This window comes from Streptomyces sp. NPDC051664 (assembly GCF_044453545.1).
Classification (GTDB): Bacteria; Actinomycetota; Actinomycetes; order Streptomycetales; family Streptomycetaceae; genus Streptomyces.
The window spans coordinates 114,590-225,601 of the sequence record NZ_JBITCU010000011.1 but is presented as its reverse complement, the minus strand read 5'-3'; the positions used below and the strand labels follow the sequence as shown (position 1 = coordinate 225,601).

The following is a 111,012-nucleotide window of genomic DNA, read 5'->3' as shown; positions in this document are numbered from 1 at the left end:
TCTGATGCCGTGGGCCGAGCAGGGTGTTCTGCTGCTCAACGCCGTGCTGACGGTCCGGGCCGGCGAGGCGAACTCGCACAAGGGCAAGGGCTGGGAGAAGGTCACGGACGCGGTGATCCGCGCGGTGGCCTCGCGGCCCGATCCGGCGGTCTTCGTCCTCTGGGGCAACTACGCGCAGAAGAAGCTCCCGCTGATCGACGAGGAGCGCCATGTGGTGGTCAAGGGCGCGCACCCGTCGCCGCTGTCCGCGAAGAAGTTCTTCGGCTCCCGTCCGTTCACGCAGATCAACGACGCCGTTGCGGCACAGGGGCACCAGCCCGTCGACTGGCGCATCCCCGACCTGGGCTGACCGCAGGCACCTGTCCGACAGGCTCGGGTGCTTTGCCCGAGCCTGAGCAGGTTTGCCCGCATCAGCGGCTAGCGTCGAGCCGACCGGATTCGAACGGACTCCATCGGGCGTGACGCAGCGACCGGACGCTATGCAGCGACCGGATGCGACGCGGCGGCGGGTGCGGTCGGATCCGACCGGGATCGGCTGGGCAGGTGCGAGGGAGACCGCGGTGACGGAGCAGCAGCAGGAGGCGTCGAGGGACGCCGTCATGACCAGGATCGGCCAGGCGATCATGCTGCTGCACGGTGGCGACCGGGAAGAGGCCCGGAACCGATTCGGCGCACTCTGGTCGGAGATCGGCGAGGACGGCGACGCCCTTCACCGCTGCACCCTCGCGCACTACATGGCGGACACCCAGGACGATCCCGGTGATGAACTGGCCTGGGACCTGAGGGCATTGACTGCCGCAGAGGGGCTGACTGACGAGCGGGCCGCGGAGCACCGGGACGCGCTCGCGGTCCGGGCCTTCTATCCCGCGCTCCATCTCAGCCTCGCGGCGGACTATGTGAAGCTCCAGCGCCCGGAAGCTGCCTGGATCCATCTGAACCGGGCCCGGAAGGCCTCCGACGTGCTCGCGGACGACGGGATGGACGACGGGTACGGGGGTGGGGTCCGGGCGGCGATCGGGCGGCTGGAGCGGCGGCTGTGGGATCAGTGGCCGTAGGTGTCTTCGCAGATCCGGGACTGGGGGCTGCCCGTCGGCCAGCCGCCGTATCCCCGCCCGAGTGCGCAGACGTCCGTCCCGGTGGCGGGGGAGGACGGCAGGGCAGGGGCCGGTGCGGACACCGCGCGCGGGGCGCGGGCCGGCCATGGCCCGGTCACGCCTGGATGCTGCCTTTGCTGCGGAGCGCGCGGCGCGCTGCGGCGGGTCTCCGAGGGGGCCCCGGTGGCCGGCCCGGATGCTGCCTCGGAGGGCTTCGGGTCAGGCAGAGCCTCCAGGGTGTCCCGGACCGGTGGCCGGACGATCTGGGGGGCCAGGTCCTGGACGGGCCTGCTGGTCTGGGGCCGGGGCGCAAGGCCCGGCTGGGGCTCCACGGACACGCAGCCGGACACGGCAGTGACTGCCACCCCGACCAGGAGCTGCACGGCGATTCTGGTTCGTTGCACCTGGGCAACTCTGCTGTGCGGGCAGCGCATCGCGGGAGCGGGGAAGTCATGATTGGCCCGCACGAGTGACCCCCGGTCGGCGCAACGCCCGGCCGCTGTCGCTCCCCGGGGACGCGGGCGAGGGTCAGGCGCGGATCGGGCCGAACCGGCTCCCCCGTCGGCTCCGGGGCGGGTCCTGGGCCGGATCAGTCGCCGGTCGAGCCGTCGATCTTCTCCCGGACCAGATCGGCGTGGCCGTTGTGCCGCGCGTACTCCTCGATCATGTGGGTGTAGATCCACCGCAGATTGAACTGCTCGCCCTTGCGGCTCAGGCCGACCGACAGGTCGTCGAGGCCGACGTTCGCGGTGATCTCCCGGGCCTGCGCGATCTCCGCCTGCCAGATCGCCGCGTCCTTCTCCCAGGTGTCCGCCTCGGTGAGATGGAACTCGCCGTCCCGGTCCTCGTCCGTCCCGTAGATCGGCTTCACGTCCTCACCGGCCAGGACCTCGCGGAACCAGCCGCGCTCCACCTCCGCCATGTGCCGTACGAGCCCGAGCAGGCTGAGCTCCGACGGCGGCACGGAGGCCTCGCGCAGCTGGGCGTCGGTGAGGCCCGCACACTTCAGCGCAAGGGTGTCGCGGTGATAGTCGAGCCAGCCCTCAAGCATCGGGCGTTCGGCGGCGTTGATGGCGGGTTCGGAGCGTTCGCGCGTCGTCATGCCGGTCATTCTTTACCAGTGATCATGTACGGGCCAGACGTTATTGTCCGCGGGGCCCCAGCATTCCGCGCAACAGCTCGGTGAAGCCGGTGCGCAGCTCTGCCGCGGTCGGTACGGACCGGTGGTACGACCCCGCGGCGCAGGAGAACATCAGCCCTTCGCACCAGGCCACCAGGGACAGAGCGTGCCGTTCCGGTTCGGCCGAACCGGCCGCCGTCATCAGCGCCACCAGGGGTTCGCGGAACTGGCGGCCCGTCGCGTCGAAGAACTCCCGCAACTCCGGCCGCCGGGTGGCTTCCAGGGCGAGTTCGTACCGGCAGATCAGCAGCTCGGGGTGGCGGGTCAGATACCGGTGCAGGGCCAGTGCGAGACCGGCGACCAGCGCGTCCGGGCCATCGGAGGCTTCCCCCTGCACTCCGTCGGCCGGTTCGCCGCCCGGCATCGGGAGTTCGCCCGGGGCGAGCACCTGCGCCTCGCGCTCCGCCAGCCGCCGCACCGTCGCTTCCAGCAGGGCCTGCCGGGTGCGGGCGTAGTTGGACGTCGAGCCCTGGGGGAGTCCGGCGCGCTCGTCGACGGCGCGATGGGTGAGACCCCGCATTCCGCGCTCGGCGAGCAACGCCAGGGCGGCATCGGTGATCAGGTCGGCCCGGGAGGTGCCGGGGGCGCGTGTGGTGCTTGTGGCCATGGGACCAACCTATCGCCGCGACTACACCTGTAGTACGGTGAGTCCGTCACTACAGCTGTAGTTCCGAGGAGGAATCATGGCCAGGCCACATGCGGTCGTCATCGGCAGCGGGATCGGCGGTCTGACCGCCGCCGTGGCCCTGCACCGGCGTGGCTGGCAGGTCACTGTCATGGAGCGGGCCGCCTCCCTGGAGCCCGTCGGCGCCGGTATCGGCCTCGCGCCCAACGCCCAGCGCGCCCTGGACGTGATCGGCCTCGGTGACCGGATCAGGTCCCTGGCCGCCTGGCAGGGCGACGGCGGTATGCGCAGACCGGACGGCCGCTGGCTGGCCCGGACCGACAGCGTCGCTGCGACCGAGCGGTTCGGCGGTCCGATCGTCCTGGTGCACCGCGCCACCCTGATCGATGCCCTCGCCGCCGAACTGCCCGCATCCGCCATCCGTACCGGGGCGGCGGCGGAACTCGTGGACCAGGGCACCGCGGGCGGGGCCCGGGCCGTCGTCGCAACACCGGCCGGGAACATCGAGGCCGACCTCGTCGTCGGCGCCGACGGCATCAACTCGGCCGTACGCTCCCTGCTCTTCCCCGCGCACCCCGGACCGTCGTACGCCGGCTTCACCACTTGGCGCGTCGTCGTCCCCGGGCCCGGGAAGCCCTTCGCCCCGCACGAGACCTGGGGCCGAGGCGCCCTCTGGGGCGCCCAGCCGCTCAAGGACGGCCGGATCTACGCGTACGCGGCCGCGGTCGCACCCGCCGGAGAGCGGGCCGCCGACGAGAAGACCGAGTTGCTGCACCGGTTCGGCGGCTGGCACGACCCGATCCCCGGAATCATCGCCGCCGTCGAACCCGACCGGATTCTCCGCAACGACGTGCACCATCTGATCGACCCTCTGCGGGCGTTCCACCGGGGCCGCACCGTCCTGGTCGGCGACTGCGCCCACGCCATGGCGCCGACGCTCGGACAGGGCGGCAACCAGGCCATCGAGGACGGCATCGTGCTCGCCCACCACGCGGCGCCCGACGGCGACCTGGCGGCGGCCCTCGCCGCGTACAGCGCGGACCGGGTCCCGCGGACGGGCGGCATCGTCCGCAAGGCCGCCCACGTGACCCGGCTGATGCGCCTGACCAGCCCTCCTGCCGTCGCGCTGCGCGACACCCTGATGTCTGCCGTCTCCCGCTTCGGGCCCGGCCTCGTCCTGCGCACCTTCGACGGCATCGCCGACTGGCGGCCGCCGCAGCACACGTATGCTGCCGGGACGAAGGACACGCCCATGTCGCAGCGGTAGCCACGGGCGGGTCATTGCGAGAGGGAGACCCCTGTGAAGGTCGGCTGCATCGGGCTCGGCGACATCGCGCAGAAGGCGTATCTGCCGGTACTCACCACCCTGCCCGGGGTCGAACTGCATCTGCAGACCCGTACCCCCGCCACCCTGGCCGCCGTCGCCGAGACCCACCGGATCCCGCCGGAGCAGCGTCACACCGACCTCGACTCGCTGATCGCCGCGGGCCTGGACGCCGCGTTCGTCCACGCCCCGACCTCCGTGCACCCGGAGATCGCCGGCCGGCTTCTCGATGCGGGTGTTCCCACGTACATCGACAAGCCGCTCGCCTACGAACTCGCCGATTCCGAGCGGCTGGTACACCTCGCAGAGGAGCGCGGTGTCAGCCTGGCCGTCGGCTTCAACCGGCGGCTGGCGCCCGGCTACGCGCAATGCATCGAGCAGCCCCGCGAACTGATCCTGATGCAGAAGAACCGGGTGGGTCTGCCCGAGGAGCCGCGGGCGATGGTGCTCGACGACTTCATCCATGTCGTCGACACCCTGCGCTTCCTGGTGCCGGGCCCGGTCGAGCACACCGTCGTACGGGCCAGGATCCGCGACGGGCTGATGCACCATGTCGTGCTGCAGCTGTCCGGCGACGGTTTCACCGCCATCGGTGCGATGAACCGGCTCAGCGGCTCGACGGAGGAGCGGCTCGAGGTCTCCGGGCAGGACTCCAAGCGCGAGGTGGTGAACCTCGCAGAGGTGATCGACCACAAGGGGCAGCCGAGCGTCCGGCGACGGGGCGACTGGGTGCCGGTCGCCCGCCAGCGCGGCATCGAGCAGGGCGTGCTGACCTTCCTGGACGCCGTGCGGGCCGGAAAGCTGCTGAGCGCCCGGGACGCTCTTGAGACCCACGAGCTGTGCGAGCGCATCCTGCGTGACCTGGACTGCGCCTAGGGGGCCCGGCGGAACAGGGTCGGACACCCCTCGGCGCACTGCGCCACAGCGGACCGTCCGCAGCGGAATTTGCAGGTCAGGACGGGTTTCGTTCCGCTCCGGATGCGTCCCGCTCGGCCCCGGGGCAGGCTGAGGGCAATGGACCGCCGGCCCGTGGAGGTGACCTCGTGAAGCCTCACGACGAGCCACACGGATGGGGTGCGCTGCAACCACCGCCCGGCTACTACGCGGCGGACGGGCGGCCCCCCGATGCGACACAGCGCAGCCTGATCCTCGACTGGGCGGTCAATCAGCGGATCGCCACCGGCTGGCGGGTGGAGTCCCGGGCCGACACACAGGTCGTGATGGTCAGGGGGCAGCCGCTCAACCACGTGCTGCACGCCCTCCTGATGGTGTTCAGCTGCTTCCTGTGGGGGGCCGTGTGGTTGGTGCTCGCTGTGAGGAACAAGGTCGAGCGGGTCGCGCTCACCGTCGACGCGCAGGGGCACATCGTCTCCGTGAACGGTCCGTCATAGTGTGAGTGCCCGGTCAGGGACCGGGCACCCCGGCCTTCGGACCCACGGCACCGGTCGGCTCCACCGGGTCACGCCGGCGCACTGACCGGCCGCCCTCGTAGGCGCAGAATGCGGCCAGCACGGCCAGCGCGCCGTACACCGGCCAGTCGCCCAGCCGCACATAGAGGGTGCTGCCACTGGCAAGCGGTACGTCGAAGACGGCAGCCCCGCTCGTATGCGTGCCCAGCGGCGTGCCGACGCGCCGGCCCTGCGGGTCGTACGCCGTGCTGATGCCGGTGAGCGTGGCATGCACCATCGGGCGGCCGTTCTCGGCGGCCCGCAGCGCGCCGAGCGAGGCGTGCTGCTCCGGCGCCCAGGTGTGCTGGAACGAAGAGGTCGACGACTGGGCGATCAGCAGCTGTGCCCCGTCTCGGGTCAGCCGCCTGCTCATGTCGGGGAACGCCGACTCGAAGCAGACCAGCGGCCCGATCCGCAGAGTGTGCTCCGGGGCGCGGACCTCGGCGGGGGACCCGGTGGACCCGCCCGTGCGAGGCGGCACGGGAACGGACATCACCACCTGCCGGGTGCCGCGCAGCCGGTCCTCGCCCGCCGCTTTGCCCACCGAGGTCACCCAGCCGAGCACCGAACGGGCCGGGATGTACTCACCGAACGGCACCAGACGCATCTTGTCGTAGCGGTCCCCGGTCGGGCCGTCCGGTCCCACCAGCACCGCGCTCTTGAATATCCCCGTCCGACCCGATGTGCCGGTGTGCCGGGCATCCTCGTTCACCAGCACATCCGCGCCGACCTCGCGCGAGAGTTTCGCGAGCCGCGCGGCCAGGTCCGGCCGCCGGGACAGATCCTGGCCGACACTGCTCTCGCCCCACACCACCAGATCGACGTCGCGGCCCGCCAACGTGCGGGTCAGCTGCTCGCTGCGCGCGAAGCGGAGCGCAACGCTGTTCGGGCCCGCGACGACCCCCGGTTGCACGACGGCGATCCGGGCCACGCCCGACTGCTCCGGCTGCGGCGCCCACGTCCATATCGCGCCCACGGCCAGCGCGCCCACCACGATGGCGACCGCCGCGGCCGTCCGTGCGCCGGGCGTCAGGAACAGCAGGGTGACCGCTGTGTTCACCGCCACCACCATAAGACTCACCAGCCACACGGCGCCGACCGATGCCACCCGGAGCGCAGCGGGCACCTGCCACTGGCTCGCACCGAGGAGTCCCCAGGGACCGCCGAGACCCTCCCAGGAGCGGGCCAGCTCGATGATCAGCCAGCCGGAAGGCACCACGAGCACGGCGGCCGTGGCCGTCGCGACGGACGGGGCGCCGCCGAGCATCCTGGACACCAGCAGGCCCCAGGGCGCCCACAGCAGACCGAGCAGCGCCGCGAGAACGACGATGAACACATGCAGGCTCGGCATCAGCCATTGGTGCACGGCGAGCAGGTAGCCCGTCCCGCCGAGCCAGCCGTCGAGCGCCGCCCGGCGCGCGGTACCGGCCGAGCGGATCAGCAGCAGCCAGGGCACCAGCGCGACGTAGGCGAACCACCACAGCGACGGGGCCGGGAAGGCGAGCGCGGGCAGTGCCCCGGCGAGCAGGGCTCCACCGCCGCGCCACCAGGGTGACCGGAGCATCCGCTCCCGCTGCTCACGCCGGCCGACCGGAATCCGCATACCGCACCTCCTCGACCTGACCGGTGAGCAGTGGTGCCCTTCTCCTTACCCAGTGTGGGGGGAGCGGAACGGGTGCGGCCAGGCCGGGTGCGGGCCTGAGCGGCTCAGCTCGGTGCGAGGGAGCCGGAGAGGCTGCGCCACTTCTCGTGGACGGTCACGGTACGGATCCGCCAGCCGACGTCCGTACGCAACAGCCCGAAGGTGTACCGGCCGCCGGAGGCGAAGTTCGGCGCGGTGGCGTCAGGGGCTGCGACGCCGCCGCCGTCCCGCGAACTCTCCAGCCGCATGGGGTTCAGGTAGTCGGCCCGCACATCGGCGCGGTCACCGGGGTAGCCGCCCAGGTCCTGGAGGTCGAGCCGGCGGTTGACGATCAGGTGCTGGCGTACGGGGAAGAGCCGCATCGTCTCCGCGAGCCATTCCGCGACCTCGGCGGCGGGCCCCTCGACACCGCCTGCGGTGCGGTAGTCGGCGCGGCCGTCCGGGGTGAACAGGTCCCGGTAGTCCTGCCAGGAGCCGTCGTCCACCGCCACCGCATAGCCGGTGATCACTGCGTCGATGGACAGCTGGTCCATCACGGTCGCGAGAGCCACGCGCTGCGTCATCCGGCCAGTGTGTGCCCGCCGACCGCAGACGCCAAGGGCTGTGCACGCGCGGCGCCATGTCCGACCATGATTCGCCGCCCGGAACCCCGGACCGGGAGCTCGGACGACAAGAACGCCACGGCCGGAACCCGCACCGCCCGTGCCCGTCTCAGCAGGGGACCACGGCCACCGGCCCGAGTGCATGAGTGAGCGTTGTCTGCGCCACCGGGGACAGCCCGAATCCGAGCTCCTCGCCGCCCTTGCGCCGCCCGATCACCGTGAGGGCGGCGGTCGCCGACGCCGTGACCAGGGTGTGGGACGCGGATCCGTGGACCGGCTCCTGCACAACTTCGACCTGGGGATACTTCTCCGTCCGCCCGGCGGTGAGCTCCGCGAGGGTCCGCTCGGCCGCGCCTGCCGCCGCATCCCGGTCGAAGACGGGGCCGCCGGAGAGCATCGACGAGAACATCGTCCAGCCGTGCACGATCCGCAGGCGCGCTCCGGGCCGGGTCATGGCGGCCTCGAACGCGAAGTCCAGCACCGCCTCACTGCTTTCGTCGGCGGCCACCCCCGCGACAATGTCCGAGAATGTCTCCGCCGCCTCCGCCTCCTCTTCGTCCGCCCGGCCGGTGTGAACGACGACGACGGGACACCTCGCCATCGAGGCGGTCGTCAGACTGTTCGAGCCGATCAGCAGTGACCGGAAACCGCCCAGCCCGCGCGAGCCCAGTACGAGCAACGACGCGTGCTCGCTCAGTGCGATCAGCGCCGCCGCCGGGAAGTCCATCGGAGCGAGGGTCGACGTGTGCAGGGTCGGAGCGACCTGCGCCACCCGGCCCACGGACTCCGCGAGCAGTTCCTCGGCCTCGCGCCGCTGCGCCTCCTGGCTGGTACGCCGATTGAGCGGCCTGACATGCACGATCGTCAGCGGAAGCCCTCGCCGGACGGCGTCGCGCGCGGCCCACTCGAGCGCCTCGTAGCTGCGCCACGAACCGTCGACGGCGGCGATCACGGGAAGCTCGGCGGTGGTCATGGAGTCCTCCAGGGTCCAGCGGTACACGTCCCAGGCTGGTACGTGTACGGGGCATTTGGCATGGACTTCCGGCCGTGTCCGCCCTGTATTACCCCGGTCGTGTTCCGTACGCTACGGCCGGTCGGCGTCCGGCGCAGGAGCAGCCGAAGCGTGAACGGCGAAGCGGTGCGAAGCGCTGAAGCGCGTCGCGGAAGGGCACGAGCAGACAGGTTTCCGGTCTCTCCGGACTGTCGGCTTCGGGACTTCTGCGACGCGCTTCAGTTGAGGGTGATCCGGCAACGGCCGCCCTCATGGTGGAGCGGCGGGCGTATCAGCTGCCGGCGATGTACGCCGTGAGCGTGCCGAGATTCTCGATGAAGTCGGACGTGGTGATGCCCAGTGGACTGGCTTGCGACGTATAGGGGGATTCCAGTGGCGGCTTGAGCGGGTCGTAGGGCGAGGTGTCGTAGATGTCGCCCACATTGCGGCTCATATAGGCCTTGCCGTCGTACGGCGTCGCGGGTGCCGGACCCCGGTAGGGGTTGGTGATCGAACCGATCGGCGTCAGCCAGTGATCGCGGCCGCCGAGTCCCTCGACGACGGCATCGGCCTGCGCCCGGGTCACGGTCGGCAGCGACAGATCGGCGTCCCGGAACAGGTCGTCGAGACTGAGGTCGCTCACCGAGAAGTAGTCCGGCAGTTCACGCCTGCCGCGGGCGGAGAGGGGCGAGCGGGCCTTGAGGTCGGCCACCTCGGACCGGCTCATCCCCATGAGCTCCTCGTACGTCGCGCGCAGCGCGGCGGTGTCGACCTTGCGGCCGCCGCCGTAGTGGCTCGGGGTGTCCCGGTGGTCGTAGTCGTTGTAATAGGCGCCGTTGCGGATGTTGGAGCCGAAGCGGTGTACGAAGCGGGCGCGGTTGGTGCCCAGTTCGACGAAGGTCGGGTGTGTGTTGGAGGCCAGCAGCGGGTTCTCAGCCTTCTGCTGGTCCGTCAGCCGGCAGCTCTCCAACCAGGCTATGGCTTCCGGGACGCGGCGCAGGAACTCATGGTCACCGGTGAGCCGGAAGTAGGCGAAGAGCTGCGACACGTTGGTCTGAGTGGTGTGGGTGACCAGTGCCCGCGGCTCGTAGGACCGGGCGCCGGCGGGGGCGCCGGCCGGTCGGCCGCCTGTTGCGTGGGCGAGGTGCTGGAGCCCCCAGCCGGCCTGCGGTCCCGGCTGCTGCATGCGGTGGAGACAGCCCATGGCCCGCCTGACATTGGGGATCAGGTCCCGGCGTCCGAGGGCGGTGATGCACATCAGCAGGAACTTGATGTTCTCGCCGAGCACGTTGTCGTTGAAGGTCACATGTCCGGTGTAGTCGCCGTCCTCCATACCGTGCCGGATGTCGGACGGCAGCCACGACGGCAGCTCGTCCGGCCAGGGCGTCTGCTTGGCGGAGCCGGAGAAGGCCGGGAAACGCTGTGGCCAGCCGCCGTCGGCGATACCGCCGCGGTACTGCGCCGCGACGATGAAACGGATCGCCCGGTCCAGGGAGGCCTCGAACCTGGGGTGGGGCCGCTCCAGTTGGAGCCGGAGGATCAGCTGAGCGGCGGTCGAGGTCGCCGCGTCGTCGAACGTGGCGTTGCCGTAGAAGTGCTGGAACTCCTCCAGGCGCCACCCGTTGGCACCGATGGTCCCGTACCACTTCCGCAGCGAACCCTGGCCCGCCGTGTCGTGGATGTAGTTCCAGCCGCCGCACGCCAGTTGGGCGTCGACAAGGGCCAGCCCGGTGCGCTTGGCCGCCCGGTAGCAGGCCTCCGATCCGGTGGCGTGGTAGGCGTCGAGCAGGCTGTGGCCGACGGATGGCGTGCCGGGTGGCTGGATCCAGCACATGGTGCGCCGGGCTTCCATCTCGCCCCAAGTGGTCGAGAGGTCCGGCAGGTAGCTCCAGACGTAGCCGCCGCCGTAGGAGACGTGCTCGTCCATGAACGTGGTGACGCGGTCAACCGCCGCAGCGATCTCGCCGCGCGTCCGTGCGGAGGCGGGATCGGGTGCGGTACGGGGCGTGGTTCCGGCGGCCGAGGCGCGCCCGGCCGATCCGATCACAAGTGCCGCTGCCGGTGCGACAGCGAGGCGGGAGAAGGTGCGACGGCTCACTGACAAGTGCATCGAACGACTGCCTCCACTCTGGTGGCGAAACGCGAACGAAGGGCCGCGGGGAGGCGGTCCTGGGCATGACGCAGCGTGATCCGAGGATCTTGCTCTCCATGCGAAAGGAGTTCTAGCACCATGTGATGGCGGAGCCAAGAGGTCATACACAACAACAGCGTTCATGTACGTGGAACTCCGAAGGAGCTAATCGGTCATATGTGACCCATGGGTTCGGCTATCTGGACACCAAGAGTCGAGTTGAGCCTCCGAGTGGAGCCCGCCGGTCGTCACGCAGAGATAGGCGCAGCCCCTTGAGAGACTCGGCGGCCACGGCTTAAGGTCATCCGGCGAGGGGTGTTCGCGGTACTCCGGAGGGCGTACGGCGACTGCCTCCGGACGTACGACGACGGCCGCACACCCATCGAGGGATGCTCCGGACATGGAGAACCAGCCCACGGCATCCACCAGGACGGAACCGGTCCGCAGCAGCACGCCCGACTCACCGTCGATCGCGCCCACAGGGCGGAAGCCGAGCCCGGTGGAGCGCCTGTGTTACGCGACCGGCGCGGCGCTCGTCGTCTCCGGGCTGCTGCATCTGATCGTCTTCGCCGTCGACGGCGGCACCTGGGACGGCCCGGTCTCCTGGCGCAAGCCCGTCACTTTCGGGCTCTCCTTCGGACTGACGCTCATCGCGATCTGCTGGGTGGCCTCGTACGTACGCCTACGCGCCCGCACCCGTACCGTGCTGCTCGCGGTGTTCGCCGCCGACTGCGTGCTGGAGGTCGCCGGCATCACGCTCCAGGCCTGGCGCGGCGTACCGTCCCACTTCAACATGGAGACCCCCTTCGACGCGGCGGTCTCGATGTCGCTGGCCGCCGGCGGGACAGTGCTGGTCGTCATTCTGACCGCACTGGCGGTGGCCTCGTTCGTCCGGCGTCCCGAAGGGCCGACCGGGATGGTGCTCGCGCTGCGGGCAGGTTTCGCGATCCTTGTCGTCGGGCTGCTGGCAGGCGCTGCGATGATCGCCCGCGGCGTCTATCTGACGCGCACCGGGCACCAGTTGGCCGGCTACGCCTCCACGGCATCACTCAAACCGCTGCACGGAGTCAGCCTGCACGCGATCCTTGTGCTGCCCGTGCTGGCCAGAGTGCTGGACGGCACACCGTGGAGCGACTCCACCCGGCGCACCCTCGTCCGCGCCGCCGTGGGGTGCTACGCGGCGGCCGTCGTCGGGGCGCTGATATGGGCGGTCGTGGCGTACTGAGTCGTCGCGTACGGAGAGTCGGCCTGCGTCTTTGACCTGTGCGGTGGTCGTCCGCTGGTCCGTGGTGGTGGATTGCTGATCCGGGTCACCGAAGCGGGACGACTGCCCGTCGCGCAGGCGTGGATCGCCGCGTGAGCGAAATTCCCGTGCGGGCCGGCCGGCCGACCGGGAGACTTCCGGAATGAAAAAGATTCCCACCATGTTCGTCCGCGACTTCGCCACTCGTCCCGCGCGCGTCCTGCCGGAGGTGACGCCCGGCTGCGAGTGGGTGCTCGCCGGGGAAGGGCGCGCGACCCGTAAGTACGACGGCACGTGTGTGATGCTCGATGAAGCCGGTGATTGGTGGGCACGGCGCGAGGTGAAACCCGGCAAGGCGCTGCCGCCGAACTACGTGGTCGTCTCCACCGATGACGCAACCGGCAAGACAGTCGGCTGGGAGCCGATCGGCCAGTCGTCATTCGCGAAGTTCCACGAAGAGGCGGTCCAGAACATCGGACCCTGCGAGGGGATCACCGGGACCTTCGAACTGGTCGGCCCGAAGATCAACGGAAACCCGGAGCGCAGCGACCTCCATCGCCTTGTCGAGCACGCCCGCGCGCTGGACGTCGCCGTGCCTGAGCTGACCTTCGAGGGCATCCGGAGCGCCGCGCTGGCCCTGGCGACGGCCGACGGGTGCGAGGGCATGGTCTGGCACCACCCCGACGGGCGGATGGCGAAGATCAAGGCGCGTGACTTCACCCCGGACCGGTCATGAAGGCGGTGCTGACCCGCCCCACTCCAGGCGTCGGCAGTCAGCCCGCCTCGCTCTCCGAAGTGATGGCGAGAGCCGAGCCTCGTCGAACGCCGTGACGGTGTACAACAGCGGGGCAGGGGCGGGCCCAACTTCACGATGCGCCAACTTCTGTCCGTCGGACCGTGCTTCGACATCGACGGCCGACGGTGGCAGGTCCAATGCGTCACCTTGAGATCGAGAACTCCGGGGACTCGAGCTCCGTCATGTGCGATGTCGTCCAGGTCGTCCGCTGACGCGACAGCGCACCCTGCCCGGTGACTGGTGAGCCGCTGAGCACGTGCGCCGAAGGGGGATACGGGCCTGGCCGGCCGCCCGGCGGTGACGGCAGGGACGGTACGGACGGGCGGGGCGGCAGGCCCGGTGCTGAGGGCCGGACGTGTCCTGGTGGATACTCCCTGCAGGCCCCGCCGGATGTTCCGGACGCCCTGGTGTGCCGCCGGAGTGTGCAGAGGCACCGTCGCCGGACACCAGCCGCAGCCTTCTCGGGCTCGGCGCCCTCACAACGACCGCTATGCACAGGAGACTTGATGGCTGACGCTTCACCGCGCCGCGCGGACGACAGCGCCGAGGACATAAACGCGTTGGTTGCCCTCGACCTTGTCGAGCCGCCGCGGCCGCAGTACGCGGGCCTGTTCGTCGCGCCCCCCGACCTGCCGGCGGCCGACACCGACTGACGCGGTCCCCTCCCGCTTAGGCGTCACCGGTCACGAGGAGATGGATTCGTCCTCGCCGTCCCGTATGAACAGGAAGCGGTCACCTCCGCCGATGAGGCTGCGGACCGGTCAGACCTCGCCCATCCTTCACAGGTGCAGGTGGCAGGGCTCTGGCCGGCAGGCCAGGTCGCCGCGTCTCGCACGAGGCGACCTGGCTGAACCACCGTTCCAGGTGGCTCGCCCCGCCCTGATCGGGCTCGAAGCCGTACTAGCCCGCCGACTCACCCGCGTGCGGGCTCAGCACACCGGCCCCCACCAGGGCGAACAGCAGCACGCCCAGCAGTACGCGGTAGATGACGAACGGCATGAAGCTCTTGGTCGTGATGAACTTCATGAACCATGCGATGACGGCGTACCCCACGCCGAAGGCGATGAACGTCGCGAAGATCGTCGGCCCCCACGACACGTGTCCCTCGCCCGCATCCTTCAGCTCGAAGACGCCCGAGGCGAGCACCGCCGGGATCGCGAGCAGGAACGAGTAGCGGGCCGCCGCCTCGCGGGTGTAGCCCATCAGCAGACCACCGCTGATCGTTGCGCCCGAGCGGGAGACACCCGGGATCAGGGCCATCGCCTGGCAGAAGCCGAAGATCAGACCGTCCTTGACGCCCAGCTCCTTGAGGGACTTCCGCTCCTTGATGGCCCGGTGCTTGCCGCCGGTCTCGTCCCGGGCTGCGAGACGGTCGGCGATGCCGAGGACGATGCCCATGACGATCAGGGTGGTGGCGATGAGCCGCAGGTCGCGGAAGGGGCCTTCGATCTGGTCCTTGAAGGTCACGCCGAGGACGCCGATCGGGATGGAGCCGACGATGACCAGCCAGCCCATCTGGGCGTCGTGGTTGCTGCGCATCGACCGGTTGGTCAGCGAGCGGAACCAGGCCGAGACGATCCGCGCGATGTCCTTGCGGAAGTAGATGAGGACGGCCGCCTCCGTGCCGATCTGGGTGATGGCGGTGAACGCCGCCCCTGGGTCGTGCCAGCCGGCGAACGCAGCGGTCAGCCGCAGGTGCGCGCTGGAGGAGATCGGCAGGAACTCGGTCAGTCCCTGAACGAGGCCCAGGACGAACGATTCGAACCAGCTCATGGGGCTTTGGCCATCCCGGAAGTCATCGTGCATCGGCCGACGGACAGCAGGGCCGTCGGCAACGTGCGGAGTGCGGTCATGTGAGGGAAGGGCCACGGCGGGCCCGATGATCGTCTGTCGTGCGCGGGAAGCGTATCGCCCTCGGGTGAACGGGGTGACGGTTGCCCCCGGCCATCGGCCGAGCCGGCGCTGTGCCCGGTCCCGTCAAGCGGGCGCACGGTCGGTCCGCCGGCACCGGCCGCCAGGTCGTTCGGCGTCGGGATGGTTGCGCCGGCGCCGCCTGCGGATCATTCCCCGCCGGAACCGTGCCTCTTGCCCTGCGCGCCGGTCATTTCGCGCCGAGACGGTGCCGCTTGCGCCAGGCCACGACGGCCGCGCCGATCCCGGTCAGCACGATGAAGCCCATCGCGGCCAGGAACGCGGGCGACGTCGGCGACGAGGCCTCGCTGCCCGCGACGACGTATGCGGCGGTGTTCGGGACGGATCCGATCCCGGTGGCCAGCAGGAACGGCGGATACCCCATCCGCGACACCGCGGCGCAGTAGTTGGCGGCTGCGAACGGCACGCCAGGGAAGAGCCGCAGGGCCAGCATCGAACGGAAGCCGTGCCGGCTCAGCTGCCCATCCGCCGCCTTCAGCCAGCGCCCGCGCAGCAGCGTGCGGAGCGCGTCCTGCCCCAGCACCCTGCCCAGGCCGAACGAGATGCCCGCGCCCAGCACCGTGCCCGCCAGCGCGGCGGCCAGACCGGCCTGCGAACCGAAGAGTGCCCCCGCGGCCAGATTGAGCAGCGGCCGCGGTACGAACGCCACGGTGCACACCCCGTACGCGACGCCGAACAGCGCAACCGCAGCGCCGCCGCTGCTCAACCGGGCCGGCCAGCCGGTGGCCAGCAACCGCTGCGGTTCGAGGAGCAGCATCGTCGCCGCGGCGGCCAGCAGCAACACCACGAGCAGCGAGAACCGGGACCAGGGCGAGCGCAGCGCCCTCGAACAGCACACGGCCAGGCCGGTGGCGGACCGGGCGTCGGGGAGGGGGTCGAGCATTCGGGGAGACTAACCGACACCCTTGTGTGATCGCCGTAATGTGCCCCGTACGGGCCGCCCCGCCGGCAGTACGGGACTGCGTCGGCGGTGCCCGGGACCGGCTCCCACCGCTGTGGGTGCGCGGACATGAAGCAACTCCGAAGCCTGTCGGCGGGGGGATGAACTCCCGTACCGGGGCTGCCGGAACGCCCGGAGAGAAAACCATTCGACGGGTCCGCGGCCGTCGGCCATGATCGGACCCATGTTCCGGTACGCCTTCCTCGCAGCGCAGTCCGCAGTCGCGGGCGCGCCGAAGGCTGCCGTCGTTCCCGCTTTCGATGTTGCCGCCGCGTTCGCCGCTGCCGCAGCAGCAGTTGACGCAGCAGCGTTCGCCGCTGCCGCAGTGCCCTTCGGCGGCGCCCGAAGCTGACCCTCCCCCGACAGTCCGGCGGACCCCGCAAGGGGAGGGTCGGCAGGGCCTTGGGGTCTTCTCTCCCAGCTTCGTATCCAGAAGGAATCGAGCCATGCCCAAGACGGCATACGTGCGGACCAAGCCGCACCTCAACATCGGCACCATGGGCCACGTCGACCACGGCAAGACCACCCTGACCGCGGCCATCACCAAGGTCCTCAGCGACCGTGCCGGCAGCAGCACCTCGTACGTCTCGTTCGACCGGATCGACCGGGCGCCCGAGGAGGCGCAGCGCGGCATCACCATCAACATCGCGCACGTCGAGTACGAGACCGACACCCGCCACTACGCGCATGTCGACATGCCCGGGCATGCCGACTACGTCAAGAACATGGTCACCGGCGCCGCGCAGCTCGACGGGGCGATCCTCGTCGTGTCCGCGGTCGACGGGATCATGCCGCAGACCGCCGAGCACGTCCTGCTCGCCCGTCAGGTCGGCGTCGACCACATCGTCGTCGCTCTCAACAAGGCCGACGCGGGCGACCCCGAGCTGACCGACCTGGTCGAGCTGGAGGTCCGCGAGCTGCTCTCCGCGCACGGCTACGGCGGCGACGGCGTCCCCGTCGTCCGGGTGTCGGGTCTGAAGGCGTTGTCGGGCGACCCGCGCTGGACCGCGTCCATCGAGGCGCTGCTGGACGCCGTCGACACATACGTACCGATGCCGGTGCGCTACACCGACGCGCCGTTCCTGCTGCCCGTGGAGAACGTCCTGACCATCACCGGCCGGGGCACGGTAGTCACCGGGGCCGTCGAGCGCGGCACCGTCCGTGTCGGCGACCGGGTGTCCGTGCTCGGGGCGGACATCGAGACGGTCGTCACCGGTCTGGAGACCTTCGGGAAGCCGATGGAGTCCGCGCAGGCCGGCGACAACGTGGCGCTGCTCGTGCGCGGGGTGGAGCGTGACCGGGTCCGCCGCGGCCATGTGGTGGCGGCGCCCGGCAGCGTGACGCCCAGCCGTCGCTTCACCGCGCAGGTGTACATCCTGTCGGCGCGGGAAGGCGGTCGGACCACACCGGTGGCCACCGGCTACCGGCCGCAGTTCTACATCCGCACTGCGGACGTGGTCGGCGACATCGACCTCGGCGCAGCGGCAGTGGCTCGCCCCGGCGACACGGTCACCATGACCGTCGAGCTGGGCCGTGACACACCGCTGGAGTCCGGCCTCGGCTTCGCGATCCGGGAGGGCGGCCGCACGGTCGGCGCGGGCACCGTGACCGCCCTGCTCTGATCCGTACCCGGCCACGCAACGGACCTGTCCCCCGCGCCCCAGGGAGGCGGGTCCGTTGCCATGCGCAAGACTGACGGCATGGCAGACATTGCACTGGTGCTCGGAGCCGGCGGCGTCACCGGAAGCGCCTGGGAGACCGGGATCCTGTACGGACTCGCCGAGGCGGGTGTGGACCTGTCCACCGCCGACCTCATCATCGGCAGCTCAGCCGGGGCCGTCGTCGGCGCCCAGCTCGCCTCCGGACTGCTCGGCCTCCAGGAACTGTACGCCCGCCAGCTCGCCGATCCGCAGGGCGAGACCGGCGGCAGGCTCGGCACGGCCACCCTCATGCGCTACGCCCGGGCCGTGCTGACCGCGGGCACCCCCGAGGCGTACGGGCAGAAGCTGGCCCGAATGGCGCGGGAGGCCCGGACCGGAACCACCGCGGCCGATCGGCGGGCTCTGATCGCGAGCCGGCTCCTGACGCCCGAGTGGCCCGAGCGGCAGCTGCGCATCACCGCCGTCCACGCGGCCACGGGGGAACTCCACACGTTCGACAGGGACAGCGGTGTCCCGCTCGCGGACGCCGTCACCGCCAGCTGCGCCGTTCCCGCGGTCTGGCCGGTTGCCACCGTCGACGGCCAGGACTGGATCGACGGCGGGATCTACTCCCCGGCCAACGCCCATCTCGCGGCCGGATGCGAGCGCGTCGTCGTCATCGCACCGACGGCCAGTGGCAACAAGGTGATCGCCTCGCCCCGGTCCCAGGCCACCGACCTCGAAGCGAGGGGCACCCGGGTCGCCGTCATCACCCCGGACGCGGCCGCCAGGAAGGCATTCGGCCGCAACCCTCTCGACCCGAGCCGCCGGGCGGCCGCCGCGCGAGCCGGGCTCGCCCAGTCCGCGACGCACACCGAGAAGGTCGCCGCGGTTCTGAACGGCTGAACCCACACCCCACAATGGAAGGGTGAACGAGCCGATACCTGTGATCCGGGACGTGGATCAGGGCACCGCCAGACTGCTTCCCGATGTGGACCGGGACCGGGCCTGGCTGCTCACCGTCGACGGCGCACCCCAGTCGTACGTCGACCTCGACGACCCGGCCCATGTGGAGTTCGAGTACGCGCGACGGCTCGCCCATGTCCTGGACTGCGTCGGGGAGCCGGACGCGCCCGTCGACGTACTCCATCTCGGCGGCGGTGCGCTCACCCTGCCCCGCTATGTCGCCGCGACCCGGCCGGGCTCCCGGCAGATCGTCGCCGAGGCCGACCGCGGCCTCCTCGACCTGGTCACCGAGCAGCTGCCGGTCCCCGACGGCAGCGGGGTCACCGTGCGCGCCACGGACGCCCGCAGTCTGCTGGAGGAGACACCGGCCGGATCCGTGGACGTGCTGATCGCGGATGTCTTCGGCGGCTCACGTGTGCCCGCGCACCTCACCTCCGTCGAGTACGCGAGGGCGGCCGGGCGGACGCTGCGGGACGACGGCGTCTATGCCGCCAATCTCGCCGACAGCTCGCCCTTCGGCTTCCTCCGGTCGCAGCTCGCCAACTTCGCGGCCGTCTTCGACGAGCTCGCTGTGATCGCCGAACCGGCGGTGCTGCGCGGCCGGCGCTTCGGGAATGTCGTCCTGGTCGCTTCCCGCAGCCCCTTCGACATCGCGACCCTGGCCCGTCGCTGCGCGGCCGACGCCTTTCCGGCCCGGGTCGAGCACGGCGCCGCGCTGGACCGGCTCATCGGCGCGGCCAGGCCGGTCGGGGACGCCGACGCAGTGCCGTCACCCGAGCCGCCCGACGGCGCCTTCAGCATCGGCTGACGATGCCTTCCCGGCCGTGGCGGACCGCTCCGCCACCGAAGGCGCCGTGGCGGCCGACAGACGGGTGAGGTTGCGTACGTCGGGTACGAACAGCACGGCTCCCGTGACCAGCACGATCAGCACCGCGCAGCCCCAGAGCGCCTGACCTCGTCCGACCAGGTCCGCCACCGGACCGGCGACCGCGGTGGCCAGCGGCAGCATCGCCACCGATCCGAACCAGTCGTACGCCGAGACACGCGACAGCTTCTCCTCCGGGATCTCCTGGTGCATGGCCGTCATCCAGGAGACCCCGAACACCTCGATGGCGACGCCGCTGACGAACATCACCGCGCTGAGTCCGGCCACCGGCAGCGGTACCGCAAGCGCCGCCGACGGCAGGGCAAGCGGGAAGACACAGAGCGTCCCGGCGAGCAGCAGCCGCCGGGGCTTCCAGCGCATCATCAGCAGCGCCCCGCACAGCGTGCCGACCCCGAATGCGGCGAGTGCGAGACCCCAGGGGCGGGCGCCGCCGAGTTCGTCCCTGGCGACCAGCGGCCCGTACACCGACTCGGCCGCCCCGACCACCGCCACCACCACCGAGAACTGCGCCACGATGGACCACAGCCAGGGGCGGCCGATGAACTCCTGCCAGCCTTCGCGCAGGTCCGAGAGCAGCCCGCCGCCCGGTGCGCGCGACGGGATGTGAGCGACATCGAGGAAGGCGCGCAGCGCCCCTGCCACCGCGAACGCCGCCGCGTCGACGGCCAGGACCCAGCCCGGGTTCATCGCCGCGATCATGGCGCCACCGAGCGCCGCACCACCGATGGCGGCGCCGTGCATCGACATCCGGAAGAGAGCGAAGGCGCGGCCGGCCTGCTCGCCGCTGACGCTGGACATCAGCATGCCCTCGGCCGCCGGGTTGAAGAACGCCTGCCCGGTGCCGCACGCCGCGGTGAGCACCATCATCTGCCACAGCTTCGGATCGCCGGCCAGCGCCAGCCAGGCGAAGGCGGCCTGCGAGACGCAGTTGAGGGCGTTCGCCGCGACCATCACGCGGTGGCGCGGCAGCCGGTCGGCGATGGCGCCGCCGATGAGCAGGAACACGACCAGGGGCGCGGTACGGGCAGCGGCGACCAGGCCGACGTCGCCGCCGTCACCCCCCGACTCCAGAACGGCGAACGCCGCCGCGATCAACGCGCCATGGGTTCCCAGGCCCGTGATGATCGCGGCGGCGGTCAGCAGGCTGTAGTTGCGTCCGGCCCAGGCAGGGCGGCGTATGCGGGACGGGGGAGCGGAAGCAGGAGTCACCAAGGGACTATCCCTGTCCGGAGCCCGACCTGCCAAATGCACTGCCCGGGCGGTACGCGGAGCGGAGCGGATCAGGAGCCGGTCAGACGTGCATCAGGACTTGGTGACGTCCGTGAGCCGCAAGGTGCTGAGGATCTTCTGGATCGTGGTGTCCGGAAGTTCGCCCTCCACGTCCGCTCCGGCGTAGAGGATCCACGAGGAGTACTCACCGTTCTTGTTCTTGAAGGAGAACGCGATCGACTTGCCGTCGCTGTCGCACTTCTTCTTCTTGGTGACGCCGGGCGCGGTGGCCGTGACGACACTGCCGGTGACACCGGACGTGGTGGTGTACGGCTTGGGCTTGCCGATCTTGATAGTGCCCTTCGGCATGTGCTGCGCATAGGCGGCCCACACCCAGTTCGCGGCCTCGTTCGTTGCCGCCTCGTCGGTGCTCTTCGCACCCTGGGCGCCCTTGGTGCCGACACCGGCCAGGCTCATGTCCTCCTTGGTGCCGTCCTTGTCGGCGTCGTCGACGCACCACTTGCTCTTGTAGTACGCCGGCGCGGAGAAGCCGACCGCGGGCGACCCGTCGCCCTTCTTGTCGTCCTCGAAGAAGGAGAATATTCCGGGTGCGGCGACCTCCCAGTCACCGGGCACGTCGAACTGGGTGCCCCACTTGGGGTTGGTGACGACCTTCCAGCCGGCGATGAGGGGCTTGGCGTCCCCGTCGGTGCCACGCGGGTTCGCCTCGGGCGAGGACGCGCCGTCGGACGGCTTCGGGGAGGACGACGACTTCCCGTCATCGGCGACGTCCCTGCCGCCCTTGTCGTCGTTCTTGTTCATCACCACGACACCGGTGACCACGGCGGCCACGACCACGGCGGTGGCCGCGACGATCGCGACGACGGTCGTCGACTTCTTCTTGTTGTCGCCCGGCTGCGGCGCACCGGGCGGACCGGGAACCGCGTACTGCGGCACGGTCGGCTGCTGGTACGGGTTCGGCTGCGGATATCCCGGCTGCCCCTGCGGGGGGTACCCCGGCTGCCCCTGCTGCGGGTAGCCCGGCTGCTGTCCGGGCTGGCCCTGCTGTTGATATTCCGGCTGCTGATAGGGATTCGGCTGCTGGTACCCCGGCTGCTGGTACGGGTTCTGACTCTGGTCCTGCGGGTTCTGCTCGCCCCCGGGCGGCTGCTGTCCTGGCCACATGGCGAGTAACGATAGAGGGGCGGCCGCCGGTCGGCTACGGCCACCCCCGTGAGGGAACGGTCAAGGCGGCCGCCACGTGGGCGTCTTGAGGGGGGCGGGGATGGTCAAACGGTTCTACTCGTGAGTAACATTCGGCGCATGAGCGCTGAACAGATGACAGTCGGAGACATGCTCGTCGCCACCGTTCCGATGGCCAGGACCCTCAATCTGGAGTTCCTCGAGACGACCGCGGAGCGTGCGGTCGTCCGTATGCCCGACCAGGCGGACTATCACAACCACGTCGGCGGACCGCATGCCGGAGCGATGTTCACGCTCGCCGAGTCGGCGAGCGGCGCGATCGTCATCGCCGCCTTCGGCGACCAGATGTCCCGCGCCGTACCGCTCGCCGTGAAGGCGGAGATCGGCTACAAGAAGCTGGCGATGGGTGTCGTCACCGCGACCGCGACCCTGGGTCGGCCGGTGGCGGACGTCGTCGCCGAACTCGACGAGGGCAAGCGTCCCGAATTCCCGGTCACCATCGAGATCCAGCGCGCGGACGGCGCGGTGACCGGGGAGATGACCGTCGTCTGGACACTCCGCCCGAACGCCTGAGGACCGCACCGCCCGACCTGGGCCGTCCCACCCCTGAGAAGGGCGCGGGGCGGCCCTTCACGCTGTCCGGGCGGCTGTCGCGGCAGGTAGGCTGCCTGTGCGCCGAGGAGTTGTCCGGCGGGCGACAGCACATCAGCACGGGAGGAACCGGCGTTGCACATCCAGGAGTGGCTGGAGACAGTCCCGGCGGTCAGCGTGTACGTCCTGGTGGGAGTCGTCATCGGTCTGGAGAGTCTGGGCATTCCGCTGCCCGGTGAGATCGTCCTCGTCAGCGCGGCGCTGCTGGCCGCCGGCCACAGCGGCATCAACCCGGTGATCCTCGGCGCCTGCGCCTCCGCCGGAGCGATCATCGGGGACTCGATCGGGTACGCCATCGGGCGCAGGGGCGGCCGGCCGCTGCTCGTCCGGCTCGGCGGCAAGTTCCCCAAACACTTCGGTGCGGACCAGATCGCCATGGCGGAGCGGTCGTTCCAGAAGTGGGGCATGTGGGCCGTGTTCTTCGGCCGCTTCGTCGCACTGCTGCGCATCTTCGCCGGACCGCTGGCCGGCGTCCTGCGGATGCCGTACTGGAAGTTCCTGATCGCCAATGTGCTCGGCGGCATCGTCTGGGCGGGCGGCACCACGGCCGTCATCTACTCGGTGGGGGTCGTCGCCGAGGCCTGGCTGAAGCGTTTCTCCTGGCTCGGACTGGTGGTTGCGCTGCTGATCGGGCTGACCTCGATGCTGGTTCTCAAGAGCCGCGCCAAGAAGGCGGCGGCGCAGTCCGGGGAGCGCATCGCAGCCGAGGCGGAAACGGTGCCGGTGGCGGACTGAGTCGCCGGCCCGCTGCTCGGGCCGACGGCTCTTACGGCGCTCAGCCCTGGTGCGCCTGGCGGTGCGCCTTGGCCAGCTCGACGTAGCCCACCGCGTTGAACTTGATGCCTTCGAGCTCCTCCTCGGTCAGCTCGCGCTTGACCTTGGCCGGCACGCCCGCGACGAGTGAACCGGGCGGCACCCGCATCCCCTGCGGGACCAGTGCCTGAGCGGCGATCAGCGACCCGGCGCCGATGTGCGCCCCGTTGAGAACCGTGGCCCCCATGCCGACCAGGACGTCGTCCTCGACGGTGCAGCCGTGCAGTACGGCGTTGTGACCGACCGAGACGCGCTCGCCGACCGTGACGGGGAACCCGGGGTCGGCATGGACGCTGCAGTTGTCCTGGATGTTGCTGTCGGCACCGATGGTGATGGGAGCGCAGTCGGCCCGCAGCACCGCCTGGTACCAGGCGCTGGCGCCCGCGGCCATGGTGACCTCGCCGATCACGACGGACGTCGGTGCGGTGAAGGCCGCCACGTCGATGTCCGGTTCGTGGCCACCCATGCCCGTGATCAACGCCTGCTCTGCCATCGCCCGTTCCTCCGTGCTCCGGTTCGTTCGGCCGCGTGGTCCGGCCGCCGTTGTTCGATCGCCCTTGTTCGATCGAGCCAGGGGAACGGTATGCGACGGCCGTAGCCCTGCCGCGGAGTGGGGTGAACATCACAGGACGCCGCGGTGATCGTTCCGGCCGTGCCGACTACCGTGAGCGAGTGCCGAAGAACAGCAACACGTTCTCATCCATCACCGCCTGGCGGCGCCGTGTCCTGTCCCGCGCCGTCCACCGCGGATGGCGTGCGATCCAGGAAGCGGGCGCGATCACCGTCCAGCACCCGGGTGGGCTCCGCTTCGGCCGCATCGGCGAGGGGACCCGGCTGGCCTTCCCCCAGGGCACCGTCTTCGGTGAGCCCTGGATCGAGCTCGGCGGCCACTGCATCATCGGCGAGCAGGTCACGCTGACCGCCGGACTGATGCCGGACCTGGACCTCGGCTCCGCGCCGATCCTGACCCTGGGGGACGGTGTGGTGCTCGGCCGCGGCAGCCATGTCGTCGCCGACACCACGGTGACCATCGGCTCGAACACGTACTGCGGGCCGTACGTCTACATCACGTCCACCAACCACAGCTACGACGATCCGCACGAGCCGGTCGGCAGACAGTGGCCACGCATGGAGCCGGTCGCCATCGGACCGGGCTGCTGGATCGGCACGGGCGCGGTGATCCTTCCGGGGGCCCGGCTCGGCCGCAACGTGGTGGTCGCGGCAGGCGCGGTGGTACGCGGAGAGGTGCCTGATCACGCAGTGGTGGCCGGGGCGCCGGCACGTGTCGTACGCAGCTGGGACCCGGTGAACGGCTGGCAGCCGCCCCTGCGTACGCCCGCTCCGGTGCCGATCCCCGCCGACGTCACGCCCGAACAGCTGCTGGCCGTCGCGGAACTCGAGGAAAGTCCCTAGGGCCCCTTCCTACCCGGTGGCGAGCAGTACGGTCCCCACCAGGGCCAGGCCGGCCCCCGCGGCCTGCACCCCGCGCAGCCGTTCGCCCAGGACGCCGCGGGCGGCCAGGGCCGTGACCACCGGGTAGAGCGAGGCCAGGACGGCGGCCACGGTGACCGGGCCGTGCTGCGCGGCGATCGAGTAGGTGCCGTTGGCCGCGACATCGGCGAGGCCGACGAACGCCAGGGCGGGCAGCGTGGCCAGCAGTACGGTGGCCCCGCTCTCCTCGGGCAGCGCGCGCGCCCCGCGCCGTACCGATACGTACAGCGCCGCGCCGCCGACCGCGATGTTGGTGAGGCGCTGCACGAAGAGCGCCAGGAACAGCCCGGTGACCGTCGTGGACGCCTCCGCGATCAGCGACATCACCGCCCCGAAGCCGAACGCGGCCACCAGTGTCAGCAGCACCGCCTGCCGCTGCACCGGCGCCCCGCGCAGCTCCGGTCCACCGGCCAGCACGATGCCCGCGATCGCGACACCGACCCCGGCGAACTGCAGCAGCCCGGGGCGCTCGCCGACGGCCAGTCCGACACTCACCGGCACCGCGACGCCCAGCGAGCCGAGTGGCGAGACGACTCCCATGGGGCCGAGCGCCAGCGCCTTGTAGAAACTCAGCATGGCCACCGGGCCGACCGCGCCGGCGGCCACGGCGAACCAGAGCTGACCGCCGGCCTCGCTCCAGCCGCCGGTGGCGACCACGATGATGCCCAGTACGACCGCCGCGACGGTCTGTGAGGCGACGACCACGGTGAGCGCGGGCGTACGCCGGGTGAGCAGCCCGCCGCCGAAGTCGGCCAGCCCCCACAGCAGGCTGGTGGCCAGGGCGAACAGTGCTGTCATCGGCATACCTCGCAGTACAGTGCGGTGAACGGTTCGGTGCACCACACCGTAGTGCAGTATTTTTGACTCTGTCATCCAGAATATTGGACGGAATGTGTCTGACCTCGATCAGCTCACCCAGTCGCTCGCGCGCAACCTCAAGCGCTGGCGCGGTGAACGTGGCTTCACCCTGGATGCCCTCGCCGCGCGCGCGGGGGTCAGCCGCGGCATGATCATCCAGATCGAGCAGGCGCGCACCAATCCGAGTGTCGGCACCACGGTCAAGCTCGCCGATGCCCTCGGCATCAGCATCACCACCCTGCTCGACTACGAACAGGGATCGCATGTCCGGCTGGTGCCCGAGAGCCAGGCGGTGCGCATGTGGTCCAGCGAGGGGGGCAGTTCCACCACCCTGCTCGTCGGTACGGAGGCCAGGGGCCCGATCGAACTCTGGTCCTGGCGCCTGATGCCCGGTGACGGCACCACCTCCGACCCGCACCCCGAAGGCACCGTCGAACTGCTCCACGTCACGGCGGGCGTGCTCACCCTCGAAGTCGACGGCGAGGCTTACTCCGTACCCGCGGGCACCTCCGCCACCTTCGAGGCCCACCACCCGCACGCCTACCGCAACGAAGGCCCCGAACCGGCCGAGTTCACGATGGCGGTGTCCATCCCGCCCGTACGCTGAGACGCCCGATCGGCGGCCGTACGGTCGCTGTTAGCGTGGCGCGTATGCGCGCACCCATCGGCACCTTCGAGAATGCCGCCCCCGCCGTCGACCGCATCGACCTCCTCACCCCTCCGGTCGCCGAGGCCGTGCGTGAGGGGTGGGGCGGTGTTCCCGCCGACCGGATCCTCCATGTCGACACGGACCCGGAGATCGCGGACACGGCGGTCTTCGTCGCCCACCACGGCGCCGACCTGCTCGACCGGTCGGCCAACTGCGTCGTGGTGGCCGGCAAGCGCGGCGGCGAGGTCACCCTGGCAGCCTGCGTCGTCCTCTCCCGCACGCGCGTCGATGTCAACGGGGCGGTCCGCAAGCACCTCGGCGCCCGCAAGGCGTCGTTCGCCTCCATGGACACGGCGGTCGGCGAGACGGGCATGGAGTACGGGGGAATCACCCCGATCGGACTCCCGGCCGGCTGGCCGCTGCTGCTCGATCCCGCAGTGGTGGACGAGGAGTGGGTACTGATCGGCAGCGGCAGCCGCCGGGGCAAGCTGATCGTCCCGGGGAAGGCTCTCGCGGCCCTGCCGAACGCGGTGCTCGTCGAGGGACTCGGCGTCACGGTGTGAGGCGCCGACGCTTCTGCTCGAGGTCGTCGCGGTGCCGAGGCCCGCGCAACTCGGCGGAGGCAGCGGCAAGCACCGGGAGCCGAGGAGGCGTTCGGCCTCGCTACGGCCGCGCCGCCCGGTGGGACGGAAGCCGGCGGGTCGCAAAGTCCACCGCGTCGGTGAAGCGGAAGAGCCGTGCCGTCGCCGACCCCACCGTGCCGGTGCGTACCGCAGTGCCGTCGGCCGTGCGCTCGAACTCCGCTCCGAGCACTGCGAAGTCGCTGTCGTCCAGCGCGACGTCCTCGTACTCCCACCAGTGGCGTCTGCCTCCGGTCGTCACCACGCAGCGGTAGCTGCGGCGGGGCGGATCGGGCACGCGGTACTCGCCGAGGTGGAACGCGCTGCAGGAGTCGAACCCGGTGCCCAGCAGCAGCACTTGGGCCCGTACGTCATAGAGGCAGGCCAGCGGCGAGTCCTCGCCGAGGTGGCAGTCGGGGCGGTGGTGCGCGACGAGCTTCTCGGCGAGAGGGCCCAGCGCGGCGAACGACGTCTGGGGGTGGCCGCTGCGCGCGGCCCCCGGCGTCTGTCGTACGGCCTCCGAGAGGCGGCCCATCGACGGTGCGGCCGACGTCGCCCGGTCGAAGGGCGGCATGCTCGCCCGCACGGCCTCCCGGGCCGGGGCGCCGAGGCCGCGCACCCGCTCGCGGTAGTGCGGGGACGTATCGGAGTTCTCCGGTGTGAACGACGGGACGACCAGGGTGCCGTCCGCGCCGATCGCGTCCCGGAGTGCGCCGATCACCGCCCGCACTCCGCCTCTCACCGCCCCCGTCGCGCGCATCGACGCATGCACCATGAGGACACCGTCCCGCGCCACACCGAGTTCGGACAGCTCATCGGCCAGCCGGCTTCGGCGGTGGGGAACGGTCAGGACGGCGGACGCACCGGTGACACTCACAGCGGGACATTCTCCCAGCCGTTCGGCATGTGTGACACCCCGCACATTCGGCCGAGACGCGGCACCTCGCTCATCGGTCCAGAAGGGGGATCTCGATCGCCGGGCAGTGGTCCATCACCATGTCGAGTCCGGCCGCCCGTGTGCGTTCGTACGCAGCGTCGTCGATCACGCCGAGCTGGAACCAGACCGCCTTGGCGCCGATCGTGACCGCCTCGTCCGCGACGGCCCCCGCCAGTTCGCTGTTGACGAAGACGTCCACGACATCGACCGGGAACGGAATGTCCGCCAGCGAGGCGTACCCCTCCTCGCCGTGGACCCGCTCCGCCTTGGGATGTACGGGGACGACGCGCTTGCCGAAGCGCTGGAGGACCGCGGCGACGCGGTAGGCAGCGCGCGACTCGTTGTTGGACAGTCCCACCACGGCCCAGGTGTCGCCCGTGTTCTGAAGAATCCTGCGGACCGTCTCTGCGTCCGTGACCGTGTCTGCATACATGACTCGGTCAACGGACAGGGGTCGTGGGCCATTCCCGCCCTGCGCATAGGGTGGCCGGATGCAGGAGCAGTACCGGACAGTCGCCCGAGCGGGCGTGCACGAGACCGAGATCAACCGATCGCGCTTCATCTGCGCGCTCGCCCCCGCCGCCACCGAGCAGGAGGCGCAGGACTTCGTCGCACGCATCCGCAGGGAACATCCGACCGCCACCCACAACTGCTTCGCGTACGTGATCGGCGCCGACGCCTCCGTGCAGAAGGCCAGTGACGACGGAGAGCCCGGCGGCACCGCGGGCGTCCCGATGCTGCAGATGCTGATGCGCCGCGAGATGCGGTACGTCGCCGCCGTCGTCACCCGCTACTACGGCGGTGTGAAGCTCGGGGCCGGGGGACTGATCCGGGCTTACGGAGGGGTGGTCGGCGAGGCTCTCGACGAGCTCGGCACGATCACCCGGCAGCGGTTCCGGCTCGCCACGATCACCGTCGGCCACCAGCGGGCCGGCAGGCTGGAGAACGATCTGCGCGCCACGGGACTGGCCGTGCGGGAGGTCCGGTACGCGGAGGCGGTGATCATCGAGATCGGACTGCCGGACTCCGATGTCGAGAGCTTCCGGAGCTGGCTGGCCGATGCGACCGCGGGTGAGGCGCTGCTGGAGCTGGGCGGTGAGGCGTACGGGGACGTCTGATCGCGCCTGGCGGGGTGGCGCGGCCGGGCTGCGGGACCGCCGGCAGGCGGAACGGCTGGGCATCGGACCCCAGCTCGATCTCATTCGCTGAACATGTCGGAGGCGGTGCGCGGCGATGGGAGACTGTGGGCTGTGAGGAAGCAGATTCGTGAGGGATCAGAGGAACCGCGGCGTTAGCGTGGTCGGTGGCTTCCGTGCAGTCCCGCGCCGGTCCGGTGCGGCTCCCGGGCACGGCAGGCGCGGACGCTGGGGGCGAAGGAAGCGGAACATGCAGGTCGGAGCCAGGTCTTGAGGATTTTGCACACATCGGACTGGCACCTGGGGCGGTCGTTCCACCGGGCCTCCCTGCTCGACGCGCAAGCCGACTGTCTCGATCATCTGGTGGCGACTGTGCGCGAACGCGAGGTCGACGCCGTGGTGGTGGCGGGTGATGTGTACGACAGGGCCGTGCCGCCGCTGTCCGCCGTGGAGCTCTTCGACCGGGCCCTGCACCGGCTCGCCGCCGTCGGGGTACCCACAGTGATGATCTCCGGAAACCATGACTCGGCCCGCAGGCTCGGTGTGGGCGCCGGTCTGATGGGCCGGGCCGGCATCCATCTGCGGACCGACCCCGCGCAGTGCGCCACACCCGTGGTCCTGCGGGACGACCACGGCGACGTCGCGTTCTACGGACTTCCCTACCTCGAACCGGCCCTCGTCAAGGACGTGTTCAAAGCAGAGCGGGCCGGACACGAGGCCGTGCTGACCGCCGCCATGGGCCGCGTCCGCGCCGACCTCGCGGCACGGCCGGACTCCACCCGGTCCGTGGTGCTCGCCCACGCCTTCGTCGCGGGCGGCGCACCCAGCGAAAGCGAACGCGACATCACCGTCGGCGGAGTCGCCGCCGTCCCCGCCGGAGTCTTCGACGGCGTCGACTACACGGCGCTCGGCCACCTGCACGGCAGTCAGGCCGTCAGCGAGCGGGTCCGCTACTCCGGCTCGCCCCTCGCTTACTCCTTCTCCGAGGCGGACCACCGCAAGACCATGTGGCTGATCGACCTCGACGCCACGGGAGCGATCACCGCCGAACGGATCGACTTCCCGGTGCCCCGGCCGCTCGCCCGGCTCCGCGGCCGCCTCGACACGCTTCTCGTCGACCCCGCGCTGGCCCGGCACGAGGAGGCGTGGGTGGAGGCCACTCTCACCGACCCCGTCCGTCCGGACGAGCCGATGGCCCGTCTCATGGCGCGGTTCCCGCACACCCTCAGCCTCGTCCTCGACCCCGAGCGGGCCCCCGAGGATCCGCTCGCCTCGTACGCACAGCGCCTCAAGGGGCGCGACGACCAGCAGATCGCGGAGGACTTCGTGGCGCATGTCCGGGGCGGGAACGGGGCGGACGACCGCGAGCGTACGGTGCTGCGCGGCGCCTTCGACCACGTGCGGGTGGACGACGGCGTGCGCGAGGGGAACCGTTGAGACTCCACGGACTCACCCTCACCGGCTTCGGCCCGTTCGGCACCACCCAAGCCGTCGACTTCGACGCGCTCTCATCTGCCGGACTCTTTCTGCTGCACGGCCCCACCGGAGCCGGGAAGACATCTGTCCTCGACGCCGTCTGCTACGGGCTGTACGGCGCGGTGCCCGGCGCCCGCCAGAGCCCCGGCACCTCGCTGCGCAGCGACCACGCCCCGGCCGGCCTCCCTACCGAAGTGCGGCTGGAACTGACCGTCGGCGGACGGCACCTGGAGATCACCCGGCGCCCCGCCCAGCCCCGCCCCAAGAAGAAGGGCGACGGCTTCACCACCGAGAAGGCCCAGAGCTGGCTGCGCGAGTACGACCCCGAGAACGGCTGGCAGGCACTCAGCCGGTCGCATCAGGAGATCGGTGAGGAGATCACCCAGCTCATCGGGATGAGCCGGGACCAGTTCTGCCAGGTGGTGCTTCTGCCGCAGGGCGACTTCGCACGCTTTCTGCGCGCCGACGCCGAAGCACGCGGCAAACTGCTCGGCAGGCTCTTCGACACCCGCCGCTTCGCGGCCGTCGAGGAACGCCTCACCGAACTGCGCCGTACCGCAGAAACCCAGGTCAAGGCCGGGGACGAACACATTCTCGCGATCGCCCAGCGGATCGCCCAAGCCGCGGGACCGGCGGCCGGCGAGCTGCCCCTGCCGGACGCCCAGCCCGGCGAGCCGGGACTGTCCGACGGCGTACTGGAGTGGTCCGCCGTCGCTCGCAGCGGCGCCCGCGAAAGGCTCGACATCGCTGAGTCCGTCCTGGCCGCGGCCGAAAGCCGACAGGCGGCAGCCCGGCGCGAACTCGACGCCGCGCGCGAACTCGCCAGGCTTCAGCAGCGGTACGAGGAGACGCGGCGCCGCGCCACCGAACTCGAAGCCCGTCGCCCCGACCGCGACGGGCACCAGGCCCGGCTCGAACGTGCCCGCAGAGCAGATCGCGTCGCCCCCGCACTGGAGCTGCGTGACGAAGCGGAACGGGCCTACCGAACGGCGAGCGCTGCCTGCGAGCGCGCCCGCGCCCAGCTGCCGGACACCCTTGTCGACGCCGGTGCGGAACAGCTGGCGGCTCTGGAACGAAGGCTCCGGCAGGAGCTGGGCGGCCTGGACGCCGCGCGTCGGGCCGAGCGGCGCAGCGCGGAGATCGACACCGAGCGGGCCGAACTGGAGCGGCAGGCCCGGGCCGACGACGAACTGATCCTGGAAGCGGCAGGCTGGCTCGCGGGCTGGGAATCCGCCCGCCGCGGCCTTCAGGAACGCATCGAGGCGGCGCAGGAGTCCGCGACCCGCGCCGAACAGCTGGCGGGCCGGCTGGAACCGGCTCGCCGACAGCTGGAAGCGGCACGGCGCCGAGATGTGCTCGCGACGGAGACGGCGGCCGCCGCGGACCGGCTGGCTGCGGCCCGGGAGCGCGCGCTCGGCACCCATGAGACGTGGCTGGAGCTGCGCGAACGGCGGGTGCGGGACATCGCCGCCGAGCTCGCGGCGCAGCTGGTCGACGGCGAGGCCTGCAAGGTGTGCGGGTCGGGCGACCACCCGATTCCGGCCCGCGCCGGTGACGGTCATGTCGACAAGGCGGCCGAGGAGGCCGCTCTCGACACGTACCGGCGGGCCGAGCAGATCCGTACGGAGGCGGACCGGGAGCTCGGAGTCGTACGCGAGAAGCACGCTGCGGCGCGGGCGGCGGCCCGGCCGGCGCTGGCGCGGGGCGCGGGTGCGGCAGGCGGCGTCGAGGCCCGCGTCGCTGGAACCGACGCCGACGACCTGTCCGGTGCCGATACCGGCGCCGCCGCTGCTGATGCGGCCCACGCCGTCACGTCACCGGCCCCCGACCCCACCGTCGCCGAACTCGACGCTTTGGTAACCCGGTTGGCGACCGAGCACGCACAGGCGCACCGCGCCGCCGCCGGCACGCACGCCGCGCGCGAGGCTCTCGCAGCCGCCGAACGCGAGCAGACCGAGCGGCTCGAAGAGCGGCAGTCGGCCGAGCGCCGCGCCGCTGCCCGCATGTCCCGGCGGGAGGGGCTCCACCGCGAACAGACCGTCCTGGAGGCCGAGTTGGTGACCGCCCGTGGGGAGTCCGACAGTGTCGCCGCGCATGCCGCCCGGCTGGAGCGCCGGGTCGCCCTGCTCGCCGACGCCGCGGAGGCGGTGCGCGCCGAGGAAACGGCGGCGCAGCGCAGCAAGGAGGCCGACGGCCGGCTCGCGGACGCCGCGTTCCGGGCCGGTTTCGACACGCCGCAGGCCGCCGTGGCGACCCTGCTCCCGGCTTCCGAGCAGCGCGAACTCCAGCACCTGATCGACGCCTGGCAGGCCGAGGCCGCAGCCGTCGCCGACCGGCTCGCCGAGGTGGAGGCCCGTGCCGCCGCCGAACGCCCACCGGCCGACCCGGGCGCGGCGCAGGCGGCGTACGACGCGGCCGAACGACAGATGAGGGACGCCGCTGCCACGCTCGCCGCCACCCGGGAGCGCTGCACCGAACTCGACCGGCTGTCGCGCCGCGCGGCGGACGAAGTGCGCAGGCTGGGACCGCTGCGCGAGGAGTACGAGCGGGTCGCACGGCTCGCCGGGCTCACCGCCGGAACGTCGGCCGACAACGAACGCAGGATGCGGCTGGAGTCGTACGTGCTCGCCGCCCGGCTCGAACAGGTCGCGGCCGCCGCCACGGCCCGGCTGCAGCGCATGTCGTCGGGCCGCTACACACTGGTCCACTCCGACGCGCGCACCGGAGGCCGCCGGGCCGGCCTCGGGCTGCATGTCGTCGACGCCTGGACCGGCCGAGAGCGTGACACGGCCACGCTCTCCGGCGGCGAGACGTTCTTCGCCTCGCTCGCCCTGGCTCTCGGCCTCGCCGATGTCGTCACCGACGAGGCGGGCGGGGTCCGGCTGGACACCCTCTTCATCGACGAGGGGTTCGGCAGTCTGGACGACCAGACCCTGGACGAGGTGCTCGACGTACTGGACTCGCTGCGCGAGCGGGACCGCAGCGTCGGCATCGTCAGCCATGTCGCCGATCTGCGCCGCCGAATCCCCGCCCAGCTCGAAGTGGTCAAGGAACGGTACGGATCGGCGGTGCGGCACCGGGCCGGCGGCGCGGTCAGCGGCTGATGGCCCGCCGGGGGAGGGGCGAGGAGTAGACGACGCTGGTGGTGACGGAGCCGAGCGCGCCGATCTTTCCCGAGACCCCTTCCAGGTGACTCATCGAGCGGGCGGTGACCTTGAGTACGAAGCAGTCGTCGCCGGTGACATGGTGGGCCTCCACGATCTCGGGTGTGGTGTCGAGGAGATCGTGGAACGGCTTGTAGTTGCCGTTCGGATAGCGCAGCCGTACGAGGGCGAGAATCGGCAGTCCGAGCCGTTCCGGATCCACCACGGCGGCGTAACCACGGATGATGCCCGCCTCCTCCAGCCGGCGCACCCGCTCCGTCACCGCGCTGGGGGACATGGCGACCTCGCGCGCCAGTTCGGCGAAGGTGGCCCGCCCGTCGCGTTGCAGGGCATCGAGGATGCGCCAGTCGGTTGCGTCCGTGGAATAGTCGGTCATGCCGAGCAGACAACAGGGAATTCCCCGGCGAATCAAGCGCGGTGCGGGGGATCTCTTCTTCCCGCAACGGATCACCGGTCGTAGATTTTTGGTCATGACTCCGCAGCTCACCGCCTCCGCCGGTAACCCCGCCCTCCGCGTACCGCCGGCCTCCCCGGCCGCGGCCGCCGCCTACTTCGGTGCCTCGCTCGCCTTCCACGCCGATGTCTCCGACGTCGCCGCCGCGCTCGCGGCCGACGCGGACCCCGGCTTCGTCGTCCTCGACTCCCGGTCGACCGCCTCCTGGGACCAGGGGCACATCCCCGGTGCCGTCCACCTGCCCACCGCGCTCATCGCGGACCAGGCCCGGGACCTCCTCGACCCCGCCGTGCCCGTGGTCACGTACTGCTGGGGCCCCGGTTGCAACGGCGGCGCCCGCGCCGCCCTGGCCCTCGCCGAACTGGGCTACCAGGTCAAGGAGCTGCTCGGCGGATTCGAGTACTGGGCGCGCGAGGGCTTCGAGTTCGAGACCTGGGAAGGGCGTCGGCGGCGCGCCGCCGACCCGCTCACCGCACCGGTCGACTCCGACGACTGCGGCTGCTGAACGACGCAAGCCGTGCGTCCCGACCGGGCTGATGACCATCGCCCGTACGGCCGCCCGGCGGAGACTCACCCCGGCGGCGGGAGGAAGCGGGCGCAAGCCCGTGGCTGACGGCGGCCGGGCCCATGGCACGGGCCCGGGCCCGGCCGCCGTCTCACCGAGTGCGGTCCGAGGTCAGAGCTTCGACAGCTCGTCGACCAGATCGTCCAGACCCAGCGGCCCCTGCGACAGGGCGGCCATGTGCCAGGCCTTGGCGTCGAACGCGTCGCCGTGCGCCTTGCGGGCGTTCTCCCGGCCCAGCAGCCAGGCACGCTCGCCCAGCTTGTAGCCGATGGCCTGCCCCGGCATGGACAGGTAGCGAGTCAGTTCGCTCTCCACGAACTCCGCAGGCCGGCCACTGTGATTGCCGAAGAACTCCTGGCCCAGCTCAGGCGTCCACCGCTCGCCGGGACGGAAGGGGGAGTCCGCCGGGATCTCCAGCTCCGCGTGCATGCCGATGTCCACGATCACCCGGCAGGCGCGCATCATCTGCGCGTCCAGGTAACCGAGGCGGCGCTCGGCGTCGGGCAGGAAGCCCAGCTCGTCCATGAGCCGCTCCGCGTACAGCGCCCAGCCCTCGGCATTGGCGCTGACCATGCCGATCGACGCCTGGTAGCGGGAGAGGCTGTCGGCGACATGCGTCCACTGCGCGATCTGCAGGTGGTGGCCGGGCACGCCCTCGTGGTACCAGGTGGACACCAGGTCGTACACCGGGAAGCGGGTCTCGCCCATGGTGGGCAGCCAGGTGCGGCCGGGACGCGAGAAGTCCTCGGACGGGCCCGTGTAGTAGGGAGCGGCGGCGCCGCCGGGCGGTGCGATCCGGGACTCCACCTTCCGTACCCGCTCGGCGAGTTCGAAGTGCGTACCGTCGAGTGCTTCTATGGCCTCGTCCATCAGGCCCTGCAGCCAGGCCTGGACCTCGTCGACACCCTCGATGTGCTTGCCGTGCACGTCGAGATGGGCCAGTGCCTCCCAGGGACCCGCGCCCGGCAGTACCTTCTCGGCCTCGGTCTTCATCTCGGCGAGCAGCCGGTGGTACTCGGACCAGCCGTACGCGTACGCCTCGTCGAGATCCAGATCGGTGCCGTTGAAATAGCGCGACCAGCGTGCGTACCGCTCGCGGCCCACCGTGTCGGGCGCGCCCTCGATCCCCGGGGCGTACACATCACGCATCCAGTCGCGCAGCGCCACCAAGGACGTCGTGGCCTGCCGGGCGGCGTCGTCCAGATCGGCGCGCAGCGCGTCCGGGCCAGGAGCGACGAAGCTCTGGAAGAACCCCGTTCCGTTGTCGCCGACCCACTCCGTCAGCTGGCCGACAAAGGTGGTGGTGGCCCGCGGACCGCCGTACAGCTTCCGTTCCAGGCCCAGCGCGAGCGAGGTGCGGTACCCCTCCAGGGCCGCGGGAACCGCGCGCAGCCGCTCCACGATCGCGGCCCAGTCCTCGTCGGTCTCGGTCGGCGTCACCGTCAGCACCTCGCGGACGCTGTGCGCCGGGGAATGCAGATTGGAGACGGCGCGCAAGCTCTCGTCGGCCTCATGGACGGCGAGTTCCGCCGTCAGCCGCTCGCGCAGCAGGCGGCCGCAACGGCGCTCGGCATCGCTGTCCGCGCCGGGCAGCTGCTCGGCCGCGTCGAGCTTCACCAGGGTGGTGCGGGCCAGCTCGGCAAGAGCTTCCTGCCCGGCGGGGGAGAAGTCGGGCAGGCGGCTGGAGCTTGCCTCGACGCCGAGGTAGGTGCCTGCGATCGGGTCGAGTTCGATGAATGCGTCGACGTAGTCGTCGGCGACCTGGCGGGGCAGTGCGCTGTGCGTAGTGTCTGACATGCGAACATCCTCGTACGGCCAGGGGGCCCGCGTCACTAGCGATCGGCCTCGACGACCTGTCGCACTTGTGACAGTCCCGATGACCGCACCGGGTCATGGGGACGCGTCGGCCGGACTTGATCGTTCGGTTGCGATGGCCGGTCCCGGCCATTCGGCGCGGTGGCCGGGCCCGGTCATTCGGTCTCCGCGGCCGGTCCGGGCGTTGCGGACGACGGAGGCAGCAGCGGCCCGCAGTCCCACTGCTGGAATATCAGCCGGGTCTCCACCCGGGCCACCTCGCGCCGCGAGGTGAACTCGTCCAGCACCAGCCGCTGCAGATCCGCGGTGTCCGCGACCGCCACATGGACCAGGTAGTCGTCGGGGCCGGTCAGATGGAAGAGTGCGCGGGACTCCGGCAACGCCCTGATCCGTTCGACGAACGGGCCGATGAGCTCCCTGCGGTGCGGCCGTACCTGTACCGAGAGGAGCGCCTCCAGACCGCGGCCCAGCCGGGCCGGGTCGAGACGGAGCTGATGGCCGAGAATCACCCCCGAGCGTCGCAGCCGGGTCACCCGGTCCAGGCAGGTCGACGGTGCGACCCCGACCTCCGTGGCCAGCTCACGGTAGGTGGTCCGGGCATCGTTCTGCAGCAGCCGCAGAATGTGCAGATCTACCGGGTCCAGGACGACAGAATCGGTCATTCGTCGAACGTAGCACGGCACTTCTCCATACTGATCCGGTGAGTGTTCAGAGTGGTGTCATGGACACCGAAGCCTCGATGCTGCCCTCGACGACACCCCGGTCCAGGGCGCTGGCCACCGAAGCAGTACACGCCGGACGCGACGACCTCGCTGCACTCGGCCTGCACGCCCCGCCGATCGATCTGTCCACCACCTACCCCTCGTACGACTCCAGGGGAGAGGCGGAACGGATCGACGCCTTCGCCACCACCGGCGCCAGGCCCGACGGGCCGCCCGTCTACGCCCGGCTCGACAACCCGACCACGGCCCGGTTCGAGACGGCGCTCGCTCGCCTCGAAGGGACCGCGAGCGCCGTGTCGTTCGCCAGTGGAATGGCGGCGCTCACCGCCGTCCTGCTGGCCCGCGCGAGCATGGGGCTGCGCCATGTGGTCGCCGTCCGTCCGCTCTACGGCTGCAGCGACCATCTGCTCGGCGCCGGGCTGCTGGGCACCGAAGTCACCTGGACCGATCCGGCGGGCATCGCGGGAGCCATCCGTGCGGACACAGGTCTGGTGATGGTCGAGACGCCGGCGAACCCGACGCTCGCCGAGGTCGACATCCGCGCGCTCGCGCACTCCTGCGGCTCGGTGCCGCTGCTCGTCGACAACACCTTCGCCACCCCCGTCCTGCAGCGGCCTGTCGAGCGCGGCGCCAGGATCGTCCTGCACAGCGCCACCAAATACCTGGGCGGGCACGGCGATGTGATGGGCGGGGTCGTCGCCTGCGACGAGGAGTTCGCGGCCCGGCTGCGTCAAGTCCGCTTCGCCACCGGCGGGGTGCTGCATCCCATGGCCGGGTATCTGCTGCTGCGCGGGCTCTCCACCCTGCCGGTGCGGGTTCGGGCCGCTTCCACGAGCGCCGCCGAACTGTCCCGCCGGCTGACCGCCGACCCACGCATCGCCCGGGTCCACTACCCGAAGGTGGGCGGAGCGATGGTCTCGTTCGAGGTGTACGGGGATCCGCACCGGGTGATCTCCGCGGTACGGCTCATCACGCCGGCGGTCAGCCTCGGCAGTGTCGACACCCTGATCCAGCATCCGGCCTCCATCAGCCACCGCATCGTGGATGAGGGAGACCGGCAGGCCGCGGGTGTCGGGGACCGGCTGCTCCGTATGTCGGTCGGCCTGGAGGACGTCGAGGACCTGTGGGCCGACCTGTGTCAGGCGCTCAGCGACCCGCCTGCTCGTACGGCGGCAGGGACCGTACCGGAGTGGCTTCCAACCGGGCGGTGATGACGAGCGTGCCCTCCTCGATCTGGTAGTCGAGAGGCAGCGCGAGGGCCCGCATCGCGGCGACCATGCCGGTGTTGGACGCCTGGGTGACCGCGTAGACGCTCTCGCAGCCGGCCTCGATGGCGAGCGTGACCAGACGGCCGAGCAGCTCGGAGCCGATGCCGCGGCGCTGCCAGTCGTCCTCGACGAGGAGGGCGACCTCGGTCTCGTCGCCGTCCCAGAGGAGGTGGCCGAGGGCGACGAGTCGGCCGGAGGCCGTCTGAACGGCCAGGGTGCGGCCGAACCGGGGGCTCAGCAGGTGGTCCAGATAGCGGTCGGCATCACGGACCGGGCCGTGGTACCGCAGCCGCAGTGTCTGATCGGAGCAGCGGTCGTGCATGGCGCGGGCGGCTGACAGATCGCTCTGGTCCGCGCGGCGTACGGTGATCTCGTTGCCCTCGGGCAGCGTGAGCACGTGCTCGCTGCGCGGGACGCGGGGGCCGAGCCGCGCGTCGAGCTCGACCAGGGCGCGGGCCCGGGCGAACTCGGTCGGCGTGAACGGCAGATAGGGACGTTCGATGGTGATCGCACCGCCGGACGGGTCACGCAGCCGCATCACGGTCTCTTCCAGCACCCCCTCGACCGGCGCGGTCTCGCCGGTGGCGCGGCCACTGATCGACACGGCAGGGAGCGAGTGGATGGTGCAGCGGCCGAGCAGCTGACGCAGGGCGAGGGGGAGTTCGGCCGCATCCAGGGCCGTGCGCGTGGCGAGGCCCAGAATCCGCGTCGGGGCATCCACCAGATCGTGCGCGTCGGCACGCTCGATCCAGGTGGAGCTGCCGCCCGCGGCTGAAATGGCCCGGCTCAGCTGCTGCATCTGGAGCGGGGCCGGGGCACGCAGCAGGAACTCGTCGACCGTGCCCTCTGCCAGCGGGTGCGTCTGCAGGGTGAGGATGTCGACCCGGTGCCGGGCGAGCGCGATGCACAGCGCGGCCAGGCTGCCGGGGGTGTCCCGGACAGTGGTACGCATCCGCCACAGCACCGTATCCCCGGCGGAGAGGGCAGGGCCTGTGGCGGTGGGCGCAGCCACCGGAGCGACGGCGCCGGTAGAGGTGCCGATAGGTGTGGCGGCGGCGAGGCGGTCGGTCGAACGGTCCGGGCCCGAGCTGTCGTAGTCGGCGCTCAGGCCGTCGGCGGTCGGTGGCGGCGCGTGGCTGTGCCGCCGTGCCCACCATGTGTGGAACGTGGCCGTTGCGGTCAGCGCCACGGCCGACGCGACCAGCAGATACGGCCCGTCCGGCTGGTGCCCGATCAGGTTGGCGATCGCGTCGGCCACCGCGACCGCGGTGAACAGGGCGGCCAGCTCGATCAGGTCCCGCCGCCAGTGGTGGGGGCGGCGGGCACTCTTCGCAGATGTCACATCAGTCATGGCTCCACTGTGACGGAGCGGTGTTGCCTGATCACGAACGCCTTGTGACTGATGGGTTAAGTGTGGATCTAGTCCCTTATTGCCGGTTTTTGGCTGGTTAATGTCTTGAGTGACTGCGGTTGTGGCGGTCTGTGCGCGGGCTGCGGCAGCTTGTGAACGCTTCGCAGCGGGTGCGGGCAGCGAGTGGCGTGGTGGGGCGGGGCGATCGGGGCCCGCCCCGTTACAACGAGGCGAATCCGGTTACGGGACGATGTCCACGGCCGTCGCCCCCTGCACCCTTCGACCAGGCGGCCTGCGGCCGCACGGGCGGACTGCGCACGCCGATCGGGCTTCGGCAGGTCACGGTCGACGAGAGCCGCCGGCTCCCTGCCGAGCAGCGTGGAGTCCGGGCCGGGCAAGTGCCCGGCCCGAGGACTCCAGGGCGGAAGCAGGCCAAGGCCTGTACTGATCGGGTCTGGCAAAACCGTGGAACCCACCACTGACGATCGGCCCCGGACACCCGTCCGGGGCCTCCGCCCACGTCGGTCAGCGGTGCAGGCTCACTGCCCGACGCGACCCGGCTGCAGAACCTTGCTGAACAGCACCGAACCGCCCTGAGCCCGCAGTCGCACTGTCAACTCGCCGCTGTCACCGTCGATGTCGACCTCGCCGAAGAACTGCGGCGACTCCATCGGCGACACATTCGCCCGGTCGGGCGCCCGCACGAAGACCTGGTCGGGACCGAACGTGCTGTCCAGCGCATTGGCGGGGAAACCACCGGCGGCCAGTGGCCCCGACACGAACTCCCAGAACGGTGCGAAGTCCTTGAACGCCGCGCGCTCGGGGGCGTAATGCTGCGCCGAGGTGTAGTGCACATCGGCCGTCAGCCAGAGTGTGCCGGTGATACGGCGGTGCTTGATGAACCGCAGCAGCTCCGCGATCTGCAGCTCGCGGCCGAGCGGGGCGCCGGGATCGCCCTGGGCCACCGCCTCGAAGTCCGTCGCACCGTCCGTGACGACAAGTCCCAGCGGCATGTCCGCGGCGATCACCTTCCACACCGCGCGGGACCGCGACAGCTCGCGCTTGAGCCAGTCGAGCTGCTCGGCGCCGAGGATGCCCGTGGTGTCGTCGGGCTGCCTACCGGGGGAGTTGGCGTTGCGGAACGACCGCATGTCGAGGACGAACACGTCGAGCAGCGGGCCGTGCCGCACCACCCGGTGCACCCGGCCGTCGCCGGACGATTCGTGCAGCGTGGACACCGGGAAGTACTCGCGGAACGCCCGCATCGAACGCGCGGCCAGGACGTCGACGTTCTTCTCGGTGTACCGGACGTCGTCGAGGATCTGTCCCGGATACCAGTTGTTGCGCACCTCGTGGTCGTCCCACTGGATGATCGACGGCACCTGTGCGTTGAACCTCCTCAGGTTTTCGTCCAGGAGGTTGTAGCGGAAGTTCCCGCGGTACTCGGCGAGCGTCTCGGCGACCTTCGCCTTCTCCTCGGTGGTGACGTTGCGCCAGACCCGGCCGTCGGGCAGCGTCACGCTCGGCTCGATCACCCCGTCCGCGTAGATGTTGTCACCGCTGCAGAGAAAGAAGTCCGGGTCGAGACGGCGCATCTCGTCGTACACCCGGTAGCCGCCGATGTCCGGGTTGATGCCCCAGCCCTGTCCGGCGATGTCGCCGGACCACAGGAAGCGGACCCCGTCGCGGCGTCGGGCGGGCGCGGTACGGAACGTCCCGTACACCGGCTCACCGGTCCGGCGCGGATCGTCCGGGTCCGCGAGCGTCACCCGGTAGTGCACCTGCTCGCCGGCGGGCAGACCGTACAGCGGCGTCGTGCCGGTGAAGTCGGTACCGGAGCCGACCAGCGGCCCGTGCCAGGTACGCGCCCGCCGGAACGACTCCGTCGCCGACGTCTCCACGATCATCCGCGCGGGACGATCCGAACGCACCCAGACGAGGGCGGACGATGGGGTGACATCACCCACCTGAACGCCCCAGGCCGCGCGCGGTCGGCCGGACAGGGCGAAGGCGGGGGCTGCCGTCGCTGTCAAGGGGAGCGTGAGCGCGGCCGAAGCGGCCAGTGAACCGCGCAGCACAGCGCGGCGGTCGGGCGAAGGGATGCGCGGACGGTACGACATGGAGGCGCCTCCGGGGCGGCAGGGCAGAGGTACGGGTGACCGGTCGACGAGCCCCACTTTTGTGCCCGTCGGCGGCGAGCACACCAACCTCAGATGAACAGCGGGCCGCACCACGCGTCGATGTCCCGTCCGTGCAGCTCCCGTTTGGGCGTACTGCGGCGCGCCATGCCGCTCGGTGAAGCCGGTCCGGAGGCCCCTGCCTTTTCAGCGACTGGTGTCGAGGATGACGCGTGCCACGAGCGCCGGATCGTCGTTCATGGGCACATGCCCGCAGCCGGGCAGTCGCACCAGCCGGGCACCGGGGATGGTGTGCTTGGCTCTGATCCCCTGCCGGCGCAGCAGCAGACGGTCGCGACTGCCCCAGGCGACAGTCACCGGCAGCCCCGGCACATCGTCGGTGAACGCGACACTCCGTCCGACGGCGAGCGTCTCGTGGAATCCGGCCGCCTCGCGCAGGGCGACGGTCTCCGAGACGACCGCCTCGGGTGAACGGCGGCCCGGTCGCGCGTAGATGGTGCTCGTCAGTGCGGCACGCCCGGCCGCGCTGCGCGAGAGTCCTTCGATCAAGGGCATCGGCATTGCGAGTGCGCCCTGTCGCATGGCCCGCAGCGTCGCGAACGCGTAGCGCCGCTCGCTCTGCGTCCAGAAACCTGCGGGCGACAGCGCCGTCACCGACCGTACGAGCTTCTCGCGGCCCAGCTCCAGTGCCAGCAGTCCCCCGAGCGAGTTCCCTGCGACATGTGGCCGGTCCACGCCGAGCGCCTCACAGAACGCGCCGAGCACCGGCACCACGCTCCCCAGGTCGTACGGAACACCGTCCGGGAGCGCCGGGGAGACGCCGAAGCCGGGCAGATCCACGGCTATGACATCCCGCTCGGGTGCCAGCGCGGGCAGCACCGGATCCCAGGCCTGGTGGTGGTGTCCGATGCCGTGGAGCAGCAGGAGCGGCTCTCCGGAACCGGTCCGTTCGTACGCCACGGACACGGTCCGCGGACCTCGGGGTGAGTCGACGCTGAACGAGACCGTGCTGGCCATGCTGCTGCTCCCAGGGGTGGGCCGTGCGTGAAGGGCTGGAGTGTCGAGTTCCGGACAGGCTGCGCAAGTGTCGCTGAATGAAGTGATTTAGACACCTCGTCAACAACAATTACCGTTCGGTAGCCGGTAGTTCAAGGGGGCGTGGCAATTCGGGCTGGACACGGCACGGCGCGTCGGCTGGGATGGAGTCGTGACCACCGACACCGTGACCGACGTCTTCGAAGAACACCGCCCCGTCCTCACCGGGGTCGCCTACCGCATGCTCGGCCGGATCGCCGACGCCGAGGACGTGGTGCAGGAGGCGTGGCTGCGCTGGTCGTCCGCGTCGCGCGAGGACGTACGGGAGCCGCGGGCTTTCCTCGTACGGATCGCCACCCGCCTCGCCGTCGACCGGCTGCGGCAGTTGCAGTCGCGGCGCGAGGCGTACGTCGGACCCTGGCTGCCCGAACCGCTCGTGACCGACTTCGGTCCCGCTGTTCCCGACACCGCCGAGCAGGCTGTCCTCGCCGACTCCGTATCGGTCGCCGTGCTCGTCGTCCTCGAATCGCTCTCCCCGCTGGAGCGCGCCGTCTTCGTCCTGCGCGAGGCCTTCGGCTTCCCGTACGGGGAGATCGCCACGACCCTCGACCGGACCGAGGCTGCGGTACGTCAGCTTGCCGGGCGTGCGCGGCGGCATGTGGAGGAGCGCAAGCCGCGTTACGACGTCGATCCGGCCCAGCGCCGTGACCTCACGGAACGGTTTCTCGCCGCGGCGGCGGGCGGCGACATCGAGGAGTTGCTGGCGCTGCTCGCCCCCGATGTGCGTCTGGTCGGCGACAGCGGCGGGAAGTCGAAGGCTCCGCTGCGGATCATCGAGAGCCAGGACAAGGTCGGCCGCTTCCTCCTGGCCGTCGCCCATGTTCAGCCTCCGGACATGGAGATCCGATTCCTGGAACTCAACGGCGGTCCGGCCCTGCTGGTGCTTTCGGGCGGAAAGCCCGATTCCGTCTTCCAGGTCGACATCAGGGACGGCGTCATCCAGTGTGTATATGTCGTCCGCAATCCTGACAAACTCGTCAGCCTGGCTGTCGAATAGCCTGCCCGATCCGACGCCCGCCCCCGACACCCGCCTCGACCGAAGCCCCACGGACCCGCCGGACGTGGGGCTTTGTGCTGCGCGGGCCTCACGGCACCACGAACGTCCTGTGAACGCTCTGCGGCAGGTGCCCGTTTCGCTGCGTGACGGAATAAGGATTGGTCTTGACCAAGGGGGTGTGCCGTCCTATGGTCTCAACGTTAAGACAGGAACCTTTAATAAATAACGTCGCGGAAAAAGACGCTGGGTGATTGCGGAGGACAGGGTGGGGACCACGCAGCTGGAATCGGTACAGGAGCCGAAGTACTGGCACCTCAAGACCGTGCTCAGTGAGGCACTCGACTCGGACTTTGTGGTGGGAGAGATCCTGCCCAACGAGCGTGAGCTCGCTGCCCGGTTCGGCGTCGCACGGGCCACGCTCCGGCAGGCTCTGGAGCAGCTCGAACTCGAAGGCAGGCTGCAGCGCCGCCGTGGCGTCGGGACCACCGTCGCACCGCCGCGCCTGGGCGTAGCCGTCTCGACCGCGCAGCACGACTGGACGGACGGCGGTGCCGGCGAGGCCTGGCAGGCCGTCGACTGCACGACCGCCGTCGCGCCCGCCCCGGTGGTCGCCATGCTCGACGTGGAGAGCGACGAGCCCGTGCACATCGTCCGCCGGATCCGGGTCACCCAGGGACAGTCTGTCGCGGCGGAGCTCCTGTACGTGCCGTCGTCGTCAGTGCCCGAACTGTCGGCGATCGAGAGTCCGTCGGGTCCCACCCGCGCCCGCAATGTCGTGCGTGAACTGCACCGTCTCGGTCTGGACGGCCAGGACCGTTCGGTGGAGCTCGGTTCGGCCCGTGCGGACGACGCCAAGGAACTCGACCGCCTCCCCGGCGCACCCGTCCTCGTCGTCACCACCCGCTACCTCGCCGCAGGAGGCACGGCCGCTGTCTCCGTCGCCACCTATCGGGCTGACACCTGTCGGCTCACCTTCGGCGCCTCGGGTGACCTGGAAATCAGTCACCCCGGCCAGGAGCGCAAGGCTTCCTGAGACCGGTCGGCCCCGCCGGCTCCGCACATGAACGCGCGGCCCGTCGCACTCAGCGGCGGGCCGTCACCGTGCCCTCCACCGCGAACAGCTGCTCCTCGACATGGTCGAGTGCCAGGCGCAGCGCGCCGGTGGCCACGGCCGCCTCGCCGAGCAGCGACAGCGCGACCCGTGGCGGCCGGAGACAGTAGCGGGCCAGTTCGCCGCGGAGCGGATCAAGGACGCCGTCCAGTCCCGCGGCCCAGCCGCCGACGACCACCAGCTCCGGGTCGAGCGCCAGCACCAGCGCCGCCACATCATGCACCAGGCGCTGGATGAAGCGGTCGACCGCCGCCATCGCCCGCACGTCACCGTGGCGAGCCTGCGCGAACACCGCGGCGACCGCCTGCTCGTCCAACGGGTCCAGCGGCGTGTCCGTCGTCGACAGCAGCTTCTCCGGAGTGACTTCGCGACCCAGCAGATGCAGCGCGCCGATCTCGCCCGCGGCCCCACCGAAACCGCGGTGCAGCCGACCGCCGATCAGCGAACCGGCTCCCGGACTCAGCCCCGCAAGGACGAACACGATGTCGTCGGACTCGGTGGCCGCGCCCTTCCAGTGCTCCGCCACGGCCGCTGCGTTGGCGTCGTTCTCCACCAGGACCGGACATCGGAAGGAGCGCCGCAGCCGCTCACCGAGCGCGAGACCGGTCCAGTCCGGCAGCGCCGTGCCCAGCCGTACCGTCCCGTCGGCCTCCACGATGCCCGGGCTGCCCACCCCGACCGCACGCAGACTGCTCCGGGCCACCCCGGTACGCCGCAGGAGATCGGCGACCACGGCCCTGACCCGGTCGAGCCGGTCATCCGCGCCGGCGGTCTCCGACACCTCGCGTGAACCGGCACCGATGATCCGGCCGTCCAGCCCGGACAGCAGCGCGGAGACGCGGTGCGGACCGATCTCGATGCCGAGCAGATGCCCTGCCTCTGCGCGGAACCGGAACCGGCGGGCCGGCCTGCCCTGACGCCTGGCTTCACCCTCGTCGGGTGTCGCTTCGACGACCAGCCCGGCCTCGAAAAGCCCCTCGACGACGCCTTCCACCGTGGGCCGGGACAGACCCGTGATCCGGGTCAGGTCGGTGAGCGTGGGGGAGTGGGCACCCCTGAGAGCATGGAGCACCACCGCGGAATTGATCCGTCGCAGCAGCGACGGGTCCCCACCGGTCAGCCGGCCCACGGTGATTCCTTCCAGCTCGTGCGCATGTCAGGCGGATCGTACTCGCTGCCCGGAGGCAGGGCGACCGTGGGCCGCGACGGGTTCCGGGCGGGGACGGCGTCAGCTCGGAGCCACGAAGCCGGACTCGTACGCGGCGATCACCGCTTGGGTCCGATCCCTGGCCCCCAACTTGGCCAGCACCGCGCTGACATGGGTCTTCACTGTCTCGACGCCGACCACGAGCTTGGCGGCGATCTCCGCATTCGACAGACCCCGGGCCATCAACCGGAGCACCGCAGCCTCGCGCTCCGTGAGCGATGCCCGCTTCATGACGGCCTTCGCCTTGCTCGTCCCGTACTCGGCGGCCAGCTGCCGGACCGCGGCCGGGAACAGCAGGGACTCCCCCTCGGCGACCAGGCGCACCGCATGCACGATCTCCGCGGGCCGGGCGCGCTTGAGCAGAAAGCCGTCCGCCCCGGCGCGCAGCGCCTCGTACACGTACTCGTCGTTCTCGAATGTCGTCACCACCAGGATCTTCGGCGGATCAGGCACCGTGCGCAGCACCACCCGGGTCGCCTCGATGCCGTCCATCAAGGGCATCCGCACGTCCATCGCCACCACATCGGGGCGCAACTTGTGCACCAGCGGGATCACTGCTGCGCCGTCGGCCGCCTCGCCCACCACCTCGATATCGGGCTGAGCCTCAAGGACCGCGCGCAGCCCCGCGCGTACGAGAGGTTCGTCGTCGACCAGAAGAACGGTGACCGGCATCCGGTCAGCCTAGGCGGTCCAGCGGGAGGCTTGCGTGCACCCGCCACTCACCGTCGTACGGGCCGGTCTTGGCCTTTCCGCCCAGGAGCGCGGCCCGTTCACGTATTCCCCGCAGTCCGCTCCCGCCCCCGGACGGGCCTGCCGATCCGGTGAGTGGATTCGCCACCTCCAGCTCAAGCCAGCCGTCCGCCACCGTGATGCGTACCCGTACGGGGACGGTCCCGGAGTGGCGCAACACATTGGTGAGAGCCTCCTGCAGGATCCGGTAGCCCTCGCGCGACACCGGCCCTGGCACCAGCTCCACCGGACCGGACATCTCGGCATCGACCTTCGCCCCCGAACCGCGCGCCGACTCCAGCAGCCGGTCCGCCTCGGCAAGCGTCGGCCGCTGACTCACCGGTGCGTCCGATTCGCGCAGTACCCGCAGTACCCTCTCCAGATCGTCCAGCGCATCCCGGCCGGTCTCCTCGATCGCGGCCAGTGCCCGCTCGGTGAATTCAGGGTCCTTCGCCGCCCGCGCCGCGCCCGCCTGGACGACCGCGACGGTCAAGGCATGCCCGATCGAGTCGTGCAGCTCGCGCGCGATGCGATTGCGCTCCAGCAACTGCTCGGTGCGCTCCTCCAGCGCGGTCAGCCGCTCCACCGGCGACTGGCTGAGCAGCCACCGCGCAGCGGCCGTGACCAGCTCGCCGCACTCCACCATGACGGCCAGCAGCACCAACAGCGGGACCGGCACGAACACGATGTACCACGAGCGCGGCTCCACCCAGCGGAAGAGCCAATCGCCGCTCGGGCCCGCATCGGTCACGGTGAGCACAAGGTCAACCGCCGTCGCGGGCAGCCACACCGTCGCGAACGTCGCCACGCCGGAGAGCAACAACCGCACTTCCAGCCAGGCCACGGTCCGCCAGCGGTCCGCCCAGGTCACCGCGGACGCGGCAGAGATCGATGCGTCGGGACTGCCCCGCTCGTCAGGTGTGAGCAACAACTGCGCCTGGACGCCCTCGGCGAGCCGCATGGCGGGCAGCAGTCCCACCGGCACGGCGAAGACCATCGGCGCCCACGGTGTATCGGGGGAGATGAACAGCCACACGCTGACGATCGCGGTCGGAATGAGCAGATGCAGCCAGCGGGTGTAGGTGACAGAGTCGGTCAGCGGACGGAGAAAGCGGCGCATGCTGCCATCGTGTCAGTGACCCCCGGCGCGGCGGCTCCCCCGAGCGAGGGAGACGATCCCCTCCTGCGGGGGAGGCCAGGAGCTGGGCGCGGCCGCCAGGCTGAGGACATGACCAGCATCGACGTCCATGAGCTCACCAAGGAATACGGGGCCACTCGCGCCGTGGACCGCCTCACGTTCAGCGTGCGACCCGGCCGGGTCACCGGCTTCCTCGGCCCCAACGGCGCCGGCAAATCCACCACCATGAGACTTGTCCTGGGTCTGGACCGGCCGACGGGCGGCACGGCCATGATCGGTGGCCGGGCCTACGCCACGCTCGACGATCCGCTGCGCCGGGTGGGCGCGCTGCTCGACGCCCAGGCCGCCCACGGCTCGCGGACCGCGCGGAACCATCTGCTGGCTCTCGCCACCAGCAACCGCATAGCTCCCACCAGGGTCGAAGAAGTATTGGAGGAGGCGGGGCTCGGCCGGGTCGGCGGTCATCGGATCAAGACGTTCTCGCTCGGCATGCGACAGCGTCTCGGTATCGCGGCCGCATTGCTCGGCGACCCGGAAGTCGTGATGCTGGACGAGCCGTCGAACGGGCTGGACCCGGAAGGCATCGTCTGGATCCGCGAACTGATGAAGCGGCTGGCCCGCGAGGGCCGCACGGTTCTGGTCTCCAGCCACCTGATGAACGAGACGTCGTCGTTCGCCGACCACCTCGTGGTCCTCGGCCGGGGCAGACTCCTCGTCGACCTGCCGATGCAGGAGTTCCTCGACTCCCGCAGCCGCCCACGTGTGCGCGTACGGACGACCGAGTCCAGCCGACTCCGTGACGTGCTGACGCGCAAGGGATACGCGTTGTCGCAGGGCGACGACGGGCGCTGGACCGTCGAAGGGGCCAAGGCGGTGGACATCGGTCCCATAGCCGCCTTCGAAGGCATTCCCATCCTTGAACTCGCCGATGAGCAGGCGACCTTGGAGCAGGCGTATCTCGATCTCACCGTCGACGCGACGGAATTCGCGTCCGCAGCAGCCTCACCCACCACTCGTCAGGAGGCCTGACCATGTCGACCCTCGCAGTGCTCCGATCCGAGTGGATCAAGATCAGATCGGTGCGGTCCGTGGCCGGCTCCCTGACCGCGGTCTTTCTGGCGACACTCGCCGTGACTGTGCTCGCGTTCGCCACCGTCGGCCAGGCCGAGGCGGACAACCCGGATTCCGATCCGGTCTTCGGCGCCTTCTACGCGCTGAACTTCGGCCAGATCGCAGCCATCAGCTTCGGCGCGACCGCGCTCTCCTCGGAGTACCTGAACGGTGCCCTGCGGGTATCGCTTGCCGCAGTGCCGCGCCGTGACCTCTTCTACGCAGCCAAAATGACCCTCGTCGGTGCACTCGCCCTGGTCATAGGGCTCGTCACCAGCTTCACCGCTTTCCTGGTGGGGCAGTTGTTCATGGGGAAGTACGCGATCGGTCTGGGGGAACCCGGAGCCCTGCGAGCTGCTCTCGGCGGAGGGATATATCTGGCCCTGATGGCTCTACTCGCAGCCGGCCTGACGGCTCTGTTGCGCAGCGCTGTCGCCGTCCTCAGTCTGCTCATCCCGTTCATCCTGATCGTCTCCTTCGTGGTCGGAGACATCGCGGGCGGCGTCGCGCAATATCTGCCCGACCGGGCTGGGCAGTTGGTGCTGCAACAGAGTCCGGAGGGGAGCCTCGGGCCGTGGACGGGGCTCGCGGTCACAGCGGCCTGGGCGGGCGCCGCGCTGCTGACGGGCTGGTGGGCGATGCGGCGCAGGGACGCCTGAGGGCCGGACTGCCCACTGTCGGAGCCCTGGTGGGGTGCGGCGTCGCGAGGCGGCTGAAACTCCCTCAAGGCTCAGGCCAGGGAAGTGATTGTCAGTGCCGGACGGTTTACTGGCGGTATGACGACCGCACATCGCCTCCGCCTCATCGACGGGATGCGCGCCCGGGACTTCCCCGCGGAGCGCATCCAGTCGGGCTCAGGAGCCAGCGGGCCCGGTTACCACATGGTGTCCTTGCACGCGGACGACGAGCACTGGGATGACGACGAGGCAGGGCGTCTGGAGCACCGGGCACAGTGTCTCGCGGAGCACGACGCACTGCTGACACTGCTCGCGGGGCGCTGGGGTGAGCCGCAGATGATCAGTCTGTGGAGTGCGCAGGAGCGGATGACGGCAGGCGAGGAGATACCGGAGCCCTGGACCGATCCGGTCGCCGGATGTGAATTCCTGCAACTCTGGCGCATCGAGGACCGGTGGGTTGCGATGGGACTCCATCTGGAGGAGGAGGGCCCCGGCTGCGAACTGAGCGTCCTGGTGACGGAGATCGATCCGCCCTGACCGGCGACGGTGCCCATCCCGGTCCGAGCGGTGCGAGCGATTCCAGGGGGCTGAATCGTCAGAGCGGTTCTATTCTCAGCTTGAATGAAGGGGACTGGCCGAGTCGACGGCCGCGCGGAGGCGCCCGTACTCCTCGGCCATGGTCTGAGCGGTCCAATGGGCGTTCAGACCGCTGGGGTTGGGCAGGGCCCAGACCCGAGCACCGCCGATCGTCCTGTCCTGCGGGCCGATCTGCGCGCGTCGGTCACCGAAGGCGGTCCGGTAGGCCGTGACGCCCACGACGGCGAGCCACTGAGGTCGCAGCCGCTCGACCTTGGCCGCCAGGATGACACCGCCCGCGCGGAACTCCTCGGCCGCCAGTTCGTCGGCGCGCGCTGTGGCGCGGGCCACCACATTGGTGATGCCCAGGCCGTGGTCCAGCAGCTCGTTCTGTTCCGATGGCTTCAACTGGCGGGGGGTGAAGCCCGACAGGTGGAGCACCGGCCAGAAGCGGTTGCCGGGGCGGGCGAAATGATGCCCCGTGGCGGCGGTCATCAGGCTCGGGTTGATTCCGCAGAACAACACACGCAGGCCACCCGCGACCACATCGGGAACGGTGCGGTCGCGGGCGGCCTGGAGCTCTTCGGGCGTCATGCGGTTGTGGTTTCGGCCGTCAGAGGATGGAGCCCGGCGTGTATCCGGCGGCCTCCGGGTGCTGCTTGGTGATCTCCTCGATCCGGGCGACGAGCGCGGTGACCTGGTCGGCCGCCGCTCCTGTGAAGGAGAGCTTGTCGGCCATCAGGGCGTCGAGCTGGGCGCGGTCCAGCGGGATGCGGTCGTCGGCAGCCAGCTTGTCCAGCAGCTGATTGCGCTCCGTGCCCTGCTCGCGCATGGCCAGCGCGGAGGCGACCGCGTTCTCCTTGATCGCCTCGTGCGCGACCTCGCGGCCGACGCCGGCGCGGACGGCGCCCATCAGCACCTTGGTCGTGGCGAGGAACGGCAGGTACCGGTCCAGTTCGCGGGCCACGACCGCGGGGAACGCCCCGAACTCGTCGAGCACCGTGAGGAAGGTTTCCAGCAGACCGTCGAATGCGAAGAAGGCGTCCGGGAGTGCCACCCGGCGGACCACGGAGCAGGACACATCGCCCTCGTTCCACTGGTCGCCCGCCAGCTCACCGGTCATCGAGGCGTAGCCGCGGAGGATCACCATCAGACCGTTGACACGCTCGCAGGACCGGGTGTTCATCTTGTGCGGCATCGCGGACGAGCCGACCTGACCCGGCTTGAAGCCCTCGGTGACCAGCTCGTGCCCGGCCATCAGCCGGATGGTCTTCGCGACGGACGAGGGTGCGGCGGCCAGCTGCACCAGCGCGGTCACCACGTCGTAGTCGAGCGAGCGGGGATAGACCTGGCCGACGGAGGTGAAGGCCTGCCCGAAGCCGAGGTGGCCGGCGATGCGCTGTTCCAGCTCGCCGAGCTTCGCGGCGTCGCCGCCCAGCAGGTCGAGCATGTCCTGCGCCGTGCCGACGGGGCCCTTGATGCCGCGCAGCGGGTAGCGGCCCAGCAGGTCCTCAAGCCGTCCGTACGCCACGAGCAGCTCGTCCGCGGCGGTGGCGAAGCGCTTCCCGAGGGTGGTCGCCTGGGCGGCGACATTGTGGGAACGACCGGCGATGACCAGCTCGCTGTACTCACCGGCCAGCCTGCCGAGCCGGGCCAGGACGGCCACCGTGCGGTCACGCATCAGCTCGAGCGAGAGCCGGATCTGCAACTGCTCGACGTTCTCGGTGAGGTCGCGGGACGTCATGCCCTTGTGGACCTGCTCGTGCCCGGCGAGAGCGTTGAACTCTTCGATCCGTGCCTTCACGTCGTGCCGGGTGACCTTCTCACGTTCGGCGATGGACGCCAGGTCGACCTGGTCGAGGACCCGCTCGTAGTCGGCGAGGGCGGCGTCGGGCACCTCGATCCCGAGGTCCTGCTGAGCGCGCAGCACCGCCAGCCACAGCTGGCGCTCCAGCTTCACCTTCTGCTCGGGGGACCAGAGGACGGCCAGCTCGGTGGAGGCATAGCGGCCGGCCAGGACATTGGGGATGCGAGGCTTCGCAGACACAGCAGTCACGTGTCCAGATTCTACTGGCGGTTTCTGCAGGCCAGCGCCGCGGCCCGGTTTGTGGCTTGCTACGAACGCGGTCTCTCGTGCGAGGGAAGCCGCCCGGTCCTCGGCTCCAGGTCTTTCGGTATGGCTCAGCATGCTCTGCAGCCCGTGTTCACCCGGGTTGCCGGCCGTCGGCTTCAGGAAACCGCGGTCCGCCCCCTGCGGAGGCCGTACGCAGCCGCACCGAGCAGCGCCACCGCTGCGCCCGACAGCACCGACGGCACGGGGAGGGTGACAGCGAGGACCAGGCAGCCGGCCAGACCGAGAACCGGAACCGCGCGCAATGGGCGGCCCTCGGCCGGTGTGAGGGTAAGGGCGGCCGCGTTGGCGATGGCGTAGTACAAAAGCACGCCGAAGGAGGAGAACCCGATCGCGCCGCGGACATCGCCGGTGGCTGCGACGAGGGCGGCGACCGCGCCCACGGCGACTTCGGCGCGGTGCGGGACGGCGAAACGGGGATGGACGGCGGCCAGTACGTGCGGCAGGTGGCGGTCGCGGGCCATCGCCAGCGTCGTACGGGAGACCCCGAGCAGCAGTGCGAGCAGCGAACCGAGCGCGGCCACCGCCGCACCTGCGCGGACCACCGGCACCAGCCCGGGGGCGCCGGCGGCACGGACCGCCTCCGCCAGTGGTGCTGCGGCATCGGCCAACCGGGCGGCCCCGAGGACCGACAGCACCGCCACGTCGACGGCCGCGTACACGATCAGGGTGATCCCGAGAGCCACGGGGATGGCTCGTGGGATCGTGCGAGCCGGGTCCTGGACCTCCTCGCCCAGCGTGGCGATGCGGGCATATCCGGCGAAGGCGAAGAACAGCAGCCCAGCGGCCTGCAGCACTCCGCTCACCGTGGCGTCGGAACCCGGTGCCAGTCGGGACGCCTGGACGACGCCGCCGGTGAGGCACGCGGTGACGACGGCGGCGAGGACCGCGAGGACCACGGCCACGATCACCCTGGTCAGCCATGCGGACTTCTGGACCCCCAGACAGTTCACGGCAGTGAGCGCCACCACCGCGCCGACCGCCACCGCATGGGCCTGCCCCGGCCAGGCGTAGGCGCCGACGGTCAGGGCCATGGCCGCACAGGAGGCCGTCTTTCCGACGACGAAACTCCAGCCTGCCAGGTAGCCCCAGAATTCGCCCAGGCGCTCACGCCCGTAGACGTACGTGCCGCCGGAGGACGGATAGCGGGCCGCGAGCCGCGCCGACGAGGTGGCATTGCAGTACGCCACGACCGCGGCCACCGCCAGACCGATCAGGAGCCCCGAACCTGCCGCGCGGGCGGCCGGAGCGAGTGCGGCGAAGACACCTGCTCCGATCATCGAGCCCAGGCCGATGACCACCGCATCGAAGACCCCCAGGCGGCGCCTCAATCCGTTGCCGCCCCTACCGCTGTTCACACCACCGCCCGCGGCACCGGCCATCGCATCCACCCCGCGCTTCTCCCTTGCCTCACCTGCAGCGCTGTTCCGGCACACCGTACAGAGAGAAGGTGACGAGACGGTGGCCGTCTGCCGCACCACATGACCGGAGCCCCCGGGGCCAGGCCGAGGGGCTCCGGTGTCTGTGTCCGGTGCGGGACCGGGGAGTTACGGGGCCGGAGTCAGTCCGATCCGGATCCCGGTGGAGGAACCGAGCGCCGACACCCCGTAGTAGAGACCGGTGTCCGGCTTGATTCCCGAGGTGCTGGTGTTGTCGATCTGCACGATCGTGCCGTTGGCGTCCTCGCCGTCTGCGCCGATCGCGATGTCCGCCCGGCTGTAGCCGGAGAGGTCGGTGAGGGACACGGACGAGCCGAGGCGGTCGTCGGGTTCGGTGGCGCCGGGGATGCCCGTCGTGCCCTGGCTGTATCCGACGGCCCCGGTGCCGGTGGGGCCGGTGGCGGAACCGCGGATCAGGAAGACCTGGCCGGCGCTGCTCTCGTTCACGCCGCTGCGGGTGATGTCCTCGCCCGGTGCGCCGGTGAGAATGTCGCCGTACCCGTCGAGGTCGACATCGCCGATGGAGACGGACGCCCCCATGTCGTCGCCGGTCATCGGTCTGTACGCATGCGACGTGCGCGGGCTCAAATGTCCCACCCCTCAGAGAAGTTTGCTCAAGACGCACCCGTCACACGGGTCGGCGAAGTGTGCTGTGAGTCACATGACTTGGCGGGCTCTTGAGGCTTCCAGGCATCGGCTGTGTCCTCCTGGCTGCGCTTCAGGACTGCCCCGGCGGCGACGGGCCCGGGCAGTGCATTCGGCTTTGCGAATCCCCTTGCTGTGACATTTCTGTGCCCCGTCACGCAGAAGTAGTCGAGAGGCTCGCGGGCCCGGGGAGCATGGGCACCGTGAGTGGTGCCGGGGGCGGTGCGCGTCCGACGCAGTCGGTACGAAGAGGAAAGTGTGACCAAGGGCGGGGAACAGCACCGCGGGCAAGTGGACGACACCGAGCTCGGCGCCGCGGTGGAGCGGGCCCAGCAGGGGGACGAGGAAGCCTTCGCGGTGGCGTACCGGATGGTTCATCCCGGGCTGCTCGGTTACGTACGGGCCCTGGTCGGCGAGGACGGCGAGGACGTGGCCTCCGACGCCTGGCTGGAGATCTCCCGCGATCTCGGGCGGTTCCGCGGAGACGGGGCCGGATTCCGCGGCTGGACCGCGACGATCGCCCGGCACCGGGCACTGGACCATCTGCGCAGACAGAAGCGGCGGCCGCGCACCGCATTCCTGGAGCAGGACGTCCTCGAACTGCCCAGTGGTCATGACACGGCCGCGGCCGCCCTGGAGACGCTCTCCACCGAGCAGGCGCTCGCGCTCATCGGACAGTTGCCGCGGGAGCAGGCGGAAGCCGTTCTGCTGCGCGTCGTCGTCGGCCTCGACGGCCCCGCGACGGCGCGTGTGCTGGGCAAGCGAGCCGGGGCCGTACGCACCTCCGCCCACCGTGGACTGAAGCGACTGGCCGAGCGTATGACCTCGGCGGGGTCGGGCACTGTGACGTCTGCGGCGCGGCGCACGCTGAGAGATGAGACATGAGAGATGAAACGCAGCGGGCGACCGGAATGCCGGTGACCCCCGAACTGGCCGCCCTGCTGACGGCCGCGCAGCGCGCCGGGGAAGCCGGCCCCGTTGCCGAGAAGCGGGCGCTCGATGCGTTCCGGGCGGCGCGCGACGACGGCGCACACGCACCGGTGTCGCCGCTGCGGCGCCGTCGGCGCGACGACTGGCGTCCGGTCGAGCGGTGGCGCGGAGTGCGCTCGGTCCGGGCCGTCGTCGCCGGCCTCGTCGCGGTGGTGGCGCTGGGTGGGGTCGCGATGGCCGCCGGCTCGGGGGCGATGCCGGGACCGTTCGGTGAGGGCGGCCACGACCGGCCGCACCCCGCGCACCCAGCGAACAGCGAGCCCGCAAAGCCCGGCGGCAGTCATAGCAGTACGTCGACGCCGCGCGCGGACCGTGCGCAGCAAGGGCCGACGGACACCCCGGACACCGGGCGTGCTGCAGGCCACCCCGACCAGGCACAGGACGATACGGCGCTCTGCCGTGCCTACCGCCACGTGCAGGACAGCGGGAAGGCCGCGGACGCGGCGGCCTTCGACCGGCTGGCGTCGGCGGCCGGTGGCGCGTCGGCGGTGCCGGACTACTGTGACGGCCTCCTCGCTGCTCAGCCGTCGAAGGGGAACGGGACCGGCAAGAAGGAGAAGCCGGAAGCGACCCCGCCGTCCCCGGGAGCGACCCCGCCGGCCCCGGAAGCGGCGAAGGGAACCGGGAAGAACACCCGGGGCAACTCCGACGCGCGCTGAGCCCGCACCCGTCGGTGCGGACACAGGACACCGCGGAGTGCTGTGTGCCCCGAGCCCAACGGCGGAACGGTTCACGCACTGTGACACGACGCTCCGACGGGTACGCACGCGACAGCTAACCCGGGGCGCGGCACCGGCGAGCCGCCACCGCTCCCGGACGCCGCGTCAATAGGGTCGCCCGGACTCGTACGTCCGGGATTGGTGTCGCCGTGAAGCCGTCCATCTGCCTGTGCATGATCGTCAAGAACGAGGCCCATGTCATCGAGCGCTGCCTCGCCTCCGTTCGCGACCTGATCGACACCTGGGTGATCTCCGATACCGGTTCGAGCGACGGAACACAGCAGTTGATCCGTACCGCTCTCGACGGCATCCCGGGCGAGCTCCAGGAGGAGCCCTGGGTGGACTTCGGCCACATCCGGACGCTGAACATCAGGCACGCCCACGCCAAGGCCGACTATCTGCTCCTCCTCGACGCCGATCTGGTGATCCACAGGGAGCGGCCGCTGCCCCCGCTGGCCGCCGACTCGTACCTGCTGCGGCACGTGGGCGCGACCGAGTGCCGCGTCAAGCGTCTGGTACGCGGCGACATCGCCTGGCGGTACGAAGGCGTCACCCATGAGTACCTCACCTCCGACCAGCGCGACGACCAGCAGACTCTCGACGAGCTCGTCATCGAGGATCACGCCGACGGGGGAACGCGGCACGACAAGTACGAGCGGGATGTGCGCCTGCTCGGTGCCGAACTCGAACGTGACCCCGACAACGCCCGGACCGTCTTCTACCTGGCGCAGACCATGCGGGATCTCGGCGAGAGGGACAAGGCGATCGCCCTGTACGAGCGCCGCGCGCGGATGGGCGGCTGGGGCGAGGAGGTGTACTGCTCGCTGCTGCAGGCCGGGATCCTCAAGGCCGATGCCGACAACTGGCCGGCCGCCATGGACGCGCTCTCGCGCGCCTGGGAGTCGCGGCCGCAACGGCTCGAGGCCTGCTACGAACTCTCCTCGCGGCTGCGCGGCCTCGGCCGCCACCGCGCCGCGCACGCGATCGTCTGCGCCGGTCTCGACCGGGAACCGCCGGACGACCTGCTGTTCATCCAGCCGTGGGTGTACCGATGGGGGCTGCTCTTCGAGTACTCGATCACCGCCTACCGGGTCGGCGACATCGACGGTTCGCTCAGGGCCTGCGAACGGCTCCTGTCGATGCCGGACCTCCCTGACGCCCATCGCACGCAGACGCTCACCAACCGCGAATTCGCCGAACAGCGTCAGGCCACCCGAAAGGCGTCATGGGCACCACCCCCGGACTGGCGGCGAGGCCCACACCTCAGTGACAACAGCTGCAGCACCTGTCACGCCTGACATCGGCAGTCCGAGGTGACCGATGCCGGACCCGCGGCGGATGACCGGCTCGAGAGCTACGACAGCTGCGCCCGGCAGCCCCGACCGGACATCCCCTAGCGGGACCCGTCCACCCGGCGCCACGTCGCCACCGGGCCCGGGGCCCGGTCGTCCTCGGGGGTGACCCAGAAGGCCTTCCCGAGCTCGGCGCTGAACTGGGCGCCCGTCCGTCCGTCGCCGGACGACCGGCCGGTCAGACGCCGGCCGATCCATGGAACCAGATGCCGGCGCGCGAAGCGGAGGTCGTCGACGCGCCGCGTCGTCCACCGAGGAGGTGCGGCGGCGGGAAGCGACGTCTGCCAGTCGTTCTCGGCCGGAAGCCCCAGCGTCTGCCAGACCGCCTCGGCAACTCTGCGGTGGCCCTCGTCGGTCAGATGCAGCCGGTCGACGTCCCACAGCTGGGGATCTCCCAGCGCCGGAGCCCCGTACAGATCGACGACCAGGGCACCGTGGCGGTTCGCCAACTCGTCGACCAGGGTGAACAGCTCCTCCATGCGCGGACGGAACCGCTCCATCACCGGGCCGTTGCGACCGGGGCTGCGCATCAGCACCAGCTTCTTGCAAGCCGGCGCCAGACGCTCCACGGCCTCTTCCAGCTGCCCGCGCACCATGCCCATGTCGCACTTCGGTCGCAGTGTGTCGTTGAGACCGCCGACGAGCGTGACGACATCCGCCTGCATGGCGGCCGCCGCTTCGACCTGCTCGTCGACTATCTGGCGGATCAGCTTTCCGCGTACGGCGAGATTTGCGTACCGGAACCCGGGGGAGCGGGTGGCGAGCCGGCCGGCGAGGACATCGGCCCAGCCGCGGTACGAACCGTCCGGCAGCAGGTCCGACATTCCCTCGGTGAACGAGTCGCCGACCGCGACAAGACTGGTGTAGGAGGCATTCATTTCCATGGCGATGCGATCGTATCGCGGTGGGGTCCGGCGCCTTTCACGGAGACCGGACCGAGCCCACCGGCCGGTGCGGTGCGTGCGGCCGGGCGCGTGCGCCTGACCGCCCCATGGCCCGCACCGGCCCCGTCAGCGTCCTTGCGGCCGTCCCACCAGCTCGCGCAGGACATCCTCCATCGTGACCAGTCCGGCCAGCTTGTCGTCCTCGTCGAGCACCGCCGCGAGGTGTGTGCGGCTCCTTCGCAGCGCCGTCAGCACATCGTCGAGCGGTGTCGCGGCCCGCACCCGGGCGATCGGCCGCATGGCCGTCACCGGGAACGGTACATCGCGAGGTGCGGCGTCCAGGGCGTCCTTCACATGGAGGTAGCCCTGGATCCGCTGCTCGCTGTCCATCACCGGGAAACGCGAGAAACCCGACTCGTACGAGAGCCGTTCCAGCTCCTCGGGTGTCGTCCCGACCCGGGTGTACACCACCTGGTCGACCGGCAGCACCACATCCCGTACCGGGCGACGGCCCAGCTCCAGGGCGTGCCGCAGACGCTCGGCCGCGCGGTCGTCGACGAGCCCGGCGTCCCCGGCGTCCTTCACGAGACGGGCCAGTTCGTCGTCGGAGAACGTGGCGGACACCTCGTTCTTCGTCTCCACCCGCAGAAGTTTCAGCAGGGTGTTGGCGAAGGCGTTCACCGTGAAGATCACCGGGCGCAGCGCCCTGGCAAGGGTGACCAGCGGCGGACCGAGCAGCAGCGCGGTCCGTACCGGCTCAGCCAGCGCGATGTTCTTCGGCACCATCTCGCCGAGCAGCATGTGCAGATACGTCGCCACGGTCAGCGCGATCACGAACGAGATCGGATGGACCAGTCCGTGCGGCACACCCACCACGTCGAAGACGGGCTCCAGCAGGTGCGCGATGGCCGGTTCGGCGACGATACCCAGGACCAGCGTGCACAGCGTGATGCCCAGTTGCGCCGCCGCGAGCAGCGCCGACACATGCTCCAGACCCCAGATGACGTTCCGCGCCCGCCGGTTCCCGGCCTCGGCCTGGGGCTCGATCTGGCTGCGGCGTACGGAGATCAGCGCGAACTCGGCGCCGACGAAGAACGCGTTGGCGACCAGGGTCAGCAGACCGATGAAGAGCTGGACGGCAGTCATCGTCCGTCCTCCGTACCGTCGTCGGCGCCGGGCAGCGGTGCGTGCAGCAGTACCCGCGCCGCGCGGCGCCCCGAGGCGTCCGCCACATCGAGCCGCCAGCCCGCCAGCTCGATGGAGTCGCCCACGGCCGGGATCCGGCCCACCTCGGTGGCGATCAGTCCGGCGAGCGTCTCGTACGGTCCTTCCGGCACCCGGAGTCCGATGGTCCGCAGCTGGTCGGTGCGGGCGGCGCCGTCGGCCGACCAGAGGGTGCGTCCGTAGGCGTCCTCACCGGCCGGTGCGAGGTCCGGCGTCTCGTGCGGGTCGTGCTCGTCGCGTACCTCGCCGACCACCTCCTCGACGATGTCCTCCAGCGTGACGACTCCGGCCGTGCCGCCGTACTCGTCGATGACCACGGCCATCGCGAGCTTGCCGGACAGCCGGTCGAGCAGCCGGTCCACGGTGAGGGTCTCCGGCACGAGCAGGGGCTCGCGCAGCATCTCCGACACGCGTGTGCGTGGCCTCTCCTCGGCCGGGATCGCCAGCACGTCCTTGATGTGTGCGACGCCGACGACGGTGTCGAGGCTGCCCCGGTAGACGGGGAAGCGGGACAGTCCGGTCGCCCGGGTGGCGTTCGCGACGTCCTCGGCGGTCGCCCGCACCTCCAGTGCGGTGACCTGCACCCGTGGGGTCATCACATTCTCCGCGGTCAGATCTGCGAGGTTGAGGGTGCGGACGAAGAGTTCCGCGGTGTCCGCTTCCAGCGCGCCTGCCTTCGCCGAGTGACGGGCCAGCGCCACCAGCTCCTGCGGGCTGCGGGCGGAGGCCAGCTCCTCGGTCGGTTCCAGACCGACGCGACGCACGATCCGGTTGGCCGTGCTGTTGAGGTGGCTGATGAAGGGCCGGAAGACCGCAGTGAAGGCCCGCTGCGGGGTGGCCACGGTTTTTGCCATGGCCAGCGGCGAGGAGATCGCCCAGTTCTTCGGGACGAGTTCACCGACGACCATCAGGAACACCGTGGACAGTGCCGTTCCGAGCACCAGCGCCACCGAGGACGCCACACCCGGGGACAGTCCGGTCGCCTCCACCGGACCGCGGATCAGTTTCGCGATCGACGGCTCGGAGATCATGCCGACGACCAGGTTGGTGACGGTGATGCCGAGCTGCGCGCCGGAGAGCTGGAAGGTGAGGCTGCGCACAGCCTTCATGGCGCTTGCCGCGCCCCGCTCGCCCCGCGTCACCGCCCTTTGGAGCTGACCGCGCTCGACGGTGGTCAGGGAGAATTCGGCCGCGACGAAGGCACCGCAGGCGAGCGAGAGCAGTACCGCCACGAGCAGCAGGAGCACTTCGGTCATCGGTTCACCTCCGTCCCATGATCGGGCAGGGACAGGAGGATCGCTCGATGTCGGCGATGTCGGCTTCTACTGGGAGGCTCGCCCATGGGCGGACGCTCACACCTTTCGGGAGGACGGGTCGACGGTGCACCTATAGTAAAGGGTCGGCAAAGTCGCCCGCTCCGCGGGTGTTCGCCGACCGGCTCTCGGGCCCGCAGGGGCTTGATCCACAACAGTCCCGCCTGTGCCTACAGCGGTTTCACCCAGCGGCGCCAGTGATCCTCGCGGTGGTAACCAGCGGCAGCCCATGTGTGGTGCGCCCGTTCGTTGGCTTCCAGGACCATGGCGTCGACCCGTCGTCCGCCCAGCTTGATGAATCGTTGCTCCGCTGCTTCCAGCAAAGCGGTGGCGATGCCCTGCCGACGGCAGTCCGGGTGTACGGCCAGCCGGTAGGCGGACCATCGCCAACCATCGAACCCGGCTATGACGGTGCCCGCGAGGAGACCGTCACGCTCGGCGAGAAGCAGGGCTTCGGGGTCTCTCGAGATGAGTCGGGCCACCCCGTCGTGGTCGTCGCTGATGCTGGTTCCTTCCGCGGCCTCGCTCCAGAACTGCAGCACGGCGTCGATGTCCGAGAGGTCGGCGCAACGGATGTGGAGATCACTCATTGGGTGAGCCAATCAGAACGCCGACCCGTTCGGCGAACGTTTTCCGCACTGAGGAATCGAGAACCACCGCCTGGACCGGGCCTGCGGAGTCGTGCGCGTCGTTCGATCATCGAAGGTATGGCCCCGAATCCCGAGCGCGCCCCTTTCGCGCCGCCGTCGATCGCACCGATGCTGGCCGTGCCGGGGCCGCTGCCGGTGCACGACGAGGGGTGGGCGTTCGAGGCCAAATGGGATGGTGCCCGCTGCGTCCTGACCAGCGCAGGCGACGGAACCGTGCAGCTGACCTCCCGGGCGGGCAACGACATCACCGTGACCTATCCCGAGCTGCAGGCGCTCGGCGGGATCCTGCGTGGGCGGGGTGTCGTCCTCGACGGTGAGGTCGTTGTCCTGGGCACCGAGAGACGGCCCGACTTCGGATTGCTCCAGCGCCGGATGGGTGTGGCGAACGCACGCCACGCCACTCGCCTGGCACAGCAGACACCCGTCCAGCTCGTGGTCTTCGACGTGATGTTCCTGGACGGCCGCTCGCTGCTCACCTCCTCCTACCGCGAGCGCCGCCAGGTCCTGTCAGGACTGGGGCTGGCCGGTCCGCACTGGTCGGTGCCCGGATACGTGCACGGACACGGTGCCCGGACGTGGGAGGCCGTGGTGCTCGAGGGCCTGGAAGGCGTGGTCGCCAAGAGGCTTTCCTCCCCGTACACGCCAGGGGCCCGCTCGCCCGACTGGCGCAAGACCAAGAGGGTCGAGACCCTGGACGTGGTCATCGGCGGCTGGACGCGGAGGCGGGGCGCGGCCGGGGACGTGCCGGGCGCGGTTCTGGTCGGCGTGGACACGCCGGACGGCCTGCGGTACGCGGGATCGGTGGGGTCGGGGATGTCCGAGCGTGAGCTGGGTGAACTCGCCGCGTACCTGGCGGTCCTCGCGCGCCCGACGTCACCGTTCACCGACCCGGTCCGGGTGACGGACGCGCACTGGGTCGAGCCGCGGCTGGTCGCGGAGGTCACCGCCTCGGAGTGGACCGCCGCCGGCCGCCTGCGTCATCCGGTCTGGCAACGGCTACGGCCGGACCTGACCCGGCTGGACTGAGTACCGGAGGGGACCGTGGCGATGTGGGGCAGCTGCCTCTCCCACTCCGGAGGCAGGTGGGTCTCGGCAGGCGCTTCGTACCGGTGAGCCCGCCCGCCGCGCCACTCCGTCCAGTGCGGGTCGTCGAGGAGATGCTCGGCGTCGTAGATCCCGGCCCGCCGGAGAAATTCGATCAGGTCGCGGTCGTCGTGGGTGAGGCCGACGATGTCACCGTTGATGGTGACGGCGCGGCCACCGGTCGGTGCACAGCGGCGCACGACTGCCGGGGGGCTCGTCCCCTCAGGGTGCCCCCGGCCAGCCGCTCGCGCGCGCCGTAATTCAGGCCGCCTTGTACTGATGCGCTTCGGCGCCCTGCCACTGCACCACGGCGCGGTTGTCGAGGATCCGTTTCGGGTCGGCCAATCCGGCGTCGGCGAGGAACACGATGAGGTCGTTGTCGCAGTGCGCGAGCCCGAGTCTCTCGTCGCGATTGTTGATGTGCACCGTCACCGGCCGGGCGCCGGACGGAGTGGGTGCGTGGATGGTGATCGGTGGTGTGGCCATGACTCCAGAGTGGCCCCGCGCGAGGGCGGGCGCATCCGGCCGGTGCAGATGCGGCGGCCTCCGCCGGCATGAGGATCGGAGCGTGAGGGTCGAAGTGCGGTAAGTGACCGGCGTCGCACTTCCCGCCGGGTGCCTTCCACCTGGTCGGTCCCGCCCGACCGACGAACACACGCCACCATGCGGTCAGCTGCCGGCCAGCTCCTGGACGATCGGGCCGAATGCCTCCATGTTCGGCTCCAGCACCGTCAGGTACGAGAAGCCGTACCGCTCGCGGCGCTCCCTCAGCTGATCGGCGATCGCCCGCACCGTGCCCATCGCGAGCAGCGGGAGCGCAAGGGCCTCGTCCTCGTCGAGGTGCGATGTCAGCGGCAGCACCTCGCGCACGGCCGCGCGACGGTCGTTGGTCGTCCGGACGAACTGGATGAGCAGATTCAGCTCGGCCGGGCTCTCCCGCGTGGCGGCGAACCGCCGGTAGGTGGCGACACGCTCGTCGAGCTGTTCGGCGGTGAGGGGCACGAGCTTGCCGGTCCGGTCGCTCGCCGCCCCGGTGAACGCCACGATCTCCGCGAAGCGGGCCGCCAGACGCAGGACCCGGTCCCCGTTCCCACCGATCAGCAGTGGTGGCCTGGGGTGCTGCGGGGACTTCGGGACGTGGCTGCCGTCGCGCAGCAGCCGGTCCAGCACCTCGACCGTACGTCGCAGATGGTCCACCCGTCCGCCGGGGGAGAGGAACTCGATACCCGCCCGGTCGTGCTCCTCGCGTACGTATCCGGCCCCGATCCCCAGCTCCAGGCGCCCCTCGGTCAGCGCATCGGTACCGGCCGCCTCGCGGGCCAGCAGCGTCGGGTTCCAGAAAGCGGCATTGAGCACGAAGGTGCCGACGCGGGGCCGTTCCGTGGCCTCTGCGGCGGCGACCAGTGCCGGGAACGGGGCCGGCAGACCCAGGTGGTCGGGGACCAAGATGACGTCGTATCCGAGCTGCTCCGCGCGGCGGCAACGGGTGCGCCAGTCCGTCCCGCCGGCCGGCGTCAGCATGTTCACTCCGAATCGAAACGGCCTTGCCATGACCTCTCCTCGCGCCGGGTTGATCGATGGACAGGCCACACACTCTGCCAAGGGAGAGCGTTGTCCGTATGGCGGACCGCCCCCCTTGCCTGTGCTAGCAATCCCGCGCTAGCGTGTTGATGTGCCCAAGACTCAGCTGAACGTACGAGTGGACGAGGCCACCGCCGAGGCCGCGCGACAGCGCGCGTTGCAGAGGGGGATGAGCGTGAACCGCTACATAGAGGAGCTCGTCAAACAGGACGCGGGCGAAGTCGGACATACTTTTGTCGAGGCCGCTGCCGACTTCATGAAGCAGTACGAGTCGGTCTTCGCCGAGGAGTTCGGCCCGGAGCGCAAAGGCACCCGTTGAACCTCCGGATCGACCTTTCCTGGTTGCTCATGGTCGCCGAGCACAAGACGCCCGGCGATCCACAGGTCGTCGACTGGGGTGCGCTCGTCGCCGCGGTCGCCCGTCATGAGGCGGAGATCTTCGGCAGCCCCGTATACAGCGACCCGCACATCAGGGCCGCCGCACTCCTGCAGTTGCTGCTCCACGTCCCCGCGCTGGAACACTCCAACGCGATGTTCGCCTCCGCCGTTGCCTACGGCTATCTCGTCGCCTCCGGACTGAAGGTCATCACTTCGCCCGAACAGGTCCGCGACCTGGCCCGGCTGGTCAAGGAGGGCAAGGCCGACGTCCGGGCCATCTCCGACGAGCTCCGCCAATGGAGCCTGTGACTCCTTTTGCGTGAGGTTTCGAAGAAGGTGCGAAGCGACGCACTGCGGGCGTTCGCGGACAAGCTGGAGCAGGAGGGCTGAAGGGCTCAGTCCACCACGGTCGTCCGGCGGGCCACGCCCAGCACGCACGCGGAGGTGGGGAGCCGGATCCCCCTCTTCGGCATCTTGACCCTGCGGTACTCCTCCACCACGAACCCGGCCTTCTCGATCGCGGCGAGCGTGTCCCGCGACGTGTGACACCCACCGCACACCAGTGGCCACACCGTCCGGTCCAGTGCCCGCTGGGCCGTCGCCATGGCGCGGTCGTCGGCCCGTACATGCTCGAAGAAGCGCAGCTCCCCGCCGGGGCGCAGCACCCGGAGGATCTCCCCGAGCGACCGTTCCACGTTCCGTACGGTGCACAGCACGAGTGACGCGACGGCCCCGTCGAACGCCTCGCTCTTCACCGGCAGCGCCTCCGCGGCAGCCGGCACGACATCCACCGGCATACCGGCACGCAGCGCGGACCGTAGAGCCAACTGCCGCAGGCACCCCTCGGGTTCGATCGCCACCACTTCGGACACGGCAGGCGGGTAGTGAGCGAAGTTCAGACCGTTTCCCGCGCCGATCTCGATGATGCGTCCCGACAGACCCGCGAGCAGATCCGCGCGGATCGCCGCCATACCGGATCTGGTCTCGGCGGCCACGCTCATGCGGGCATAGACCCGGGCGAAGACCGGATGGTGCACCGCGTCCTTCGGGATCTTCGTGCTCCGCAGGCGCATGACAGACCTCCTCGACAGGACCGGCTCCACCGGGTGGGCTCCGCCGGACCGCTCGGCGCGGGCGGGCGGGACCCGCCCGAAACCGACCGGAGAAGCCCGACCGGCACAGTACGGCTACTTGGATTCTTCCCCGTCCCGCGCCGCTCAGCCGCTCAGCCGACGGCCGGATTTCCGGCCGTCTCCGCTCCGCGGCTCAGTGAGCGGACCGGATCCCGCCCAGCTCCGCCGTCAGCCAACTCGTGGCCCGGGCACGGAAGTCGACGGGCGCCAGCGCCCCCGCCCCGGCGGGCACGACGCCCAGCAGCGGCGCACCCGCCACCACCGGAAGATCGCCGAGATTGCAGCGCGCGGCCAGGTCCGGCTCGGCGGGCATGCTGCCCACCACCACTCCGAGGCACCCGAGCCCCCGTGCCCGCAGGGCCTCCGAGGTGAGCGCGGTCGTGTTGAGTGTGCCGAGCCCGGCAGACGTCACGACCAGAACCGGGGCGGCCAGCAGCCGGGCCGCGTCCGCGAGAGTGGCGCCTTCCTCGTCGAACCGTACGAGCAGCCCGCCCGCACCCTCGACCAGCACCAGATCGTGCTCGGTCGCGAGTTTCTCGGCCGCTTCCGCGATCTGTTCCGGGTGCACGGGCACCATGCCCGCCCGCCGGGCGGCTGTGTCCGGCGCCAACGGCTCGGGGAACCGCGCCAGTTCGAGACCGGTGACTGCCTCGCCCGCCAGCCGGCGCACCTCGAAGACATCACCCGGTTCTCCCGGCGCGACACCCGTCTGGGCCGGCTTGAGCACGGCGACCGAACGCCCGGCGGAGACCGCCACCGCGGCCACCGCCGCCGTGACGACCGTCTTGCCGATCTCCGTACCCGTGCCGCTCACTACCAGTACCGGCATCTCAGCCCTCCCGCGCTGCGGCGCACACCGCACGGCAGATGCGCGCCAGATCGTCGTCGCCGGTCACATACGGCGGCATTGTGTAGATCAGGTCCCGGAACGGACGCAGCCAGACGCCCTCGCGGACCGCGGCTTCGGTGGCCGCAGCCATGTTCACGTCGTGATCGAGCTGTACGACGCCGATGGCGCCCAGGACGCGTACGTCCCGTACACCCGCGATCGAACGCGCACCGGCAAGACCGTCCCGCAGCCCCTTCTCCAGGCGCTTGACCTCCTGCTGCCAGTCCTGGCCGAGCAGCAGATCGATCGAGGCGAGGGCCACCGCGGCGGCCAGTGGGTTGCCCATGAACGTCGGCCCGTGCGCCAGCACCGGCACCTCGCCGCGCGAGATGCCGTCCGCCACCCGTGAGGTGCACAGCGTCGCCGCCAGCGTGAGATAGCCGCCGGTCAGCGCCTTGCCGACGCACATGACGTCGGGAGAGATCCCGGCGTGTCCGGCGGCGAACAGCTTCCCCGTACGTCCGAAACCGCTGGCGATCTCGTCGAACACCAGCAGCACGTCATGTGCGTCGCACGCCTCGCGCAGCGCTCGCAGATATGCGGGGGAGTGGAACCGCATCCCGCCCGCACCCTGCACCACCGGCTCCACGATCACCGCGGCCAGCTCATCGGCATGGCGTGCGATCAGGCCCCGCAGATGCTGTACGTACGCCTCGTCCGGCTGCGCGTCGAAACCGCCGGGCGGCTCGTCGGCGAAGACCTGCTGGGGGAGCGCGCCCGACCACAGCCCGTGCATGCCGCCCTCGGGGTCGCACACCGACATCGGCTGCCAGGTGTCCCCGTGGTAGCCGCCGCGCCAGGTCAGCAGACGCTTCTTGGCCGGGCGGCCGGTGGAATGCCAGTACTGCAAGCACATCTTCACCGCGACCTCGACCGACACCGAACCGGAGTCGGCGAGGAAGACATGGCGCAGCGGCTCCGGCGTGATCTCGACCAGCCGGGCCGCCAGCCGCACGGCGGGCTCATGGGTGAGGCCGCCGAACATCACATGGCTCATCCGGTCCAGCTGGCCGCGCGCCGCCTCGTTGAGCACCGGATGGTTGTAGCCGTGCACCGCCGACCACCACGACGACATGCCGTCGATCAGCTCGTGCTGCCCGTGGGCCGGTTCGGCGAGCCGGAGCCGTACCCCGGACGCGGACTCCACGATCAGCGGCTCCTGCCGGCCCGGCATCGGGCCGTACGGGTGCCAGACGTGGGCCCGGTCCAGGGTCCGCAGCTCCGCGGGGGAGAGGGGGTCAGGCATTGGGGGCGAGATCCGTCCCCGCGCCGCGTCGGCGGACCGCCACCAGATCCGTGCGCGCGGCCGGAGCCTCGGCGTCGACGGCCGCGGGCTCGTCGGCCACGTCACCACAGGGCGCACAGCCCGCGGAGTGCCCGCCGCAACCGCCGCCGGTCTCCGGTTCGGCCCCCGCTTCCGTACGGTGCCGGGGCAGCGTCGTCGTACCCGCGCCCTCCACCTCGAAACCGGCGTCCGCGATCATGTCCAGATCCGCCTGTCCTGCCTGGCCCTCGCTGGTCAGATAGTCGCCCAGGAAGATCGAGTTGACCAGGTGCAGGGCGAGCGGCTGCATCGAGCGCAGATGTACCTCGCGGCCGCCCGCGAGCCGGACCTCGACATCCGGGCAGACGAACCGGACCATCGCCAGAATGCGCAGGCAGCGCTGAGGGGTGAGGTTCCACTCCTTGGCGAGCGGCGTGCCCTCGAACGGGATCAGGAAGTTCACCGGAACCGAGTCCGGGTCCAGCTCGCGCAGCGAGAAGACGACATCGACCAGATCGGTGTCGCTCTCGCCCATCCCGGCGATCAGCCCGGAGCACGCGGAGAGCCCCGCTGCCTGTGCCTGCTGCACGGTCTCCACCCGGTCCGCGTAGGTGTGGGTGGTGGTGATGTCCCCGTACGTCCCCTCCGACGTGTTGAGGTTGTGGTTGTACGCGTCGGCGCCCGCCGACCGCAGCCGGCCGGCCTGCCCCTCGGAGAGCAGACCCAGGCAGGCGCACACCTCGACGCCCTCGTTCTGCTCCTTGATCGCCTCGATCGTCTGCGACACCCGGTCGACGTCCCGGTCGGTCGGACCGCGGCCGCTCGCCACCAGACACACACGCTTCGCGCCGCCCGCCACCCCGGCGGCGGCGGCCTTCGACGCCTCGTCCGGCTTCAGCCAGGTGTACTTGAGGATCTCGGCCTTCGAGCCGAGCCGCTGCGAGCAGTACGAGCAGTCCTCGGGGCAGAGCCCGGACTTGAGGTTGACCAGGTAGTTCAGCTTCACCCGCCGGCCGAACCACTGGCGGCGTACCTTTCCGGCCGCGGCCACCACTTCGAGCAGATCGTCGTCGGAGGTCGCCAGCACGGCGAGCGCTTCTTCTCGGGTCGGCAGCTCGCGCCGCAGCCCCTTGTCCACCAGCGTGTTCAGGAGGTCCATGGCGATGATCCTTGCCTACTCCACCGCCCTCAGCCAAGGAGGAACCGGACAACAGAGCCCGCAGAGGGTGTGTGTATTGCCACACCATGCCCGGCTGCGCCCCCGGTTAGGGTCTGTGAGCTGCCTACAAAAGGGACCGTCGCCATGCCCCTCGCCCCGTTCGACTGGATCGACGACGAGGCCCGCCGCCGTGCGGACGCCGGACTCGTCCGCACTCTCCGCCCCCGGCCCGCCGAACCGGAACTGCTGGACCTCGCGAGCAACGACTACCTGGGCCTCACCCGGCACCCCGAGGTGACCGCGGCCGCGGCCGAGGCCGCGCACCGGTGGGGTGCGGGCGCCACCGGCTCCCGGCTGGTCACCGGCTCCACCGCACTGCACGCCGGACTCGAACGCGAACTGGCCGCATTCTGCGGCTTCGAGGCAGCCCTGGTCCTCTCCTCCGGCTACGCGGCCAATCTCGCCGCGCTCACCGCCCTCACCGGCCGGGACTCCCTGATCGTCTCCGACGCGGGCAACCACGCCTCCATCGTCGACGGATGCCGGCTCTCCCGGGCCGAGACCGCCGTCGTACCGCATGCCGACCCCGAGGCCGTCGCGAAGGCGCTGCACACGCACGACGGCCGCGCCCTGGCCGTCACCGACTCCGTCTTCTCGGTCGACGGCGACGCCGCACCACTGCCCGAACTGGCCGACGTCTGCCGCGCGCGGGGGGCCGCGCTGCTCGTCGACGACGCGCACGGGCTGGGCGTGCTCGGTGAAGGCGGGCGCGGCGCGCTCGCCGCCGCCGGTCTCGCGGGCGGCGAAGGGATCGTCGCCACAGCCACCCTCTCCAAGTCCCTGGGCAGCCAGGGCGGCGCGGTCCTCGGACCGGCCCGGGTGATCGACCATCTGGTCAACACGGCCCGTACGTTCATCTTCGACACCGGGCTCGCACCGGCCGCTGCGGGCGCCGCCCTCGCGAGCCTGCGTCTGCTGCGCCGCGAGCCGGAACGGGCGGGCAGGGCCCGTACGGTCGCCACCGCCCTGTACGAACGACTGACCGCCGCAGGGCTGACCGCGGTGCGCCCCGACGCCGCCGTCGTCTCGGTCCGGGCGCCTTCGGCGGACGCGGCGGTGCACTGGGCGGCCGACTGCCGCACGGCCGGGATCGCGGTGGGCTGCTTCCGCCCGCCGTCGGTCCCGGACGGCATCTCGCGGCTGCGGCTCACTGCCCGCGCCGATCTGACGGAGGCGCAGATCGTGAACGCGGTGGAGACCGTCCTGCGGACGGCTCCGGCGGCCTGACCGGAGCCGCGAACCGGCCCGTCAGCCGGCCGGACCGTCGGTCAGGCCGGAGACGAACGACTTCCAGGCCGCCGCCGAGAACCGCAGCGGCGGCCTGGACACGTCCTTGGAGTCCCGCACAGCAAGCCGCTCCGGGCCGAACGGCGCTGCTTCCACGCAGTTGTTCATCCCCGTGCTGCGGCTGCTGCGCCGCCACCGTAACTCGTGTTCTGCGAGGCAATCGGACATCGGGCCCCCTCGGCCGGTCTGAGGTTCCTGGTGCCGCTAACCGTCGCGGTCGATCGCGGCGATCAGGTCCAACGAGTGCTCCGGCGACAGCGCGTGTGCCTGCATCGCGCAGAAGGCCGAGCTGTACGCCTCAAGGTCTTCTTTCCGTTCCAAGTAGAGGCTACTCGTCAAGTGGTCGAGAACGACCACATCCAGATCAGAAGTGTTCGGAAAGGAGAAGATAACGAAAGGTCCGGTGAGGCCCATGTACCCACCTACCGAGAACGGCAACAACTGCAACTCGACGTGCGGAAGTTGGGCGACCCGGATCAGATGGCGCAACTGATTGCGCATCACCCAGCGCCCGCCGACCTCGCGCCGCAGCACCGCCTCGTCGAGCACCGCGGTCAGCCGTAGCGGCGGATCGGTCCGCAGCACCCCCTGCCGGGCGAGCCGCACCTCCACCAGCGAGTCCAGCTGGCCGGCGGGCAGTCCGTCCAGCGACGCACGGGTCACCGCACGCGCGTAGTCGGCGGTCTGCAGGAGCCCCGGCACCACCGAGGTCTCCAGCGTGCGGGCGGTTCTGGCCTGGGACTCCAGACTGATGAAGTCCCGGTACTGAGGCGGGATGAGACCGCGGTAGGCGTGCCACCAGCCGGTTCCACCGCCGCCCGCCGAGCCCGCGAGCGTCTCAAGGAGCATCCGTAACTGCGGGTCGTCCAGACCGTAGGCATCCAGCAGTCGGCTCACATCGGCCGGTTTGACACCGCTGGTACCGGTCTCGATCCGGCTCACCTTCGACTGATGCCAGCCGAGCAGCTGTGCCGCGTCACGACTCGTCAGTCCGGACGTGTGGCGCAGACTCCGCAGCTCCTCCCCGAGCTTGCGGCGGCGCACCGCGGGACCGTGCTGCATACGCGGCCTCCCTCCCTCTCGTGCCGAGGGGCCATCTTGCGCCCATGTGCGGTATTCCGGGACAGAGTTCACCGCTTCGAGCGACAGATATATGCATATCTTGGCGGATCGCCGTCACGGAGGGCCGCATCAGTGGCACTCTGGCGCGAAGCGCATCCCGGGACGATCGCGGGTCGGTCCGGGCGGGAAAAGGACGGCTCGCCATGGCAGACCATCAAGAAGCAAGTGTCACTCTGCCGAGCGAGCCGCTCTCGGTCTCCTCGGCCCGGAGATACGTGGCGGAAGTGCTCGCCGACTGGGGTCTCCCCGATGACACGGAGACTGCCGACACCATCCGGCTCATCGTCTCCGAGCTCACCACCAACGCCGTCCAGCACACCTTCGGCCAGTCGCCCACCTTCACCGTGGACCTGCGGCTGGAGCGGGAGGAGCAGCTGCATCTCGGGGTGACGGACAGTCACCCCCGCTGGCCCCAACGACTGCCCGCCGCCGTGCGGCAGGACAACGGGCGCGGCATGGTGATCATTCGCTGTCTGGCCAAGGAGTGCGGCGGACGGCTCACGGTCACGCCGACCGCAGAGGGAGGCAAAACCGTCTGGATCGCGCTCCCCTGGACGCTTCACGTCCAGACTTGACCGCTGTCTTCGTGGACCTGGACTCAGGCCCGGCCCGGCCCGGACGTCGCGTCGTCGGCAGTCGGCGGCATCACCCACCGTCGCGACGCGTGGTCGCTGCCCAGCAGCCCTCCCGAAGCCGCCGCGCAACAGTGCACAGCGTCGCGGCCGCGCCGCTCGCCCGCTCGCCGTGGTGCACCACCGAGATGGTCGGCCGGAAAGCCGCGGGTTCCAGCCGTCGCACGGACAGGGGCGTCGGCGCCATCGCGGCGACCATGTCAACCACCACCGCCATCCCGATCCCCGCACCGACACCAGCGCATAGCCCGGTGGCCCGCACACCACGTCGGGTGTCGCCCCGCCTCGGCCAGGGCGTTCTCTCCCCCCGGCGGGGCGGATGGGCCGGCGCGCTGCTGATCACCGGCCGGCCGGTTCCGTCACCGGCAGCCGTCCCGTTCCCCCGGACAGCATGCGCGCCATCGAGGGCGGCGGCCGCGGCGCTCACCGCGCTGGGGCTGGTGCTGGTCAGCGGCCCCCGGCTGCACTGACCGGCGGAGGTGACCGGCAACCTGAAAGGCGGAAGGGGCGAGGGTCAGCGGACCCGTCCGTACCAGACACTCCTCGTCCAGATCTTCTCCAGCCGCACCACGGATCCGCTCTTCGGCGAGTGCCAGATCCTGCCCCTACCGGCGTAGATCCCTACGTGGTAGACGCTGCGCCCCCAGTGGAAGAAGACCAGATCGCCCCGGCGCCGCTGCGAGGCCGAGATGTGCCGGGTCTTGTTGTACTGCTGCTGGGCCGTGCGGGGGAGTTTCTTGCCCACCCTTTTGAACGCGTACATCGTCAGACCCGAACAGTCGAATCGGCGGGGACCCGTGGCCCCGTACCGGTACGGCGATCCCTTCTTCGACGCGGCGATGTTGAGCGCCTTCGTCGAATGAGCCGAGGCCTGGGCTTCGGCCACAGCGCCGGGGGCGATCGCGGGGCCGCCGACGGCGGCGAGCGTCAGAACCGTGGCGGTACCGGCCCGGGTGAGCAGAGACGGGACATGAACCTGCGCAGTCATGCGCAACCCTTCGTCAGCCGCCTGTGAAGGATGACCTGTCGGGTTCGGGCTGGCGAAGTTGCCCGGCCGCACTCGGCGGCTTCACCCCGAGGGTCGACCGGATGTCCGGTCGACCCGTTGTGCTCGGGTCCTCCACTCCTGCCGATCCACTTCTGTCGACCAGGCATCCGGGCGACGGCAGGACTCGGCGTCCGCCCGGACCGCCCCGCCGCGGTGGCGGGGGCTTGTCGTCCCACGGATCTTGACTCACCGGGTGCCGGATTTCCGAGGATAAGCAGCGATATGGAAGATTCGTCTCGATTGACCTATACGGGTGGGTGCGGTAGTTCTGTGAACCCGGCCGGTCGCCCCGACCGGCCCCGTACCAGCGGCGGAATCGCGGACTCCATTCATCGGCCACGCCGGAGGCGCAAGTTGAACAATCCCTCGCGCGGGGGATCTCCTACGCCGAACGAGCGAGGAATTTTGATCAGTCCGCCGGGCGTGTCGCGGAAGGGAGTTGATCAACTCGTCTGGGCAGGGGGCACGGTGACCCGTCGGGCCCGCCGCTCCCCGTCCAACACGCGAAGCGCCCGCGCCAAGGTGGCGGCGTGGATCTGTGCTTCACCGCGCTCGTGCATCAACGCGAGTGCGTTCCGCAGGGCTACGGCCCGCGCGGCGAGTGCCTGCGCCGCGCGCAGCGCGCCGTAGGTGTCGCTGCCGAGGGCGGGGTTGATCCGGCCCAACTGGTCGAGCACTTCGAGGTAACAGTCGATGAACTCGCCCTCGGCGCGCGTCAGTGCGGGCAGCGGCGGGAACTCCGGTGGCTGCATCGGGTGTTCACCTCACGCCGTTCGGCGGGAGTGACGTCTTGCGGTTCTCCAGTACGTGGTCCACCAGGCCGTACGCCTTGGCGCCCGGGGCATCGAGGATGAGATCGCGTTCGATGTCCGCGCCGATCCGCTCGGCAGTTCGCCCGGTGTGACGGGCCAGCAGGCGGGTGAGCTGCTCACGGATACGGATCAGTTCCCGTGCCTCGATCTCCAGATCGGACGGCTGGCCCTGCAGCGGCTCGGGAAGCGCGGGCTGCTGCACGACGACCCTGGCCCCGGGGAGGGCGTGCCGTCGGCCGGGGGCGCCCGCGGCGAGCAGCAGGGCCGCGCTGGAACCGGCCTGTCCGAGGCAGAAGGTCTCCATCTCGCAGGTGAGGTACTCCATCGTGTCGTAGATCGCCGCCGCGGCGTCGAACGAGCCGCCGGGGGAGTTGATGTAGAGGGAGATGGGGCGGTCGGGTGCCGCGTGTTCCAGGTACATGAACTGCGCGATCAGGTCGGTGGCGGCGGTGTCGTCGACCGGGGTGCCGAGGAAGACGATCCGCTCGGCGAGCAGCTTGGAATACGGGTCGAGGGTGCGGGTCCCGTCGGTCGTGCGCTCGGTGAACTCGGGCAGTACGTAGCGGGCGGCAGGGCGGAACATGGTGAAGCCTCTCCTCCGGTGTCTGCGTCTGCGTGCGGCCTGCACAAGCGTCTGTAGAAAATGTACAGGACGTACAGAAGGTTATGATGGGGACTATGGCCTACGAGATTCCGGTGACGCAAGCCCGAGCTGAGCTCGCCGAACTGATCAACCGCGTCGTCTACGGCGGCGAGCGAGTCGTGGTGACCCGGCACGGCAAGCCGCTGGTGGCGCTCGTTTCGGCCGCTGACCTGGAGCGACTCGAGAAGGAAGAGGCGGCTGCCGAGGAGCAGGTGATCAGCTCGGTCTCCTCGATCGGCTCCGCCGCGTCCGCTCCGGGCGAACGGCGACGCTTCGGCATCGCGGCGGAACACCGGGGGCAGACCGACCCGGGCAACTGACGGCCCGTGACCCCGCGGTGACGTCGCCGGACGCCCCGCCGCGACGCAACTGCGTGCCCCGGCGGCGTCATCGTGCCACTCGTCACCGGCGCGCCCGGTGACGCCGCAACTCCGTGACCCGTCATGCAAAAGCGCCGTGCACCCCCGTCCGCTACAGCGGGGATGCACGGCGGCTCGGGAGGGGCGCTCAGCCCGCCAGGGCCGGCTCCGGGATGCCGGGTGAGGGGGCCGTCGCCGCAGGTGTCCGGCGTCGGCCACCGACGAGGACCGCGGTCAGTCCGACCGCCGCCCACAGGCCGAGTGTCAAGGCCGCGCCGCCTGCCGCACTGCCGTCGAAGAAGGCGACGGAGCGCAGCAGCGACCCGCCCGCCCCCGGCGGCAGCAACTGCCCGATTGCGCCGAGCGGCTGAGGCAGCAGCTCGGGTGCGCTGGTGATGCCGGAGAACGGGTTGCCCAGCAGCACCATCAGCAAGGCGCCGAGCCCGACCCCGGACGGGCCGATCAGTGCGGCAAGCCCGGCCACGGTCGCGCCGATGGCCAGCACGGTGAGCCCGAGCGCCCCGGCCTCGGTCCACCAGTCGCCCGTGATCGCCCCGAGCCAGCTGTCGGTGAGGGCCGCGGCGGCGATCCCGACGAGTGCGGCGACGCCGGTCAGCGCCCCGACGGCCCGGCCGCCGCGCAGCCTCAGCATCGTGACGGCGGATCCGGCGGCGACACCCGCGATCGCCAGCGGCAGGATGCTCGCGCCGAGCGCGCTGCCGCGCGGATCCCCGGCAGGAGCCGCCACGACATCCGTGACGTGCACCGGGCCGCCGGCCAAGGTCTGGGTGGTGACGGCCTCGCGGAGCAGCTGGGCAACCATCGGGCTCGCCGCCGAGGCGGTCAGCAGCCGCGGTCCCTTCGGTGTGATGACGACCGCGCCGTATACGACCCGGTCCTCGATGGCGGTACGGGCCGTGGCCCCGTCACCGAAGCGGTGGATCTCGAAGGCGTCCCCGTGCTGCTCGAACTGCTGCTGGAGCCGGTCGGCGGCCGGTGCGGAGCCCGCGATGCCCACAGGGAGGTCCCGTGGTGCGATCCGGGCGGCGGGCCAGGCGAAGGCCCAGAGCGCGATGGTCACCACCACGGGGATCAGGAGGACGACCGCCACCATGCGGCGGTTCTGAGTGGCGGGCATGGAGGGCCTCGATTCAAAGAGAAGGATCGTTCGTTTTATGGGCGGCACACTGTCCTCCGGTGCGGTGTCTTGTCAAGAAGGAACGTTCGTTTTAGATTGAGATCATGGCTCGCGTATCCCAGGCACACCTCGACGCCCGCCGCCGGCAGATCCTCGACGGCGCCGCACGCTGCTTCGCGCGGAAGGGCTTCCACGGCACCTCCATGCAGGATGTACTGCACGAGGTCGGGCTCTCGGCGGGTGCGGTCTACCGCTACTTCAGCGGCAAGGATGATCTGATCGCGGCCATCGCCGGAGAGGCGGTCGGCAGTGTCCGGCAGGCGTTCGAGGAGGCGGCCCGGGTCAGCCCGCCACCCGCCCCCGATGTGCTGATCGGCCGTGTGACGCGGACGCTCTTCAGTGGTGAAAGCCGCGGGATGGACCGACGGGCCTACGCCGGGCTGATCGTGCAGGTGTGGTCCGAGACCCTGCGCAGCGAGCGGCTGGCCGCCACCCTCGGCGAGGCGTACGGGGGGCTGCGGCTGGCCTGGGCCGAGCTGGTCGAGGTCTACCGCGAGGCCGGCGTTCTCTCCGCCGACGTGCCGTCCGATCATGTGGCCCGCACCCTGATCGCCACCGCCCAGGGGTTTATCGTCCAGCTGGCGATGTTCGGGGATGCCGCGCCCGAGGTGCTGGAGAACGGCCTGCGCGGCCTGATGTCCATGGACCTGCAAAAGATCAGTTAACGCGCCGGAAAAACTTCCGCCCTAACGTGCAATACCTCGGTGTGAGACACCGGTTCTGAGTTCAACAGTCTGTTGAGCGCAGTTAATGTCTCGCTGCGCCCAGCACCGGTACTGGGCGGAAGACTGTGAGGTGGAAACGTTGCAACTGACCCCGCATGAGCAAGAACGCCTGCTCATCCATGTGGCCGCCGACGTGGCGGAGAAGCGTCGGGCGCGTGGACTGCGACTCAACCACCCCGAGGCGGTGGCGCTGATCACTGCGCACCTGCTGGAGGGCGCCCGCGACGGCCGTACGGTCTCCGAACTGATGGCGTCCGGGCGGAAGGTACTCACCCGCGACGACGTCATGGACGGGATCCCCGAGATGATCCACGATGTCCAGGTCGAGGCCACCTTCCCGGACGGCACCAAGCTGGTCACCGTCCATGATCCGATCGTCTGACGGGGCGCCGCTGATGATCCCCGGAGAGATCCTCCACGCGGACGGGCCCGTGCTGCTCAACCCGGGCCGCCCGGTCACCCGCCTCACGGTCCTCAACGCCGCCGACCGGCCCGTCCAGGTCGGCTCTCACTACCACTTCGCCGAGGCCAATCCCGGCCTCGAATTCGACCGTCCGGCCGCCCACGGCCTGAGGCTGAACATCGCCGCCGGGACCGCGGTCCGCTTCGAGCCCGGCATCCCCGTCGACATCGAACTCGTGCCCCTCGCCGGACGGCGCATCGTCCCGGGCCTGCGCGGCGAAACCGGAGGTGCCCTCGATGGCTGAGCTCAACCGCGCCGTGTACGCCGATCTGTTCGGGCCGACCACCGGCGACCGCGTCCGGCTCGCCGACACCGATCTGCTCGTCGAGATCGAGGAGGATCGCTCCGGTGGCCCCGGACTCGCGGGCGACGAGGCGGTGTTCGGCGGTGGAAAGGTGATCCGCGAATCGATGGGCCAGGCGCGCACCACCCGGGCTGAAGGGGCTCCCGACACCGTCATCACAGGCGCCGTCATCATCGACCACTGGGGCATCGTCAAGGCGGACATCGGCATCCGCGACGGCCGGATCGCCGGCATCGGCAAGGCCGGCAACCCGGACACGATGGACGGCGTTCACCCCGACCTCGTCATCGGCCCTGAGACCGAAATCATCGCGGGGAACGGCAAGCTCGTGACGGCGGGCGCCGTCGACGCACACGTCCACTTCATCTCGCCGACCATCGTCGACCAGGCGCTCTCCGCCGGTGTCACCACACTCGTCGGCGGCGGCACCGGCCCGGCCGAGGGTACGAAGGCCACCACGGTCACGCCGGGCGCCTGGCACCTCGCCCGGATGTTCGAGTCACTGGAGGCCTACCCCGTCAACATCGGACTGCTCGGCAAGGGCAATACGATGTCCGGCGACGCCCTGTGGGCCCAACTGCGTGGCGGAGCCCTCGGATTCAAGATCCATGAGGACTGGGGGGCCACCCCCGCCGTCATCGACGCCTGTCTGAATGTGTGCGAGGAGAGCGGCGCTCAGCTCGCCATCCACACGGACACCCTCAACGAGGCCGGCTTCGTGGGCGACACCCTCGCCGCGATCGCCGGGCGCTCCATCCACGCGTACCACACCGAAGGTGCCGGCGGCGGGCACGCGCCGGACATCATCACCGTGGTCTCGGAGCCGCACATCCTGCCCAGCTCCACCAACCCCACCCGGCCGCACACCGTCAACACGATCGAGGAGCACCTCGACATGCTGATGGTCTGCCACCACCTCAACCCGGCCGTCCCGGAGGACCTGGCGTTCGCCGAGTCGCGGATCCGGCCGTCCACCATCGCCGCCGAGGACATCCTCCACGACCTGGGGGCGATCTCGATCATCTCCTCCGACTCCCAGGCGATGGGCCGCGTCGGCGAGGTCGTCCTGCGCACCTGGCAGACCGCCCATGTGATGAAGAAACGCCGCGGTCCCCTGCCCGGCGACGGGCGGGCCGACAACCGCCGGGTACGTCGCTATGTCGCCAAGTACACCATCAACCCGGCCGTCGCCCAGGGGCTCGACCAGGAGATCGGTTCCGTCGAGACCGGCAAGCTCGCGGACCTGGTGCTCTGGGACCCGGCCTTCTTCGGCGTCAAGCCGCAGACGGTCATCAAGGGCGGACAGATCGCATACGCGCAGATGGGCGACGCCAACGCGTCCATCCCCACCCCGCAGCCGGTGATGCCCAGGCCGATGTTCGGCGCACTCGGCCGGGCGCCCGCCGCCAACTCGCTCAACTTCGTGGCGAGCGCGGCCATCGAGGACGGGCTGCCGGAACGCCTCGGACTCGGCAAACGCTTCGTGCCGATCACCAGCACCCGGGGGGTCACCAAGGCGGACATGCGGGAGAACGACGCGCTGCCGCGGGTCCAGGTCGACCCGGACAGCTTCGCCGTGACCATCGACGGCGAACCGGTCGAACCCGCGCCCGCCGCCGAACTCCCCATGGCCCAGCGCTACTTCCTCTTCTGAGACAGGCCATGTGATGAGTCGCGCAGCATTGCTCGTCCTCGCCGACGGCCGGTTCCCCGCCGGGGGGCACGCCCACTCCGGTGGCGCCGAACCGGCCGTCGAGGCAGGACGCATCCGTAACGCCGAGGACCTCGCCTCCTTCTGCCGGGGCCGCCTGCACACCACCGGACTCACCTCCGCCGCACTCGCCGCGGCGGCCGCCCACGGCCTCGACCCGCTCGCGCTCGACGAGGCGGCCGACGCCCGTACCCCGTCACCCGCACTGCGCGCGGTCGCGCGCAAACTCGGCCGTCAGCTGATGCGGGCCGCCCGTGCCACCTGGCCCAGCCCCGAACTCGCCGCACTCGCGGAGGCCCGGCCGCGCGGCGCCCACCAGCCCGTCGTGCTCGGCCTCACCGCACGCGCCGCGGGTCTCGGACCCGAGGACGCCGCGCACTGCATCGCATACGAAACGGTCAGCGGACCGGCCACCGCGGCGGTCCGGCTGCTCTCCCTGAACCCCTTCGAGGCCGCCGCCGTCCTCGCCCGCCTCGCGCCCGAACTCGACCGGGTCGCCGAACAGGCCGCCGCCGCCGTTCACCACGGCATCGACGCGCTGCCCGCCGCCTCCGCGCCTCTGCTCGACGTCACCGCCGAAGCACACGCCGCCTGGCCGGTCCGCCTGTTCGCCTCATAGGACCACCCGCACCACACCCCTCAGGAGCCGCACCCCATGCACCTCGACCACTCCCACGACGGCCCGGCCGCCATCAGCGCCGACGCCGCACGCGCCGACGGCACCCGTCGCGCCCTGCGCATCGGGCTCGGCGGCCCGGTCGGCTCCGGCAAGACGGCGACCGTCGCAGCGCTCTGCCGCACGCTGCGCGACCAGCTGTCCATCGCCGTCGTCACCAATGACATCTACACCCGCGAGGACGCCGCGTTCCTGCTGCGCAATGCCGTGCTGCCGCCCGAGCGCATCCAGGCCGTCGAGACCGGCGCCTGCCCGCACACCGCCATCCGCGACGACATCTCCGCCAACCTCGAAGCCGTCGAGGACCTGGAGGACACCGTCGGCCCGCTCGATCTGATCCTCGTCGAGTCCGGCGGCGACAACCTCACCGCCACTTTCTCCAAAGGCCTGGTCGACGCCCAGATCTTCGTCATCGATGTGGCGGGCGGTGACGACATCCCGCGCAAGGGCGGCCCCGGTGTCACCACCTCCGACCTCCTCGTGATCAACAAGACCGACCTCGCCCCCTACGTCGGCTCCGATCTGGACCGGATGGCCCGGGACGCCGCGGAGCAGCGCGGCACGCTCCCCGTCGCCCTCACCTCCCTCACCTCCGGCGAGGGCGTCAAGCCCGTCGCGGACTGGGTACGGGCGCAGCTCGCCGCCTGGACCGCATGAGCGTCCACGCGACCGCCCGGATCACCGCCGTCCCCGACGGCCGCGGCGCCACGGCTCTCCCCGTCCTCGAGAGCGACGGGCCGCTCGCTCTGCGCCGCACCAGGGCCACCGCCGCCCCGTGCGCCCGGGTCACCGTCGTCGGCGCGATGAGCGCACCGCTGGGCGGCGACCGGCTCGCCATCGAGGCGCGGGTCGAGGACGGCGCCCGGCTCACCGTGGACTCCGCGGCGGCGACCGTGGCGCTGCCCGGCCCCGGACCGGATGTTCAACCCGCCACATACGACATCGAGTTGAAAGTGGGCGAAGGGGCGGAGCTCAACTGGCTTCCGGAGCAGCTCATTTCGGCGTGCGGCAGCGAGCTGCGCATGACCACCAGGGCCGAACTCGCCGAGACCGCAAAGCTGGTGCTGCGGGAGGAACAGATCCTCGGACGCCACGGCGAGACCACCGGCACTCTCATCAGTCGCCTCACCGTCCACCGCGCCGGGCGCCCGCTTCTCGATCAGCAAGTGGCGTACGGACCGGGGGCACCCGGCGGCTGGGACGGTGGCGCCGTGCTCGGCGGACATCGCGCGGTCGGCCAGCTCCTCGTCGTGAATCCGGCATTCGACGACAAGTGCCCTGATACGAGGCTGCTGGGGCCGACCGCCGTTCTTACCCGGCTGGTCGGCCCGGCGGTACTGGTGACCGCCGTGGCCCCCGACGCACGACTGCTGCGCACCGTCCTCGACGGTGCGCTGGACGAGGTGCTGGCCGGCTGACGCGGTTGCGCACCGCTCAGCGGGACACGGGTGTCCGGTTATCGATTCGGTAAAGAAGTGCGTGTACGCCCTGTTCTCAGGAACCTCACAGGCGACAGGATCCGCGGGAGGTCTCGATGTGAACTGCGCTGCCGATCGCGGCGCTTCAGACAATGGGGGAGGTTCCACTTGAGACGCACAGCAGTGCTCGGCTCGGCCGGCACTCTGATCGCGGGCACGCTCATAGCTGGCGCGATAGCCGCACCGACGGCCACAGCAGACGGCCGCCACCACAGCGGTTCGGAGGCGCGCGGCGTCCAGATCGCCGCCGCACGTGCGGCCCACACCGGCATCGACTGGAAGGACTGCCCGGCCGACTGGGCCCTGTCCACTCCGATTCAGTGCGGCTGGGTGACCGTACCGCTCGACTACGCCAAGCCCCACGGCAAGCAGATCAAGCTCGCCGTCGACCGGCACGTCAGCACCGGTACGAAGGCGGAGCGGCAGGGCGCGCTGCTCTACAACCCGGGCGGCCCCGGCGGCTCCGGGCTGCGGTTCCCCACCCGGATCACCAGCAAGAACCCACTGTGGACGAAGGCCGCGAAGGCGTACGACTTCGTCGGCTTCGACCCTCGCGGTGTCGGCCACTCGGCGCCGATCTCCTGCGTCGACCCGCAGGAGTTCGTGAAGGCCCCGAAGGCCGACCCAGTACCCGACAGCGAGGCCGACAAGCGCGCCCAGCGCAAGCTCGCCGCCGAGTACGCGGACGGCTGCGCCGAGCGCAGCGGCGACATGCTGCCCCACATGACGACGCCGAACACCGCACGCGACCTGGATGTCATCCGCGCCGCGCTCGGTGAGAAGAAGCTCAACTTCCTGGGCGTCTCCTACGGCACCTACCTGGGGGCGGTCTACGGCACGCTGTTCCCGGACCACGTCCGGCGCATGATCGTCGACAGCGTGGTCAACCCGGCGAAGGACAACATCTGGTACGAGGCCAACCTCAACCAGGACATCGCCTTCCAGCAGCGCTGGGAGGACTGGACGGCGTGGGTGGCCAAGAACGACGCGGCCTTCCACATCGGCACCACGCCTGCCCAGGTCGAGCAGGAGTGGCTGAAGCTGCGCGCTTCGGCCAAGAAGAGCCCGATCGGCGGCGTCGTCGGACCCGCCGAACTCATCGGCTTCTTCCAGAACGCGCCGTACTACGACTCCACCTGGGTGCTCGTCGCCCAGACCTGGAGCGACTACCGGGCGGGCGACACCCAGGCACTGGTCGACGCCGCGGGCCCCGACATGTCGGATCTCGCGGGGAACGCCTCCTCGGAGAACGGCAACGCCGTATACACGGCTGTCGAGTGCGCGGACGCCAAGTGGCCCACCAGCTGGCAGAAGTGGGACCGCGACAACACCCGGTTGCACAAGGACTACCCGTTCATGACCTGGGCCAACGCCTGGATGAACCTGCCCTGTGCGACCTGGTCGGCCAAGCAGCAGACCCCGCTGGAGGTCAAGACCGGCAAGGGCCTGCCGCCGGTGCTGATCGTGCAGTCCACGCGTGACGCCGCCACTCCGTACGAGGGCGCCGTCGAGCTGCACAAGCGTTTCAAGGGCTCGCGTCTGATCACCGAGAAGGACGCCGGCTCGCACGGCGTCACGGGCCTGGTCAACCCCTGCATCAACGACCGGGTGGACAACTACCTGCTCACCGGGCAGACCGACCGGCAGGACGTGACGTGCGCCCCGCACGCCACCCCGAAGCCGTAAGCGGCTGAGTGACGGGGACGGGCGGCCGGAGGATCATCACCGGCCGCCCGTCTCCCCGTACGACCCCGCATGCCGACCCCGGCCCTACCGCGCCGGCCGCTCCCGGTCGTACCGCTCCAGCCAGGCGTCCTCCGCCTCGTAATTGAACAGGCCCTCGCCGTACGCCCGCAGCATCGCCGGGAAGGCGTCCCGCCAGTCCCGGCCGTCCAGCTGCCCGACGAGCCACTCGACCGTCTCCGGCAGCGACTCCACGTAGCCCGTCACCGGCCGGTAGTCGAGCTCCTTCCCGGCAGCCGTCATGTCGTACACGATGGGATGGGCACTGCTCCACGGCGTCTCGCCGACCCCGCCCACCGGCGGCGCTCCGTCCACCAGCACCGTCTCCGTCTCCCGGCCGAGCACCCCGTCGACGGCCGACGCGATCTCCGCGATCGTGGGCGCCTGAGGATCAGCCGCGTTGAGCACCCTCGACCCGGGCTGCCCGGCGGCGAGCCGGATCAGCTCGGCCACGTTGGACACGTGGACCGGATGGAAGCGGCTCGTGCCGTTGTACGCGAGCACCCGTCGTCCGCGCCCGTCCAGCAGCCGCTTCACGAAGTACAGCTCGCGCGGCGAGCGGCAGTGCGGGCCATGGATCGCACCGGCCCGCAGCAGCGTCACCGGCAGGGCGTCCCCCGCCGCCAGCAGGTCCCGCTCCAGCCGGATCTTCCTGGTCCCGTACGAGTCGTCCCCCGGCGCCACCGTGCGGTGTGTCTCCGGGATCGGCACCGGGTACCGCGGGGCCCCGTCGGGCTCGCCCTGGGTGTCGAAGCTGCGGCCGTGATCGTCCTCGTACACCGCGCCGCTGGAGATGACGACCGCCGAACCTATCCGGTCGGCGAGCCCGGTCAGCTGCCGGGCGTGCTGCTCGCCGTACGCCACCATGTCGACGAGTACGTCACAGCCGTCGCCCAGCGCCGCGCCCAGCGCCCCCTCCTCGTCCCGGTCGAGGGCCGTCGTCCGTACGCCGTCGGCCCATTGCTCGTCCCGCCCACCGCCGCACGAGGCCGCCGTCACCTCCCAGCCGTCCTCGACGAGCGCCCGCACCGCGGCCCGCCCGATCTGTCCCGTCGCTCCAAGAACCCATGCGTGCCCTTTGCTCATGGGAGGAACGCTAGGCGGAGGCGGCCCCGTCGGGCCATGCGAGTTCGCCGATCGCGGATACGCGGTCAGCGTCGCAGTCTCGGGAACTTCTTCGTCTGTTCGGCCTGCCCGGCCTTCACCTTGGCCGCGTACTCGTCGACGTACTCCTGACCGGAGAGTCCGAGGATCGCGTACATGATCTCGTCGGTGACCGCCCGGATCGCCGCCTTCTGATCCTCCATCCCGGCGTAGCGGGAGAAGTCCAACGGCTCACCGAAGCGGATGGTGACCCGCTTGATCCGGGGAACGACCTTGCCGGGAGGCTGGATCTCGAACGTACCGACCATCGCGCACGGCACCACCGGCACCTGCGCCTTGATCGCCATCACCGCGACGCCGACCTTGCCCTTGTAGAGCCGGCCGTCGTGCGAACGGGTCCCTTCCGGATAGATCCCGAGCAGCTCGCCCTTGTTCAGCACTCCGAGGCCTTCACGGATCGCGGCCTGCCCCGCATCCTTGCCGGACCGGTCCACCGGGATCTGCCCGGCGCTGTGGAAGAACGCGGCGGTCAGCCGCCCCTTCAGTCCCGGGCCGGTGAAGTACTCCGCCTTGGCAAGGAAGGTGATGCGCCGTTTGATGATCGCGGGCATCAGGAAATGGTCGGAGAACGACAGATGGTTGCCGGCGACGATCGCCGCGCCCTCCTCGGGAATGTGCTCCAGCCCCTCGATCCTGGGCCGGAACAGCAACCGCAGCAACGGCCCAAGAATGACGTATTTGAGCACGTAATAGAACACGGGGCGGCTCCTAGCTCTGCCGGATCAGCTCCAGGGATGCATTCTGCCAGGTCAGCGAAGATCTCAGGGAGGACAGCCTATGTGCAGCCGGCATGACATGTAACCGTCTTCGGGCGGGTCGATGCCGACCCTCTGCCGACCTCACGGACAAGGTGTCAGCTCGGAACCGCATGGGAGTCGGTGCGGGCCGGGGTCGGTCCGACGAAGGAGGTCCGGCCACGGCGCGTGACGTCGGGAAGCAGTCCCGGCGGGTCCGGATCCCGAGGTCACGGACGCCGCGCCCAGGAGATTGCGGCGCCGCTCGTCGGGGCCGGCCCGACCGTCGTGCCGCACGAGGACCGGGAGGCGACCAGCGGGATCATCGGCCGCCTGCCGTTGGCCCGTTCGGTCATCTCGTCCGAGACCGCGCCTGCCACCAGGGAGTCGCACTGAGCACGTGCGTGGCGCAGGATGTTCAAGTGCCCGATGTGGAAGAGATCGTAGGCGTCCGGCGCGTAGCCCACGCGATACGCCTTGCTGAATGGCACAGATGCCCCGCGATCGATGATGTCCCCCTGTGCGCACTCCTTTGCGGGGATGCGGCGGACTTTGACGATAGCGTCCATGCCCGGTGCAGGAAGGGTGAACAATTGGGGTGCGCCCTGGTTCACTGCCGAGCAGTGCGTGGGACCGGGGGGTCCCGCAAGGCGCGAACACACAGGGGAGGCCGCCGAGGCGGCCGGGGGGAAGGTTTCGTCGCGTGACACATACCCACGACGAGCGTCGTGACCGGAGCGGTACGGGGGTCGCCGGTCCGGCGGGGCCCGTTCCGGTGCAGCGCACCAACGAGCCGGACGTCGACGGACACACCGGCAAGGAGAGCGAAGTCGGGCCCTCCGGGCGCAGGTTGCTCCTGGTATCCACCAACTACGCGCCCGAGCACACCGGGATCGGCCCGTATGCCACCGGTATCGCCGAGCACTGGGCGCGCCGCGGCCACGACACCCATGTCCTCGCCGGGCTCCCGCACTACCCGTCCTGGCGCCTCGACCCCGCCTACCGCACGGTGTGGCGGGCCACCGAGCAGCGTGCCGGAGTCACCGTGCACCGTAGGCGGCACAGCGTCCCACCGCGCCAGAGCGCCCTGCGCAGGGCCCTGTTCGAGAGCTCGATACTCGCCCACGGCCTGGTCGCGCCGCCCCGCACCGGCCGCCTCGACGCCGTACTCGCCCAACTGCCCAGCCTCGCCGGGGGCGTGCTCGGAGTCCGCCTCGCCGCCCGGCACCGGGCACCGTACGTGCCGGTCGTGCAGGACCTCATGGGGGCCGCCGCCGCGCAGTCGGGCATCCAGGGAGGTGGCCGTGCCGCCGAGCTGGCCGAGCGCGCGGAGTCCTGGGTGCTGCGGCGTGCCACGCTGGTCGGCGTCATCCACGAGACGTTCGTCGAGCGGGTGCGGGCCATGGGTGTTGACCCCGGACGCATACGTCTGGTGCCCAACTGGTCGCACATACAGGCCCCTTCGGCGCCACGCGACCGTACCCGCGAGCGGCTCGGCTGGCGGCCGGAACAGACCGTGGTCCTGCACTCCGGGAACATGGGCCTCAAGCAGGGCCTGGAGGTGCTGGTGGACGCCGCCCGCCGCGACCCGGCCACCCGGATCGTCCTGATGGGCGACGGCAACCAGCGCGAGCACCTCGCCGCACTCGCCGAGGGGCTGCCCAACCTGGAGTTCCTTCCGTCGGTGGACGACGCCGACTTCCCGGACGTCCTGGCCGCCGCCGACGTCCTCGCCGTGACCCAGCGCGCCTCCGTCCTCGACATGAGCGTCCCCTCCAAGCTCACCTCCTACTTCGCGGCCGGCCGGCCGGTGGTCGCGTCGGTCGCTGCCGAAGGCGGTACGGCCCGCGAAGCGCTGCGATCCGGTGCCGGAATGCTTGTGGAACCGGAGAATCCTGATCAGTTCTTGTCAGCGGTGCGTAGACTCGCCCAAGATCCGGAAATGGCGGACGAGTTGGGCGCGGCGGGTCCGCGCCATGTAGCGGCCCATCTGTCACGGGAGGCGGGTCTCGCGCGCATCGACGCGCTGATCGACGAGGCAATGGGGGGACTTGGAAGGTGAACGAGACACACGTTCCCGTCCGGGGGGAGGACGAGCCGGAGCAGTTGCGTGAGCAGTTCCGCCAACTGCTGCGCTACCGGTGGCTGATAGGCGGCGGTGTCGGCATCGGTCTGCTGGCCGGCGCCTGGCTCGGCGTCACCGGCGCCGACAGCTACGCCGCTACCACCGACATCGTGCTCCGCGCCCCCACCAGCGACCCCTTCGCGCCGATGCTCTCCAGCGACAAGGCGCTCAACATGGGGTCCGAGCGACAGACGGCCCTCAGCCGCTCGGTCGCGCAAGGCGCCGCGAAGCGGCTCAGGATGAGCTCGGACGAGGTGGACCAGCTCCAGAGCGGGCTCCAGGTCACCAACCCGCCGCAGACCCTCGTGCTGCACTTCACGTACAACGCGTCCGATCCGAAGGAGGCGGCGCGCCGAGCCAACGCCCTCACCGCGTCGTACATCGACATGCGTAAGGACCAGTGGGAGTCCGTCCGCGACTCGATGCTCAAGAGCCTGCAGGACCAGCTCAATCCGGTCGCCAAGCAGAACGACGAGCTCTCCCGGCAGATCAAGCAGCTTCCCGACGGATCCGCCGCGGACTCCGCCTACGCGGTGCAGGCCAACCTGCTCAACCGCATCACCGACCTCCGCAGCAAGATCACCAGCCTGAAGGCGCTCGACATGACGCCCGGCAACGTGATCCGCAACGCCACGGTCCCCTCCTCGTCCGACGGGCCCGGCCTGCCGCTGTCGCTCGGCCTCGGCGGCCTCGTCGGCGTCGGTCTGGGCCTGCTCGGCGCCTGGGTGCGGCTCGTCTTCGACCCGGCGCCTCGCTCGGCCGGTGACGTCGCCCGCGCCGTCCGCGGTCCCGTCCTCGGCGCGCTGCCCCGCGGCTCGGCGGGAACCCTGGTGGTCGGCCACACCGACTCCCGGGCGGCCGAGGAGTACCGCTCGATCGCCTTCCGCCTCGCCTACGACGAGCGCTTCGCCGACCGGCGCCGACTACTCGTCGTCGCCCCGCGCGGCTCCATGGAGTCGAGTGTCGCCGTCGCGGTCAACCTCGCCGCCTCGTTCGCCGAGACCGGCAAGAACGTCCTGCTGGTGGAGGCCGACCTGCGCACCCCGTCGCTCTCCGAGCGGCTCGACGTGTCCGCCGCCTCCCGGCCCCGCTGGAGCCGTACCGGCGAGCACGCCGAGGGCGAGTGGCCGAGCCGAGGCCAACTCCTCGTCGACGCGGGCGAGTCGGGAGCCTTCGGGCTCGTCCCCGGCGAACGCGTGCGCAACGTACCGCGCGCGCTGACCTCCGCCCCGACCACCCGGCTGATCGCCGAGGCTGACGATCAGGACGCCACCGTCGTGGTCGTGGCCCCGCCCGTCCTCGCGTACGCCGACGCCCTCGCGCTCGTCGACCGGGTCGACGGCGTGCTCATCGTCTGCGACCCGCGGACCGTGCACCGCGCCGACCTGATGCGTATCCGCGAACTGATCGTCGGTGCCGGCGGTACCGTCCTCGGCGCGGTGACGCACACCGACTCCAAGAGGGTCCGGACGCCCGGCGCCCGCCGTGGCAGCCGACGCCGGGCGCCCAAGAGCCGGCCGGCCCCCACTCCCGAGTCGAGCAACACGCCTGAACCCGAGCGGCACTTCGACGGCGACGGCAGCGACACGGTCGCGCTGCGCGCCGTCCGCTCCGGGGACCGGTGACCGCCCCGGAGGAAGAGCCGCCGTCCGAGAAGCCGTCCGACCCGCCTCGCACCCCGCGGCGGTCGGCGGCCGCCCTCGCCTCGGTGCTCGACCAGGCGGCGTCCAGCCTCACCAACATCGCCGTGCTGGTGATCGCCGCCCGCGTCTCCACCGCGCACGGCTTCGCCTCCTTCTCGATGGTGTACCTCACCTTCACGGTGCTGCTCGGCCTCAACATGGCGTACGTCGGCCAGGCCGTCGTCCTCACCCGGGGCGACACCGTCGCCACCGGCGCCGCCTGCCGGTCCGCGATCGCCTTCACCTCCCTCGCCTCCACCGTCGTCGGGGTCCTGCTCGCCGCCGTCGGCGCGGTCACCGGCGCCGTCGCCGGCGACTGGGCCGGACCCGGCGGAGCCTTCCTCGCCCTCGGGCTCGTGCTGCCCCTGGTCCTCGTGCAGGACGGGCTGCGGTACGCGTTCTCCACCCTGCGGCGCCCCGGCCTGGCCCTGGCCGCCGACACCCTGCGTCTGGTGTGCGTGGTGCCGGCGCTACTGCTCCAGCCCCGGCACGCCGCGCCCGGACTCCTCGTGGCGGTGTGGGGCGTGTCGGCCGTCCCGGCGCTGCTGCTCGGCCTGAGCCTGCTGTGGCCCCATGTCCGCGGCGCGCGGGCGGACCTGCGGCCCTACCTGCGCCGGGGCCACCTCGGACAGCGCTTCGTCGTGGAGTTCGCCGTCGGCAACGCCTCCAGCCAGCTCGCCGTGCTCGGCCTCGGCCTGTTCGCCGCCCCGCTCGCGGTCGGTGCCCTGCGCGGCGCCACCACACTCTTCGGGCCGCTCAACGTCCTGTTCAACTCGGTCAACGCCTTCGGGCCGCCGCTGCTCAACCGGCTCGGCGGCCGACGTGCCACCACCCGCGCCGCCGCGCTGCTCGGACTCGTGCTCAGCGCCGTCGGCCTCGCCTGGGGGCTCGTGCTGTACGCCCTTCCCGACCACGTCGGACGCCAACTCCTCGGCGCCACCTGGCAGTCGGCCGCCGCTCTGTTGCCCGCCTCGGGCGCCCAGTACGCGGTGATGGGCCTCGGCACCTGCGCCCTCGTGACCCTGCGCGTGCTCAGGCCGCGCGCCACCCTGTCGGTGCAGGTGGTGTTCTCGCTGCTCTCGGTCGTCCTCATGCTCGCCGGATACCTGCTGACCGGCTCGGCGCTCGGAGCGGCCTGGGGTCTGGCCGCGGGCTCCGCACTGAAGGCGGTGGCGGCCTGGACCCGGGTCGCGCGCCTGCGGGCGGAGGAGACGACCCCGACGGCGGCGGTACCGGCGGTCCCGGCGAACTGAGCGTCGTCGCGTGGGGGAGCGGAGCGCACGGCGCGCGGCCGTTCCCCAGGGCCCCGGCCCTCCGGTCAGCGCAGCCCCGGCGCCCGGTCCTGGCGGAACGTGGTGATCAGGGCGATGCAGAACGCCGCGATGGCCACGCGCCCTGATGCCTGGAGCAGGGGGCCCCGCAGCAGGATGAACGAGTAGCCGGCGACCAGCGGGACGGCCAGGGCGATCAGGTTTCCCGGCCGGGCACTGCGCACCGCGCGGCGGGCGTAGCGCCGGTCGACCCGTGCCGCCGCGTATCCCATCGCCACGAACCCCGCCACCATCCCGACCGGGCCGAAGTCGATCCACAGCTCGGCCCACACCGGTGACGAGAGGTTCGTGTTCGTCGTGCCCATCCACTGGCCGACCATGACCCCGGTGTCCATCGGCTTGTCGGGCCACACGGAGCGGGGGACCGCGAACAGCAGCGAGCCGGCCATCTGGCGGCCGAAGGTGTGGCCGCTGCCCGACCGGACGTAAGTGATGGTGTTGGCGAACATGCCGACCTGGTCGTAGTCCTTGAGGGCCAGTGGCTCCAGCGGCGAAGTGGTCTGCACCGGGCGGTAGTTGGCGTCGTCGTAGCGGAAGCGGTCTGCGAACGGGAAGACGACCAGCGCCACGATCACGCCCAGGCTGAGTGCGACCCGGTAGAAGGCCGCGCTCACCGGGAAGACGGTGAACAGCAGTGAGAAGAGGACGGTGAGGAACCAGAAACGAGGGTTGGAGATCGGGTTGTTGACCACCGCGTTCAGCACGGCGAGCGCCCCCCAGACCGCGATGATCAGCACGGAACGGCGGGCCCGTCGCGAGGTCACCAGCCAGCGCGTGTACGCCAGCCAGGCGATGAGGGCGGGCACGGTGCCGAAGCCGCGCACGATGGCCTGCCCGGCCTGCGAGTCCGCCTGGGAGAGCCCGACCTCCTGGACACTGCTGATGATCTCCTGGCGGCTCGTGAAGAAGACCGCGGGACCGCCCAGCTTGACGACGAGGAGCGCCGAGCCGAGGAAGGCGAGGAGGGTCAGCAGGTACAGGCGGCGGCGGTGCACCAGCGCCGGCCGCAGTCTGTCCTCCCGCTTCCGCTCGGGCCGCTGGCGTGCCAGCAGGGTGCCGATGTCGAAGGCGACACAGCCGATCAGGACGAGCGCGACCGCCTCCGTCAGATCGGAGCGCGCACCCACCACCGGGGTCGGTGTACGGCCGAGCACGGCCTGCGCGAGCGGTGCCACGCCCATCGCCATGTAGACGAACAGCCAGAACGAACCGGCGAGCAACTTGCGCCGGCTGGAGAGGATCATCGCCGAGAGCCGGATGCCGGCGTACACGGTGAGCGCGAGCTGGAGCCACAGCGCCGAGTCGTGCAGACCGGTGCCGGGCTGGACCAGCACGAGCAACGGCAGGAACACCGCGAAACCGAGGACGAGCGGCACCGACAACGCGCGGGAGAGGACCGTGCGCGGCCGGAAGGGCGGCACCGCCACCTGCCAGCCCCGCTCCGGTGACCCGGGCGTACTGGTCGTGCCGCGGTCCACCTGCTGCGTCATGGCGCCCCCGCCCGAAAGAGATCCCCGGCGCAGTCTAACGAGCCCTGGCCTGCGGTGGACGGTCAGCTACTAGAGTGTGGCGAAGTAGCGTCCGGGGAGACGCTGTTGGGGGGGATGGATCGATGCGTGATCTCCCGGCCTTCACACTGGCCGGATACGACAAGGGGCGCGGGATACTCGTCCAGGCGCTCTGGTTCGCGGTGATGAACACGGTCTTCATGGCGTGGTTCACCCCGGCCCGGGTCAGGACGGCATTGCTGCGAGCCTTCGGCGCCGAGATCGGCACGGGGGTGCTCATCCGGCACCGGGTGCGCGTGCTCTGGCCGTGGAAACTGACGGTCGGCGACCACACCTGGATCGGCGAGGGGGCATGGATCCTCAACCTGGAGCCGGTCACCCTCGGCGCCCATGTGTGCGTGTCGCAGGAGGCCCTGCTGTGCACCGGCAGCCACGACCACCGCGCCGCCGACTTCCGGTACCGCAACGCGCCGATCACCGTCGACGACGGAGCCTGGGTCGCGACCCGCGCCACCGTCCTCGCCGGGGTGAAGGTCGGCCGCTGCGCCGTCGTGGGTGCGGGCGCGGTCCTCCACAAGGACCTGCCCGAGCTGACCCTGCACACCGCCGACAACCGGCGCCGACCCGTCGAGGCGCCGGCGTGAGAGTGCTGCACGCGGTCACCCTGCACAGCCCCACCCACGCCTTCGGCGGCCCGGTCCGGGTCGCCCTCAACCTCTGCAAGGGGCTGAGGGAACGCGGGCACGACGTCCGGCTCACCGCCCTCGCCGACGGCTTCGAGGGGCCGCTGCCCGAGGAGGTGGAGGGCGTGCCCGCCCGCCTCCACCAGGCCCGCAGGATCCTGCCGTTGGGGTTCAGCGGTCTGACCTCGCCGTCCCTGCTCGCCGGCGCCCACCGTCTCGTACGGCAGGCCGACATCGTCCATGTACATCTGGCGCGCGACCTGGTGACCCTGCCGGTGGCGCTCGCCGCGCTGCGTGCCGGGAGGCCGGTGGTACTCCAGACGCACGGCATGGTCGACCCGAGCGAGCGGTACTCGGCCAGGGTTCTCGACGCGGTCGCGGTGCGGCGGGTGCTGCGCGGAGCCACCGCCGTTCTGCACCTCACCACCCGTGAACTGCGGGACCTGGAGGCCGTGGTGGGCGGGACGGGCCTCTCCCGCGCGGTCCGCCTGGTGAACGGCGTGCCCGCGCAGCCCGAGGGCCCGGCACCGGAGGGACCGCCGCGTATCCTGTACGCGGCCCGGCTCCAGGCCCGTAAGCGCCCCGTCGACCTGGTGGAGGCGGCCCCCGCGATCCTGGCCCGGCACCCCGAGGCCACGTTCGTCGTGGCGGGCCCCGACGAGGGCGAACTCGCTGCCGTGCGGCGGCGGATCGACGAACTCGGACTCGCGGCGCGGGTGAGCTGCCCGGGACCGCTCGACGGGACACGCATGACCGAGGAACTGCGCAGGGCGCACGTGTACGTCCTGCCGTCGGTGGACGAGCCGTTCCCGATGTCGGTCCTGGAGTCGATGGCCGTGGGCACGCCGGTCGTGGTGACCGACTCCAACGGCCTGGCCCGCGACGTGGACCGGGCCGGCGCCGGCCGGGTGGTGACGGGACCCGACGGCATCGCCCCGGCGGTGCTCGACCTGCTGGACCCGGCCGCCCGGCGCGCCGCGTCGGAGGCGGCCCGCAAGCTCACCGCCGAGACGTTCGCCATGGACGCGGTCCTCGGCACACTCCTCGACGTGTACGAGCGGGCCTAGCAACGATGGTCTCGGTCGTTCGGATCGGTGCGGACCTGCGCGCCGATCCGAACGGCACCCGCTAGGCGGGGAGCCAGGCGTAGCAGCCCGAGGAGACGAACGTACGGGTCCCGGACGGGATCTTCGCGGTGACCTTCTTCGGGGCGTCCGGACCAGGGCCCGAGGCCAGCACCTTGTCATCCGCGCCCAGTGCCTTCCAGGTGCAGCCCTCGGCGCTGGTCAGCGCACGATAGGTGCCCGGCGCAGGCTTCTTGCGTGTGCCGTCGGCGAAGCCGGTCGCGGCCTTGTCCAGCAGCGGCTTCTGCCTCGGGCACAACTGGGCGATCGCGTCGTCGGCGGACGGGAGGTCCCCGGCGATGAGCGCGCCGATCGCGGCGTCCTTGTCGTGGGTGGCGGTGCGCTCGATGCGCTGACAGGTCTCCTGGCCGATCTGGAGCACGGCGGCCGGGTCCATGTTCTTCGGCACACGGCCGTGCAGGTACTTCTTCTCCTTGGCGGTGAAGGAACCGGTCGCCGGGGTGAGCTTCGCGTCGGGCAGAACCGGGCCCTTGGAAGGGCTCGACGACTCCTCGGGAGCCGGGCTCGCCTGGTCGTCCGGAACGCCGGCCGCCTGGTCGTCGGAGATGCTCCGCGTCGGGTTCGCCGCCGCGTCGGAACCGCCGTCCGAGCTGCAGCCGGAGAGCGCGAGGAGCGCGATGAGGGCGCCGGCGGCGGCCCCGCGCCGGAGGGACCGGAGAGTACGAGTGTGCATGGTGGCTCCTGCGGCCCGAGCGGGCCGGGTATGAAGGCGGGCCCGTACACGAAGGTGCGGGCCCAGGCGGGGTGGGGGGGGGGGGGGGGGGGGGGGGGGGGGGGGGGCCCCCCCCCCCCCCCCCCCCCCCCCCCCCCCACGGGGACGCCGTGAGGGTTACGGCGCCCCGAAGGTCAGCACCAGCTGCGGGGTGTTCTCCGCGGCCGACGCCTCACTGGACCACACCCACAGCGCGTCCGTCCCGGTGCTCGTGAGCGCCAGGCCGTAGCTGCCTCCCAGAGCGGGGGAGAGCGCCGAGGTGTCGAGCGTCGCCGAGTAGACCGTCGACAGCTCGGTGGCCCCGCTGAGGGTGCCGACCGAGGTCGAGGACAGGGCGGGCTTGGAGACGAAGGTGGTCCCCGTCTCCGTCCAGCTTCCGGTGACCGGCCGTACGGCGAAGTCGTCCGTGCTGCCCGCACTGCTCAGCGTGGTCGTCTTCACCGCGAGCCGCGCGCTCTTGAGCACGGTCCCGGCCGGCGCCGTCGGCAGGTCGAAGCGCAGATACGTCTCGTACGCCGCGCTGCCGCGCACCGCCAGCGAGGTGGAGGTGCCGTAGTTGGTGCTCGCGGCACCCGCGTTGGCGTACGTGTCGTCCGCGGCACGGACGGTCTGCACGCTGTCGGCCGGGGCCGTGGCCAGGGTGTAGTGGCTCTGCACCTGGGCCGGGCTCAGCACCGACGGGTAGATCGCGGTCTCGTCGATCTGCCCCGCGAAATAGTTGCTGGACGGCTGGTTCGGCCACCCGTTGAGGTTGTCACCGCCGACGTGCCAGTAACCGCTGTAGGCCTGACTGTTGGACTCGGCGAGCGTGCCGACCTGGCTGCCGTCCACGTACAGCGCCATCCCGGAGGAACCCTGGGCGGCGACGACGTGGTGCCAGGAGCCGTCGTTGTAGCCGTTGGACGAGGTGATGGTGCGGGCGCTGCCCGTCCACACGCCGAAGACCAGCCGGCCGTCGTTGCGCATGTAGACGTGCTTGTCGTAATTACCGCTGGCCCGCGTGGTGTTGTCGCCGAACCCGACAAGCTTGCCGCCACTGGTCGTGGTCGTCTTGAACCAGGTCTCGATCGAGTACTGGCTCGGCACCGTGGTGCGCTTGTCGCTGTAGACGATCTGGTCGCTGCCGTTGAAACCGATGGCGGTGGACGGACCGGTCACGGCGGCCGGAGTCTGGCGCAGCGACGGCCCGTTGACGTGGATGCCGCTCAGGTCGCCGGGCGAGGTGTCGCCGATGAACGGAGTGGCGGACTCGTCATAGCGCCAGTACAGGTTCGCGCCGTCGTCGAGCACCTTCGCCGGGTACTTCTGGGCTGAGGTCGGCACTGTCACCGAGGCCGTGGCGGACAGCGCGGAGGCGTTGCCCGCCCCGTCGGTCGCGGTCACCCGGTAGCTGTAGGTGGAACCGGCGGTGACGTTGGTGTCGGTGAACGACAGCTGCGGACGCGACCACTCCACGGAGTCGCCGTCGACCGTGTAGACCGGCGTGGAACCACCGTTGCGGTACACCTTGTACGTCAGCTTGGTGTCGTCCGTGTCGAGGCCGGCACGCCAGCGGACGTGCGCCTCGGTCGGCTTGACCGACTCCGCGCTCACCGACGGCACCGTCGGCGCGCCGACGTCCGGGGTCGCCGCGAAGTGAGTCAGGCCCTGGGCCGCCGAGCCGTTGACGGTGGTGAACTCACCGCCGACCCACATGTACTTGTTGTTGGAGGTCTCGGATATCGCCATGGCGCGCGGGCCGATGCCCTCGCCGAGACCGTCGTTGGTGTCCGGGAACCAGCCCAGCTTGTTGGTGCCGGAGGTCGGCTCCGCGAGCAGGTGGTGACGGCGCCCGTCGGGGTACTCCCCGACGCTGGAGCAGTCGTGCGCGTGCGAGGCGCTGTACACGACGTCCTGGTACGACTTGACGGCCTGGGTGGCTCCCAGGCAGGTGTCGCGCCAGCGCTGGTTCAGGGTGGACAGGTCGAGGGCGATGCGGCCGTCGAAGACGCCGCCGCCGGTGCCCTCGTTGCCGGTGTAGAAGCCGGTGGCGTCCGTGTCGAGCGCCTTGACCACCGAGTTGTTCTCGATGAACCCCGGGTAGGTGCGGACGTTGGCGCCCGTACCGGAGTCGACGACGGCCAGGGCGTGCGAGTTCGCGCCGTTGACGGTGAAGAAGTCACCGCCGAGGATCACGTTGTCGCCGTCCGGGGTGACCGCGACGGCCCGGCCGGGCTCGTCGACGTCCGCCTGGAAGGGCTTGACGGCGCCGCTGGTGGCGTCCACCGCCGCGTACCGCGCGTGCGCGCTGCCGCCCACGGAGGTGAAGTCGCCGCCCAGATACACGGTGTCGTTGGTGACCGCGAGCGTCCGCACGGTGGCGGAGACGCTCGGGTGGAAGTTCGCCTTGGGCGTGCAGGTGGCGATGTCGATCGCGGCGAGGCTGCTGACCGGCGTGCCGTTGACCGCGCCGAAGTAGCCGCCCGCGTACAGCGTCTTCTTGTCCGGCGACACGGCGAGCGCGCGCACCGTCGCGCTGCCGCTGCCGATCGTGAAGGACAGGTTGCAGGACGTCGGGTTGCCGGTCGCCGCGTTCAGCGCGACGAAGTTCACCGCGTTCTGCGCGGTCCCGCTGCCCCCCTCGGGCGGACGCACCTGCGAGAAGGTGCCGCCGGCGAAGACCGTGCCGCCCGCCTCCGCCAGCGCCCACACGATGCCGTTGGTCTGCCAGGTCGGCAGGTCGTCGGCGGTGAAGGCGATGGGCGGGGTCAGCGCGGCGGCCGGCTGCGGCAGGGCCACCAGGCCCAGGCCCGCCGCGGTGGACAGGACGAGGGCGGCACTGAGCCCTCTGGATCTTTGCATGAACCCCCCGGCTTCCGGGCCCGGTGGCGGGCCCTCTGCCTCGACGAGCCCGCCGGGGTCCCCGGGATCCGTACGGGCTGCATGAACGTGTTTGCTCGCGAACCATACGAGTACATGACACGCGATGGAGCGCACTTGGCTCATCTAGTAGGAAATTCCCGTGTGTTCATGATGATCCCGCGCGTACCGGACGTCCGCTTCCGGTACGCGCGGTCGCCCTTCTGCACGCACCCGGCGTCAGCGGTCGATGCGCACAGCGGCGCCCGCGAGCTGGTCCTCCACCTGCCGCACATCGGCGTCGACCATGATCCGTGCGAGCTCGTCGACCAGGGTGCCGGGCCGCCAGCCCAGCGTCTCGCGCGCCTTGGACGCGTCACCGATCAGTGCGTCGACCTCGCTGGGACGCTCGTACTTGGGGTCGTAGCGCACGTACTCGTCCCAGTCGAGGTCGGCGTGGGCGAACGCGGTCTCCATGAACTGCCGCACGGTGGCCGGGACTCCGGTGGCCACCACGTAGTCCGTCGGCTCGTCGTGCTGAAGCATCCGCCACATCGCCTCGACGTACTCGGGCGCGTACCCCCAGTCGCGGACCGCGTCCAGGTTGCCGAGGTAGAGACGGTCCTGGAGACCGGCCTTGATCCGGGCGACGGCGCGGGTGATCTTGCGGGTCACGAAGGTCTCGCCACGGCGCGGGGACTCGTGGTTGAACAGGATGCCGTTGACCGCGAACATCCCATAGGCCTCACGGTAGTTGACGGTGGTCCAGTACGCGAAGACCTTCGCGGCACCGTACGGGCTGCGCGGGTGGAAGGGGGTGTCCTCGTTCTGCGGGGGCGGCGTGGAGCCGAACATCTCCGAGGACGACGCCTGGTAGATACGGGTCTCCACCCCGCTCGCCCGGATCGCCTCCAGCAGCCGCAGCGTGCTCAGGCCGGTCACGTCGCCGGTGTAGAGCGGCGCGTCGAAGGAGACTCGCACATGGGACTGGGCGCCGAGGTTGTACACCTCGTCCGGCTGTATGTCGCGCAGCAGGTTCACCAGCGCCACCCCGTCCGAGAGGTCGGCGTGATGCAGCACGAGGCGTCGCTCGGCCTCCTGGGGACCCTGGTAGATGTGGTCGATCCGCTCGGTGTTGAAGCTGGAAGACCGCCGCACCAGGCCGTGCACCCGGTATCCCTTCGACAGCAGCAGTTCCGCCAGGTACGAGCCGTCCTGCCCGGTGACGCCGGTGATCAGCGCGGTCTTGGTCATGCGGGGTTCCCCTCCCTGCCGGACCCGTCCCGGGGACGGATCCGGTCCGTACGCCCGCCGTGTGCGGGACGCATGTCATGAACTATTGGAAATTTAGGCATAGTTGGCAGTGTGGGCGTGCTGATCACACGGCGCCTGGCGTGATCCGGCTCATGACCGCATCGCTGCTGCCCGAAAGCGCCCGCCAGTACGGGGCGTCGTACATCAGCGCCATGCCGACCAATCCCTACGGTCCCGGCGACGGCTTCGACCTGGAGACGTCGCACGTCCTGCCCGCCCTGATCCGCCCGACCCGGCTGGTTCACGGACCCCGCCGCGCGGTGCGCGCCGGGGCACTGTCCGGCCACGTGCGGCGCTCTCAGTACGCCCCGCGGCCGTCGACGACGGCGCGGAACGTGCGGGACATGACGTCCACATCACTGGTGAACGACCAGTTGTCGACGTGGCTGAGATCGAGCTGGACGGTCTCGTCCCAGGACAGGTCGGAGCGTCCGCTGATCTGCCACAGCCCGGTCATGCCTGGCCGTACGCTCAGCCGCCGCCACCCGACGGGCGTGTAGTCGCGGGCCGCGTAGCGCGAGCGGAGCAGCTGGACACCCGTCCAGGCGAGCCCGGCGAAGATGCCGCTCGGCACTGCCCACGACTGGTGTGCCGCGAACAGCATCAGCGCCACCGGCATTCCGGCGCCGACGAGGTCGGTGATCAGCGACGCGGGAACGTACCAGCGGGACTTGCGGCCCATCCGCGGTGAGGATGCGCGCGCCCGCGAGCGCGCCTTACGTGATCTTTCGGATTCAGCGGCCTGAACATCCCACATGTACCCCCCCAGGCACGTTCTGCGGCACGAGCTGCCGGATGCCGCGAACACTCATACGTCGAACATGCGGCACGATCGTGAACAGTACGGCAAACTTGTGCAGACATGGGGGTGATTACGTGAACGGCACCGAGAAGTGCCGAGCCGTACGAAGTCCCGTACGGCACCCGTTGGTTGATCGCGCGTGGTGATGGCCGCACGGAAAGTAATACGAAAGCCGAACGTGCTGGCTACAGTGTGCGCCTGGCGCGGAAGGGGCCGCGCCGTGTCCATGTGGGGAGTGCATGGTGGGGGACAGGAACACGACCGAGGCCGCAGCGACGGACCTGGACGAAGCGGCGGAACGGGAAGGGGCGGGCGGAGCTGGTCCGGTGGCCGACGTCCGCGATCCGTCAACCGTTCCGTCACAAAAGGGATTTGATGCCGCCGGAACATCGCGGGCGGAGCCAAGGCGTGGCAGAAGCCGCACGCGTCGGGTGCTCCTCGGGGCGCTCACACTGCTCGCTGTGGGACTGCTCATGGTGGCCGGGTGCGCCTGGTGGGCCTTCGACCACTACACCGGGAAGGTCGACCGCATCTCCGGTGTCTTCCCGACGAAGGTCCCCGCAGCCGCGCAGCCGGCGCCCTCCGAGGGCGGGCAGACCTTCCTCCTCGTCGGCGTCGACAGCCGCTCCGCCCTGCCGACCACGGGTCGTGACGCCAAGGCCCCCGAGTGGAAGTACGGTGCCCAGCGCAGTGACACGATGATGCTGGTCCACCTCCCGGCCGACCACTCCGGCGCGTACGTCGTCTCGCTGCCCCGTGACGCGTGGGTGGACATCCCCGGACACGGCAAGGCCAAGCTCAACGCAGCCTTCTCCTGGGGCGGACCGCCGCTGCTCATCGACACCGTGCAGCGGCTGACCAAGGTGCGCGTCGACCATCTCGCCGTCATCGACTGGGACGGTTTCAAGAAACTCACCGACTCCGTGGGCGGAGTGGACCTCGTCGTGGACGGCGCCGACCGCCACATGAACGGAACGCAAGCCCTGGTCTACGTGCGTGAGCGTTATCACCTCGCGCGCGGCGACTTCGACCGCACGCACCGTCAGCAGTATTTCCTGCGGACGCTGTTGGCGAAGGTCATGCGTCCTTCGACCTTCTCCAACCCCGTCAAGGCCACCGAGGTGCTGGACGACCTCACCGCTGCCGTGAGCGTCGACGATCGGCTCGGTGACGGCGACCTGCGTGCCCTGATGTGGGACAACAAGGAGGTCCGACCCGGGGACATCGTCTTCATGAACGCTCCCGCGAAGGGAACCGGCATGATCTCCGGTCAGTCCGTGGTCCTCCTGGATTCCGTCGCGGGTCCTCAGCTGTGGCGGGCCATGCGCAAGGACGCCCTCGACGGCTACCTGCAGTCGCACGACACCGACCGGCTCGGCGCCACGACTCCCTGACGGGACAGCGGTGGCCGCCGGAAATGCCCGCCTGGTGACGTTTCGCCGGACAATGGGCCGCACGTGCACTAGAGTCCCCACCGGCGGCCCACCGGAGTCCGCGGAGGACACCCATGACGGATCATCCCCCTCATCGAACGTACGAGCACCGAAGGCCGTCGGGCCGGCGGCGACGCGCCGCACTAGGTGCCCTGTTCGGCCTTCTGCTGATCGGACTGATCGCCGGTACCGGGCTGGCCCGTGACCGGGAAGACGCGACCCGAGCCGAGCGAACGGGCGCCGAGGCGCTTCCTTTCGACCTGCCGACCGCCGATGTGCTCCGCGACGGTCGGCATATGGTCTTCGCGCACTACTTTCCGCCGTATCCGCTCTCCCTCGACAACCAGTCCGCCGAGCACGACTACTACGCCCGCAACTACCTCACGCCGCAAGGTGAGCAGGGCAGGCACGGGGCCTACGGAGGACTGCTGCGTGACCGGCCGCTGCCCGTGCAGCCGTCCAGCGGCGACTGGCGACTCGCCAACCTGGAGCGGGAGGTGCGGACTGCCCGGGACGCCGGCCTCGACGGATTCACTGTCGACATTCTCTCCTTGACCGGCACCAACCGGCAGCGCGTCGACATGCTGCTGCGCGCGGCGCACCGCGTCGATCCGGGCTTCCGGATCGTGCTGATGCCGGACATGACCTCCCTGCACACCGACCCGCGCACCCTCGCCGACCAGCTGGCCCGGTTTGCCGCGTCCCCGTCCGCATACCGGCTGGCCGACGGACGCCTCGTGGTCTCCCCGTTCAAGGCCGAGGCCGAGGACCCCGCCTGGTGGGGTCAAGTCATCGCGCGCCTGCGCGACCACGGCATCGGCACCGCGCTCGTCCCGGTCTTCCTGGACTTCCGCGCCAACGCCGAGAGGTTCGCGCCGATCAGCCACACCTTCTCGTCCTGGGGCAACCGCAGCTACACCCGCCAGGACAACGTTCCCGGCGACATCCAGCTCGCCCACTCCCTGGGAAAGAAGTGGATGCAGGCCGTGTCCGTGCAGGACGCCCGACCCAACCAGGGCGTCTACGACGAGGCGGGCAACACCGCCACCCTGCGGTCGACCTGGAACCACGCCATCTCCGACGGTGCGGACTGGGTGCAGCTCACCACCTGGAACGACTACTCGGAAAGCAGCCAGTTCGCCCCCTCACTGCACAACGGCCACACGTATCTGGACATCTCCTCCTACTACCTCACCCGCTTCAAGACCGGAGCTTGGCCGCAGATCGTCCGCGACACCGTGTACGTCACCTCCCGCATCCAGTTCACGGATGCCGGCAGTGCACCGCTTCAGCCCCGACTGATGCGCCCGCGTCCGGGCACCGCGTCCCCGCGCGACCGGGTGGAGGTGCTCACCTTCCTGACCGCGCCCGCCACGGTCTCCGCGCGCGTGGGCACCGTGCCCCACACCTACCGTGCTCCCGTCGGCGTGTACGCCCAGGACCTGCCGCTGAGCCCCGGTCGCGCCGCGGCCGTGGTGCGCCGCGCGGGGGGTACCGCCGCCGCCGTCACGACCCGCTTTCCGGCGCGGCGTACGGTCACCGTGCAGGACCTTCAGTACTACGCGGTCTCCAGTGGCCGATGAACTCCTCGAAAGCTTCCGAAAGGGCCCACCGTCCGGCCCCGCTCGACGGCCCCCATGCCGCTCATGAGGCATGGGGGCGTGCTGTCGGTGCGAACGGCTGGTGACGACAGCCGTCGGTACGGCTCCCTCGCACCGGAGCGTTCCGGGGCGGCCGCACAGCCGGTCCCCTACGACGGGACCGGCGCGGCCGGCTCACCTGGCAGCCACGCGACGCGCCGGGACCACCGACGGCCACGCGGAACCGATGCCGTCGACCGTACGTGCCACGCCGGAACTGTCTCGCGGCGCCCTGGGCGCGGAGCGGATCGGGTTCGCTGCCCGACACCTGCTTCGAGGAAGCGGCCCGCGTGACGCGCTGCGCGCACGGGACGACGCCCCGGGATCGGGGCGAAGGTGCCGGCCGGGATCCCGATGGGGCGCTGCCTCTCGGCCGGACGGGTCGTCCCAGCCCTGCCGGGCCCGCCCGTCGCACCGGAAAAGGGTTTCCGCTCAGGTGTCGCGCGTGGCGGCCATCCCCAGGGTGATCAGCCCGAGCACCACCCAGCCGAACCAGAGCCAGCCGTTGCTCCCCAGCGCCACTGTGTAGGCGGTGACCGCCACCAGGGCCCCTACGGTGAGCATCCCCATCGTCTTCGTGGATCCGGACATGCGCGCACCCTCCTTGTCGGCCGCGCGGCCGTGGACCCCATCGTCACCCGGAAGGTGCGTCCACCGCTACTGTCCGCGCGCCTGCAACGAGGCCAAGTACGCGTTGTACGCCTTCAGCTCCTGGTCGCCGTCCCGGTCGGCGGCACGGTCCGTGCGCCTCGCCGTCCGCTGCTCGGACCGGTACCACTGGAAGACCAGCGCGATCAGCACCAGCACCGAAGGGATCTCACTGAACGCCCAGGCGATGCCGCCCGCCCAGTTCTGGTCGCTCAGTGCGTCGATGCCGAGCGAGGCCGGCGGATGCTTGTACGTCTCCACCATCGGCGAGGTCGCCATCATGAGCGCGATGCCGAAGAACGCGTGGAACGGCATTCCGGCGAACAGCTCCAGCATCCGCATCAAATAGCCGGGCCGGTGCGGGCCCGGGTCGACGCCCATGATCGGCCAGAAGAAGACCAGGCCGACCGCGAGGAAGTGCACCATCATCGCGAGGTGCCCGGTCTTCGAACCCATCAGGAAGTCGAACAGCGGGGTGAAGTAGAGCGCGTACAGGCTGGCGATGAAGAGCGGGATGGTGAACACCGGGTGCGTGATGATCTTCATGTACCGGCTGTGCAGCAGCATGAGCAGCAGCTCGCGTGGGCCCTTCCGGCCCCGGCCCGCGACGGGCAGGGCGCGCAGCGCCAGTGTCACCGGGGCGCCCAGCAGCAGCAGGATCGGCGAGAGCATGCTGATCACCATGTGCTGCACCATGTGCACGCTGAACATGACCATGCCGTAGTCGTTGAGCCTGGTGCACATGACCAGGGCGATGGTCAGCACGCCGATGACGAAGAAGACCGTCCGGCCGACCGGCCAGCTGTCGCCGCGTCTGCGCAGCCGCAGCACGCCGTACCCGTACAGGCCGAGCGCCAGGACGCAGCCGATCAGGAAGAACGGGTCCGCGGAGAACGGGAGCCCACGTCCCAGCGTGAACGGCGGCAGATCCATGTTCATGCCGTGCCCGCTGTGATCCATCTGTTCACTCCCGCTGGGGACGTCCCCGTTTCGTGCCGGTTGTCCCGACCAGAGTAGAACTGCCCCCGGCCGCAGCTGCGGCCGGGGGCAGTCGGCAGGGTCCGGTGTTGCTCAGAGCACGCACTCGGCCTCGGCGTACCGCTCGGCCGGGACCGTCTTCAGCGTCTCCACGGCCTGGGCCAGAGGCACCATCGTGATGTCCGTGCCGCGCAGCGCCGTCATCATGCCGAACTCGCCGCGGTGCGCCGCCTCGACCGCGTGCCAGCCGAAGCGGGTCGCCAGGACCCTGTCGTACGCGGTCGGGGTACCGCCGCGCTGCACATGGCCGAGGATCACCGGGCGGGCCTCCTTACCGAGGCGCTGCTCCAGCTCGATGGAGAGCTGGGTGGCCACCCCGGCGAACCGCTCGTGGCCGTAGATGTCCTTGGTGCCCTGCTCGAACTCCATGGAGCCGGCGCGCGGCTTGGCGCCCTCGGCGACCACGACGATCGCGAACTTCTTGCCCGCCGAGAAACGCTTCCCGACCAGCTCGGTCAGCTCGTCCATGTCGAAGGGGCGCTCCGGCACGACGATGGCGTGCGCACCGGCCGCCATGCCCGAGTGCAGGGCGATCCAGCCGGTGTGGCGGCCCATGACCTCCACGATCAGCACCCGCTGGTGCGATTCGGCGGTGGTCTTCAGCCGGTCGAGGGCCTCGGTGGCGACACCGACCGCGGTGTCGAAGCCGAACGTCACATCAGTGGACGCGATGTCGTTGTCGATGGTCTTCGGTACGCCGACGATCGGCAGCCCCGCCTCGGAGAGCAGGTTGGCCGCCTTCAGCGTGCCCTCGCCGCCGATCGGGATGATCGCGTCGAGACCGAGATCGGCAACATGGCCCTTGGCCTGTTCGACGCCGCCCCGCAGATGTGCGGGCTGGACCCGGGAGGAGCCGAGGATCGTGCCGCCGCGGGCGAGAATGCCACCGACCGCGTCGAGATCGAGCTTGCGGTAGTCGCATTCGAGGAGGCCCTTCCACCCGTCGTGGAAGCCGATGACCTCGTCGCCGTGGTCGACCACCGCGCGGTGCACGACGGAACGGATGACGGCATTGAGGCCGGGGCAGTCGCCGCCGGAGGTGAGCACACCAATTCGCATTGCCCGGGAAACCTTTGCAACGTGGGCCGACGACCGGACCACGTCGTCCGGTTGGATCCCCGCCACCCTACCGGCGCAGGGTGGCGGGACCGAACCAGGCGTCCGCCTGATGGACTCCGCTCAGCTGAGCGAATCGTCCGTCATGCGGGCTGGGTCGCCGAGGCGATGCGCTCGGCGCGCAGCGCCTCGTACCAACGGTCGTCCGTCGGCGGCAGCGCGTTGACGTCGAGGGCCAGCTTCAGCAGCAGGTCCGCGATCATCGGGTTACGGGCCATCACGGGCCCGTGCATGTACGTACCGAAGACCGTGTCGTTGTACGCGCCCTCGGTGCCGTCACCCGTGCCGTTGCCCCGGCCGAACTGCACCCGGGCGAACGGCCGAGCTGTCGGACCCAGGTGGGTGACGCCCTGGTGGTTCTCGAAACCGGTCAGCGGCGGCAGGCCCAGCTGCGGGTCGATGTCGGCCAGTACGTCACCGACGCACCGGGCTCCCTCGCCGCGGGTGGAGACCACGTCGAGCAGCCCCAGACCGGGCTCGCGCTCACCGAGGTCGTTGATGAACTCATGGCCGAGGATCTGGTAGCCGGCGCAGACCGAGAAGATGATCGCGCCGTTGGACGCGGCCCGGCTGAGACCGCCGTCGCGGCGCAGCCGCTCCGCGGCGAGCCGCTGCGGCCGGTCCTCACCGCCCCCGATCAGATAGATGTCGCCGGAAGTCGGGATCGGCTGGTCGCTGCGCACGTCGACGCGCTGCACGTCGAGACCGCGCTGCCGGGCCCGGCGCTCCACGACCAGCGCGTTGCCCTGGTCGCCGTAGGTGCTCAGCAGGTCGGGGTAGACCCAGACCAGACGCAGACCGTTGTTGCTCATGCTTCGTCCTCTCCGGAGGTGGCCGGGGCCGGGGTCAGTTGCCGACACGGCGGCGCAGGTCCTGGAAGGCGGTGTAGTTGGCGATGACCTCGATACGGCCGGGCGGGGCCTGCTGCACGGCCTCGTCCAGGCTCTCGCAGACCCGGAAGTCGAGACCGGCCACTTCGAGGCGGACCGCGAGGTCCAGCTTGCGGTCACCGAGCACGAAGATCGGGTGGCCGGCGAGCTGGGTGTAGTCGACGTCCCACAGCCACGAGGTGTCGGTGCCGTCCGCGCCACGGGCGTTGACGGAGAGGATCACCGGCGTGGGCGGCGGGTCGATCAGGGAAAACGTTTCGAGCCAGCCCGCCGGGTTCTTCGCCAGCAGGAGCCGCAGCTCACGGCCGAGGAAGGTGACCACGTCGTAGCGGCCCGCGACGGCCTGCACCTGATACATGCGCTCCAGCGCGACCTGTGGAGGCACCCCGAAGACGGCGGCGACGGCGGCCGAGCTGGTGGCGTTCGCCTTGTTCGCGCGACCGGGCAGCTGGAGGTGGATCGGCCACGCCGAACCGTGCGGGTCCAGGACGTAGTCGCCGTGCAGCACCCAGCTCGGCGCGGGGCGGCGGAAACCGCACTCGCCGCAGAACCAGTCGTCGCCGGGGCGCTGCATCACACCGCCGCAGGACGGGCAGGACCAGGCGTCGTCCTTCCACGCCTGACCGGCCGCGACCCACACCACGTTGGGGGAGGAGGACGCCGCCCAGACGATCAGCGGGTCATCGGCGTTGGCGACGATCACGGCCTTCGAGCCGGACAGCCCCTCACGCCACTTCTCGGCCAGCATCCGGGTCTCCGCGGCGCGGTCCAGCTGGTCGCGCGAGAGGTTGAGCAGCGCGATCACCTTGGGCGTCGTGTCCCGCGCGACACCGGCGAGGTACTTCTCGTCGACCTCGATCACGCCGTACCTCGCGTCCGAGCCACCGGCCAGGGCGGAGGTGATGCCCGCGGGCATGTTGGCGCCGAGCGCGTTCGACACAACCGGGCCCGCGGCCCGCAGCGCCTCGGCGATCAGCCGGGTCGTCGTCGTCTTGCCGTTCGTCGCCGACACGAGGATCACGTCCAGGTGCTGCGCCAGTCGCCCCAGCAGGTCGGGGTCGAGCTTGAGCGCCACCCGGCCGCCGATCACCGATCCGCTGCCGCGCCCCGCAGCGCGCGACACCGCCGCAGCGGCCTTGCCCGCCGTCACCGCCAGCTTGGCCCGCGGCGACAACGGCTCCGTGTTGCCTGCCATCGTCCTAGATCCTCCTTGCATCGGTCCGCGCCCAGCCTATCGATGTCCGGCACGGCGACCGCACCACGGCACCACCAGGAACGTGGAGGTCACGTGGAACGTACTCTTACGGCCATGCGAAACCGCCCGATCCCCGGCAGTTCCGGACTCGTCCGTGCCATGACCCTGCTCGGCGACCCGGTGCTCCACGGTGCCTGCGAGGAGGTCACCGACTTCGGGCCCTCGCTCGCCCGGCTGGTCGAGGACATGTTCGCCACGATGTACGCGGCGCAGGGGGTCGGGCTGGCCGCCAACCAGATCGGCGTCCCGCTGCGGGTGTTCGTCTACGACTGTCCGGACGACGAGGACGTCCGTCACCTCGGGCATCTCGTCAACCCGGAACTCGTCGAGGTGGACGGCATCACCGTACGCGGACCGGAGGGCTGTCTCTCGCTGCCCGGCCTGGAGGCCGCCACCCCGCGGTTCGACCATGCGGTGGTCGAGGGTGTGAACGTCGAGGGGGAACCGGTACGGGTCGACGGCACCGGCTGGTTCGCGCGCTGTCTGCAGCACGAATGCGACCACCTCGAAGGCTCCGTCTACACGGACCGGCTGACCGGGCTGCGCCGGGCGAGGGCGCTGCGCGCGGCCCGCCGGGCGCCGTGGGGGCGTACCGACTGACCGTGACCGTGCGCGCGACAGCATCTCAGCGGGCGGACGTCAGAAACCGGGGCCGCCCGGCCGGTCGTCCACGGCGGCCACCCTGCCCCACAGCAGATCGGCCAGGCTGCGCACCAACTGGGCGCGTGAGCAAGGGCGTTCGCTCAGCCACCAGTCGCCCGCAGCGTGCATCATGCCGACGATGCCGTGGCCCCAGATGCGGGCCATCTCCTGGCTGTCCGGCCCCAGGTCCACCCGCTCGGCGATCACCAGGGCAAGCTCCTCGCCGAGCCGGCGCAGCAGCGGGGCGGAGTGCCGCCCGACGTCGAAGCCCTGCTCGGGGGAGGGCGCCGCGTCGTCGGACGGGTGCATCAGGAAGCGGTAGACCTGCGGGCGGGCCTCGATCGCCGCCAGATAGGTGTCGAGCGTCGCCTCGACCCGCTGGCGGCGGTCGGCGGGGGCGTCGAGCGCTGCCCGCAGTGCGCTCAGCAGGGCATCGGTGTGGCGCTTGGCGAGCGCGCGGTAGAGGCCGCCCTTGTCGCCGAAGTGCCGGTAAAGGATGGGCTTGGTGATCCCGGCCTCGGCCGCGATGGCGTTCATCGACGCCTTGGGCCCGTCCCTGAGCACCACGCGGTCGGCGGCCTCCAGCAGCTCCCTGCGGCGCTGCTCGGCCGCGGTCCGCTGTCGCTCGGCCTGTCGTGTGGTCTCCATGTCGCCTCTCCCCACCCCTGGCCGTGCATATGGCCATGCGAGTCCGTTACGCACGCGCAACGTAACACTCTGCCCAGCGGTGCTGCCGAACGTAGCCTGACCGGTTGACACAGGCTACTAGTCGGTAACAGACTGCCGTTACCGCAAGTAACGGCTTGTTTTTACGGTAATGCATGGAGGGGAACATGGCCGAGTTCACGCTCGAGCTCAACGACGACCAGAAGCAGGTCCGTGACTGGCTTCACGGTTTTGCCGCGGATGTGATCCGCCCGGCCGCTGCGGAGTGGGACGAGCGTGAGGAGACGCCCTGGCCCGTCATCCAGGAGGCGGCCAAGGTCGGCATCTACTCCCTCGACTTCTACGCCCAGCAGTTCTTCGACCCGACGGGGCTCGGCATCCCGATGGCGATGGAGGAGCTGTTCTGGGGCGACGCGGGCATCGCCCTGTCGATCGTCGGTACGGGCCTGGCGGCCGTCGGCGTCCTCGCCAACGGCACCGAGGAGCAGATAGGCACCTGGATCCCGCAGATGTACGGCGACGCGAACGATGTGAAGGTCGCCGCCTTCTGTTCGTCCGAGCCGGACGCGGGCTCGGACGTCGCCTCCATGCGGACCCGCGCGGTGTACGACCAGGCCAAGGACGAGTGGGTGCTGAACGGCACCAAGACCTGGGCGACCAACGGCGGCATCGCCAATGTCCATGTCGTCGTCGCCGTGGTCGACGCAGAACTCGGTTCCAAGGGCCACGCCTCCTTCATCGTGCCGCCGAACACCCCGGGCCTCTCACAGGGCCAGAAGTTCAAGAAGCACGGCATCCGGGCCTCGCACACGGCGGAGGTCGTCCTGGAGGACGTCCGGGTCCCCGGGCACTGCCTGCTCGGCGGCACGGAGAAGCTGGACCAGCGCATGGCGCGGGCCCGTGAGCGGGCGCAGTCCGGCGGCGAGCGTGTGAAGAACGCGGCGATGGCCACGTTCGAGGCGTCCCGCCCGGCGGTCGGCGCGATGGCGGTCGGCACCGCCCGGGCGGCGTACGAGGTCGCGCTCGACTACGCCAAGACCCGTACCCAGTTCGGCCGGCCGATCATCGACAACCAGGGCATCGCGTTCCAGCTCGCGGACATGCGTACGCAGATCGACGCGGCCCGGCTGCTGGTCTGGCGCGCCTCCTGGATGGCGACCACGGGCAAGCCGTTCGAGTCCGCCGAGGGTTCGATGTCCAAGCTGTACGCGAGTGAGACGGCGAAGAAGGTCACCGCGCAGGCGATCCAGATACTCGGCGGCAACGGCTTCACCCGCGAGTACCCGGTGGAGCGGATGCACCGGGACGCGGCGATCTACACCATCTTCGAGGGCACGAGCGAGATCCAGCGCCTGGTGATCGCGCGCACGCTGTCGGGCATGCCGATTCGCTAGCGCGGTGCCGCGTGGGTGGGGTGCGGGGAGCCGGGGTGGTTGCGGTGTTCCCGCCTCCGCACCGTCCTCGATCGCCGGACGGGCTCGATGCCGCGCCGACGGCTGAGATCGTGCTGGGCGGGCTGAAAATTCGGCCCGCCCGGCACAATGCTGTCCGTCAGGCGGGGAGCAGGGCCTCGATCGCCGTCACGAGCTCCGGGGCCTCCGGCTCCGTGCGGGGGCGGATGCGGGCCACCGGCTCGCCGGCCGGGGAGATCAGGAACTTCTCGAAGTTCCACTGGACGTCGCCCGCTTCGCCGTCCGCGTCCGCGAGCTGCGTCAGTTCCACGTAGAGCGGGTGCCGTCCGTCACCGTTCACGTCGACCTTGGCCAGCAGCGGGAAGCTGACCCCGTACGTCGTCGAGCAGAACGTCTGGATCTCCTCCGCGCTCCCCGGCTCCTGGCCCGCGAACTGGTTGCACGGCACACCGAGCACGGTGAAGCCGCGGTCCCCGTACGTCTTCTGAAGCCGCTCCAGGCCTGCGTACTGCGGGGTGAGCCCGCACCGGGAGGCGACG

At 70.7% G+C, this 111,012-nt stretch carries 112 protein-coding genes, 3 pseudogenes and 1 riboswitch (2 of these 116 only partly in view); of the genes and pseudogenes, 55 read left to right on the top strand and 60 right to left on the bottom strand.

From position 1 onward, the window contains the following. Both ACIA8E_RS22235 and ACIA8E_RS22230 read left to right on the top strand, forming a co-directional pair. Positions 1-349, top strand: partial view of a uracil-DNA glycosylase gene (locus ACIA8E_RS22235; RefSeq protein WP_399300874.1) — the 3' portion only. The gene continues 335 nt to the left of window position 1, outside the view; only the last 349 of its 684 coding nucleotides appear in the window; the start codon falls outside the window, past its left edge; the stop codon is at positions 347-349. A gap of 250 nt (positions 350-599) precedes the next feature. Continuing rightward, positions 600-1,055 (top strand): hypothetical protein, encoded by a 456-nt coding sequence (locus ACIA8E_RS22230; RefSeq protein ID WP_052190127.1) that lies wholly within the window; start codon positions 600-602, stop codon positions 1,053-1,055. On the opposite strand, the gene ACIA8E_RS22225 is transcribed toward ACIA8E_RS22230, so the two are convergent. The 3 genes from ACIA8E_RS22225 to ACIA8E_RS22215 form a co-directional block, all read right to left on the bottom strand. After that, positions 1,043-1,498: a hypothetical protein gene (locus ACIA8E_RS22225; protein ID WP_399300872.1), complete on the bottom strand. Its 456-nt coding sequence runs from the start codon at positions 1,496-1,498 to the stop codon at positions 1,043-1,045. The two genes, ACIA8E_RS22230 and ACIA8E_RS22225, sit on opposite strands and share 13 nt — an antisense overlap. A 185-nt stretch (positions 1,499-1,683) precedes the next feature. Further along, positions 1,684-2,196: a DinB family protein gene (locus tag ACIA8E_RS22220; RefSeq protein WP_399300871.1), complete on the bottom strand. Its 513-nt coding sequence runs from the start codon at positions 2,194-2,196 to the stop codon at positions 1,684-1,686. Between the two features lie 40 nt (positions 2,197-2,236). Continuing rightward, the gene (locus ACIA8E_RS22215) at positions 2,237-2,881 is read right to left on the bottom strand and encodes a TetR/AcrR family transcriptional regulator (RefSeq protein WP_399300869.1); all 645 of its coding nucleotides are present in this window, start codon (positions 2,879-2,881) and stop codon (positions 2,237-2,239) included. Positions 2,882-2,957: 76 nt separating this feature from the next. Here ACIA8E_RS22215 and ACIA8E_RS22210 point away from each other — a divergent pair, with 76 nt between their 5' ends. The 3 genes from ACIA8E_RS22210 to ACIA8E_RS22200 all read left to right on the top strand — a co-directional run bounded on the left by ACIA8E_RS22210 (position 2,958) and on the right by ACIA8E_RS22200 (position 5,614). Continuing rightward, on the top strand, positions 2,958-4,166 hold the full coding sequence (locus ACIA8E_RS22210) for an FAD-dependent monooxygenase (protein ID WP_399300867.1): 1,209 nt from the start codon (positions 2,958-2,960) through the stop codon (positions 4,164-4,166). Between the two features lie 33 nt (positions 4,167-4,199). Next, complete coding sequence (locus tag ACIA8E_RS22205; protein ID WP_399300866.1) at positions 4,200-5,099, top strand: Gfo/Idh/MocA family protein; 900 nt, start codon at positions 4,200-4,202, stop codon at positions 5,097-5,099. A gap of 167 nt (positions 5,100-5,266) precedes the next feature. Continuing rightward, positions 5,267-5,614, top strand: coding sequence for a hypothetical protein (locus ACIA8E_RS22200; RefSeq protein ID WP_399300864.1), 348 nt, complete (start codon positions 5,267-5,269; stop codon positions 5,612-5,614). 13 nt (positions 5,615-5,627) lie between these two features. On the opposite strand, the gene lnt is transcribed toward ACIA8E_RS22200, so the two are convergent. The 4 genes from lnt to ACIA8E_RS22180 all read right to left on the bottom strand — a co-directional run bounded on the left by lnt (position 5,628) and on the right by ACIA8E_RS22180 (position 11,004). Beyond that, complete coding sequence (lnt, locus tag ACIA8E_RS22195) at positions 5,628-7,274, bottom strand: apolipoprotein N-acyltransferase (RefSeq protein WP_399300862.1); 1,647 nt, start codon at positions 7,272-7,274, stop codon at positions 5,628-5,630. A gap of 104 nt (positions 7,275-7,378) precedes the next feature. After that, the gene (locus ACIA8E_RS22190) at positions 7,379-7,876 is read right to left on the bottom strand and encodes a nuclear transport factor 2 family protein (RefSeq protein ID WP_399300860.1); all 498 of its coding nucleotides are present in this window, start codon (positions 7,874-7,876) and stop codon (positions 7,379-7,381) included. Positions 7,877-8,024: 148 nt separating this feature from the next. Next, a complete protein-coding gene (locus ACIA8E_RS22185; RefSeq protein WP_399300858.1) occupies positions 8,025-8,888 on the bottom strand; it encodes a universal stress protein in 864 nt (287 codons plus the stop codon). Between the two features lie 310 nt (positions 8,889-9,198). Next, the gene (locus tag ACIA8E_RS22180) at positions 9,199-11,004 is read right to left on the bottom strand and encodes a pectate lyase (RefSeq protein ID WP_399300856.1); all 1,806 of its coding nucleotides are present in this window, start codon (positions 11,002-11,004) and stop codon (positions 9,199-9,201) included. Between the two features lie 433 nt (positions 11,005-11,437). Here ACIA8E_RS22180 and ACIA8E_RS22175 point away from each other — a divergent pair, with 433 nt between their 5' ends. The 3 genes from ACIA8E_RS22175 (at position 11,438) to ACIA8E_RS22165 (ending at position 13,729) form a co-directional block, all read left to right on the top strand. Next, complete coding sequence (locus ACIA8E_RS22175) at positions 11,438-12,262, top strand: hypothetical protein (protein WP_399300854.1); 825 nt, start codon at positions 11,438-11,440, stop codon at positions 12,260-12,262. 181 nt (positions 12,263-12,443) lie between these two features. Next, positions 12,444-13,016 carry a hypothetical protein gene (locus ACIA8E_RS22170; protein ID WP_399300852.1) on the top strand — a complete coding sequence of 191 codons (573 nt, stop codon included), beginning with the start codon at positions 12,444-12,446 and terminating at the stop codon, positions 13,014-13,016. A 566-nt stretch (positions 13,017-13,582) separates the two neighbouring features. Beyond that, complete coding sequence (locus ACIA8E_RS22165; RefSeq protein WP_399300850.1) at positions 13,583-13,729, top strand: hypothetical protein; 147 nt, start codon at positions 13,583-13,585, stop codon at positions 13,727-13,729. Between the two features lie 247 nt (positions 13,730-13,976). Here ACIA8E_RS22165 and ACIA8E_RS22160 read toward each other — a convergent pair whose 3' ends face one another. Continuing rightward, complete coding sequence (locus ACIA8E_RS22160; RefSeq protein WP_313936215.1) at positions 13,977-14,849, bottom strand: undecaprenyl-diphosphate phosphatase; 873 nt, start codon at positions 14,847-14,849, stop codon at positions 13,977-13,979. Positions 14,850-15,177: 328 nt separating this feature from the next. Beyond that, the gene (locus ACIA8E_RS22155; RefSeq protein WP_399300848.1) at positions 15,178-15,891 is read right to left on the bottom strand and encodes a TVP38/TMEM64 family protein; all 714 of its coding nucleotides are present in this window, start codon (positions 15,889-15,891) and stop codon (positions 15,178-15,180) included. A gap of 241 nt (positions 15,892-16,132) precedes the next feature. Between ACIA8E_RS22155 and ACIA8E_RS22150 the strand changes: the two genes are divergently transcribed. The 4 genes from ACIA8E_RS22150 to ACIA8E_RS22135 all read left to right on the top strand — a co-directional run bounded on the left by ACIA8E_RS22150 (position 16,133) and on the right by ACIA8E_RS22135 (position 19,362). Then, the gene (locus tag ACIA8E_RS22150) at positions 16,133-16,300 is read left to right on the top strand and encodes a hypothetical protein (protein WP_399300846.1); all 168 of its coding nucleotides are present in this window, start codon (positions 16,133-16,135) and stop codon (positions 16,298-16,300) included. Positions 16,301-16,394: 94 nt separating this feature from the next. Beyond that, complete coding sequence (tuf, locus tag ACIA8E_RS22145) at positions 16,395-17,570, top strand: elongation factor Tu (RefSeq protein WP_399300844.1); 1,176 nt, start codon at positions 16,395-16,397, stop codon at positions 17,568-17,570. A gap of 78 nt (positions 17,571-17,648) precedes the next feature. Beyond that, entirely contained in the window at positions 17,649-18,494 is an 846-nt protein-coding gene (locus tag ACIA8E_RS22140) for a patatin-like phospholipase family protein (RefSeq protein ID WP_399300842.1), read from the top strand. Between the two features lie 22 nt (positions 18,495-18,516). Beyond that, on the top strand, positions 18,517-19,362 hold the full coding sequence (locus tag ACIA8E_RS22135) for a spermidine synthase (RefSeq protein WP_399300841.1): 846 nt from the start codon (positions 18,517-18,519) through the stop codon (positions 19,360-19,362). Here the strand turns inward: ACIA8E_RS22135 and ACIA8E_RS22130 are convergent. Next, complete coding sequence (locus ACIA8E_RS22130) at positions 19,324-20,649, bottom strand: MFS transporter (RefSeq protein WP_399300839.1); 1,326 nt, start codon at positions 20,647-20,649, stop codon at positions 19,324-19,326. The genes ACIA8E_RS22135 and ACIA8E_RS22130 overlap by 39 nt on opposite strands. Positions 20,650-20,742: 93 nt before the next feature. Continuing rightward, positions 20,743-21,834, bottom strand: a complete 1,092-nt coding sequence (locus ACIA8E_RS22125; RefSeq protein ID WP_399300837.1) for a hypothetical protein — start codon at positions 21,832-21,834, stop codon at positions 20,743-20,745. A 153-nt stretch (positions 21,835-21,987) separates the two neighbouring features. On the opposite strand from ACIA8E_RS22125, the gene ACIA8E_RS22120 reads away from it, so the two are divergent. Both ACIA8E_RS22120 and ACIA8E_RS22115 read left to right on the top strand, forming a co-directional pair. Beyond that, positions 21,988-22,425, top strand: coding sequence for a DUF4442 domain-containing protein (locus ACIA8E_RS22120; protein WP_030976335.1), 438 nt, complete (start codon positions 21,988-21,990; stop codon positions 22,423-22,425). A 153-nt stretch (positions 22,426-22,578) separates the two neighbouring features. Then, positions 22,579-23,238 carry a DedA family protein gene (locus tag ACIA8E_RS22115; RefSeq protein WP_399300835.1) on the top strand — a complete coding sequence of 220 codons (660 nt, stop codon included), beginning with the start codon at positions 22,579-22,581 and terminating at the stop codon, positions 23,236-23,238. A 40-nt stretch (positions 23,239-23,278) separates the two neighbouring features. Here ACIA8E_RS22115 and ACIA8E_RS22110 read toward each other — a convergent pair whose 3' ends face one another. Next, positions 23,279-23,809, bottom strand: a complete 531-nt coding sequence (locus ACIA8E_RS22110) for a gamma carbonic anhydrase family protein (protein WP_399300833.1) — start codon at positions 23,807-23,809, stop codon at positions 23,279-23,281. Between the two features lie 179 nt (positions 23,810-23,988). On the opposite strand from ACIA8E_RS22110, the gene ACIA8E_RS22105 reads away from it, so the two are divergent. Beyond that, positions 23,989-24,729, top strand: coding sequence for an acyltransferase (locus ACIA8E_RS22105; protein WP_399300831.1), 741 nt, complete (start codon positions 23,989-23,991; stop codon positions 24,727-24,729). Positions 24,730-24,738: 9 nt separating this feature from the next. On the opposite strand, the gene ACIA8E_RS22100 is transcribed toward ACIA8E_RS22105, so the two are convergent. Further along, the gene (locus tag ACIA8E_RS22100) at positions 24,739-25,605 is read right to left on the bottom strand and encodes an EamA family transporter (RefSeq protein ID WP_399300829.1); all 867 of its coding nucleotides are present in this window, start codon (positions 25,603-25,605) and stop codon (positions 24,739-24,741) included. Between the two features lie 94 nt (positions 25,606-25,699). Here ACIA8E_RS22100 and ACIA8E_RS22095 point away from each other — a divergent pair, with 94 nt between their 5' ends. After that, the gene (locus tag ACIA8E_RS22095) at positions 25,700-26,272 is read left to right on the top strand and encodes a helix-turn-helix domain-containing protein (RefSeq protein ID WP_399300827.1); all 573 of its coding nucleotides are present in this window, start codon (positions 25,700-25,702) and stop codon (positions 26,270-26,272) included. A 44-nt stretch (positions 26,273-26,316) separates the two neighbouring features. Continuing rightward, entirely contained in the window at positions 26,317-26,877 is a 561-nt protein-coding gene (locus tag ACIA8E_RS22090) for a YbaK/EbsC family protein (RefSeq protein ID WP_313936204.1), read from the top strand. 100 nt (positions 26,878-26,977) lie between these two features. Here the strand turns inward: ACIA8E_RS22090 and ACIA8E_RS22085 are convergent, their stop codons facing one another. Both ACIA8E_RS22085 and ACIA8E_RS22080 read right to left on the bottom strand, forming a co-directional pair. After that, complete coding sequence (locus tag ACIA8E_RS22085; RefSeq protein ID WP_399300824.1) at positions 26,978-27,811, bottom strand: aminoglycoside N(3)-acetyltransferase; 834 nt, start codon at positions 27,809-27,811, stop codon at positions 26,978-26,980. A 70-nt stretch (positions 27,812-27,881) separates the two neighbouring features. Then, positions 27,882-28,304, bottom strand: a complete 423-nt coding sequence (locus ACIA8E_RS22080) for a CoA-binding protein (protein WP_399300822.1) — start codon at positions 28,302-28,304, stop codon at positions 27,882-27,884. 58 nt (positions 28,305-28,362) lie between these two features. On the opposite strand from ACIA8E_RS22080, the gene ACIA8E_RS22075 reads away from it, so the two are divergent. The 3 genes from ACIA8E_RS22075 to ACIA8E_RS22065 all read left to right on the top strand — a co-directional run bounded on the left by ACIA8E_RS22075 (position 28,363) and on the right by ACIA8E_RS22065 (position 33,587). After that, positions 28,363-28,989 carry a YigZ family protein gene (locus ACIA8E_RS22075; protein WP_399300820.1) on the top strand — a complete coding sequence of 209 codons (627 nt, stop codon included), beginning with the start codon at positions 28,363-28,365 and terminating at the stop codon, positions 28,987-28,989. A gap of 288 nt (positions 28,990-29,277) precedes the next feature. Continuing rightward, on the top strand, positions 29,278-30,444 hold the full coding sequence (locus ACIA8E_RS22070; protein WP_399300818.1) for an exonuclease SbcCD subunit D: 1,167 nt from the start codon (positions 29,278-29,280) through the stop codon (positions 30,442-30,444). After that, positions 30,441-33,587 (top strand): AAA family ATPase, encoded by a 3,147-nt coding sequence (locus ACIA8E_RS22065; protein ID WP_399300816.1) that lies wholly within the window; start codon positions 30,441-30,443, stop codon positions 33,585-33,587. The genes ACIA8E_RS22070 and ACIA8E_RS22065 overlap by 4 nt, the downstream gene beginning before the upstream one ends. Here ACIA8E_RS22065 and ACIA8E_RS22060 read toward each other — a convergent pair. Further along, entirely contained in the window at positions 33,577-34,023 is a 447-nt protein-coding gene (locus tag ACIA8E_RS22060) for an Lrp/AsnC family transcriptional regulator (protein ID WP_330243744.1), read from the bottom strand. The two genes, ACIA8E_RS22065 and ACIA8E_RS22060, sit on opposite strands and share 11 nt — an antisense overlap. Positions 34,024-34,111: 88 nt before the next feature. Here ACIA8E_RS22060 and ACIA8E_RS22055 point away from each other — a divergent pair, with 88 nt between their 5' ends. Beyond that, complete coding sequence (locus tag ACIA8E_RS22055) at positions 34,112-34,606, top strand: rhodanese-like domain-containing protein (protein ID WP_399300814.1); 495 nt, start codon at positions 34,112-34,114, stop codon at positions 34,604-34,606. A gap of 171 nt (positions 34,607-34,777) precedes the next feature. Here the strand turns inward: ACIA8E_RS22055 and ACIA8E_RS22050 are convergent, their stop codons facing one another. After that, complete coding sequence (locus ACIA8E_RS22050) at positions 34,778-36,463, bottom strand: DUF885 domain-containing protein (protein WP_399300812.1); 1,686 nt, start codon at positions 36,461-36,463, stop codon at positions 34,778-34,780. 173 nt (positions 36,464-36,636) lie between these two features. Further along, positions 36,637-37,143, bottom strand: coding sequence for an Lrp/AsnC family transcriptional regulator (locus ACIA8E_RS22045; protein WP_399300810.1), 507 nt, complete (start codon positions 37,141-37,143; stop codon positions 36,637-36,639). A 59-nt stretch (positions 37,144-37,202) separates the two neighbouring features. Here ACIA8E_RS22045 and ACIA8E_RS22040 point away from each other — a divergent pair, with 59 nt between their 5' ends. After that, positions 37,203-38,414, top strand: coding sequence for a trans-sulfuration enzyme family protein (locus tag ACIA8E_RS22040; protein ID WP_399300808.1), 1,212 nt, complete (start codon positions 37,203-37,205; stop codon positions 38,412-38,414). Here ACIA8E_RS22040 and ACIA8E_RS22035 read toward each other — a convergent pair. The 3 genes from ACIA8E_RS22035 to ACIA8E_RS22025 form a co-directional block, all read right to left on the bottom strand. Continuing rightward, entirely contained in the window at positions 38,350-39,813 is a 1,464-nt protein-coding gene (locus ACIA8E_RS22035) for a GNAT family N-acetyltransferase (protein WP_399300946.1), read from the bottom strand. The two genes, ACIA8E_RS22040 and ACIA8E_RS22035, sit on opposite strands and share 65 nt — an antisense overlap. Positions 39,814-40,361: 548 nt before the next feature. Further along, entirely contained in the window at positions 40,362-41,942 is a 1,581-nt protein-coding gene (locus ACIA8E_RS22030; RefSeq protein ID WP_399300807.1) for an alkaline phosphatase D family protein, read from the bottom strand. Between the two features lie 204 nt (positions 41,943-42,146). Next, positions 42,147-42,977: an alpha/beta fold hydrolase gene (locus ACIA8E_RS22025; RefSeq protein ID WP_399300805.1), complete on the bottom strand. Its 831-nt coding sequence runs from the start codon at positions 42,975-42,977 to the stop codon at positions 42,147-42,149. Positions 42,978-43,167: 190 nt separating this feature from the next. Here ACIA8E_RS22025 and ACIA8E_RS22020 point away from each other — a divergent pair, with 190 nt between their 5' ends. Then, the gene (locus tag ACIA8E_RS22020; RefSeq protein ID WP_399300803.1) at positions 43,168-44,052 is read left to right on the top strand and encodes an RNA polymerase sigma-70 factor; all 885 of its coding nucleotides are present in this window, start codon (positions 43,168-43,170) and stop codon (positions 44,050-44,052) included. Between the two features lie 265 nt (positions 44,053-44,317). Further along, complete coding sequence (locus ACIA8E_RS22015) at positions 44,318-45,085, top strand: GntR family transcriptional regulator (protein ID WP_399300801.1); 768 nt, start codon at positions 44,318-44,320, stop codon at positions 45,083-45,085. Positions 45,086-45,134: 49 nt separating this feature from the next. Here ACIA8E_RS22015 and ACIA8E_RS22010 read toward each other — a convergent pair whose 3' ends face one another. The 3 genes from ACIA8E_RS22010 to ACIA8E_RS22000 all read right to left on the bottom strand — a co-directional run bounded on the left by ACIA8E_RS22010 (position 45,135) and on the right by ACIA8E_RS22000 (position 48,219). Beyond that, positions 45,135-46,292 (bottom strand): ROK family transcriptional regulator, encoded by a 1,158-nt coding sequence (locus ACIA8E_RS22010; protein ID WP_399300798.1) that lies wholly within the window; start codon positions 46,290-46,292, stop codon positions 45,135-45,137. Between the two features lie 99 nt (positions 46,293-46,391). Next, positions 46,392-47,042: a response regulator transcription factor gene (locus ACIA8E_RS22005; protein ID WP_326602344.1), complete on the bottom strand. Its 651-nt coding sequence runs from the start codon at positions 47,040-47,042 to the stop codon at positions 46,392-46,394. Positions 47,043-47,046: 4 nt separating this feature from the next. Further along, entirely contained in the window at positions 47,047-48,219 is a 1,173-nt protein-coding gene (locus tag ACIA8E_RS22000; RefSeq protein WP_399300795.1) for a sensor histidine kinase, read from the bottom strand. Between the two features lie 108 nt (positions 48,220-48,327). On the opposite strand from ACIA8E_RS22000, the gene ACIA8E_RS21995 reads away from it, so the two are divergent. From ACIA8E_RS21995 to ACIA8E_RS21985, 3 genes are all read left to right on the top strand, one after another. Then, positions 48,328-49,266: an ABC transporter ATP-binding protein gene (locus ACIA8E_RS21995; RefSeq protein ID WP_399300793.1), complete on the top strand. Its 939-nt coding sequence runs from the start codon at positions 48,328-48,330 to the stop codon at positions 49,264-49,266. A 2-nt stretch (positions 49,267-49,268) separates the two neighbouring features. Further along, on the top strand, positions 49,269-50,006 hold the full coding sequence (locus ACIA8E_RS21990; RefSeq protein ID WP_399300791.1) for an ABC transporter permease: 738 nt from the start codon (positions 49,269-49,271) through the stop codon (positions 50,004-50,006). 117 nt (positions 50,007-50,123) lie between these two features. Next, a complete protein-coding gene (locus tag ACIA8E_RS21985) occupies positions 50,124-50,561 on the top strand; it encodes a hypothetical protein (protein ID WP_399300789.1) in 438 nt (145 codons plus the stop codon). A 75-nt stretch (positions 50,562-50,636) separates the two neighbouring features. Here ACIA8E_RS21985 and mug read toward each other — a convergent pair whose 3' ends face one another. The 4 genes from mug to ACIA8E_RS21965 form a co-directional block, all read right to left on the bottom strand. Further along, positions 50,637-51,194, bottom strand: coding sequence for a G/U mismatch-specific DNA glycosylase (mug, locus tag ACIA8E_RS21980; protein WP_399300786.1), 558 nt, complete (start codon positions 51,192-51,194; stop codon positions 50,637-50,639). 19 nt (positions 51,195-51,213) lie between these two features. Beyond that, entirely contained in the window at positions 51,214-52,656 is a 1,443-nt protein-coding gene (purB, locus tag ACIA8E_RS21975; protein ID WP_399300783.1) for an adenylosuccinate lyase, read from the bottom strand. Positions 52,657-52,829: 173 nt separating this feature from the next. Next, positions 52,830-54,113, bottom strand: a complete 1,284-nt coding sequence (locus ACIA8E_RS21970) for an APC family permease (RefSeq protein ID WP_399300944.1) — start codon at positions 54,111-54,113, stop codon at positions 52,830-52,832. 165 nt (positions 54,114-54,278) lie between these two features. After that, positions 54,279-54,725, bottom strand: a complete 447-nt coding sequence (locus ACIA8E_RS21965) for an FG-GAP repeat protein (RefSeq protein WP_399300780.1) — start codon at positions 54,723-54,725, stop codon at positions 54,279-54,281. A gap of 348 nt (positions 54,726-55,073) precedes the next feature. Between ACIA8E_RS21965 and ACIA8E_RS21960 the strand changes: the two genes are divergently transcribed. The 3 genes from ACIA8E_RS21960 (at position 55,074) to ACIA8E_RS21950 (ending at position 57,822) form a co-directional block, all read left to right on the top strand. After that, positions 55,074-55,700, top strand: a complete 627-nt coding sequence (locus ACIA8E_RS21960) for an RNA polymerase sigma factor (protein ID WP_399300777.1) — start codon at positions 55,074-55,076, stop codon at positions 55,698-55,700. Continuing rightward, the gene (locus ACIA8E_RS21955) at positions 55,697-56,464 is read left to right on the top strand and encodes a hypothetical protein (protein ID WP_399300774.1); all 768 of its coding nucleotides are present in this window, start codon (positions 55,697-55,699) and stop codon (positions 56,462-56,464) included. Before ACIA8E_RS21960 ends, ACIA8E_RS21955 begins: the two co-directional genes overlap by 4 nt. Before the next feature lie 209 nt (positions 56,465-56,673). After that, positions 56,674-57,822 (top strand): glycosyltransferase, encoded by a 1,149-nt coding sequence (locus tag ACIA8E_RS21950; protein WP_399300772.1) that lies wholly within the window; start codon positions 56,674-56,676, stop codon positions 57,820-57,822. Positions 57,823-57,917: 95 nt separating this feature from the next. Here ACIA8E_RS21950 and ACIA8E_RS21945 read toward each other — a convergent pair whose 3' ends face one another. The 4 genes from ACIA8E_RS21945 to ACIA8E_RS21930 all read right to left on the bottom strand — a co-directional run bounded on the left by ACIA8E_RS21945 (position 57,918) and on the right by ACIA8E_RS21930 (position 61,887). Continuing rightward, positions 57,918-58,760 (bottom strand): SGNH/GDSL hydrolase family protein, encoded by an 843-nt coding sequence (locus ACIA8E_RS21945; RefSeq protein ID WP_399300769.1) that lies wholly within the window; start codon positions 58,758-58,760, stop codon positions 57,918-57,920. A 126-nt stretch (positions 58,761-58,886) separates the two neighbouring features. Next, the gene (locus ACIA8E_RS21940; protein ID WP_399300766.1) at positions 58,887-59,906 is read right to left on the bottom strand and encodes a hemolysin family protein; all 1,020 of its coding nucleotides are present in this window, start codon (positions 59,904-59,906) and stop codon (positions 58,887-58,889) included. Next, positions 59,903-61,240 (bottom strand): hemolysin family protein, encoded by a 1,338-nt coding sequence (locus ACIA8E_RS21935; RefSeq protein WP_399300763.1) that lies wholly within the window; start codon positions 61,238-61,240, stop codon positions 59,903-59,905. Before ACIA8E_RS21935 ends, ACIA8E_RS21940 begins: the two co-directional genes overlap by 4 nt. Positions 61,241-61,467: 227 nt before the next feature. Beyond that, a complete protein-coding gene (locus ACIA8E_RS21930; RefSeq protein WP_399300760.1) occupies positions 61,468-61,887 on the bottom strand; it encodes a GNAT family N-acetyltransferase in 420 nt (139 codons plus the stop codon). A gap of 117 nt (positions 61,888-62,004) precedes the next feature. Between ACIA8E_RS21930 and ligD the strand changes: the two genes are divergently transcribed. Continuing rightward, positions 62,005-62,973, top strand: a complete 969-nt coding sequence (gene ligD / locus ACIA8E_RS21925; RefSeq protein ID WP_399300757.1) for a non-homologous end-joining DNA ligase — start codon at positions 62,005-62,007, stop codon at positions 62,971-62,973. Here ligD and ACIA8E_RS21920 read toward each other — a convergent pair. The 3 genes from ACIA8E_RS21920 to ACIA8E_RS21910 form a co-directional block, all read right to left on the bottom strand. Next, complete coding sequence (locus tag ACIA8E_RS21920; RefSeq protein WP_399300754.1) at positions 62,925-63,230, bottom strand: hypothetical protein; 306 nt, start codon at positions 63,228-63,230, stop codon at positions 62,925-62,927. The genes ligD and ACIA8E_RS21920 overlap by 49 nt on opposite strands. A 61-nt stretch (positions 63,231-63,291) precedes the next feature. After that, complete coding sequence (locus ACIA8E_RS21915) at positions 63,292-63,516, bottom strand: hypothetical protein (protein ID WP_399300751.1); 225 nt, start codon at positions 63,514-63,516, stop codon at positions 63,292-63,294. 183 nt (positions 63,517-63,699) lie between these two features. Further along, a complete protein-coding gene (locus ACIA8E_RS21910; protein ID WP_399300748.1) occupies positions 63,700-64,581 on the bottom strand; it encodes an LLM class F420-dependent oxidoreductase in 882 nt (293 codons plus the stop codon). A gap of 121 nt (positions 64,582-64,702) precedes the next feature. On the opposite strand from ACIA8E_RS21910, the gene ACIA8E_RS21905 reads away from it, so the two are divergent. Both ACIA8E_RS21905 and ACIA8E_RS21900 read left to right on the top strand, forming a co-directional pair. Next, on the top strand, positions 64,703-64,930 hold the full coding sequence (locus tag ACIA8E_RS21905) for a hypothetical protein (protein WP_030921856.1): 228 nt from the start codon (positions 64,703-64,705) through the stop codon (positions 64,928-64,930). Next, complete coding sequence (locus tag ACIA8E_RS21900) at positions 64,927-65,298, top strand: fic family toxin-antitoxin system, toxin component (RefSeq protein WP_327123546.1); 372 nt, start codon at positions 64,927-64,929, stop codon at positions 65,296-65,298. The genes ACIA8E_RS21905 and ACIA8E_RS21900 overlap by 4 nt, the downstream gene beginning before the upstream one ends. 86 nt (positions 65,299-65,384) lie before the next feature. On the opposite strand, the gene ACIA8E_RS21895 is transcribed toward ACIA8E_RS21900, so the two are convergent. The 4 genes from ACIA8E_RS21895 to bioB form a co-directional block, all read right to left on the bottom strand. After that, positions 65,385-66,062, bottom strand: a complete 678-nt coding sequence (locus ACIA8E_RS21895; protein WP_399300744.1) for a methyltransferase domain-containing protein — start codon at positions 66,060-66,062, stop codon at positions 65,385-65,387. 193 nt (positions 66,063-66,255) lie between these two features. Continuing rightward, the gene (bioD, locus tag ACIA8E_RS21890; RefSeq protein ID WP_399300741.1) at positions 66,256-66,951 is read right to left on the bottom strand and encodes a dethiobiotin synthase; all 696 of its coding nucleotides are present in this window, start codon (positions 66,949-66,951) and stop codon (positions 66,256-66,258) included. A gap of 1 nt (position 66,952) precedes the next feature. Next, positions 66,953-68,257 carry an adenosylmethionine--8-amino-7-oxononanoate transaminase gene (locus ACIA8E_RS21885; RefSeq protein WP_399300738.1) on the bottom strand — a complete coding sequence of 435 codons (1,305 nt, stop codon included), beginning with the start codon at positions 68,255-68,257 and terminating at the stop codon, positions 66,953-66,955. After that, a complete protein-coding gene (bioB, locus tag ACIA8E_RS21880) occupies positions 68,250-69,434 on the bottom strand; it encodes a biotin synthase BioB (protein WP_399300735.1) in 1,185 nt (394 codons plus the stop codon). Before bioB ends, ACIA8E_RS21885 begins: the two co-directional genes overlap by 8 nt. A 144-nt stretch (positions 69,435-69,578) precedes the next feature. Between bioB and ACIA8E_RS21875 the strand changes: the two genes are divergently transcribed. Further along, positions 69,579-70,721 (top strand): 8-amino-7-oxononanoate synthase, encoded by a 1,143-nt coding sequence (locus tag ACIA8E_RS21875; RefSeq protein WP_399300734.1) that lies wholly within the window; start codon positions 69,579-69,581, stop codon positions 70,719-70,721. A gap of 21 nt (positions 70,722-70,742) precedes the next feature. On the opposite strand, the gene ACIA8E_RS21870 is transcribed toward ACIA8E_RS21875, so the two are convergent. Further along, positions 70,743-70,949, bottom strand: a complete 207-nt coding sequence (locus ACIA8E_RS21870; RefSeq protein ID WP_376511637.1) for a DUF397 domain-containing protein — start codon at positions 70,947-70,949, stop codon at positions 70,743-70,745. A gap of 36 nt (positions 70,950-70,985) precedes the next feature. Further along, the gene (locus ACIA8E_RS21865; RefSeq protein WP_399300730.1) at positions 70,986-71,843 is read right to left on the bottom strand and encodes a helix-turn-helix domain-containing protein; all 858 of its coding nucleotides are present in this window, start codon (positions 71,841-71,843) and stop codon (positions 70,986-70,988) included. A 203-nt stretch (positions 71,844-72,046) separates the two neighbouring features. On the opposite strand from ACIA8E_RS21865, the gene ACIA8E_RS21860 reads away from it, so the two are divergent. Then, the gene (locus ACIA8E_RS21860) at positions 72,047-72,478 is read left to right on the top strand and encodes an ATP-binding protein (protein WP_399300727.1); all 432 of its coding nucleotides are present in this window, start codon (positions 72,047-72,049) and stop codon (positions 72,476-72,478) included. Positions 72,479-72,567: 89 nt separating this feature from the next. Further along, positions 72,568-73,005 (top strand): hypothetical protein, encoded by a 438-nt coding sequence (locus tag ACIA8E_RS21855; RefSeq protein WP_399300724.1) that lies wholly within the window; start codon positions 72,568-72,570, stop codon positions 73,003-73,005. A gap of 44 nt (positions 73,006-73,049) precedes the next feature. Here ACIA8E_RS21855 and ACIA8E_RS21850 read toward each other — a convergent pair whose 3' ends face one another. The 3 genes from ACIA8E_RS21850 to ACIA8E_RS21840 form a co-directional block, all read right to left on the bottom strand. Further along, the gene (locus ACIA8E_RS21850; protein WP_399300721.1) at positions 73,050-73,523 is read right to left on the bottom strand and encodes a C40 family peptidase; all 474 of its coding nucleotides are present in this window, start codon (positions 73,521-73,523) and stop codon (positions 73,050-73,052) included. 3 nt (positions 73,524-73,526) lie between these two features. After that, a riboswitch (cyclic di-AMP (ydaO/yuaA leader) is annotated at positions 73,527-73,707 on the bottom strand. A 319-nt stretch (positions 73,708-74,026) separates the two neighbouring features. Then, positions 74,027-74,335 carry a hypothetical protein gene (locus tag ACIA8E_RS21845; RefSeq protein ID WP_399300718.1) on the bottom strand — a complete coding sequence of 103 codons (309 nt, stop codon included), beginning with the start codon at positions 74,333-74,335 and terminating at the stop codon, positions 74,027-74,029. Positions 74,336-74,342: 7 nt separating this feature from the next. Continuing rightward, complete coding sequence (locus ACIA8E_RS21840; protein ID WP_399300715.1) at positions 74,343-74,978, bottom strand: ATP-dependent Clp protease proteolytic subunit; 636 nt, start codon at positions 74,976-74,978, stop codon at positions 74,343-74,345. A 95-nt stretch (positions 74,979-75,073) separates the two neighbouring features. On the opposite strand from ACIA8E_RS21840, the gene ACIA8E_RS21835 reads away from it, so the two are divergent. Next, positions 75,074-75,358 carry a type II toxin-antitoxin system Phd/YefM family antitoxin gene (locus ACIA8E_RS21835; protein WP_399300712.1) on the top strand — a complete coding sequence of 95 codons (285 nt, stop codon included), beginning with the start codon at positions 75,074-75,076 and terminating at the stop codon, positions 75,356-75,358. Positions 75,359-75,545: 187 nt separating this feature from the next. Here the strand turns inward: ACIA8E_RS21835 and ACIA8E_RS21830 are convergent, their stop codons facing one another. Then, positions 75,546-76,535 (bottom strand): ABC transporter permease, encoded by a 990-nt coding sequence (locus tag ACIA8E_RS21830; protein WP_399300709.1) that lies wholly within the window; start codon positions 76,533-76,535, stop codon positions 75,546-75,548. Positions 76,536-76,639: 104 nt separating this feature from the next. On the opposite strand from ACIA8E_RS21830, the gene ACIA8E_RS21825 reads away from it, so the two are divergent. The 8 genes from ACIA8E_RS21825 to ACIA8E_RS21790 all read left to right on the top strand — a co-directional run bounded on the left by ACIA8E_RS21825 (position 76,640) and on the right by ACIA8E_RS21790 (position 83,638). Continuing rightward, entirely contained in the window at positions 76,640-77,260 is a 621-nt protein-coding gene (locus ACIA8E_RS21825) for a TetR/AcrR family transcriptional regulator (protein ID WP_399300707.1), read from the top strand. Between the two features lie 139 nt (positions 77,261-77,399). Beyond that, complete coding sequence (locus ACIA8E_RS21820) at positions 77,400-77,702, top strand: urease subunit gamma (RefSeq protein ID WP_176902329.1); 303 nt, start codon at positions 77,400-77,402, stop codon at positions 77,700-77,702. Positions 77,703-77,715: 13 nt separating this feature from the next. Continuing rightward, positions 77,716-78,027 (top strand): urease subunit beta, encoded by a 312-nt coding sequence (locus ACIA8E_RS21815; protein ID WP_399300942.1) that lies wholly within the window; start codon positions 77,716-77,718, stop codon positions 78,025-78,027. Then, entirely contained in the window at positions 78,020-79,741 is a 1,722-nt protein-coding gene (locus ACIA8E_RS21810) for an urease subunit alpha (protein WP_399300703.1), read from the top strand. Before ACIA8E_RS21815 ends, ACIA8E_RS21810 begins: the two co-directional genes overlap by 8 nt. Positions 79,742-79,754: 13 nt before the next feature. Next, on the top strand, positions 79,755-80,417 hold the full coding sequence (locus ACIA8E_RS21805) for an urease accessory protein UreF (RefSeq protein ID WP_399300700.1): 663 nt from the start codon (positions 79,755-79,757) through the stop codon (positions 80,415-80,417). A 36-nt stretch (positions 80,418-80,453) separates the two neighbouring features. Next, positions 80,454-81,131, top strand: coding sequence for an urease accessory protein UreG (gene ureG, locus ACIA8E_RS21800; RefSeq protein ID WP_399300697.1), 678 nt, complete (start codon positions 80,454-80,456; stop codon positions 81,129-81,131). Beyond that, a complete protein-coding gene (locus ACIA8E_RS21795) occupies positions 81,128-81,892 on the top strand; it encodes an urease accessory protein UreD (RefSeq protein ID WP_399300695.1) in 765 nt (254 codons plus the stop codon). Before ureG ends, ACIA8E_RS21795 begins: the two co-directional genes overlap by 4 nt. Positions 81,893-82,060: 168 nt before the next feature. Further along, positions 82,061-83,638, top strand: a complete 1,578-nt coding sequence (locus ACIA8E_RS21790) for an alpha/beta hydrolase (protein ID WP_399300692.1) — start codon at positions 82,061-82,063, stop codon at positions 83,636-83,638. An 84-nt stretch (positions 83,639-83,722) separates the two neighbouring features. On the opposite strand, the gene ACIA8E_RS21785 is transcribed toward ACIA8E_RS21790, so the two are convergent. The 3 genes and pseudogenes from ACIA8E_RS21785 to ACIA8E_RS21775 all read right to left on the bottom strand — a co-directional run. Continuing rightward, positions 83,723-84,781, bottom strand: a complete 1,059-nt coding sequence (locus tag ACIA8E_RS21785) for an NAD-dependent epimerase/dehydratase family protein (RefSeq protein ID WP_399300689.1) — start codon at positions 84,779-84,781, stop codon at positions 83,723-83,725. A gap of 65 nt (positions 84,782-84,846) precedes the next feature. Further along, positions 84,847-85,557 carry a lysophospholipid acyltransferase family protein gene (locus tag ACIA8E_RS21780; RefSeq protein ID WP_399300686.1) on the bottom strand — a complete coding sequence of 237 codons (711 nt, stop codon included), beginning with the start codon at positions 85,555-85,557 and terminating at the stop codon, positions 84,847-84,849. Positions 85,558-85,907: 350 nt separating this feature from the next. Then, positions 85,908-86,084, bottom strand: a pseudogene (locus ACIA8E_RS21775) (adenylyltransferase/cytidyltransferase family protein); the annotation flags it as partial. A gap of 365 nt (positions 86,085-86,449) precedes the next feature. On the opposite strand from ACIA8E_RS21775, the gene ACIA8E_RS21770 reads away from it, so the two are divergent. The 3 genes from ACIA8E_RS21770 to ACIA8E_RS21760 are packed head-to-tail and all read left to right on the top strand — an operon-like array spanning position 86,450 to position 90,653. Next, complete coding sequence (locus ACIA8E_RS21770) at positions 86,450-87,655, top strand: glycosyltransferase family 4 protein (RefSeq protein WP_399300940.1); 1,206 nt, start codon at positions 86,450-86,452, stop codon at positions 87,653-87,655. Beyond that, positions 87,652-89,343, top strand: coding sequence for a lipopolysaccharide biosynthesis protein (locus tag ACIA8E_RS21765; RefSeq protein ID WP_399300683.1), 1,692 nt, complete (start codon positions 87,652-87,654; stop codon positions 89,341-89,343). The genes ACIA8E_RS21770 and ACIA8E_RS21765 overlap by 4 nt, the downstream gene beginning before the upstream one ends. Further along, the gene (locus tag ACIA8E_RS21760; RefSeq protein WP_399300680.1) at positions 89,340-90,653 is read left to right on the top strand and encodes a hypothetical protein; all 1,314 of its coding nucleotides are present in this window, start codon (positions 89,340-89,342) and stop codon (positions 90,651-90,653) included. Before ACIA8E_RS21765 ends, ACIA8E_RS21760 begins: the two co-directional genes overlap by 4 nt. 65 nt (positions 90,654-90,718) lie before the next feature. Here ACIA8E_RS21760 and ACIA8E_RS21755 read toward each other — a convergent pair whose 3' ends face one another. Continuing rightward, entirely contained in the window at positions 90,719-92,221 is a 1,503-nt protein-coding gene (locus ACIA8E_RS21755) for a hypothetical protein (protein ID WP_399300678.1), read from the bottom strand. Between the two features lie 122 nt (positions 92,222-92,343). Between ACIA8E_RS21755 and ACIA8E_RS21750 the strand changes: the two genes are divergently transcribed. Beyond that, positions 92,344-92,883, top strand: coding sequence for a WcaF family extracellular polysaccharide biosynthesis acetyltransferase (locus ACIA8E_RS21750; RefSeq protein WP_399300675.1), 540 nt, complete (start codon positions 92,344-92,346; stop codon positions 92,881-92,883). Next, entirely contained in the window at positions 92,880-93,989 is a 1,110-nt protein-coding gene (locus ACIA8E_RS21745; protein WP_399300672.1) for a glycosyltransferase, read from the top strand. The genes ACIA8E_RS21750 and ACIA8E_RS21745 overlap by 4 nt, the downstream gene beginning before the upstream one ends. A gap of 61 nt (positions 93,990-94,050) precedes the next feature. Here ACIA8E_RS21745 and ACIA8E_RS21740 read toward each other — a convergent pair whose 3' ends face one another. The 3 genes from ACIA8E_RS21740 to gmd form a co-directional block, all read right to left on the bottom strand. Beyond that, positions 94,051-94,740, bottom strand: coding sequence for a hypothetical protein (locus ACIA8E_RS21740; RefSeq protein ID WP_399300669.1), 690 nt, complete (start codon positions 94,738-94,740; stop codon positions 94,051-94,053). A gap of 156 nt (positions 94,741-94,896) precedes the next feature. Then, on the bottom strand, positions 94,897-97,620 hold the full coding sequence (locus ACIA8E_RS21735; protein WP_399300666.1) for a LamG-like jellyroll fold domain-containing protein: 2,724 nt from the start codon (positions 97,618-97,620) through the stop codon (positions 94,897-94,899). Between the two features lie 237 nt (positions 97,621-97,857). Beyond that, positions 97,858-98,871: a GDP-mannose 4,6-dehydratase gene (gene gmd, locus ACIA8E_RS21730; RefSeq protein WP_399300663.1), complete on the bottom strand. Its 1,014-nt coding sequence runs from the start codon at positions 98,869-98,871 to the stop codon at positions 97,858-97,860. Between the two features lie 182 nt (positions 98,872-99,053). Between gmd and ACIA8E_RS21725 the strand changes: the two are divergent. After that, positions 99,054-99,158: pseudogene (locus tag ACIA8E_RS21725) on the top strand (NAD-dependent epimerase/dehydratase family protein); the annotation flags it as partial. Between the two features lie 71 nt (positions 99,159-99,229). On the opposite strand, the pseudogene ACIA8E_RS21720 reads toward ACIA8E_RS21725, so the two are convergent. Next, a pseudogene (locus tag ACIA8E_RS21720) lies at positions 99,230-99,421 on the bottom strand (sugar transferase); the annotation flags it as partial. A gap of 773 nt (positions 99,422-100,194) precedes the next feature. Here ACIA8E_RS21720 and ACIA8E_RS21715 point away from each other — a divergent pair. After that, positions 100,195-101,127 (top strand): LCP family protein, encoded by a 933-nt coding sequence (locus ACIA8E_RS21715; protein ID WP_399300660.1) that lies wholly within the window; start codon positions 100,195-100,197, stop codon positions 101,125-101,127. A gap of 113 nt (positions 101,128-101,240) precedes the next feature. Further along, positions 101,241-102,749 (top strand): glycoside hydrolase family 71 protein, encoded by a 1,509-nt coding sequence (locus ACIA8E_RS21710; protein WP_399300657.1) that lies wholly within the window; start codon positions 101,241-101,243, stop codon positions 102,747-102,749. Between the two features lie 489 nt (positions 102,750-103,238). On the opposite strand, the gene ACIA8E_RS21705 is transcribed toward ACIA8E_RS21710, so the two are convergent. The 5 genes from ACIA8E_RS21705 to ACIA8E_RS21685 all read right to left on the bottom strand — a co-directional run bounded on the left by ACIA8E_RS21705 (position 103,239) and on the right by ACIA8E_RS21685 (position 107,693). Then, positions 103,239-103,397, bottom strand: coding sequence for a hypothetical protein (locus tag ACIA8E_RS21705; RefSeq protein WP_037822362.1), 159 nt, complete (start codon positions 103,395-103,397; stop codon positions 103,239-103,241). A gap of 66 nt (positions 103,398-103,463) precedes the next feature. Beyond that, complete coding sequence (locus tag ACIA8E_RS21700; protein WP_399300654.1) at positions 103,464-104,414, bottom strand: cytochrome c oxidase assembly protein; 951 nt, start codon at positions 104,412-104,414, stop codon at positions 103,464-103,466. A gap of 111 nt (positions 104,415-104,525) precedes the next feature. After that, the gene (locus ACIA8E_RS21695; protein ID WP_030921961.1) at positions 104,526-105,551 is read right to left on the bottom strand and encodes a 6-phosphofructokinase; all 1,026 of its coding nucleotides are present in this window, start codon (positions 105,549-105,551) and stop codon (positions 104,526-104,528) included. A 140-nt stretch (positions 105,552-105,691) separates the two neighbouring features. Further along, complete coding sequence (locus ACIA8E_RS21690) at positions 105,692-106,420, bottom strand: type 1 glutamine amidotransferase (RefSeq protein ID WP_030921963.1); 729 nt, start codon at positions 106,418-106,420, stop codon at positions 105,692-105,694. A gap of 34 nt (positions 106,421-106,454) precedes the next feature. Beyond that, positions 106,455-107,693, bottom strand: coding sequence for a MurT ligase domain-containing protein (locus ACIA8E_RS21685; protein WP_399300649.1), 1,239 nt, complete (start codon positions 107,691-107,693; stop codon positions 106,455-106,457). A 114-nt stretch (positions 107,694-107,807) separates the two neighbouring features. Between ACIA8E_RS21685 and def the strand changes: the two genes are divergently transcribed. After that, positions 107,808-108,353, top strand: coding sequence for a peptide deformylase (gene def, locus ACIA8E_RS21680; RefSeq protein ID WP_355773077.1), 546 nt, complete (start codon positions 107,808-107,810; stop codon positions 108,351-108,353). Positions 108,354-108,392: 39 nt separating this feature from the next. Here the strand turns inward: def and ACIA8E_RS21675 are convergent, their stop codons facing one another. Next, positions 108,393-109,043, bottom strand: coding sequence for a TetR family transcriptional regulator (locus ACIA8E_RS21675; RefSeq protein WP_399300645.1), 651 nt, complete (start codon positions 109,041-109,043; stop codon positions 108,393-108,395). 185 nt (positions 109,044-109,228) lie between these two features. On the opposite strand from ACIA8E_RS21675, the gene ACIA8E_RS21670 reads away from it, so the two are divergent. Continuing rightward, complete coding sequence (locus ACIA8E_RS21670) at positions 109,229-110,455, top strand: acyl-CoA dehydrogenase family protein (protein ID WP_399300642.1); 1,227 nt, start codon at positions 109,229-109,231, stop codon at positions 110,453-110,455. Positions 110,456-110,612: 157 nt separating this feature from the next. Here ACIA8E_RS21670 and ACIA8E_RS21665 read toward each other — a convergent pair whose 3' ends face one another. Further along, positions 110,613-111,012, bottom strand: partial view of a glutathione peroxidase gene (locus ACIA8E_RS21665; protein ID WP_399300639.1) — the 3' portion only. It continues 89 nt past the right edge of the window; 400 of the gene's 489 nt are visible here — the last part of the coding sequence; its start codon lies off the right edge, out of view — the gene reads right to left on this strand; it ends in the stop codon at positions 110,613-110,615.

Bases quoted from the DNA above. Each gene is read 5' to 3' on its own strand.
- ACIA8E_RS22230 (WP_052190127.1), top strand. From the start codon at position 600: ATGACCAGGATCGGCCAGGCGATCATGCTGCTGCACGGTGGCGACCGG.
- ACIA8E_RS22220 (WP_399300871.1), bottom strand. From the start codon at position 2,196: ATGACGACGCGCGAACGCTCCGAACCCGCCATCAACGCCGCCGAACGC.
- ACIA8E_RS22215 (WP_399300869.1), bottom strand. From the start codon at position 2,881: ATGGCCACAAGCACCACACGCGCCCCCGGCACCTCCCGGGCCGACCTG.
- ACIA8E_RS22210 (WP_399300867.1), top strand. From the start codon at position 2,958: ATGGCCAGGCCACATGCGGTCGTCATCGGCAGCGGGATCGGCGGTCTG.
- lnt (WP_399300862.1), bottom strand. From the start codon at position 7,274: ATGCGGATTCCGGTCGGCCGGCGTGAGCAGCGGGAGCGGATGCTCCGG.
- ACIA8E_RS22190 (WP_399300860.1), bottom strand. From the start codon at position 7,876: ATGACGCAGCGCGTGGCTCTCGCGACCGTGATGGACCAGCTGTCCATC.
- ACIA8E_RS22185 (WP_399300858.1), bottom strand. From the start codon at position 8,888: ATGACCACCGCCGAGCTTCCCGTGATCGCCGCCGTCGACGGTTCGTGG.
- ACIA8E_RS22175 (WP_399300854.1), top strand. From the start codon at position 11,438: ATGGAGAACCAGCCCACGGCATCCACCAGGACGGAACCGGTCCGCAGC.
- ACIA8E_RS22170 (WP_399300852.1), top strand. From the start codon at position 12,444: ATGAAAAAGATTCCCACCATGTTCGTCCGCGACTTCGCCACTCGTCCC.
- ACIA8E_RS22165 (WP_399300850.1), top strand. From the start codon at position 13,583: ATGGCTGACGCTTCACCGCGCCGCGCGGACGACAGCGCCGAGGACATA.
- ACIA8E_RS22160 (WP_313936215.1), bottom strand. From the start codon at position 14,849: ATGAGCTGGTTCGAATCGTTCGTCCTGGGCCTCGTTCAGGGACTGACC.
- ACIA8E_RS22155 (WP_399300848.1), bottom strand. From the start codon at position 15,891: ATGCTCGACCCCCTCCCCGACGCCCGGTCCGCCACCGGCCTGGCCGTG.
- ACIA8E_RS22150 (WP_399300846.1), top strand. From the start codon at position 16,133: ATGTTCCGGTACGCCTTCCTCGCAGCGCAGTCCGCAGTCGCGGGCGCG.
- tuf (WP_399300844.1), top strand. From the start codon at position 16,395: ATGCCCAAGACGGCATACGTGCGGACCAAGCCGCACCTCAACATCGGC.
- ACIA8E_RS22140 (WP_399300842.1), top strand. From the start codon at position 17,649: ATGGCAGACATTGCACTGGTGCTCGGAGCCGGCGGCGTCACCGGAAGC.
- ACIA8E_RS22125 (WP_399300837.1), bottom strand. From the start codon at position 21,834: ATGTGGCCAGGACAGCAGCCGCCCGGGGGCGAGCAGAACCCGCAGGAC.
- ACIA8E_RS22120 (WP_030976335.1), top strand. From the start codon at position 21,988: ATGACAGTCGGAGACATGCTCGTCGCCACCGTTCCGATGGCCAGGACC.
- ACIA8E_RS22110 (WP_399300833.1), bottom strand. From the start codon at position 23,809: ATGGCAGAGCAGGCGTTGATCACGGGCATGGGTGGCCACGAACCGGAC.
- ACIA8E_RS22100 (WP_399300829.1), bottom strand. From the start codon at position 25,605: ATGACAGCACTGTTCGCCCTGGCCACCAGCCTGCTGTGGGGGCTGGCC.
- ACIA8E_RS22090 (WP_313936204.1), top strand. From the start codon at position 26,317: ATGCGCGCACCCATCGGCACCTTCGAGAATGCCGCCCCCGCCGTCGAC.
- ACIA8E_RS22080 (WP_399300822.1), bottom strand. From the start codon at position 28,304: ATGTATGCAGACACGGTCACGGACGCAGAGACGGTCCGCAGGATTCTT.
- ACIA8E_RS22075 (WP_399300820.1), top strand. From the start codon at position 28,363: ATGCAGGAGCAGTACCGGACAGTCGCCCGAGCGGGCGTGCACGAGACC.
- ACIA8E_RS22060 (WP_330243744.1), bottom strand. From the start codon at position 34,023: ATGACCGACTATTCCACGGACGCAACCGACTGGCGCATCCTCGATGCC.
- ACIA8E_RS22050 (WP_399300812.1), bottom strand. From the start codon at position 36,463: ATGTCAGACACTACGCACAGCGCACTGCCCCGCCAGGTCGCCGACGAC.
- ACIA8E_RS22045 (WP_399300810.1), bottom strand. From the start codon at position 37,143: ATGACCGATTCTGTCGTCCTGGACCCGGTAGATCTGCACATTCTGCGG.
- ACIA8E_RS22040 (WP_399300808.1), top strand. From the start codon at position 37,203: ATGGACACCGAAGCCTCGATGCTGCCCTCGACGACACCCCGGTCCAGG.
- ACIA8E_RS22030 (WP_399300807.1), bottom strand. From the start codon at position 41,942: ATGTCGTACCGTCCGCGCATCCCTTCGCCCGACCGCCGCGCTGTGCTG.
- ACIA8E_RS22025 (WP_399300805.1), bottom strand. From the start codon at position 42,977: ATGGCCAGCACGGTCTCGTTCAGCGTCGACTCACCCCGAGGTCCGCGG.
- ACIA8E_RS22005 (WP_326602344.1), bottom strand. From the start codon at position 47,042: ATGCCGGTCACCGTTCTTCTGGTCGACGACGAACCTCTCGTACGCGCG.
- ACIA8E_RS22000 (WP_399300795.1), bottom strand. From the start codon at position 48,219: ATGCGCCGCTTTCTCCGTCCGCTGACCGACTCTGTCACCTACACCCGC.
- ACIA8E_RS21995 (WP_399300793.1), top strand. From the start codon at position 48,328: ATGACCAGCATCGACGTCCATGAGCTCACCAAGGAATACGGGGCCACT.
- ACIA8E_RS21990 (WP_399300791.1), top strand. From the start codon at position 49,269: ATGTCGACCCTCGCAGTGCTCCGATCCGAGTGGATCAAGATCAGATCG.
- ACIA8E_RS21985 (WP_399300789.1), top strand. From the start codon at position 50,124: ATGACGACCGCACATCGCCTCCGCCTCATCGACGGGATGCGCGCCCGG.
- mug (WP_399300786.1), bottom strand. From the start codon at position 51,194: ATGACGCCCGAAGAGCTCCAGGCCGCCCGCGACCGCACCGTTCCCGAT.
- ACIA8E_RS21970 (WP_399300944.1), bottom strand. From the start codon at position 54,113: ATGGCCGGTGCCGCGGGCGGTGGTGTGAACAGCGGTAGGGGCGGCAAC.
- ACIA8E_RS21965 (WP_399300780.1), bottom strand. From the start codon at position 54,725: ATGACCGGCGACGACATGGGGGCGTCCGTCTCCATCGGCGATGTCGAC.
- ACIA8E_RS21955 (WP_399300774.1), top strand. From the start codon at position 55,697: ATGAGAGATGAAACGCAGCGGGCGACCGGAATGCCGGTGACCCCCGAA.
- ACIA8E_RS21945 (WP_399300769.1), bottom strand. From the start codon at position 58,760: ATGGAAATGAATGCCTCCTACACCAGTCTTGTCGCGGTCGGCGACTCG.
- ACIA8E_RS21940 (WP_399300766.1), bottom strand. From the start codon at position 59,906: ATGACTGCCGTCCAGCTCTTCATCGGTCTGCTGACCCTGGTCGCCAAC.
- ACIA8E_RS21935 (WP_399300763.1), bottom strand. From the start codon at position 61,240: ATGACCGAAGTGCTCCTGCTGCTCGTGGCGGTACTGCTCTCGCTCGCC.
- ACIA8E_RS21930 (WP_399300760.1), bottom strand. From the start codon at position 61,887: ATGAGTGATCTCCACATCCGTTGCGCCGACCTCTCGGACATCGACGCC.
- ligD (WP_399300757.1), top strand. From the start codon at position 62,005: ATGGCCCCGAATCCCGAGCGCGCCCCTTTCGCGCCGCCGTCGATCGCA.
- ACIA8E_RS21915 (WP_399300751.1), bottom strand. From the start codon at position 63,516: ATGGCCACACCACCGATCACCATCCACGCACCCACTCCGTCCGGCGCC.
- ACIA8E_RS21910 (WP_399300748.1), bottom strand. From the start codon at position 64,581: ATGGCAAGGCCGTTTCGATTCGGAGTGAACATGCTGACGCCGGCCGGC.
- ACIA8E_RS21895 (WP_399300744.1), bottom strand. From the start codon at position 66,062: ATGCGCCTGCGGAGCACGAAGATCCCGAAGGACGCGGTGCACCATCCG.
- bioD (WP_399300741.1), bottom strand. From the start codon at position 66,951: ATGCCGGTACTGGTAGTGAGCGGCACGGGTACGGAGATCGGCAAGACG.
- ACIA8E_RS21885 (WP_399300738.1), bottom strand. From the start codon at position 68,257: ATGCCTGACCCCCTCTCCCCCGCGGAGCTGCGGACCCTGGACCGGGCC.
- bioB (WP_399300735.1), bottom strand. From the start codon at position 69,434: ATGGACCTCCTGAACACGCTGGTGGACAAGGGGCTGCGGCGCGAGCTG.
- ACIA8E_RS21875 (WP_399300734.1), top strand. From the start codon at position 69,579: ATGCCCCTCGCCCCGTTCGACTGGATCGACGACGAGGCCCGCCGCCGT.
- ACIA8E_RS21870 (WP_376511637.1), bottom strand. From the start codon at position 70,949: ATGTCCGATTGCCTCGCAGAACACGAGTTACGGTGGCGGCGCAGCAGC.
- ACIA8E_RS21865 (WP_399300730.1), bottom strand. From the start codon at position 71,843: ATGCAGCACGGTCCCGCGGTGCGCCGCCGCAAGCTCGGGGAGGAGCTG.
- ACIA8E_RS21860 (WP_399300727.1), top strand. From the start codon at position 72,047: ATGGCAGACCATCAAGAAGCAAGTGTCACTCTGCCGAGCGAGCCGCTC.
- ACIA8E_RS21850 (WP_399300721.1), bottom strand. From the start codon at position 73,523: ATGACTGCGCAGGTTCATGTCCCGTCTCTGCTCACCCGGGCCGGTACC.
- ACIA8E_RS21845 (WP_399300718.1), bottom strand. From the start codon at position 74,335: ATGCAGCCACCGGAGTTCCCGCCGCTGCCCGCACTGACGCGCGCCGAG.
- ACIA8E_RS21840 (WP_399300715.1), bottom strand. From the start codon at position 74,978: ATGTTCCGCCCTGCCGCCCGCTACGTACTGCCCGAGTTCACCGAGCGC.
- ACIA8E_RS21835 (WP_399300712.1), top strand. From the start codon at position 75,074: ATGGCCTACGAGATTCCGGTGACGCAAGCCCGAGCTGAGCTCGCCGAA.
- ACIA8E_RS21830 (WP_399300709.1), bottom strand. From the start codon at position 76,535: ATGCCCGCCACTCAGAACCGCCGCATGGTGGCGGTCGTCCTCCTGATC.
- ACIA8E_RS21825 (WP_399300707.1), top strand. From the start codon at position 76,640: ATGGCTCGCGTATCCCAGGCACACCTCGACGCCCGCCGCCGGCAGATC.
- ACIA8E_RS21815 (WP_399300942.1), top strand. From the start codon at position 77,716: ATGATCCCCGGAGAGATCCTCCACGCGGACGGGCCCGTGCTGCTCAAC.
- ACIA8E_RS21810 (WP_399300703.1), top strand. From the start codon at position 78,020: ATGGCTGAGCTCAACCGCGCCGTGTACGCCGATCTGTTCGGGCCGACC.
- ACIA8E_RS21805 (WP_399300700.1), top strand. From the start codon at position 79,755: ATGAGTCGCGCAGCATTGCTCGTCCTCGCCGACGGCCGGTTCCCCGCC.
- ureG (WP_399300697.1), top strand. From the start codon at position 80,454: ATGCACCTCGACCACTCCCACGACGGCCCGGCCGCCATCAGCGCCGAC.
- ACIA8E_RS21795 (WP_399300695.1), top strand. From the start codon at position 81,128: ATGAGCGTCCACGCGACCGCCCGGATCACCGCCGTCCCCGACGGCCGC.
- ACIA8E_RS21785 (WP_399300689.1), bottom strand. From the start codon at position 84,781: ATGAGCAAAGGGCACGCATGGGTTCTTGGAGCGACGGGACAGATCGGG.
- ACIA8E_RS21755 (WP_399300678.1), bottom strand. From the start codon at position 92,221: ATGACGCAGCAGGTGGACCGCGGCACGACCAGTACGCCCGGGTCACCG.
- ACIA8E_RS21750 (WP_399300675.1), top strand. From the start codon at position 92,344: ATGCGTGATCTCCCGGCCTTCACACTGGCCGGATACGACAAGGGGCGC.
- ACIA8E_RS21740 (WP_399300669.1), bottom strand. From the start codon at position 94,740: ATGCACACTCGTACTCTCCGGTCCCTCCGGCGCGGGGCCGCCGCCGGC.
- ACIA8E_RS21735 (WP_399300666.1), bottom strand. From the start codon at position 97,620: ATGCAAAGATCCAGAGGGCTCAGTGCCGCCCTCGTCCTGTCCACCGCG.
- gmd (WP_399300663.1), bottom strand. From the start codon at position 98,871: ATGACCAAGACCGCGCTGATCACCGGCGTCACCGGGCAGGACGGCTCG.
- ACIA8E_RS21710 (WP_399300657.1), top strand. From the start codon at position 101,241: ATGACGGATCATCCCCCTCATCGAACGTACGAGCACCGAAGGCCGTCG.
- ACIA8E_RS21705 (WP_037822362.1), bottom strand. From the start codon at position 103,397: ATGTCCGGATCCACGAAGACGATGGGGATGCTCACCGTAGGGGCCCTG.
- ACIA8E_RS21700 (WP_399300654.1), bottom strand. From the start codon at position 104,414: ATGGATCACAGCGGGCACGGCATGAACATGGATCTGCCGCCGTTCACG.
- ACIA8E_RS21695 (WP_030921961.1), bottom strand. From the start codon at position 105,551: ATGCGAATTGGTGTGCTCACCTCCGGCGGCGACTGCCCCGGCCTCAAT.
- ACIA8E_RS21690 (WP_030921963.1), bottom strand. From the start codon at position 106,420: ATGAGCAACAACGGTCTGCGTCTGGTCTGGGTCTACCCCGACCTGCTG.
- ACIA8E_RS21685 (WP_399300649.1), bottom strand. From the start codon at position 107,693: ATGGCAGGCAACACGGAGCCGTTGTCGCCGCGGGCCAAGCTGGCGGTG.
- def (WP_355773077.1), top strand. From the start codon at position 107,808: ATGCGAAACCGCCCGATCCCCGGCAGTTCCGGACTCGTCCGTGCCATG.
- ACIA8E_RS21675 (WP_399300645.1), bottom strand. From the start codon at position 109,043: ATGGAGACCACACGACAGGCCGAGCGACAGCGGACCGCGGCCGAGCAG.
- ACIA8E_RS21670 (WP_399300642.1), top strand. From the start codon at position 109,229: ATGGCCGAGTTCACGCTCGAGCTCAACGACGACCAGAAGCAGGTCCGT.